Annotated in this window: 95 protein-coding genes and 6 tRNA genes; 64 read left to right on the plus strand and 37 right to left on the minus strand. The window is 59.4% G+C overall.

Translation table 11 applies throughout. The features are described from left to right. Window positions 1-741: 741 nt before the first annotated feature. The 11 genes from PMX60_RS01900 to PMX60_RS01950 all read right to left on the minus strand — a co-directional run bounded on the left by PMX60_RS01900 (window position 742) and on the right by PMX60_RS01950 (window position 10,632). Window positions 742-1,539: a TraX family protein gene (locus PMX60_RS01900; RefSeq protein WP_148331780.1), complete on the minus strand. Its 798-nt coding sequence runs from the start codon at window positions 1,537-1,539 to the stop codon at window positions 742-744. A gap of 144 nt (window positions 1,540-1,683) precedes the next feature. Continuing rightward, a tRNA-Lys gene (locus tag PMX60_RS01905) sits at window positions 1,684-1,759 on the minus strand. A gap of 28 nt (window positions 1,760-1,787) precedes the next feature. Beyond that, on the minus strand, window positions 1,788-3,068 hold the full coding sequence (locus PMX60_RS01910; protein WP_271746692.1) for an aminopeptidase: 1,281 nt from the start codon (window positions 3,066-3,068) through the stop codon (window positions 1,788-1,790). 89 nt (window positions 3,069-3,157) lie between these two features. Beyond that, window positions 3,158-3,733, minus strand: a complete 576-nt coding sequence (locus PMX60_RS01915; protein WP_022093792.1) for an ABC-2 transporter permease — start codon at window positions 3,731-3,733, stop codon at window positions 3,158-3,160. Then, window positions 3,734-4,612 carry a phosphoribosylaminoimidazolesuccinocarboxamide synthase gene (locus tag PMX60_RS01920; RefSeq protein WP_035136481.1) on the minus strand — a complete coding sequence of 293 codons (879 nt, stop codon included), beginning with the start codon at window positions 4,610-4,612 and terminating at the stop codon, window positions 3,734-3,736. Window positions 4,613-4,730: 118 nt separating this feature from the next. Further along, window positions 4,731-6,296, minus strand: a complete 1,566-nt coding sequence (locus PMX60_RS01925; RefSeq protein WP_271746693.1) for a sensor histidine kinase — start codon at window positions 6,294-6,296, stop codon at window positions 4,731-4,733. Window positions 6,297-6,307: 11 nt separating this feature from the next. Then, window positions 6,308-7,030, minus strand: coding sequence for a response regulator transcription factor (locus PMX60_RS01930; protein ID WP_006236208.1), 723 nt, complete (start codon window positions 7,028-7,030; stop codon window positions 6,308-6,310). Between the two features lie 153 nt (window positions 7,031-7,183). Beyond that, complete coding sequence (locus PMX60_RS01935) at window positions 7,184-8,395, minus strand: twin-arginine translocation signal domain-containing protein (protein ID WP_055310311.1); 1,212 nt, start codon at window positions 8,393-8,395, stop codon at window positions 7,184-7,186. Further along, complete coding sequence (locus PMX60_RS01940) at window positions 8,395-8,658, minus strand: TIGR03905 family TSCPD domain-containing protein (RefSeq protein WP_006236206.1); 264 nt, start codon at window positions 8,656-8,658, stop codon at window positions 8,395-8,397. Before PMX60_RS01940 ends, PMX60_RS01935 begins: the two co-directional genes overlap by 1 nt. Before the next feature lie 128 nt (window positions 8,659-8,786). Next, window positions 8,787-10,133, minus strand: a complete 1,347-nt coding sequence (purB, locus tag PMX60_RS01945; RefSeq protein WP_271746694.1) for an adenylosuccinate lyase — start codon at window positions 10,131-10,133, stop codon at window positions 8,787-8,789. 424 nt (window positions 10,134-10,557) lie between these two features. After that, window positions 10,558-10,632 (minus strand) — tRNA-Gly (locus PMX60_RS01950). Window positions 10,633-10,929: 297 nt separating this feature from the next. Here PMX60_RS01950 and PMX60_RS01955 point away from each other — a divergent pair. Further along, window positions 10,930-14,361, plus strand: a complete 3,432-nt coding sequence (locus tag PMX60_RS01955) for a SpaA isopeptide-forming pilin-related protein (protein ID WP_271746695.1) — start codon at window positions 10,930-10,932, stop codon at window positions 14,359-14,361. A gap of 66 nt (window positions 14,362-14,427) precedes the next feature. Here the strand turns inward: PMX60_RS01955 and PMX60_RS01960 are convergent, their stop codons facing one another. Both PMX60_RS01960 and PMX60_RS01965 read right to left on the minus strand, forming a co-directional pair. Next, window positions 14,428-14,646, minus strand: a complete 219-nt coding sequence (locus tag PMX60_RS01960) for a hypothetical protein (RefSeq protein WP_022094153.1) — start codon at window positions 14,644-14,646, stop codon at window positions 14,428-14,430. A gap of 21 nt (window positions 14,647-14,667) precedes the next feature. Then, window positions 14,668-17,814: a hypothetical protein gene (locus tag PMX60_RS01965; RefSeq protein WP_271746696.1), complete on the minus strand. Its 3,147-nt coding sequence runs from the start codon at window positions 17,812-17,814 to the stop codon at window positions 14,668-14,670. 198 nt (window positions 17,815-18,012) lie between these two features. On the opposite strand from PMX60_RS01965, the gene PMX60_RS01970 reads away from it, so the two are divergent. Both PMX60_RS01970 and PMX60_RS01975 read left to right on the plus strand, forming a co-directional pair. Then, window positions 18,013-19,035: a helix-turn-helix transcriptional regulator gene (locus PMX60_RS01970; RefSeq protein WP_271746697.1), complete on the plus strand. Its 1,023-nt coding sequence runs from the start codon at window positions 18,013-18,015 to the stop codon at window positions 19,033-19,035. Continuing rightward, entirely contained in the window at window positions 19,022-19,939 is a 918-nt protein-coding gene (locus PMX60_RS01975; protein ID WP_271746698.1) for a helix-turn-helix transcriptional regulator, read from the plus strand. The genes PMX60_RS01970 and PMX60_RS01975 overlap by 14 nt, the downstream gene beginning before the upstream one ends. On the opposite strand, the gene PMX60_RS01980 is transcribed toward PMX60_RS01975, so the two are convergent. Continuing rightward, window positions 19,936-22,830, minus strand: coding sequence for a helicase C-terminal domain-containing protein (locus PMX60_RS01980; protein WP_271746699.1), 2,895 nt, complete (start codon window positions 22,828-22,830; stop codon window positions 19,936-19,938). The genes PMX60_RS01975 and PMX60_RS01980 overlap by 4 nt on opposite strands. Next, complete coding sequence (locus PMX60_RS01985) at window positions 22,824-23,789, minus strand: D-alanine--D-alanine ligase family protein (protein ID WP_215673724.1); 966 nt, start codon at window positions 23,787-23,789, stop codon at window positions 22,824-22,826. Before PMX60_RS01985 ends, PMX60_RS01980 begins: the two co-directional genes overlap by 7 nt. 85 nt (window positions 23,790-23,874) lie before the next feature. Here PMX60_RS01985 and rlmN point away from each other — a divergent pair, with 85 nt between their 5' ends. Further along, a complete protein-coding gene (gene rlmN / locus PMX60_RS01990; protein WP_055287295.1) occupies window positions 23,875-24,927 on the plus strand; it encodes a dual-specificity RNA methyltransferase RlmN in 1,053 nt (350 codons plus the stop codon). Between the two features lie 199 nt (window positions 24,928-25,126). Here the strand turns inward: rlmN and PMX60_RS01995 are convergent, their stop codons facing one another. The 9 genes from PMX60_RS01995 to rpmH form a co-directional block, all read right to left on the minus strand. After that, the gene (locus PMX60_RS01995) at window positions 25,127-25,381 is read right to left on the minus strand and encodes a hypothetical protein (RefSeq protein WP_117564012.1); all 255 of its coding nucleotides are present in this window, start codon (window positions 25,379-25,381) and stop codon (window positions 25,127-25,129) included. After that, window positions 25,371-26,276 (minus strand): ParB/RepB/Spo0J family partition protein, encoded by a 906-nt coding sequence (locus PMX60_RS02000; RefSeq protein ID WP_271746702.1) that lies wholly within the window; start codon window positions 26,274-26,276, stop codon window positions 25,371-25,373. The genes PMX60_RS01995 and PMX60_RS02000 overlap by 11 nt, the downstream gene beginning before the upstream one ends. After that, window positions 26,269-27,069, minus strand: coding sequence for a ParA family protein (locus PMX60_RS02005; RefSeq protein ID WP_022093800.1), 801 nt, complete (start codon window positions 27,067-27,069; stop codon window positions 26,269-26,271). The genes PMX60_RS02000 and PMX60_RS02005 overlap by 8 nt, the downstream gene beginning before the upstream one ends. 134 nt (window positions 27,070-27,203) lie before the next feature. Continuing rightward, window positions 27,204-27,869, minus strand: coding sequence for a 16S rRNA (guanine(527)-N(7))-methyltransferase RsmG (gene rsmG / locus PMX60_RS02010; protein WP_271746703.1), 666 nt, complete (start codon window positions 27,867-27,869; stop codon window positions 27,204-27,206). Between the two features lie 168 nt (window positions 27,870-28,037). Continuing rightward, window positions 28,038-28,607 (minus strand): Jag family protein, encoded by a 570-nt coding sequence (locus tag PMX60_RS02015; protein WP_271746704.1) that lies wholly within the window; start codon window positions 28,605-28,607, stop codon window positions 28,038-28,040. 44 nt (window positions 28,608-28,651) lie between these two features. Beyond that, window positions 28,652-29,422 (minus strand): YidC/Oxa1 family membrane protein insertase, encoded by a 771-nt coding sequence (locus PMX60_RS02020; RefSeq protein WP_118373080.1) that lies wholly within the window; start codon window positions 29,420-29,422, stop codon window positions 28,652-28,654. Between the two features lie 29 nt (window positions 29,423-29,451). After that, complete coding sequence (gene yidD / locus PMX60_RS02025) at window positions 29,452-29,676, minus strand: membrane protein insertion efficiency factor YidD (protein WP_082222962.1); 225 nt, start codon at window positions 29,674-29,676, stop codon at window positions 29,452-29,454. After that, complete coding sequence (gene rnpA / locus PMX60_RS02030) at window positions 29,673-30,011, minus strand: ribonuclease P protein component (RefSeq protein ID WP_118373078.1); 339 nt, start codon at window positions 30,009-30,011, stop codon at window positions 29,673-29,675. Before rnpA ends, yidD begins: the two co-directional genes overlap by 4 nt. 20 nt (window positions 30,012-30,031) lie before the next feature. Continuing rightward, window positions 30,032-30,166, minus strand: coding sequence for a 50S ribosomal protein L34 (rpmH, locus tag PMX60_RS02035; RefSeq protein ID WP_019127408.1), 135 nt, complete (start codon window positions 30,164-30,166; stop codon window positions 30,032-30,034). 345 nt (window positions 30,167-30,511) lie between these two features. Between rpmH and PMX60_RS02040 the strand changes: the two genes are divergently transcribed. The 12 genes from PMX60_RS02040 to typA all read left to right on the plus strand — a co-directional run bounded on the left by PMX60_RS02040 (window position 30,512) and on the right by typA (window position 45,411). After that, complete coding sequence (locus tag PMX60_RS02040; protein ID WP_271746706.1) at window positions 30,512-31,864, plus strand: ATP-binding protein; 1,353 nt, start codon at window positions 30,512-30,514, stop codon at window positions 31,862-31,864. A gap of 15 nt (window positions 31,865-31,879) precedes the next feature. Next, entirely contained in the window at window positions 31,880-33,604 is a 1,725-nt protein-coding gene (locus PMX60_RS02045) for a DnaA ATPase domain-containing protein (RefSeq protein ID WP_334203714.1), read from the plus strand. Window positions 33,605-33,842: 238 nt separating this feature from the next. Beyond that, window positions 33,843-34,946 carry a DNA polymerase III subunit beta gene (gene dnaN, locus PMX60_RS02050; protein WP_271746707.1) on the plus strand — a complete coding sequence of 368 codons (1,104 nt, stop codon included), beginning with the start codon at window positions 33,843-33,845 and terminating at the stop codon, window positions 34,944-34,946. Between the two features lie 9 nt (window positions 34,947-34,955). Then, on the plus strand, window positions 34,956-36,062 hold the full coding sequence (recF, locus tag PMX60_RS02055) for a DNA replication/repair protein RecF (RefSeq protein ID WP_271746708.1): 1,107 nt from the start codon (window positions 34,956-34,958) through the stop codon (window positions 36,060-36,062). Beyond that, the gene (locus PMX60_RS02060) at window positions 36,049-36,612 is read left to right on the plus strand and encodes a DciA family protein (RefSeq protein ID WP_271746709.1); all 564 of its coding nucleotides are present in this window, start codon (window positions 36,049-36,051) and stop codon (window positions 36,610-36,612) included. The genes recF and PMX60_RS02060 overlap by 14 nt, the downstream gene beginning before the upstream one ends. Window positions 36,613-36,717: 105 nt before the next feature. Continuing rightward, window positions 36,718-38,748 carry a DNA topoisomerase (ATP-hydrolyzing) subunit B gene (gene gyrB / locus PMX60_RS02065; protein ID WP_040360015.1) on the plus strand — a complete coding sequence of 677 codons (2,031 nt, stop codon included), beginning with the start codon at window positions 36,718-36,720 and terminating at the stop codon, window positions 38,746-38,748. 186 nt (window positions 38,749-38,934) lie between these two features. Beyond that, complete coding sequence (gene gyrA / locus PMX60_RS02070) at window positions 38,935-41,646, plus strand: DNA gyrase subunit A (protein WP_271746841.1); 2,712 nt, start codon at window positions 38,935-38,937, stop codon at window positions 41,644-41,646. A gap of 176 nt (window positions 41,647-41,822) precedes the next feature. Next, a tRNA-Ile gene (locus PMX60_RS02075) sits at window positions 41,823-41,899 on the plus strand. Between the two features lie 185 nt (window positions 41,900-42,084). Continuing rightward, window positions 42,085-42,585, plus strand: coding sequence for a bifunctional nuclease family protein (locus PMX60_RS02080; RefSeq protein ID WP_055310297.1), 501 nt, complete (start codon window positions 42,085-42,087; stop codon window positions 42,583-42,585). Continuing rightward, complete coding sequence (locus tag PMX60_RS02085) at window positions 42,586-42,975, plus strand: hypothetical protein (RefSeq protein WP_055287540.1); 390 nt, start codon at window positions 42,586-42,588, stop codon at window positions 42,973-42,975. Between the two features lie 30 nt (window positions 42,976-43,005). After that, window positions 43,006-43,455 carry a hypothetical protein gene (locus PMX60_RS02090; protein ID WP_089572580.1) on the plus strand — a complete coding sequence of 150 codons (450 nt, stop codon included), beginning with the start codon at window positions 43,006-43,008 and terminating at the stop codon, window positions 43,453-43,455. A gap of 117 nt (window positions 43,456-43,572) precedes the next feature. Continuing rightward, complete coding sequence (typA, locus tag PMX60_RS02095; RefSeq protein WP_055287536.1) at window positions 43,573-45,411, plus strand: translational GTPase TypA; 1,839 nt, start codon at window positions 43,573-43,575, stop codon at window positions 45,409-45,411. 128 nt (window positions 45,412-45,539) lie between these two features. Here the strand turns inward: typA and PMX60_RS02100 are convergent, their stop codons facing one another. The 4 genes from PMX60_RS02100 to PMX60_RS02115 form a co-directional block, all read right to left on the minus strand. Next, window positions 45,540-46,685 (minus strand): bactofilin family protein, encoded by a 1,146-nt coding sequence (locus PMX60_RS02100; protein ID WP_138113613.1) that lies wholly within the window; start codon window positions 46,683-46,685, stop codon window positions 45,540-45,542. A 106-nt stretch (window positions 46,686-46,791) separates the two neighbouring features. After that, window positions 46,792-47,481: a trimeric intracellular cation channel family protein gene (locus PMX60_RS02105; RefSeq protein ID WP_229065363.1), complete on the minus strand. Its 690-nt coding sequence runs from the start codon at window positions 47,479-47,481 to the stop codon at window positions 46,792-46,794. A 368-nt stretch (window positions 47,482-47,849) separates the two neighbouring features. Further along, window positions 47,850-47,940 (minus strand) — tRNA-Ser (locus PMX60_RS02110). Between the two features lie 48 nt (window positions 47,941-47,988). Continuing rightward, a tRNA-Ser gene (locus tag PMX60_RS02115) sits at window positions 47,989-48,079 on the minus strand. A gap of 504 nt (window positions 48,080-48,583) precedes the next feature. Between PMX60_RS02115 and rpsF the strand changes: the two genes are divergently transcribed. The 15 genes from rpsF (at window position 48,584) to PMX60_RS02190 (ending at window position 65,693) form a co-directional block, all read left to right on the plus strand. Beyond that, the gene (rpsF, locus tag PMX60_RS02120; protein WP_006235831.1) at window positions 48,584-48,877 is read left to right on the plus strand and encodes a 30S ribosomal protein S6; all 294 of its coding nucleotides are present in this window, start codon (window positions 48,584-48,586) and stop codon (window positions 48,875-48,877) included. 48 nt (window positions 48,878-48,925) lie between these two features. Then, on the plus strand, window positions 48,926-49,378 hold the full coding sequence (locus PMX60_RS02125) for a single-stranded DNA-binding protein (RefSeq protein WP_006235830.1): 453 nt from the start codon (window positions 48,926-48,928) through the stop codon (window positions 49,376-49,378). A gap of 72 nt (window positions 49,379-49,450) precedes the next feature. Further along, the gene (gene rpsR, locus PMX60_RS02130) at window positions 49,451-49,717 is read left to right on the plus strand and encodes a 30S ribosomal protein S18 (RefSeq protein WP_006235829.1); all 267 of its coding nucleotides are present in this window, start codon (window positions 49,451-49,453) and stop codon (window positions 49,715-49,717) included. A 15-nt stretch (window positions 49,718-49,732) separates the two neighbouring features. Further along, entirely contained in the window at window positions 49,733-50,272 is a 540-nt protein-coding gene (gene rplI / locus PMX60_RS02135) for a 50S ribosomal protein L9 (RefSeq protein ID WP_022094073.1), read from the plus strand. 218 nt (window positions 50,273-50,490) lie between these two features. After that, window positions 50,491-51,888, plus strand: a complete 1,398-nt coding sequence (gene dnaB, locus PMX60_RS02140; protein ID WP_006235827.1) for a replicative DNA helicase — start codon at window positions 50,491-50,493, stop codon at window positions 51,886-51,888. Between the two features lie 93 nt (window positions 51,889-51,981). After that, window positions 51,982-53,268 carry an adenylosuccinate synthase gene (locus PMX60_RS02145; RefSeq protein WP_271746710.1) on the plus strand — a complete coding sequence of 429 codons (1,287 nt, stop codon included), beginning with the start codon at window positions 51,982-51,984 and terminating at the stop codon, window positions 53,266-53,268. 118 nt (window positions 53,269-53,386) lie between these two features. After that, the gene (purD, locus tag PMX60_RS02150) at window positions 53,387-54,691 is read left to right on the plus strand and encodes a phosphoribosylamine--glycine ligase (RefSeq protein ID WP_196026162.1); all 1,305 of its coding nucleotides are present in this window, start codon (window positions 53,387-53,389) and stop codon (window positions 54,689-54,691) included. 21 nt (window positions 54,692-54,712) lie between these two features. Next, on the plus strand, window positions 54,713-55,408 hold the full coding sequence (locus tag PMX60_RS02155) for an NUDIX domain-containing protein (protein WP_175406092.1): 696 nt from the start codon (window positions 54,713-54,715) through the stop codon (window positions 55,406-55,408). 184 nt (window positions 55,409-55,592) lie between these two features. After that, a complete protein-coding gene (locus tag PMX60_RS02160) occupies window positions 55,593-57,365 on the plus strand; it encodes an ABC transporter ATP-binding protein (RefSeq protein WP_195644887.1) in 1,773 nt (590 codons plus the stop codon). Window positions 57,366-57,384: 19 nt separating this feature from the next. Further along, window positions 57,385-58,350: a hypothetical protein gene (locus PMX60_RS02165; RefSeq protein ID WP_006235822.1), complete on the plus strand. Its 966-nt coding sequence runs from the start codon at window positions 57,385-57,387 to the stop codon at window positions 58,348-58,350. Between the two features lie 206 nt (window positions 58,351-58,556). After that, on the plus strand, window positions 58,557-59,996 hold the full coding sequence (gene carA / locus PMX60_RS02170; protein WP_271746711.1) for a glutamine-hydrolyzing carbamoyl-phosphate synthase small subunit: 1,440 nt from the start codon (window positions 58,557-58,559) through the stop codon (window positions 59,994-59,996). A 1-nt stretch (window position 59,997) separates the two neighbouring features. Further along, a complete protein-coding gene (gene carB / locus PMX60_RS02175; RefSeq protein ID WP_271746712.1) occupies window positions 59,998-63,312 on the plus strand; it encodes a carbamoyl-phosphate synthase large subunit in 3,315 nt (1,104 codons plus the stop codon). Between the two features lie 269 nt (window positions 63,313-63,581). Then, complete coding sequence (locus PMX60_RS02180; RefSeq protein ID WP_271746714.1) at window positions 63,582-64,058, plus strand: PTS sugar transporter subunit IIB; 477 nt, start codon at window positions 63,582-63,584, stop codon at window positions 64,056-64,058. A gap of 14 nt (window positions 64,059-64,072) precedes the next feature. Further along, window positions 64,073-64,849, plus strand: coding sequence for a PTS mannose/fructose/sorbose/N-acetylgalactosamine transporter subunit IIC (locus tag PMX60_RS02185; protein ID WP_006235817.1), 777 nt, complete (start codon window positions 64,073-64,075; stop codon window positions 64,847-64,849). Then, window positions 64,833-65,693 (plus strand): PTS system mannose/fructose/sorbose family transporter subunit IID, encoded by an 861-nt coding sequence (locus tag PMX60_RS02190; RefSeq protein ID WP_006235816.1) that lies wholly within the window; start codon window positions 64,833-64,835, stop codon window positions 65,691-65,693. The genes PMX60_RS02185 and PMX60_RS02190 overlap by 17 nt, the downstream gene beginning before the upstream one ends. Here the strand turns inward: PMX60_RS02190 and PMX60_RS02195 are convergent. Next, complete coding sequence (locus PMX60_RS02195; RefSeq protein ID WP_271746715.1) at window positions 65,690-66,445, minus strand: GntR family transcriptional regulator; 756 nt, start codon at window positions 66,443-66,445, stop codon at window positions 65,690-65,692. The genes PMX60_RS02190 and PMX60_RS02195 overlap by 4 nt on opposite strands. Before the next feature lie 124 nt (window positions 66,446-66,569). Between PMX60_RS02195 and PMX60_RS02200 the strand changes: the two genes are divergently transcribed. The 6 genes from PMX60_RS02200 to PMX60_RS02225 all read left to right on the plus strand — a co-directional run bounded on the left by PMX60_RS02200 (window position 66,570) and on the right by PMX60_RS02225 (window position 70,924). Continuing rightward, window positions 66,570-67,637, plus strand: coding sequence for an alpha/beta hydrolase (locus PMX60_RS02200; protein ID WP_271746716.1), 1,068 nt, complete (start codon window positions 66,570-66,572; stop codon window positions 67,635-67,637). A gap of 331 nt (window positions 67,638-67,968) precedes the next feature. Next, complete coding sequence (locus PMX60_RS02205) at window positions 67,969-68,289, plus strand: type II toxin-antitoxin system prevent-host-death family antitoxin (RefSeq protein WP_006235812.1); 321 nt, start codon at window positions 67,969-67,971, stop codon at window positions 68,287-68,289. Beyond that, window positions 68,286-68,636 carry a type II toxin-antitoxin system RelE family toxin gene (locus PMX60_RS02210; protein WP_006235811.1) on the plus strand — a complete coding sequence of 117 codons (351 nt, stop codon included), beginning with the start codon at window positions 68,286-68,288 and terminating at the stop codon, window positions 68,634-68,636. Before PMX60_RS02205 ends, PMX60_RS02210 begins: the two co-directional genes overlap by 4 nt. A 336-nt stretch (window positions 68,637-68,972) precedes the next feature. Beyond that, a complete protein-coding gene (purE, locus tag PMX60_RS02215; RefSeq protein WP_006235810.1) occupies window positions 68,973-69,437 on the plus strand; it encodes a 5-(carboxyamino)imidazole ribonucleotide mutase in 465 nt (154 codons plus the stop codon). A 35-nt stretch (window positions 69,438-69,472) separates the two neighbouring features. Continuing rightward, window positions 69,473-70,471 carry a class B sortase gene (locus PMX60_RS02220; RefSeq protein ID WP_271746717.1) on the plus strand — a complete coding sequence of 333 codons (999 nt, stop codon included), beginning with the start codon at window positions 69,473-69,475 and terminating at the stop codon, window positions 70,469-70,471. Window positions 70,472-70,474: 3 nt separating this feature from the next. After that, window positions 70,475-70,924 carry a molybdenum cofactor biosynthesis protein MoaE gene (locus PMX60_RS02225; protein ID WP_271746719.1) on the plus strand — a complete coding sequence of 150 codons (450 nt, stop codon included), beginning with the start codon at window positions 70,475-70,477 and terminating at the stop codon, window positions 70,922-70,924. Window positions 70,925-71,030: 106 nt separating this feature from the next. Here the strand turns inward: PMX60_RS02225 and PMX60_RS02230 are convergent, their stop codons facing one another. Further along, window positions 71,031-72,260: a putative ABC transporter permease gene (locus tag PMX60_RS02230; protein WP_271746721.1), complete on the minus strand. Its 1,230-nt coding sequence runs from the start codon at window positions 72,258-72,260 to the stop codon at window positions 71,031-71,033. A gap of 296 nt (window positions 72,261-72,556) precedes the next feature. Here PMX60_RS02230 and PMX60_RS02235 point away from each other — a divergent pair, with 296 nt between their 5' ends. From PMX60_RS02235 to PMX60_RS02285, 11 genes are all read left to right on the plus strand, one after another. Beyond that, window positions 72,557-74,227, plus strand: a complete 1,671-nt coding sequence (locus tag PMX60_RS02235; RefSeq protein ID WP_271746722.1) for an amidophosphoribosyltransferase — start codon at window positions 72,557-72,559, stop codon at window positions 74,225-74,227. Window positions 74,228-74,383: 156 nt separating this feature from the next. Further along, window positions 74,384-75,487: a phosphoribosylformylglycinamidine cyclo-ligase gene (gene purM, locus PMX60_RS02240; RefSeq protein WP_271746723.1), complete on the plus strand. Its 1,104-nt coding sequence runs from the start codon at window positions 74,384-74,386 to the stop codon at window positions 75,485-75,487. Continuing rightward, the gene (gene purN, locus PMX60_RS02245) at window positions 75,477-76,178 is read left to right on the plus strand and encodes a phosphoribosylglycinamide formyltransferase (RefSeq protein ID WP_271746724.1); all 702 of its coding nucleotides are present in this window, start codon (window positions 75,477-75,479) and stop codon (window positions 76,176-76,178) included. Before purM ends, purN begins: the two co-directional genes overlap by 11 nt. Window positions 76,179-76,330: 152 nt before the next feature. Continuing rightward, window positions 76,331-76,795, plus strand: coding sequence for a PTS sugar transporter subunit IIA (locus tag PMX60_RS02250; protein ID WP_271746725.1), 465 nt, complete (start codon window positions 76,331-76,333; stop codon window positions 76,793-76,795). 180 nt (window positions 76,796-76,975) lie between these two features. After that, window positions 76,976-78,199, plus strand: coding sequence for a peptidylprolyl isomerase (locus tag PMX60_RS02255; protein ID WP_271746726.1), 1,224 nt, complete (start codon window positions 76,976-76,978; stop codon window positions 78,197-78,199). A 54-nt stretch (window positions 78,200-78,253) separates the two neighbouring features. Next, a complete protein-coding gene (locus PMX60_RS02260) occupies window positions 78,254-78,697 on the plus strand; it encodes a GatB/YqeY domain-containing protein (protein ID WP_006235801.1) in 444 nt (147 codons plus the stop codon). A gap of 246 nt (window positions 78,698-78,943) precedes the next feature. Further along, a complete protein-coding gene (locus PMX60_RS02265) occupies window positions 78,944-79,675 on the plus strand; it encodes an amino acid ABC transporter ATP-binding protein (protein ID WP_022094215.1) in 732 nt (243 codons plus the stop codon). 8 nt (window positions 79,676-79,683) lie between these two features. Continuing rightward, on the plus strand, window positions 79,684-80,559 hold the full coding sequence (locus PMX60_RS02270) for a transporter substrate-binding domain-containing protein (protein WP_271746727.1): 876 nt from the start codon (window positions 79,684-79,686) through the stop codon (window positions 80,557-80,559). Between the two features lie 25 nt (window positions 80,560-80,584). Further along, on the plus strand, window positions 80,585-81,331 hold the full coding sequence (locus PMX60_RS02275; protein WP_035136546.1) for an amino acid ABC transporter permease: 747 nt from the start codon (window positions 80,585-80,587) through the stop codon (window positions 81,329-81,331). 3 nt (window positions 81,332-81,334) lie between these two features. Beyond that, complete coding sequence (locus PMX60_RS02280) at window positions 81,335-81,973, plus strand: amino acid ABC transporter permease (RefSeq protein WP_271746728.1); 639 nt, start codon at window positions 81,335-81,337, stop codon at window positions 81,971-81,973. A 48-nt stretch (window positions 81,974-82,021) separates the two neighbouring features. Then, the gene (locus tag PMX60_RS02285) at window positions 82,022-82,645 is read left to right on the plus strand and encodes a cytidylate kinase-like family protein (RefSeq protein ID WP_271746729.1); all 624 of its coding nucleotides are present in this window, start codon (window positions 82,022-82,024) and stop codon (window positions 82,643-82,645) included. A 127-nt stretch (window positions 82,646-82,772) separates the two neighbouring features. On the opposite strand, the gene gltA is transcribed toward PMX60_RS02285, so the two are convergent. The 5 genes from gltA to glmU all read right to left on the minus strand — a co-directional run bounded on the left by gltA (window position 82,773) and on the right by glmU (window position 88,849). Next, the gene (gene gltA, locus PMX60_RS02290) at window positions 82,773-84,182 is read right to left on the minus strand and encodes an NADPH-dependent glutamate synthase (RefSeq protein ID WP_006235794.1); all 1,410 of its coding nucleotides are present in this window, start codon (window positions 84,180-84,182) and stop codon (window positions 82,773-82,775) included. Next, window positions 84,173-85,012 (minus strand): sulfide/dihydroorotate dehydrogenase-like FAD/NAD-binding protein, encoded by an 840-nt coding sequence (locus PMX60_RS02295; protein WP_271746730.1) that lies wholly within the window; start codon window positions 85,010-85,012, stop codon window positions 84,173-84,175. Before PMX60_RS02295 ends, gltA begins: the two co-directional genes overlap by 10 nt. A 374-nt stretch (window positions 85,013-85,386) precedes the next feature. Continuing rightward, window positions 85,387-86,016 (minus strand): aminoacyl-tRNA hydrolase, encoded by a 630-nt coding sequence (pth, locus tag PMX60_RS02300; protein ID WP_271746732.1) that lies wholly within the window; start codon window positions 86,014-86,016, stop codon window positions 85,387-85,389. 242 nt (window positions 86,017-86,258) lie between these two features. After that, window positions 86,259-87,245 carry a ribose-phosphate diphosphokinase gene (locus PMX60_RS02305; RefSeq protein ID WP_195568406.1) on the minus strand — a complete coding sequence of 329 codons (987 nt, stop codon included), beginning with the start codon at window positions 87,243-87,245 and terminating at the stop codon, window positions 86,259-86,261. Between the two features lie 191 nt (window positions 87,246-87,436). Beyond that, on the minus strand, window positions 87,437-88,849 hold the full coding sequence (gene glmU / locus PMX60_RS02310; protein ID WP_271746733.1) for a bifunctional UDP-N-acetylglucosamine diphosphorylase/glucosamine-1-phosphate N-acetyltransferase GlmU: 1,413 nt from the start codon (window positions 88,847-88,849) through the stop codon (window positions 87,437-87,439). Window positions 88,850-89,045: 196 nt separating this feature from the next. Between glmU and PMX60_RS02315 the strand changes: the two genes are divergently transcribed. From PMX60_RS02315 to PMX60_RS02325, 3 genes are read left to right on the plus strand one after another with little or no spacing between them, the layout of a single operon-like run. Beyond that, the gene (locus PMX60_RS02315) at window positions 89,046-89,933 is read left to right on the plus strand and encodes an energy-coupling factor transporter transmembrane component T (protein ID WP_271746734.1); all 888 of its coding nucleotides are present in this window, start codon (window positions 89,046-89,048) and stop codon (window positions 89,931-89,933) included. Next, the gene (locus tag PMX60_RS02320) at window positions 89,933-91,576 is read left to right on the plus strand and encodes an ABC transporter ATP-binding protein (protein WP_271746735.1); all 1,644 of its coding nucleotides are present in this window, start codon (window positions 89,933-89,935) and stop codon (window positions 91,574-91,576) included. Before PMX60_RS02315 ends, PMX60_RS02320 begins: the two co-directional genes overlap by 1 nt. Window positions 91,577-91,580: 4 nt before the next feature. Continuing rightward, on the plus strand, window positions 91,581-92,294 hold the full coding sequence (locus tag PMX60_RS02325; RefSeq protein ID WP_215692916.1) for a DUF6580 family putative transport protein: 714 nt from the start codon (window positions 91,581-91,583) through the stop codon (window positions 92,292-92,294). Window positions 92,295-92,443: 149 nt separating this feature from the next. Here PMX60_RS02325 and PMX60_RS02330 read toward each other — a convergent pair whose 3' ends face one another. Continuing rightward, window positions 92,444-93,262 carry an exodeoxyribonuclease III gene (locus tag PMX60_RS02330; protein ID WP_215673691.1) on the minus strand — a complete coding sequence of 273 codons (819 nt, stop codon included), beginning with the start codon at window positions 93,260-93,262 and terminating at the stop codon, window positions 92,444-92,446. A 135-nt stretch (window positions 93,263-93,397) separates the two neighbouring features. On the opposite strand from PMX60_RS02330, the gene PMX60_RS02335 reads away from it, so the two are divergent. From PMX60_RS02335 to PMX60_RS02345, 3 genes are all read left to right on the plus strand, one after another. Next, window positions 93,398-94,150, plus strand: coding sequence for an NAD-dependent protein deacylase (locus PMX60_RS02335; protein WP_215673690.1), 753 nt, complete (start codon window positions 93,398-93,400; stop codon window positions 94,148-94,150). Between the two features lie 95 nt (window positions 94,151-94,245). Next, on the plus strand, window positions 94,246-95,994 hold the full coding sequence (gene folP, locus PMX60_RS02340) for a dihydropteroate synthase (protein ID WP_215673689.1): 1,749 nt from the start codon (window positions 94,246-94,248) through the stop codon (window positions 95,992-95,994). Then, a complete protein-coding gene (locus PMX60_RS02345; RefSeq protein ID WP_055310271.1) occupies window positions 95,995-96,696 on the plus strand; it encodes a hypothetical protein in 702 nt (233 codons plus the stop codon). A gap of 145 nt (window positions 96,697-96,841) precedes the next feature. Here the strand turns inward: PMX60_RS02345 and PMX60_RS02350 are convergent, their stop codons facing one another. Beyond that, the gene (locus PMX60_RS02350) at window positions 96,842-97,615 is read right to left on the minus strand and encodes a type III pantothenate kinase (protein ID WP_158554584.1); all 774 of its coding nucleotides are present in this window, start codon (window positions 97,613-97,615) and stop codon (window positions 96,842-96,844) included. Between the two features lie 196 nt (window positions 97,616-97,811). Here PMX60_RS02350 and PMX60_RS02355 point away from each other — a divergent pair. From PMX60_RS02355 to PMX60_RS02400, 10 genes are all read left to right on the plus strand, one after another. Further along, window positions 97,812-97,888, plus strand: a tRNA-Met gene (locus PMX60_RS02355). A 529-nt stretch (window positions 97,889-98,417) separates the two neighbouring features. Continuing rightward, on the plus strand, window positions 98,418-100,448 hold the full coding sequence (gene bilR, locus PMX60_RS02360; protein ID WP_271746736.1) for a bilirubin reductase, long form: 2,031 nt from the start codon (window positions 98,418-98,420) through the stop codon (window positions 100,446-100,448). Window positions 100,449-101,047: 599 nt separating this feature from the next. Then, window positions 101,048-101,293: a helix-turn-helix domain-containing protein gene (locus tag PMX60_RS02365; RefSeq protein ID WP_271746737.1), complete on the plus strand. Its 246-nt coding sequence runs from the start codon at window positions 101,048-101,050 to the stop codon at window positions 101,291-101,293. Window positions 101,294-101,577: 284 nt separating this feature from the next. Next, complete coding sequence (locus PMX60_RS02370; RefSeq protein ID WP_271746738.1) at window positions 101,578-104,460, plus strand: proton-conducting transporter transmembrane domain-containing protein; 2,883 nt, start codon at window positions 101,578-101,580, stop codon at window positions 104,458-104,460. 12 nt (window positions 104,461-104,472) lie between these two features. Next, window positions 104,473-105,060: an NADH-quinone oxidoreductase subunit B family protein gene (locus PMX60_RS02375; RefSeq protein WP_271746739.1), complete on the plus strand. Its 588-nt coding sequence runs from the start codon at window positions 104,473-104,475 to the stop codon at window positions 105,058-105,060. Next, window positions 105,060-105,779 carry an NADH-quinone oxidoreductase subunit C gene (locus PMX60_RS02380; RefSeq protein WP_271746740.1) on the plus strand — a complete coding sequence of 240 codons (720 nt, stop codon included), beginning with the start codon at window positions 105,060-105,062 and terminating at the stop codon, window positions 105,777-105,779. The genes PMX60_RS02375 and PMX60_RS02380 overlap by 1 nt, the downstream gene beginning before the upstream one ends. A gap of 5 nt (window positions 105,780-105,784) precedes the next feature. Continuing rightward, window positions 105,785-106,873, plus strand: a complete 1,089-nt coding sequence (locus PMX60_RS02385; protein ID WP_271746741.1) for a hydrogenase large subunit — start codon at window positions 105,785-105,787, stop codon at window positions 106,871-106,873. A 7-nt stretch (window positions 106,874-106,880) separates the two neighbouring features. Then, entirely contained in the window at window positions 106,881-107,222 is a 342-nt protein-coding gene (locus PMX60_RS02390; RefSeq protein WP_271746742.1) for a 4Fe-4S dicluster domain-containing protein, read from the plus strand. Between the two features lie 479 nt (window positions 107,223-107,701). Further along, complete coding sequence (locus PMX60_RS02395; protein WP_271746743.1) at window positions 107,702-107,869, plus strand: hypothetical protein; 168 nt, start codon at window positions 107,702-107,704, stop codon at window positions 107,867-107,869. Between the two features lie 177 nt (window positions 107,870-108,046). Beyond that, window positions 108,047-115,018 carry a Spy0128 family protein gene (locus PMX60_RS02400; RefSeq protein WP_271746843.1) on the plus strand — a complete coding sequence of 2,324 codons (6,972 nt, stop codon included), beginning with the start codon at window positions 108,047-108,049 and terminating at the stop codon, window positions 115,016-115,018. Window positions 115,019-115,343 lie beyond the last annotated feature (325 nt).

Raw genomic sequence — 115,343 nt, forward strand, 5'->3', positions numbered from 1 at the left:
AAATGGTTCGATGTCTGCCCGGATGCGACACATCTGGTGTGTCCATCCTCGCAGTATCCGGTTCTCAAGGTGCACGCTTTGCGGCTGATCCGGTTCCACCGGGCCGCGCGGCAAGGAGATATATTGCCAGACCGGAGGGGCCCCGGGGGCGGGAATCGCGCACTCCATAATTTGTTCACAAATGAATAGAACCCTCAGTTGCTTCGCTGAGGCCGTATTCGAAGCAGCAGCTTCTGATATTGGCGATGACCAGCTGTTTTATGAGTATTGAGACATCGGTCATCTCTGGAGCGCTACTTTACTCCAAAGGCATCAGCTATTTGTTTCCCATCGGTAAAAGGCGGGTTTTGTTCGCCAAGCGTTCTTATATATAGATAGATACGGGTTCGAACCCATGAAAGGGCGACAAAAAAAGACAGCCAACCGAAGTTGACCGCTTTCTATTCTATGCTGGAGCATCCAGAGGGTGCTTCCGAACTCGTTTTCTCGCTGCCATTCATGCTTTCGAAGCATCTTTCGACCTTCGCAGTCTCATGTTTTGAGGATCTGCCGTGTTTATCACTGTTATCAATGAGTGTGTGGAAGTGATCCTCATACAGATTCATGCGATCCGCCAGAGAACTGAGAAGCATCTTTCTGCAGCCCTCGTTGTCTATCCTCGCATCTCTCAGGTCTTCCGGAAATTCACAAGCAGTCTTAGGGTCAATTTGTTTCTGCTTTCAGAGACTTGTTTGAGAGTTTTTAAAGACAGTTCAAAACAATAAGCGAGACACCATAAAGCAGAGCAAGATGTGCCGGATAGAAAATGTAGAAGAAATATTTCAGCTTCAGCCCTCGCTTGCCATTATAAAGATTGATAAGCAACAACGAAATTATCGCGGCAGCAACATCAGGATTAAAAATATTAGCTGTAGTGAACTCAAATCCGCCGCCAATTATATGGCATGACGAAAGGAGCACTGCACATACTGCAGCAAAGAACATCTTAGCTTTGCTGTCGTGGAATAAATAGAATGCAGCCACAAGCAGAATGCCATACGCACCGCCATCCAGCTTAGTGTATTCAGCTGCCAGTGCTGTCAAAACAATCAGAGCAATTTCTGCAATGTGCCTCTTCCATTTTGAAAGACTTTGTATCTTTTCCAGAATAATCAAAAAGACCAAGGAAAGCAGGAGCTCATACATAACATTCTGTTGCCGAAGGTCAAATAGCTGCCCGGTTTGAACGAAATCGTATATGGGCTCCGCAATGATTGCGAAGACAAGCATATTTCGCAGGTACTTCTTTATGTCATGAGTATGCAAAAATCCCTCAACTATCAAAAAGCAAAATAAGGGAAATGCAATTCTGCCAAGAACATGAAGCACATCCGAAGCCTCGCTTAGAATCGCCCACTGCTCGTCTGATATCTGATTGTACGATGCGTGAGTCATGATTCCATTGGTCAGGACGATCCTGCTTACATGATCGAGAACCATCGAAATGGCCGCTATTATCTTTAATGTGCTGCCGCTAATTCCGTATCTATCTGTTTTCATTTTGTTTTCCTTTCGTTGGGTGGGCCGTCGGGGGTTCAGCCTGCTCCGCAGGCGGCCGCTGCGGCGCTCCGCGCCCCGACGGGTTCGAACCCGTGTCGCGGCAATAAAAAAGCGACCAACCGGAGTCGATCGCTTTCTTTTCTATGGTGGGCCGTCAGGGGTTCGAACCCTGGACCTTGGGATTAAAAGTCCCCTGCTCTGCCAGCTGAGCTAACGGCCCGCGGGTGGCATTGTACCACGGTCTGGGACTATTCCCAACTCCATTGGCCGTTCTGGAAAATCACAACTTCACGTCCATCAGGCGTAATGCCCGTAATATCGATGTCGTCCGTGCCGATCATAAAATCGACGTGCGTGCTCGAGACGTTAACACCATGCTCCAGGAGCTCCTCCTTGGACATGTCGTACCCACCCTCGATGCATTCGGGGAAACCGACACCTAGCGCGAGATGGCAGCTAGCGTTCTCGTCATAGAGCGTATCGTAGAACAGAACACCACTTTCGCGGATCGGCGTGTTCTTGGAAATGAGCGCGACCTCTCCCAGGTGAGCAGCGCCCTCGTCAGTATCGATGATACTTGCGAGCGTTGCCTTGCCCACGCGGGCGTCGTAGTCCACCACGCGGCCGCCCTCGAACTTAATCCAAAAATCGTCGACTTTATTGCCGTGGTGGATGAGCGGCATGGCCGAGTACACGATACCGTCGGCGCGCATGCGATCGGGCGAAGTGAAGACTTCCTCGGTGGGAATGTTGGGGAAGAAGGGGTGCCCATCGGGCGTCTTGCCCTTGCCGCCGGCCCACTCGTGACCCTTCGTCATGCCAATCGTCAGATCGGTTCCATTTGCCGCGGTGTAATGCAGGCGGTCGAAACGATTGTCGTTCAGGAAACGCAGGTTCTTTTCGAATGCGGCGTCATGGAGTTCCCAGTCGCTCTCTGGGTCCTGGCCATCGGCGCGAGCGGTGTGCAGAATCGCATTCCACAGCTTATAGATTGCAACCTCATCGGCGTCTCCCGGGAACACCTCGCGCGCCCAAGCCACGACCGGAGCGCCGGCGATGCACCACGGATTGATGTTGTAATCCAGTCCACGGCGGAAAACTTTGCACTGCGTGTTCTTTGCCTTAGAAGCTGCAGCGGGCTTAGCGGGATCGATGCCCTTAAGGGCGGCGGGGTCCGCACCCTCGATAAAGATAAAGCAGGCACCGTCCTGGGCCAGGGAATCCAGCTGCAGGCGCTTCCACTCGGGCGTCTGCTCAAAATAGCTTTTCTCGACATGCTCGTACGTGAGCCTCGTCACGGCATCATCGGCCCAGATGACCGTCACGTGGCCGGCGCCGGCAGCATAGGCCTCCGCGACCACCACGCGCGCAAACGGCGCGCACTCAACCGGAGACTGAACGACGACTTCCTGGCCGGGCTTAACGTTTACGCCCTTGCGGACAACCAGGCGCGCATAGTTTTTAATCTTGGGCTCCAGGGACTTCATACCCTCCAGGGCCTCTTCGACCGTCAGGGCAGCTCGAATCATGTGCCACTCCATCTATCTATAGAACAGTAAAAAGGCGCGCCGCAAAAACGACGCGCCTTATATCTTAGCGATAAGTATGTATGCAAACGCTACTTCTTCTTGGAGTCCTTCTTGTCCTCCTCGGCAGCTGCGCGCTCGATAAGAGCGTTGAGCTTGTTCTCGGACATGCCCTCGGCCTGCGCGCGGTACATGTTGCGCAAGGGACGAATACGAGCGAAGTCGTAGATAAAGTCACCCAGGATGATGACATAGGACAAAACGATGCCGACCATCTGGACAGGGCTGGACACCATGCCAGCGGGAGCGAAGTACAGCGAGGCCCAAATTGCCACGACGAGCACCATGCCAATGGCGAGCACAATCCACCAGATGCGACGGCGCTTGGTGTAGTCCTCGTCCTGCTTGAGGAGGATATTCGACACCGTATAGATGCGGTCCTCCTTGGCGCGCTGCTTAGCCTTGCGGGCGCGCTTCTCCTCTTTAGAGAGGCCCTCGAGGTTCTCGCCCTTCTCGAGCTCTTTGCGGCGTGCCTTAGACGAAGCCGGCACGACGCGAACGGAGCTCGCTGCTTGGCGGGCGGGCTTAGCAGATGCGGCAGACTTGCGCGCAACCCCGGTAACTTCGTGGGATTGCGTGCGCTTGTTCGTGGCGCTACGGGTACTCACTTATGCGTTCTCCTTCATGCTTGTGAACTGGGAGCCCGTGATGATCTGGAAGGCCTCGCGATAGCGCTCGGACGTGCCATCGATGACCTCGGCGGGCAGGTGCGGGGTCTCCCCCGTCATATCCCAGTTGGCCTTGAGCCAATTGCGGACGAATTGCTTGTCGTAGCTAGGCTGGATCTTGCCCTCCTCGTAGCTGGCAGCAGGCCAGAAACGGCTGGAGTCGGGCGTGAGGCACTCGTCGATCAGCGTGACCTTGCCATCGATGACACCAAACTCGAACTTGGTGTCGGCAATGATGATGCCACGGGTCGCGGCGTACTCGGCAGCGGCCTTGTAGATCTTGAGGGAAAGGTCACGAATCTGCGTGGCGATGTCCTCGCCCACGATCTCGCAGCAACGCTCGAACGAGATGTTCTCGTCGTGGTCACCGATCTCGGCCTTCGTGGACGGCGTGAACAACGGCTCGGGAAGCTTGGAAGCCTCGGTCAGGCCCTCAGGCAGCTGGATGCCGCAGACGGTGCCGTTCTCGTCGTAGGTCTTCTTGCCCGAACCGGTCAGATAGCCGCGGACGATGCACTCGATAGGAATCGTCTGGGCCTTCTTAACCAGCATGGCGCGGCCAGCGAGGTAGTCACGATACTCAGCAAACTCCTCGGGGAAATCCGCCGGGTCGATGGAAACGAGATGGTTGGGAACGATGTCGGCAAACTTATCGAACCAGAATGCCGAGATGCGATTGAGCACCTCTCCCTTAAACGGAATCTCGTCGGGAAGAATGAAGTCGAACGCAGAAATGCGGTCGGTGGCGACCATCAGCAGGTTTTCACCGGCATCGTAAATATCACGAACCTTGCCACGGGAATCCGGACGACGCTCCATCGTTGTCACGTGAGTCACTCCTTACCTAAATACGACAGAAATGCGGGTTCTTTCCCGCATGTTTTCGCAAACTCGGAGCGGCAGGGACGCGGCCCCTCCTTCACCGAATAGCGAAAAGCTAGTGCTCCATTGTAGTAGATGCCGCGTCCGCCGTGTGCTCGCGGGGCAGATGAATTGTAAAAGTCGTACCCTTTCCAAGCTCCGACTCCACGGATATGTAGCCATGGTGACGCTCGACGATCTGCTTGGTCACGGCGAGGCCGACGCCCAGGCCGCCAGCTTCGCGGGCGCGGCTGGCATCGGCGCGCCAAAACCGCCCGAAAATGCGCGACAGATCGTCCTTGGCAATACCGATGCCGGTATCAGAAACGGCAATGCTGACGTGCCTGCGGTCACTGAGCACCGACACCACGACCCAACCGCCCTCGGGGGTGTAGCGCATGGCGTTGCTCATGAGGTTGATAACACATTGCGTGATCATGTCGGGATCGGCCTCGACGACATCGTCGTGCCCTTGGGTTTCATCTGCAAAGCGAAGACGAAGGTCACGGTCGGCAAACAGACGCTCCTGGCCGTTCACAATCGATCGCACGAACGGAACCATGTCCACCGGTTCTAGATTGAGCGGAGCCGTGCTGTTTTCCATACGCGATAGGTCGAGCATCTGCTGCACCAGACGAGCCAGGCGACGCGTCTCGGAAGCAACGGTCTCCAAATGCTCATCGTCGGTGGGATACACGCCATCCTGCATGGCCTCGACCGTTGCGAGCATGGCCATAAGCGGCGTGCGAAGCTCGTGTGCAACGTCTGAGGTCAGGCGCTTCTCGTGTTTCATATCCTTCTCGAGCGAGGTGGCCATCTCATCGAAGGTCTCACCCAGCTGATCGATCTCGTCATCACCGCGCAGCCCCGTGCGAGCCAACAGGTCGCCGTCACGGATTTGCTTTGCGGTACTGGTGATGCGATGAATCGGTTTGGTGAGCATGCGCGACACGAGCGATCCGATAACGACCGAAATGCAGATTGCAACAACCGCGGCGAGGGCCATGGCGTTAAAGGTCTTCTCCCTAAACGCAGAGTCCGCCTTGGTGAGCAGAGCGTCGGAGCCGATGGCCCACAGCTTTACCTGTCCGACATGCTCGCCGGAAGACGTTACAATCTCGACGTTAGCAACGCTATCGGAGTCGGTTGGAGCAGACGAGACCGGGCTATGCGATGCCCTCTTGCCGCTCGTGTCGTCGGTCGTAGCCTGGTTTTCGCGTACATCGGCGGTGGCGCTTGCCGAGGGCCAGGAATCGTCATAAACGATCACACCCTTTTTATTGACGACCTGCATGCCCAGATCGTCGGAAACCAAACTCGACGTTGCGACCGTGCGCAGTTCTCCCGCGGTCCAAGAGCCGTTTTCCTCATATGAGGTCGCCAACTTCTCGGCAGCGGAATTTGCGATTTCGACGATATTGGAGCGTGTGTAATCCGAAAAGACCGTGCCCCACACAACAGAGACAACGCCCACCAGCACCAATACCGTCATGAGCGATGTCAGAGCAAAAGCAAGTGCCATGCGCGAGGGATAGCTCATCGTTGGCCGTGAATCGGAACGAGGCGTGTTCCAACTAGCCTTGGAACCCGCCTCGCTCTCCTGCTTGTGCTTTTGTCCGATTTCAAAGCGCGCAGGTGTCATATGTGATTTCCCTATTTCTCGTCCGACTTATCGGTCTTGGCCGGAGCCTCGAAGCGATAGCCGACACCATGGACGGTGTAGAGCCACTTGGGCTTCTTGGGATCATCGCCCAGCTTGGCGCGAAGATTCTTCACGTGGCTATCGATGGTGCGCTCATAGCCCTCAAAGTCATACCCGAGCACTTTCTCGACCAGCTCCATGCGGTTATACACACGGCCGGGATGGCGGGCAAGCGTGGTGAGCAGCTTGAACTCGGAAGCCGTCAGATCGACTTCCTTGCCCTCGACCAAGATCTTGTGGCCCGAGATATCGATGACCAGATCGCCGAAGTCGAGTACCTCGACGGCGGGCTCGTCGGCCTGATGGGCACGGCGGAACAGAGCGCGAACGCGGGCGACGAGCTCGCGCGGCGAGAACGGCTTAATCAGATAGTCGTCGGCGCCGAGCTCAAGACCGATAATACGGTCCTCGATCTCGCCCTTAGCCGTCAGCATGATGATGGGGACATCCGAGGTATCGCGAATGGTGCGGCAAACGCGCTCGCCGGGGATCTTGGGGAGCATAAGGTCGAGCACGACCAGGTCGAACTGATGCTTCTCGAACTCCTCGATCGCGGACTGGCCATCGCCGACGCCCACAACCCAGTAGCCTTCGCGCTCGAGATAGGCAGCGACGGCGTCACGGATTGCCTTCTCATCCTCGACCAGCAGAATCTTTTTTGCATCTGAAGCCATAACACGGCCCCCCTGTCTCAATTAGCTAAGAACAAGCCCATTTTAACGCACCTGAGCCCGCCAGATGCCGCTATGACGCGGCAGCTCGGCGGGCGGTACTCACAATTACAACGCGTTTATTCCCCTGTTGGCGCCTTTTTAACCCCTCTAAGCTTAAAGAGAGAATAGGCGTGCAGTGACCGTCTCTGGTATACCCTGGCTGTTGCGCACCGTGGCGTACGTAAGGAATGAGTCCGATTTTCCCGCCGTAGCTGGATAATCGCCATACTCCAAAGCGCGGTCGGGCGACAGCAGCGAGCCATAGGTCTTGGCAGAGGTGTCGATCAGGAAATGCGACGCCTGTACCTTAACAAGGTATTTATTCTTCTTGCCAGCCGCACATGCGAGCGGCTCGCGTGACAGGAAGAGGTACGGCCCTCCCTCATTACCGATATACGTGCCCATATTGCCCAGGCTGCCCACGCCACTATAGGCCGCCTCGATAGAAAACACGAAGGTATCGCCCATATATACGGCCTCGAAAGGCGAAACTGACGAAGGGAGGACCAACTGGGCACGCTTGGTGTTGTTGCCGTCGGTCAGATCGATTGCCGTTATGCCGTAGTAGACGCCCTCGTCGTTGCGGACACGCGGCGAGATGGTCAAAATGCCGTCGCTCGCGCGCGGGGCCGATGCAAAGCGGCCCGTCGATTTCCAAATTACCTCGGCCTTGGATTCATCAAGCGAGCGACGATAGCAAAACGAATCACTACTCGTTTTATTGCCGCCTGCCGAAGGCATTTTATACCAGATGACCGATGACCCGAACGCCGTAAACAGGGGCGGATCATAGTCCTTGCCACCTCGATCGAGCTCAACCACGTCGCCAGAGAGCGAAGCGCCCGACAGATTTTGAGCGTAGAGCTTCCACGATGAATTGGCAAAGTTCATCTCAACCCACGCGAATACGCCGTCGCCGGCACGGACATCGTAGAATGCATATCCCGTGCCCTCGATAGGATCCTCGATTAATGTGGTAAGCGAGCCATCACCCAGGTTGAGCACACCGAGTGTGTTGGCGTGCAGCGCCGATGCGGGCGCCATCATCGCCGCGGCGTAATCGCCGTCGCAGTAGTACAGCAGCGTACCCAGAGGCAGCGTCCACGACGCCGCCGGCTCAAGATCGATGTCGACTGCCTCGTACTCATCCGTAATCGAGATGATCTTGGAATCGTCCTTGATAACCTGCGGCTCGCCGGCGGCATCATCGCTGGTGCCCGTTTTTTTCGAGCATCCGGCAAGCACCGTGGCAGCGCCCGCGGCAGCCCCACCGAGTACAAAGCCGCGACGCGATATTCCGTTCTTGATGTGATCGGCGATACCCATTAGGCGATCTCGGTGCGAGCGGCCTCGATAGCGCGTGTAAGCTGGTCGGCGCAGGAGGTCTTTTTCATACCGCAGGTATTACCGGCGAGAACCTCGATTACGCGATCGGCAGGAGCGCCCTCGACCAGCTTGGAGATAGCCTTGAGATTGCCGTCGCAGCCGCCGGTAAACTCAACGCCCATCACCTTGTTGCCGTCATCGGAAAGATCAAGGTGAATATTGCGAGCACACACGCCCTGAGGCTTGTAATCAAACGAAATCATGCGATCCCCTCTCAGAATGTTATTCGAGACGACTATTATCCCCGTCTTTCCCTAAATGCAACGAGGCGCTTTGCCGGCAACACACATTACCAGCAAAGCGCCCTAAAAAGCTAACGTTATGCCCGAACCTACTCGAAGCTCAGCTGCTCCAGACGATCAAAGACCGTGTCGATACGGGTGAGGAAGTCCCACGGATCAAAGATCTCGTCGAGCTTCTCCTGACTGACGGTGCAGCGCGGGTCGGCCTCGAGACGCTCCTTAAAGGTGGGGCCGGAGACACAATCCTGTACCTCGTGCCAAGTTGCCATGGCGTTCTCCTGCACAATGGCGTACGCGTCCTCGCGGGTGATGCCCGTATCGACGAGGGCGAGCAGCACCTTGGAGGAGAAGATGAGGCCGCGGGTCTTATTGAGGTTGGCCATCATGCGGGCAGGGTACAGCTGCAGGCCGTCGATAACTCGGATGAGGCACTGGAACATGTGGTCGAGTGCGATGAAGCTATCGGCCTGGGCGACACGCTCGGCAGAGGAGTGCGAAATGTCACGCTCGTGCCACAGGGCGACGTTATCGAAGGCGACCTGGGCGTTGGACTTCACGACGCGCGACAGACCGCAGACCTTCTCCATGGTGATGGGATTGCGCTTGTGCGGCATGGCGGAGCTGCCCTTTTGGCCCTTACGGAACGGCTCCTCGACCTCGAGCGTATCAGTCTTCTGCAGATTGCGGACCTCGGTCGCGATGCGCTCGCAGGTGGCTGCGGTGGTGGCGAGAACGCCGGCGAGATAGGCGTGGTGGTCGCGGCTGATAACCTGCGTGGACAGCGGGTCGTGAACCAGGCCCAGGTGCTCGCAGACGTACTCCTCGACGAACGGCTCGATGGAGCTGTACGTGCCGACAGCGCCCGAGATAGCACCGAAGGCAACATTCTTGCGGGCGTCCTCAAGACGATCCAGATCGCGCTTGAGCTCCCAGGCCCAAGAGCCAAACTTCATGCCGAAGGTCATCGGCTCGGCGTGGATGCCATGAGTGCGGCCGGCACAGAGCGTATTGCGTTCCTCGAAAGCGCGACGCTTGCAAATCTCGCCGAGCTTCTTGACGTCCTCGATGATCAGGTCGCAGGCCTGGGTGAGCTGGTAGCACAGGGCCGTGTCGCCCAGATCGGAGCTGGTCATGCCATAGTGAACCCAGCGGCTGGGCTTGGGGTCGCCCTCGGGAACATCGGCATCGATGTACTCCTTCATGTTGGTCAGGAAGGCAATGACGTCGTGGCGCGTGACTTCCTCGATCTCATCGACCTTCGCCTTCTCAAAGTTGGCATGGTCGCGGATCCACTGGGCCTCGTCTTTGGAAATACCGATCTTGCCGAGCTCCGCCTGGGCCTCGCAGGCCAAGACCTCGATCTCCTGCCAAATGGCGTACTTGTTCTCGAGGGAGAAAATGTGTCCCATCTCCGGGCGGGTATAGCGATCGATCATAGCGGCTCCTTTTTGGTTATTGGCACGTTGGTCGTAACCCAACCATTGTACCGTGCGCAGGTGCAAGTATGGGCAGCAGGCATTAACCTAACATTTTGGAATTGGAGCGAGCAACGGGACGTCCGCGCATTTGCTTCGCAAATACGCACCGGCTGCGGTCGATCCCCTCGGATTCACGGTGACGATGGGGAAGACTTTGTTGAATTGGCCGTCCCGAGGTCTTCTGTGCTCCATGGAGCGGACAACGGGACGTCCGCGTATTTGCTTCGCAAATCCGCACCGGCTTCAGGCGCCTGTCGGCGCCTTCGCCTGCTCGCTATAAACGCTTCGCGTTTATTTAACGCTCGCACCCTGTCGGGTTCGAGTCCCGGCACTTTATTGAAAAAGGCACGGTAACGAAACGTTACCGTGCCTGAAATTCGAATGGAGCGGGCAACGGGACTCGAACCCGCGAGTGTCAGCTTGGGAAGCTGATGCCTTACCACTTGGCGATGCCCGCATATGTGGGGGATAGTATAACGCGGTTGTCTTGTTCGATACAAGGGTGTCGATGCTTGTTTTAGCTGTGGAGAATCATTTGAAAACCGCGCCAATTGTGGAGATGAGGACCTTTGTCTTTCTTTTCTTACCATCTTCTACCTGCACTTTTATCTGATTGTTGTATTTGAGCTCGATTTGTCAGAAATCGGGCAAGCTTTTGGTCAGGCTCCGGTACTTACCCGCATGAACCTCGGGGGTAGCCTCATCCTACGCGTCGCAGCCTCCCCGTGCGGCGCACGAGGGATAAGGAGCAGCCATGTCCAACGCACCCACGCACTCTGTCCACAGCGCAATCGCAACAGGTCCGCTGCTCCTGCTCCTCTTCCTGCTTTTCGGCTGCCTGGCACCGGGAGCCGCATTTGCCGTCGATGGCTACGACCAGCTCGGCTTCCGCACTATTAGCGATGATTGTGGACCCTTCTTCATCGGCAAGTATGAAGCTCAAGACACCTCGATTGCCTACTGCATGAACCAGGAGCGCCCCGGCCCCACCAAACCGGGCGGCCCATGGCTCAACTTTGATCAAGGCTGGGTGTGGCTCGACGACGAGTTCGCGGCAATCGTTTGTCACGGATATCCTACCGCCACGTCGTTTGGCGGTTACCATCTTTCACCCGATCGCGCCCGCGCCGCCACCCAGCTTGCCGTATGGATGCTCAACGGCACTACCCATGTCGACGGCACCTACTCCTACACGACCGCTCAGGGCAAAACCAAGAGCGGACACTTTACCGCCGACAATGAAGTCGTGGCGGCTGCGCGGTGGCTCCACGACAGCGCAAAATCAGGAAGCATCAAAGCCGCTCCGCACCGCGCGCGACGCTATCTAGGAGCCGTATCGGGCGGCAGCAAACGTCAAGACATGCTCTATGTACTGCCGGCGGTCTCTGTTTCCTTCCAAAAGCAGTCTGCTGACACCGTTATTACCAGCGGAAACAATACCTATCAGTTTACCGGGGCAACATTCGATATTTTTGAGAGCACCAGCGGCGCGCGTGTCGGCACCATCAAGATGGACAGCAACGGTCGAGCGCAAGCAACACTCCTACCCAACACGGCGTACTACCTGATTGAAACGAAGGCGCCGGCCGGCTATGTCCCCCGTCGTGATCGCATCGCCTTTACCACGGGGAATGACGGCGGGCGGGTCGCCATTGATGAACAGCCCGGCACCATCAACCTGCGTATCGTAAAACTCGATGCCGCGACGAATGCCGGCCCCCAGGTGGGATCTTCACTCGCAGGAGCAGAGTTCACGTGTGTGTCGCAATCAACCCCTGGATGGGCACAAATCCTCACGACCGACGAAAGCGGTCGGGCCGCCCTCGCCGATGTCCCCTTAGGAACCTTTACCATCTACGAATCAAAAGCCCCCGAGGGCTACCTGCCATCCAACGACAGCTGGACCTATACCGTTGGAGCCGACCAGCTCGGCGATTCAGGCGTGGTTGAGATCGAATCTCGCGTTTCCGATATCCCCATTGCGTTTAACCTTGAGATTTCCAAATTCAAGGATTACGGCAATAGCGACCAATCCGGCCTGGAGCAGCCGGCGGGTGGTGTTGTCTTTGAGGTTGTCAGCAACAGCTCTCAGCAGGTTGTTGGCACACTGACCACAAACATCTATGGCTTTGCCTCCACCAAAGACCAGCCCGAAGCATGGTTCGGCACAGGTAAGCGACCCGCCGGTGTCCACGGAGCCGTCCCATACGACCGTGCCGGCTACACGGTTCGCGAGGTTCCGGAAACCGTCCCCGAGGGTTTTAAACGTGCAGGGGAATGGACCGTCGGGGCCAATCAGATTTCCAACGGCGCCGAGCTTCAATATATCGTGGATAACCACGCTCTGTCGACGCATCTCCAGATTGTAAAACGCGACGCCCAAACAGGCGCTTCTGTTCCACTAGCCGGATTCACCTTCCAACTCCTCGACAGCAATCACGAACCTGTCTCACAAACTTGCTGGTATCCAGCACATAACGTAATGGACACCTTTACGACTGACGCGACCGGGACCGTCACACTGCCCGAATCGCTCGTGCCGGGCACGTATTATGTACGCGAAACCTCGGCCAAAGAGCCCTATCTTGTCGGCGAAGAGATCGAGGTAAACATACCCGCCGACATGAACCTAACGCCCGTTGCAATCGCCTCGTATTATGACCACGCCGCGACCGGAAACATCAGGATCGTTAAAACCGATGCCGTAGACGGCAGCAGGCTCGCGGGCGCCATCTTTGAGATCCGTGCCTCGGGTGATATCGTGCGCCCCGATGGTAGCATTGCCGCGATCGACGGTGAGACCGTCGCGACCGTCGCGACGGATGAAACTGGCGAAGCACGCGCAGACAACCTGCCGCTGGGATCTGGTACCGCGCGCTACGAGGTTGTCGAGACTCAAGCGCCGACCGGCTTCTTACTCGACCGGACGCCCCATATCGTAGACCTCGCTTATGCCGACCAGAAAACGCCCGTTGTAGAAGCACGGCTTAACGTATCCGACGATTACACCAAGGTTGATATCTCCAAGGTCGATGCAAGCGGTGAGCAGGAAGTGGAAGGCGCACAACTCACCTTATATGGTCCCGATAAAACCGAAATAGACTCCTGGACCTCATCCGACAAGCCGCACCGCGTCGAACATCTTGCACCCGGCACCTACTCGTTGCGCGAAATGATGTCTCCGCGGACCTATGACCTTGCCGAGGAGATAACGTTTGAAATAAAGGATACGAGAGAAGTCCAATCCGTCGCGATGAAGGATGCGCCCATCGAGATCAAAGGACAGGTCGACAAGCGTCAGGAGCTTGTCCAACCTATCGGAAAGGGTCTGCTGGCCAACGGAGATGGTAAAAATCGCGCCGCGACGCAAACCAATACGGATGGACTTTTCTCCTATACCATCGACGCTCGAAACGATTCAACTACCTGGGTTGATGAGTTCACAATTACCGATGATCTTGAGTGTGCCGAGGACGATACGGCGAGATTCGTCTCAATCGAAACCCCCGTCGCCATCGGCGACCTCAACGGTCTGTGCAACGTGTGGTATCGCACGACGCCGTTGGACTCGACAGACGTCGATGAACCGGCGAACGCGACACTTGACGATGGACACGAAAATCCTTGGCTTGAGTCCGACGAAGTAAAAGAGAGCCTTGGTGAGGACTGTCGCCTCGTCGATTACGACGGCTGGCGCCTCTGGAAGGCGGATGTCTCGACCACGGAATCCACCACACTCGAGGCGGAAGAGCTCGACCTTACACCCAATACCGTCGTAACGGGCATTCGAATTGAATACGGTGCGGTAGCCGCCGACTTTACGACTCGAAGCGATGCGGATTCTTGGACCCGCGATGATCTCAAAGATGAGCACGACGACCTTGACGATGCCAAAGCAATCCTTGGCACAGACGCTCGGGGCGCAATCGTGCACATGCAGGCGACGTCGGCTTATACGCCCCAAACCGCACTCACCAACAGCGCACGCGTCGATCTTTGCCGCAACGGCGGCGGCGATAAACTTGAGTCACATGACGAGGACCGTGTCATTCAACGCTGTACCCTACTGCAGGACCTACCGGCAACAGGATCAGTTCCCATCGCCGCTTGCATCACCGCGCTCCTGACCTCGGGTGCCGCAGCCCTATGGTTCGCTCGCCTTAGGTCGACCCCAAAGAAGCGCTAGCGCGATGAAAAAGCGGGCGAGCCAGTCCCCTGGCTCGCCCGCTTTCAATCATGTAAATCGCCGTATCTACTCTGCAGACGAAGATCCACCATCAACGATTGCCTGCTCGGACTCAGGAATCCCATCGGCACCCGTACTCTGTTCTTGCTCCACCTCTTCGCTGATTGCGGAGGCGGGGGTCGAGCCCTTTGCACCCACGATGTAGGCAGCCCCAAATCCTAACGCAATGGCAATCAAGGTCAAAATCACGTAGACAGGCCAATGGCGCTTAATATACGAAAACACGTTGACTCCTTAGAGCTCCGTCTACGAACGGCGGATAACCTCGGTCACGACCTCGGATACCGTGGCAATGTTCGTCGGGTTGACATTGTGGGGCAGGTCGTCCTCGGTACGAGCGCAAGCCAGACGCGTGCCGTCCACGCCGGCGATGGTGAGGGCTCGGCGGCTCGCCTCGAGCGCGGCATAGGCATCGGTCTTGGCATAGGGCATCTCGAGCGCGCCACAATCGACATGGAACGACTTGCACACCTTGCTGACCAGGTTCATGATGCGGCGATCGCCCTTGAGCAGCTGCTGTTCGCCCTCGACCGTCACCACCGAAAGCCTACCGGCGCCGACGGATTCAAGATTGATGAAGAATACGCCGCGGAGCTTATCGCGATGCGAAGCCAAGAAGGCCTTCATGCCGGCGCCATCACAATCCGAGGCGCCCGTTGCCACAAACCAGATATCGTGACCGAGCAGCTCATCATCGCCCATAGAGGCGACAGCCGAGAGCATATCTTCGGAAGAAGCGCCATCGGAAGACGTAGCGCCGCCCTTCCAGCCATCGTTATCGTCCTCGAAGTTATCCCACGAACCGATACCGCGACCGGACTTCTTGGCATCGTAATCGTCTTCGACGCCCAGCCAATCACTCATGCTGTCCTGCTCGTTTTTCCTTTTACGACCGAACAGGCCACCCAGGCCGCGTTTGCGAGACTTGGGTGCCGCCGGGGCGGGAGCCGAAATGGTCTCGATCGGCTGCGCGCCCGACGCAACGGGCATGGGAGGCACAACGGGTGCCGATGTGGGTTCGGGACCCTGGGCGGTAGCAAAGGGGTCGTTGACCTGCGCGGAGGGGTCGGGAAGGTCGAACAGCGACGTGCGAGACGCAACGTTTGCCTGCTTCATCGACGGTAGCGGCGGATCGGGAACCGAAGCCAGCGGAGACGAGGAAGGTGCGGGCGACGGAGCCGACGCCGGATCGGGAACATTCATCTGCGGACGCGGTGATGCCTGGGAGGAAATCTGGGCCATAAGGGAATCGACCGTTTCGTCCTGGGTGGGAGCAGTATCGGCAACCGTGGCACCGGAACCACTCGGGGTCGGCATGGTGAAAATCTGCGTGGAGTAAGGCCTCGACTCATCCGTCTCGGGAGTCTCGGAAACCGCAGACACTTCCTCCTGCTCGACCTCGGTCGAATCATCTTGCTCGGCTGCCGCGTACTGCTCTTCGTCAGAGTTGGCCTCGACGGGCTCGTCCTCAGCAGCATCCTGAATTTCGGCAGCATCAATGGGCTCGTCATCGTCTGCCACGTCGTCCTGCTCATCGGAAGCAGGAAGGGGCTCGGCAATCGCGGTGCCCTGCTTTTCAAACGTTATCGTGGAATCGAACTGCGCGGCATCAAACGACATGGTGCTATCGACGTGCTGCTGGGCCTCGAAAGACGTTGTAGCTTCGGCAGCATCGACGGGCACGGACTGCATAGCCTCGTTCTGCTCGAACTCTTGCGCCGCGAGCTCACGTGCCGCCTCGGCTGCCTGCTGCTGAGCGATAGCCTCCTGCTCGGCAGCCTCGCGTGCGGCAGCGCGCTTCTCCTCGAAATCGTCGACAAATTTCTTGCCCTTTGCAAGCGCGCCCTTAAAGAAGTTGGAAGCGCTGGCGCCAATCGAAGAGAACGCGGATGCAATATCGGCATGGGGCGTTGCCGCGGGAATCTCGGCCGAGAAATCAGTATCGCTCTCGTAAGACACGCGCCTCGGCTGTTCAACGTAATCGTCGTCAGACTCGTCCGCAACGTCTTGCGCCGGCGCGGCGGGAGCCAAAATGTCCAGTCCTGCCGCGGGATCGATCGCGGACACCGCCTCGGGCTCGGCAACGGCAGAGGTAACCGCGGCAGACTCATCATCCGCAGCGACAACGGGCGCAGGCGCAGCCACGACGGGGGCAGGCTCGGGCTCAAACGTCGGCTCCTCGCCCTCCTCGTAATCGAGCGTGCAGGACTCGGGAAGCATTCCGAGCGCACGGATGGCATCCGAACCAAAGCGGATGTTGCCGGCGGCATTGCGATAGAGCTTGGGCTCGGGCTCAGCCGCGGCAGGCTCCTCCGCCGGCTCGGCAGCGGGAACCTCGTCATTGAACTCTTCGGCCTGGACAGCCTGATTCTGATCCTCGGGCACGATGGCGCCAATCAGCGTCTCGTCAGCAGACGCACCCTCAAAGCCCTCGATCTGCTCGTCGAAAGCCTCACCCTGTTCGGGCTCGGTCTGAGCGTCGGGAGCAATCGGCTGACCGAACTCGTCCTCGACGTAGGTAGGCTCTTCGTACTCGATGGTGTTGCCGTAGTCGTTTTGCTGCTGGGCCGCGGCATACTCCGCCGCTGCGCGCGCCATTTCCTCGGCACGACGTTTCTGCTCCCCAAAATAGGTATCGAACGGAACATCGTCGGGAAACTCGTTTTCGCCCTGGAAGGGAGCAACGTTGTCCATAACGCCGAGCATAGCGGCGACAGAAGACTTGTTGCACACCGCGCCGGACGTATAGGGAAGAATATGGCGGTTAGAGATGATGTTTGCCGCGTTGGCAAGTGCAACGAGGGAAGCGAGGATCGCGACAATCCACAGCAGAACCTTGAGCGCGCCGGGGAGCGGCAGGATACGCAGGATGGCAACGGCAGCGGGGGCAACCGTGGCAACGGGCAACAGCTTGGCGATGAGCGCACGATACGAAGCATAGGGCTCGCGGGCGAGCAGCTCAGCACGGGGAGAGTCGTAGTGTGCGACAACGACCACCGGGCGGTTGCGCGGAGACGCGAGCGGGCCCGAGGCCTTGTGGTAGGCGATGACATTTTGGCTCACGCCCGTCTTGCCCAGGCGCGAAACCACGGGGTGGCCCGTGCGCTCGAGCACGTAAAGAACGGCGCCGACAATGGCCAGCAAGGTGCCGACCAAGCCGATACCGCCGCCGATGCCCATCAACAGGGCGCCGGCAAACGCAAGAATACCGGTAACGGCAAATGCCAACCTACTGGGCGCCGGGGCATTGAACTCCTGAACCTCGGGATCAAAGCCGTGGTTGCGGAAGATCTGAGCGATATCCTCGGCAGCCAAGCGCTCTTCTTCGCTACATGCCGGCGTAATGCCGGTGTTTTGCAGCAGGTGGTTAATATAGTTCTGGGTGTTCGCCATGTGCGCTCCACATCCATAATCCGACAAATAGGCCCAATGCATGCACATTAGAACCGTATATAGTCGAAAGTATACCCCGAGCGAGCGCAAACGACCGAATTCGGGCCATCTTAACGCCCCGAGCGGACAAGGATATAGCCTAATCTCCATATCGGACTAAAATCATGGCAGCAAACCACCTTCTTATGCGAGGACTCTATGACGGCAAGCGACGCGACCGCGACAATTAAAAAGGGAAGTTCGGAGCCCAGTTTCGATAAAACGGCTCAGCGCATCCTCAACCTTTTCTTTGTGCTCAACAGCTCCCCCGAACCGCTGACGACCGAGCAGATCGTCTTGGATTCTGACCTGGGATATGGCTCGGGCAACATCGACTCGGATAAGCGCAAGTTTCGGCGCGATCGTGACAAACTGCTCGAGCGTGGCATCTTAATCAAGGAGGTTCGCCCCGCCGGTGCGCAGGAGACCGAGGAAAGCTCGTGGACAATCGACCGCGAGCACACGTTTGCTGCAGGCGGCCTCATCACCGCAGACGACGCCGACATCCTACTCAACGCCATCGACCAGACGCTAGCGGCCGGCTCTTCCACCTTTGCCGCGCCGCTTGCCGATATTCGCTCCAAAATTGCCTACCTCACCGGCATGTCGGCGGTGGACGAAGTACCGATCCGCCGCTCTCCCACCGTCGATGCGGTATGGAGCGCCTTTGCCGAGCGATGCGCGCTGCGATTTTTATATCAGAACGGACGCGGCGAGCAGAAAGAACGTACCGTCTGTGTCTACGGCATGTTCGAACGCGAGGGCGTGGCGTACTTCTGCGGCCTCGACAATGTCACCGACGACATCAGGACATTCCGCTGCGACCGTATCGTTCGCGCTTGGCGTCCTTCGAAGGCCTACGCCATCCCTACGGACTTCAATCTCAACGACTATCTGTTCTTTGAATTCGATTTCGCCGACCGACCGCCCGTTGCAGCCACGTTCTCGTTCGCCCCTCAGACGCAGATCGATATGATCAACGGCCTCACGCGCGGGCGAGGTGAGCTCGCACACACCGATGCGGGATGGATCTGGACCGTTGACGTGCGCGACCTTGAAGCCGCCGCCTCATTTTGCATGGCCCACGCCATGGACGGCATGAGGCCCATGGCCCCCAAATCGCTCAAGCAGGCGTGGAACCACCTCATTGAAAGGACGGTGCACGAGCATGCCCGTGCGTAAACTCACCAGCGAGCAGAGACTCTCGCGCGCCATCGACATCATGGAGGCCCTCTACGCCGCCGGCGAGAGCGGCATGACACGAACCGAGATTTGCAGTCGCTTTGACATCACAGGGGTATCGCTCGACGAGATTCTCGAGATCGTCTCGACGCTCGCTGATCGAGAATCGGGCGCGCGCATCATCTGCGAATGCCGCGGCGAGCATGTGGTCCTCACCGGTGACGCCGGGCGTGTGCTACCGCTGCGCTTGAGTGCCGCCGAGGGCGCTGTGCTCAACCATGAACTTGAATCGTTGGGGATCGAGCCGCAGACGGCAGCTCGGATTCGACATGCCCTTCTACCCGAAGAGCTCGGCTATAACCAGCGCGTCCTTGACACCGTCAACCACGGGTCGCACTGGCAGCAGCTGAGCTGCGCCATTCAGGACGGCGTTCGCTGCCGCATCTCGTATCGCTCGATGAACGATGCACGGCCACGCGAGCGTCTGGTCGACCCCTTGCGCATTACGGCAAACGGCGACCAAACATACCTGATTGCCTGGGACATCACAGTCGATGAGCAGCGCACCTATCGCATGGATAAAATCGAGGGACTCGCCTTGACGGAAGACTCCGTCGTGCCTCACGCACCGGATGTCGCATCCCTCCACGATTCCCTTGCCCGGACGCAGCGTAGCGCAAAGCTCCTGATGCCATTCGATATGGCAGAGCATCTGGACTGGGCCGGCATCACCCTAATCGAGCGCAGCGGGGCAGACACGGCAACGGTAACCGTGCATTACGGCTCCGAGCGTTGGCTACTGAGCCAGATAATCGCAGCGGGCGGAGCCATCCGCATCTTGGATGACCCCGCCCTGTCAAAGCGTCTGTGCGATATGGCAAAAACCCTCGTCTGTCCGCTTTAGCGCCGCCGCTCGTGGCGTGCACGCCACAGTTGCAGATAGTGCCCGATCTGCGCCGATTCGATGCGCTGGTAGGAGCTCGTGGGCAGCGACGTTAAGAACTTCTTTCCGTAGCCCTTCGTCACCAGGCGCGGGTCGGCCAGAATCAGCACGCCGCAATCGGTCGACGAGCGGATAAGGCGGCCAGCCGCCTGCTTGACCTCGAGCACCGCCTCGGGCAGCGAATAGCGCGCCCAAGCGCGGTCTTCACGCAGGTTGCGCTCGCACGAGAGCGGGTCCGTAGGGCTCGAGAACGGCAGCTTGGGAATGATGACGCAGCGCAGCGTCTCGCCGCTGGCGTCGAATCCCTCCCAGAAGGCCTTAAGCGCAAAAAGCGATGAAGTCGGCTCGCTGATAAACCGGTCGCGCAGGCGACGAGGAGATGAGTTGCGCTGCTGGCAGTTGAGTTCCAGACCCGCACGGGCCATCTTGGGCTCAACGCGGGCGTACAGGTCTTCCATGTCGCGCCGATTGGTGAACAGTGTGAGCACCGATCCGCCCATGGCAAGATGGGCGTCGACCAGCACGCGCTCGAGCGCCGTAAGATAGCTCTCACGATCGCGCGGATCGGGGATATCACCCGCAACGACTACAGCCATGTTCGAATCGAAGTCGTAGCTCGAGTCCAAGTGCAACGATGAGGATGTTGAAGCACCGATGCGATCGAGGCCGACCGCGTGGTTAAAGTGTTCAAAGCTTTTGGACACCGTCATGGTCGCCGAGGCAAAGATAGCCGTGTGAACCTCGGGCAGCCACTCGGTTGCCAAGGCCTCGCCAATGTCGATGCGCTCTGCGGTCATTGACTCTCCGCCGGCACGCAACCTGCGATTGACCTGCAGCGAATACACGTAGTGTTCATCGGTGCCGTCAATGATGAGCTTGAGGTTCTCGGCCAGCTCGTGCAAGCGGCGCGAGATATCACCCAGGTCGACAACAACCTCGGGCTTGTCGGCGGCGACGGCTTGCACCAGCGCGTCGACGCTCTTGTCAGCCTGTTCCAACGCGTCGATGGCAACGTAGGCCGACTGTAAGAAATCATGCCAGTCGTCAGATTCGCGCAGTTCGGGGCCAATCCATAGATTGGCATTGTCATAACCCCCACGGGCACGGCGGCCGAGCTCGCGAACGCCATCGAACACGTCGGCGATTGCCATGCTCGCGCGCGCAACCGTCGACGTCGCCTTGGCAGTAAGGCCCAGATAGAGCGTAGAGCCCTCGGAGGTTGCCAAATCACGGGAAACCTGGCTTAGCGCGCCGGTGCTCGAGCCACCCAGACGCTCAAACAGAACGCGTGATTCGTCCGCCGATACCACGCGCGCCCACTGACGGCGTGCCTCGCGCTCGATGGAATGGGCCTCGTCGATTACCCAATGACGAATCGGAGGCAAAATCCTGCCCTCGGCCGCGACATTGCGGAACAGCAGGGAATGGTTGGTGACCACCACATCGGCATGCGCCGCACGACGACGAGCGCCGTGGACCAAACATTTATCAGGGAAAAACGGGCAGAGGCGACGAGCACACTCGCGCGAGGCCGTCGTAAAGTCGGGGCGGTTGACGCTGCGCCACCGAATGCCAAGCGAGTCGAGGTCGCCATCGGCTGATTGGCAGACGTACGCCATAATGACCGCGACCGCCGTGAGCGTGTCCGCCGGATCGCGCTTGGTGGTAATCTCGACCTGGCCGCGGCTCATGCGCTCAAGCTTGCGCAGGCACGGATAGTGGTCATACCCCTTGAGAGCGCAAAATGACAGACCACCGTCCAGTTGCTCGGCAAGTTTTGGCAGCTCATGGTACATGAGCTGGTCTGCAAGATTGTTCGATTTGGTCGCAATACCAACCGTGATGTTGTTACGGCGTGCCGCCTCGGCAAAAGGCACCAGATAGGCCATCGATTTGCCGACGCCTGTGCCCGCCTCAATTACACGATGAGTGCCCGTGACCAGCGCATCGCGGACCTCGAGCGCCATCGCGATCTGCTCATCACGCGGCTCGTAAGTGGGATACATGCGATTGACCAGGCCACCTGGCGCATAGTCTGCCTCAATCTCCTCACGACTCGGCATCTTGAGGACCGGCAGTTCGTCGGCGTCCACCCGATCGTCGGCGCGATCGGCCTTGAGAACGTCAGCACGAGCGGCGCTGAGAGAGAAGATAGAACCAGGGTTCTGCCCTGCCAAGAATGAGAAGATAGGACGATAGGACCAAGGCACATCCGGATGCATGTCGGCTAGGCGCGCCATGAGGCCCTGGGGCAAGTCGGTGAGCGCCACGAGCAACACGCGCCATACGCCACACAGGGCGTCGACGTCGGCATTGGCACGGTGTGATACCGAGTCACAGCCAAACAGATCGGCCATAAAAGACAGCTTGTGCGAGGCCAGGCGCGGAAGCGCGATTCGCGACAGCGCCAGCGAATCGATCCAAATATCGCTCACGTTGACGCCGCCTTTGACCGACTCGATAAACGAGCGGTCGAACGTGGCGTTATGTGCGATCACCGGGCAACCACCGACAAAATCGGCGAGAGCGGCGACGGCCTCAACGGCCGACGGGGCATCTGCCACATCGGCATTTGTAATGCTCGTGAGCTCGGTAATCTCGGCGGGAATCAGCTGCTTGGGATGCACGAAGGTATCGAAACGGTCGACGATCTCGCGGCCCGAAAGACGGGCCGCCGAGATCTCGATCAGTTCATTGTCCTGCACCGAAAGACCTGTGGTCTCGGTATCGAGGACAATCACATCTTCCTCGATAAGACCAAAGGACTGCGTTTTGGCGCGTTCGGCAAGCGTGGCATAGGAGTCGATGACAAACTGCGGCGTTCCTGACGAAACCGCGTCCTCGATTAGCATGCAATGCCCGCTCGACGAAGGCCCATACGGATCAGGCTGTCACAGACCTGCGGGAACGTCATGTCGTCGGTGTGGCGGATCTCGTCCGGATACAGCGACGTATCGGTCATGCCGGGAATGGTATTGGTCTCGAGGATAACGGGGCCGTCCTCACTCACGATAAAGTCGCTGCGCGAGATACCCAGGCAACCGAGGGCCTTGTGAGCAGCACAGGCAAGCTCCTGGGCACGAGCGTAATTCTCGGGTGAAATCTGCGCCGGAATGCGATGGATGTCCGTAGGGTCGACATACTTCACGTCCAGATCGTAGAACTCGCAGTCCTCGGGCTTACGAATCTCGACAATCGGCAGAGCGCGCACGTCATCTTCGCCGTATACGCCGACGGTGATCTCGGTACCCTCGATGCACTTCTCGACCAGTACTTTGTCGCCGTACTCAAACGCCTTGGCGATTGCCGCGGGCAGCTCGGAGGGCTCATGGACCAGGGAAATGCCATAGCTGGAACCGTTGACGGCCGGCTTCACAAAGCAGCGCTCGCCACAAACCTCGACGATACGATCGATATCGACTTCATCGCCCACCTCGAGCGCGAGGCCGGGGGCAATGGGGATGCCCGCCTTGGCGTACAAGAGCTTAGAGACCTCCTTGTCGGCACCGCAGGCGCTGGCAAGCACGCCCGAGGCCGTGTAGGGGATACCCAGGGTCTCCATGGCGCCCTGCATGGCGCCATCCTCGCCGCCGGCACCGTGCATGGCGATAAACGCCACGTCAAAGCCGCCGGTCGCCATGGTTACCATAAAATCATCGGCAGCCGTGTCGAGCAGCTCCACCGAAGTGTAGCCGGCCTCCTTCAAGGCAACCACGACGTTCTTTCCCGAATTGAGCGAGATCTCGCGCTCAGCGGAATGACCGCCCGCCAAGACCGCTACGTGCATGTTCTCTAGGCTTTTACCCGGCATGGGCAGACTCCTCCTCTATAATTTCTGCAGCTGATACCATATTGTAGCGATACCCTCTACGTTTCCCCAAAATCGAAAGGCTTCCATGAATCCCAGGACTAAATCTCAGGACATTCGCGACTTGAGCCAAAACGATATTCGCGAGCTCGTGGCCGAGCTTGGCCAGCCCGCCTTCCGCGCGAAGCAGCTCATCGAATGGGTCTTTGAGAAGAACGTTTGTTCGTTTGACGATATGACCAACCTTCCCAAGGCTTTCCGCGAGCAGCTTAAAGAGGCTTTTGCCTTTGACACGCCGACTGAACTCACCAAGCAGGTTTCCAAAGATGGCTCTCGCAAGTATCTGCTCGAGTACCACGACGGCGTTTCCGTCGAGACCGTCGGCATGCCCCGTCGCAACAAACTTTCCGTCTGCGTTTCCACCCAGGCAGGCTGTGGCATGGGCTGTGCCTTTTGCGCTACCGGTCTCAACGGCCTCAAGCGCTCTCTGACCGCTCAAGAGATCGTCGACCAGGTACTTCATGTATCCAACGACTTTGGCGAGCGCGCCACGAGCGTAGTCTTCATGGGCCAGGGCGAGCCGTTTGCCAACTACGACGAGGTTCTCAAGGCGCTGCGAATCCTCAACGACCCCGATGGCATCGGTATCGGCGCTCGTCACCTCACCGTCTCTACCAGCGGCGTTATTCCCGGTATTCGCAAATTTGCCGACATCCCCGAGCAGTTCACGCTTGCCGTTTCCCTGCATTCCGCCATCCAGTCGACGCGCAATAAGCTCATGCCCGGTGTTAAGAAGTACACGCTGCTTCGCCTTCACGAAGCGCTTCAGCTCTACACCGAGAAGACCGGCCGCCGCCCGACCTATGAGTATGCCATGATCGAAGGCGTCAACGATACGAATCCCGAGATGCAGGCGCTCTGCGACTTCTGCGAGGGAACGCTGTGCCACGTTAACCTCATTCAGCTTAACGACATCGAGGGTAGCCCGCTCAAGCCGTCGCCGATTCATAAGGTTGAGGATCTTCAGCGTCGTCTTGAGTCCCGTGGCATCGAGACCACGATTCGTAACTCCCGTGGTAACGATATTGACGCCGCTTGCGGACAGCTGAAGCAGCGCTTCAAAGTTCAGAAGAACGCATAGGGGAGTCGCATCCCAAAACGTTTCATGTGAAACATCGAACGACCCCGGTTACAGAATATGCAACCGGGGTCGTTTCAATTATTGACCTTAATTTTGAATCAGCTGCTACCTGTCCCATTTTTTACGGCCAAAATAAGGGGTCCTTGTCTCATGAATCAGACAAGGACCCCTCAAAATATGCTGAGTAATTGTTAGGTACCTAATAGCCTACATTTTCCCATTGGTTGCTGACCCAACCTTGATTAATCTTGGGATTCTTCGTTACCTGAGCAGTACGCATGGCAACATCTTCCGTCATAACATCCATTTTCTTTTTGGAAGTATCAACGATATCTTGCGCGCCACGAAGCAAACGACCTCGAAGTTCATCGTCTGTCGCGATCTTATAGCCAGCAAAGGCACCAGCCGCGACAGTCGTCACCAATGCAATCGCTGTTAAAATCTTATTCCTCATCTTGGCCTCCTTGATCAAACTGAATCATTTCGCCAAGAATACGAGAGAGCTCTTCCTCGTCTTTAAACTCAATCTCAATCTTATTCTTTCCACGCGAGCTCTTCACACGCACGTTGGTATTAAATACCTGACGAAGCACACGGGCAGCCTTTTTAAAGGACTGAGGCGTTGCAGGCCTTGGCGTCTTAGGTCTCTCTCCGGCAGAAAACAACGGAGCAAGATTTTCTGTCGCTCTTACGGAAAGGCCCTCTGTAACAACTTTCTCTGCAAGTCGAATACGCGCGTCCTCATAGGGAACTGCAAGAATCGCACGTGCATGACCAGCAGTAAGTTTGCCCTCAAAAATCATCTGCTGAACTACTTCGGGGAGATCGAGAAGACGCAGCGAGTTTGTAATTGCAGAGCGTGACTTGCTTACTGCCTTCGACAATGCCTCCTGGGTCATCCCGCTGGCATCAATGAGTTGGCGATAGCCCTTAGCCTCTTCGACGGGATTCAGATCAGAACGCTGAAGGTTTTCGATAAGAGCAAGAGCCAGCATCTCTTCATCATTTACCTCTTTAATGATAACTGGCAATTCTTCAAGGCCAGCAAGCTTTGAAGCTTGGTAACGTCGCTCACCAGCAATGATCTCATAGCCGTTTCCATGCTTGCGAACCAAAAGCGGCTGCAAAACGCCGTGCTCTTGGATTGACTCGCTTAACTCGCGAAGTTCAGTTTCGTTAAAATGAATTCGTGGCTGATTAGGGTTGGGAACGATATCCTCAATAGGTAGTTTTGTTTCAGATGCGGCATTTGAAGCCGATGCAGCCGAACCGCCGGTCTCATACTCGGCCTCTGAGACCAAAGCATTGAGTCCACGTCCCAATCCGCCACGTTTCTTTACACTAGGCACGCTTGATCACCTCTTTTGCAAGGTTCATATATGCTTTTGCACCCTTATTTTGAGGTGCATAGGTAATTACCGGTTCTCCAAAAGACGGAGCTTCGGAGATTTTAACCGTACGGGGGATTAGCGTCTTAAACGCCTTATCACCAAAGTACGATTGAACCTCCTCAACAACCTGATTCGATAGTGAAGTACGCGAGTCATACATCGTCATAAGCACACCATAGGTGTCTAAGCCCTTGTTAAGACGTGATTTAACCATCTTCATAGACTCAAGCAGCTTCGTAACGCCCTCGAGTGCGTAATACTCGCACTGGATCGGAATCAAAACGCTATCCGCTGCGGTCAAGGCGTTGATAGTAAGCAGGCCGAGCGAAGGAGGACAGTCAATGAAAATAAAATCGAACTCGTCCTGAATCGGCTCAAGCAAATCTTTGAGGCGGGTTTCACGTGCAATTGCGCTTACGAGCTCAATTTCGGCGCCTGCAAGCTGAATTGTAGCTGGAATTACGAATACCTTTTTGCAATTTGTATCAAGAACGAGTGATTCTGCTGGCACATCATTCAACAATGCATCATAGATGCAGTGATCAAGGTCTTCTTTTTCAATTCCGAATCCACTGGTGCTGTTTCCCTGCGGATCAAAATCGACAATCAGTGTCTTACGACCCTGCTCACCCAGTGCCGCTGCAAGGTTTACAGCCGTCGTTGACTTACCGACACCGCCTTTTTGATTGATGATTGCAATGATACGCGTGTCTTTTGCGCTCTTAGAACGCTTAACGTCGCGAAATCCCACGGTCCCTCCTGGTGTGTATTAAAGCTGTCAAACGGAGGATGTTTCACGTGAAACATTCCGAATCGATATCAACCGCCATGTTTCACGTGAAACACTGCAAGTTGTTAGTATCCATTATGTTTCACGTGAAACATCTAGGCAAGCGGATTCTTCTTTGCCACGCCATTTGCACGAGGCAATGAAACGGATGCTGGATGACTCTTCTTAAGAACAATGAACTCCCTGTGACCCAAGCCTTCAGGCAAATCATTTGCGTCATTCAGAAGCAAAGTGAAGCCGCAAATCTTAGCTGCTGACATGCCGGAAGCAAGCTCCTCATCCAAAGGATTGCCCTTGGTTATAACAAATAGCCCTCCATCCTTGAGGTACGGAGCCGCATACTCAACAAGAATCGGTAGAGGGGCCAGTGCGCGGGCGGTTACAACAGAGAACTGCTTCTTATGTCTTCGAGCATATTCTTCAAGACGATCATGAACCGCATGAGCATGTTTCAATCCAAGAGCATGGACAAAGGAATTAACCGCATCAACCTTCTTGCCAACTGAGTCAATATAAGTAGCTTTACGATGCGTGGTTATGGTTAATGGAATACCAGGGAAGCCCGCACCTGTTCCCATATCGAGCAAAGCTCCCTCAGGAGCCTTGTTGATATAGGGGAGCAAAACAAGTGAGTCGAGAATATGAAGTACTGCAGCATCTTCTACGTTAAGAATACGGGTGAGATTGGTTGTCTTATTTGTTTCTAGAACCAAATCCAAATGCTGAATACATTTCCTCAGCTCAACATCAGTTACGCTCAAGGAATACTCTTTGCAATAGGAAGTTAGACGACTCAACATCTCGTCAGCCTGCTGATCAGTAAGTACTAACAACGAAAGCTCCTTTCTGACAAAAATCAGTGTATCGAGAACTTTTGACAAAAAAAGGGGACGTGGAAACCACGTCCCCTTAGCATAAGCTCGAGAAGATTATCGAGCAACAATCACCACATGGCGATCAGGGTCAGAACCCTCAGAATGAGTATCGACGGCATCATTGCCACGAAGTGCAATGTGAACCAGTCGACGCTCGTAGGCATTCATGGGCGGAAGCGAAACACTCTTATGAGTGCGGATGGCACGCTCGGCAGCAGACTGAGCCATGGAAGCAACCTTGTCCTGACGGCGACTCTTGTATCCCTCTACGTCCACTACAACCGGATACCTAAAGCCAAGTTTGCGGCTCACCAGCAAAGAGAACATAACCTGAAAGGCATCAAGGGTGCGACCATGACGGCCAATGAGAACAGCAAGGTCGGGAGCCGTTACATCCAAAATCAGCTCACCCTCGTCGCCCTCATACTCATCGATAGGAGAGTTGGCGGCATCGAAGTGCGAAAGGATGGAACGCAGGATGGAAATCGCAACATCGGCAATGGTGTCGAGCTCCTCATCGGTCAGCTCTTCACCAGCCTTGTAGCGCTGTGCAATCTCGGGATAATCGCCCGCGACCTGCGGGGCAACCTCCTCAAGCATATCCTCGATGATCTCTTCAGACATAACGTACTCCAAAAGTTAGGTACCTAAATAAGATTGATATCCCGTTACTTCTTCTTGTGCGGGCGCGGCTTCTTCTCTCGACGAATGACCTCAACCTGCAGCGGAGCGTTCTTAAGACGCTCCTCCTCATCGGCCTTCGCCTTGTCGATGACCTTCTGCGTCACAAAAATCTGCTGGATAACCTGCCAAGCAGACGAGACGTCGTAGTACAGCAGAACACCAACGGGAAGGCTCCAGCCCATCCAAAGCATCATGACCGTCATGACAACGGCCATCATACGCATGCTCTGAGCCTGCTGGCCGGTCTGGTTGCGCGACATATAGAGCTGCGGAATCAGGGTCAGGACGGCGAACAGGATCAGGCAAACCAGCGCAGGCAGTGCAACCATAAAGCCATCGGCAAAGGAGGCGCTCGGCGTGGTGGTCAGGTCGGGCAGGATGTTGAAGAACGAGAACGTGCCGTCGTTAAAGTACTGCGGCAGGTTGCGCAGCAATGTAAACAGGGCGAACAGGATAGGCATCTGAATCAGCAGCGGCAGACAGCCAGCCATGGGGTTGAACTTGTTCTCGCTGTAGAACTTCTGCATCTCCTCGGCCTGACGCTGGGGATCGTCGGCATAGCGCTCCTGGATCTCGAGCATCTTGGGCTGCAGCACCTGCATGCGAGCCGTCGACTTGGTCGACTTGAGCATGAGCGGCGTCAGCAGCAGACGGATGATGACCACCAGGATGATGATGGACAGGCCCCAGTCGACCGCAAAGGTCTGGATGAGCTTGAGCAGCTCGAAAAGGATGTTAACGATCCAATCCCACATGTAAGTTTTCCTCCGATAGCGAGTGCCCGCTAGGGCACAGGGTCATAACCGCCGACGTGCAGGGGATTGCAGCGAGCGATGCGCCTCACGGCAAGCCAGCAGCCTCTCAAAACACCGTGCTTCTCAATCGCCTGGATGGCGTATTGCGAGCACGTTGGGTAATAAATGCAGGCGTCAGGCAATAAGGGCGAAATAACCTGTTGATATATGCGAATAGGAGCGATGGCAACACGTCGCAAAACGTGATTGCTCATCGCTCCTCCCCGGCAACGCCGGCGCGCTTCATAAGCGAACGCAACGCCTTGTCCATCTCCTGCGGCGAGGAAACCCTCGTCTTGGGAGTTGCAAACAAGATGATGTCATAACCCGTAACGGGAAATCCACAGCTGCGGGCGGCCTCGCGCATCACACGCTTAGAACGGTTGCGCACGACAGCACAACCGAGCCGTTTAGCACCAACGAAGGCGACCCTTCCGGAGTCGCCTTCGCCAACCGATTCACATATGGTCATTCGAATCAGAGGGTGATTGAAACGACGCCCCTGACTGAACACATGCTCGAAATCTTGCCGAGACTTAATAGTCTTCATGCGAGATGTGTGTATCGCTGCTAGACAGTGAGACGCTTGCGGCCCTTGGCGCGACGACGGGCGAGCACGGCACGACCACCCTTAGTGGCCATACGGGCACGGAAGCCATGGGTCTTGGCACGCTTACGCTTATTAGGCTGATACGTACGCTTCATCTTAAGTTCCTCCTGCTGCATTTCGAGTGTCCGCGGGGACGCGGACGCAGATATAGACACGTGAGCTTGAAGATTGTAGGGAAATCAATGTTCAAATGTCAAGAAATCAAAGGTAAAAGGTTGCGCAGTTCACACGGTTCCCCCATAAGCCAAGCTCGATTTAGCGGTGCATGGCAACCTTTCACGATATTTCATCGAGTTTTCAACAGGTCATGTTGGCAATGTTGAGAACTTTTCGCCCGTTTTCCAAAGTTTTCGACAAGTTTTGAAAAGTTGTCGAAAGATGAGAAACGTTGCACGGTGAGCTACTATTTGTTCGAAACCTTTTGAAAGATTGCGAGCGGCATGTCTGACGACTTTTACACCATGGTCGATTCCGGAGACCCGGCACCCGACAACGAGCACATCACCGGCGTGCGCGAAGAGCGTGCGGAAGGCGAGCAGACGACCACGCAGGCGCCAAAAGCCATGTACGCCGCGCGCATCGCCGTCTATGACGACATGCTGTCGACACCGCGGGTGATCGTCATTGATCCGCAAGATGTCCGCACGTATTTGGAAGAGACGACCAACACCGTCTACCAGTGCATGAAAGAACAAGGTGGCCACATCTCGCTCATGGTCATCCGCGAGATTGTCGAAAACTTTATCCACGCACACTTTGCCGAGCCCATCATCTCGATTCTGGACGGCGGAGACACCATCCGCTTTGCTGACCAAGGACCCGGCATCGACGACAAGGAACGTGCTTTCGACTTTGGCGTTACCAGCGCAAACAGCAAGATGAAGCGCTATATCCGTGGAACCGGAGCAGGGTTTCCCATGGTGCAGGAGTATTTGGAAAACGCCGGCGGTGCCGTATCCATCGAGGACAACATGGGCAACGGCACCGTGGTTACGGTAAGCCTGAACCCTAAACGCGTGCAGGAAATCGAGCGTGCCGGCGGACGCGGCGCTGCCGTGCGGCCCGAGACGGAGCAGCCCACATATCCCCTGCCGGGAGCTTTTGCGCAGCAGCCCGTGGCAACGCAGCAGATGCAGCCCCCCGTGGGACAGATGCAGCAGCCCGGAATGCTTCCCACACAAGAGCCCCAGGCGGCATCTATGTCGATGCCGCCAAACATGCCAGAGGCCATGCCGCTGGCTGATCAGGATGCAGCAGCAATGCAGCAGGCGACGGGGGCGCCGGGTGGCCAGCAAATGGGCTATCAGCCGTACCAACAGGGATATCCATATCAGCAGATGCCGCCACTGGGGTATGGCCAGCAGTTCCCGCAGCAGTACCAGCAGGGATATCAGCAGCCGTACCAGCAGATGCCGCAGCAGCAGTACAACCCCTGGGCCCAGCAGACGCCTCCGCAGCCTTACCAACAGTGGCCTCAAAGTTTTCAACAGCAAATGCCGTCGACGCAGAGTTCTCAACAACCAGCAGCTCAAATGATGTATCCTAATGCAGTAAATCAGTATGCACAGCCACAACCGGACGTGTTCGTAAGCGATCGCGGCAACGCCGCGCTGGGCTATCTGGCGCAAAATCAAGCGTGCGGCGCAACCGATCTTGCGAGGGCGTTTGGAAACTCGGCCCCCACTTGGTCACGCACGCTCAATGACTTGGCGCAGGCCGGCTTGGTCATCAAGCATGGCCAGAAATACCATCTGACCGAACTCGGCGCCGCTCGCGTGCGAGCTCAGAGCTAAAGAACGGGAGAGACAGTGGACGAGGAAGCAAGCATCATCCTGGGGGATGCCATCGCCTTTTGCCAGCGCGACGGCCAAGATGCACGCCTCATCAACATGCTGGGGCAATCGCGCGCCATAAGCCTGACCGAAGATACGCTCACGATCGAGGCCCCCTCGCGCTTTGCCATCGCGCAGCTCAAAAAGCATCAGCCGACTATTGAGGCCTATCTGGAAGAAATCGCCTTTGCACCGATTGCTCTCGACATCGTGGCACCGCAAGGCGCCGCGACGGAATCCGCTGCCGCCACGGCGCCCGCCACGGCTCCCGCTGCTTCCCCGGCGGTGCCGGCCTCCGCAGGCAACGTGCCGACAATCGAGCACCAGCACAGCGATGTTTCCCGTGAAACCATAGCACCGTTGCCGACCGCGGCGGCGACGTCAACGAACGTACCCGTCACGCACATGCCCATCGCTCACGACGCGGCGGCGGGCGCGGATTCGGGCATTGCAATCAAGAACACGCTCTCGGCCGATGACTTTCGTCGCATGATGAACCAGATGAAGGGCGGAGCGCCGACTAAATCCACGCAAGCTGCGACCCCCGCTTCACCCATACCGGCGCCGACCGTGCCGGCCGAGCAGAATACGGATGGAGCCCCGCTCGCCGCGAACTCAAAATTTACCTTTGAGAACTTTGTCTACGGCCCCGAGAACAGCCATGCCTATCGCTCGGCACTCAAGTTTGCCGCCCTCGCGGACGAGCGCGGCACGTGCACATCACTGTTCATCTACGGCAAATCGGGCCTGGGCAAGACGCACCTGCTGCTTGCCATCAAAAACGAGCTCGCCGAGAAGTCGCCCGAGATCAAGGTCAAGTATGCCAACTCCCAGGCATATCTGGACGACCTGATGACCGAGTTCGACCGCCAAAAGAAGAGCAACGCCCCCATCATGCAGGCGTACCACGGCGTGGACGTGCTCATCATCGATGACATCCAAAACATCATCGGCAAGCGCGCGAGCGTGGACTACTTTTTCCAGCTCATGGACGAGTTCATCCGCAACAACAAGAAGGTCGTCATCGCGGCAGACCGCGCCCCCAAGGACCTGAGCATGGACGAGCGTCTGACCAGCCGCTTCAACGCCGGCATGCTCTGCCTGGTCGCAGAGCCCAGCTACGAGATGAAATACAAGATCTTGCAGCGCTATTACGAGAACACCATCGTCGCCGCTCCCGAGGTAGGCGACGACTCGCTGCTGGCGGCCTATGGGGGCGACGGCGGACACCTGACCGACGAGCACTTTAAACACATGGCCGAGGTCTCGGGCACCAACATCCGCGAACTCGAGAGCTTTTGCGAGCGCTGCGCCGGCGAGGCGGGCGACCGCGAGCGCGAGGGCGGGGAGCTCACCTTTGACGATATCGACGCCATTGCCAGCCAGTACTTCGACACATCGGCCAAAAAGATCAACGTGCAAACGGTTCAGTCCGTCATTGAAGAGCAGTACGGCGTGACGCACGAGGAGCTCATCGGCCCGCGTCGCAACGCCAATATCGCCAAAGCACGCCATATCGCTATCTACCTGGCTATCGAGATGTGCGAGATGACGACCACGGCGGTGGGCGCCGAATTTGGCAACCGCAACCACTCGACCGTCAGCACGAGCTACAAAAAGGTCCAGAAGATGATCCAGGAAGACCGCGCCGTCACCGAAGACCTCAAGTCGCTGCGCGATAAAATTACACTGCGCTCGTAGGGAAATAGAGACACCTGTTGAAAACTTGTCGAAACCACGGACATAAGGTGTCTAAAACCCAAACCGCGGTGATGAAAAGTTTTGCGCAGGTTTTGAACGTGGAAAACCACCCCTGTTGCACACAGGTTGCTGTCGATTCTCTTTCTGGGTCTGACCTGCGTCTTTGGGAGTAATCAACAGTTTCGTCAGTGCTATTACTATTATTAAGATATTTATATCTATAGAAAGGTATTAAAAGATGAAGTTCACCGTCAGCCAGAGCTCGCTCACACAAGCCATCGGCGTCGTTATGAAGGGCGTCGCTTCGGCATCCACCCTTCCCATCCTGTCGGGCGTGCTCGTCAAGGCGCAAGACGGCATCTTGGAATTCCAGACCTCTAACTACACCATCTCGATCCGTCATCGCATCGCGGCGCATGTCGAAGAAGAGGGCGAGATGGTTATCCCCTGTAAGATGCTCTCAAATATCACCAAGACCCTCCCCGATGCCCCGGTCACCTTTGAGCTGTCCGAGCGCCAGGTGCTGATTGGTTGCGAGAAGAGCTCGTTCCGCCTGAACACGCTCGATGCCAATGACTTCCCCGAGTTTCCGGCCTATGCCATCGAGAGCGCCGTGGAGCTGCCGACCGATATCTTGTCCGAGATGGTCAGCCGCGTGTGGCGCGTCACCTCAACCGACAAGGCCCGCCCCATCCTGGGTGGCGTGCACATGAAGGTCGAGAACAACACCGTGCGCCTGGTGGCGACCGATTCCTTCCGCCTGGCCGTGTGCGATACGCAGGTCGAGACCTCGACCCTCGAGGGCTCCTTTGAACTCAACGTTCCGGCCGACGCCTTTAACGACGCGCTGAACATCATGGCCAGCCAGGCAACCATCATGATCGGGGCTACCGACACCCAGGTTGTCTTTGAGGCCGGCAACACCACCTACGTGTCGCGCCGCATCGAGGGCGTGTACCCCAACTACAAGCAGCTCATCCCCGATTCGTGCGTGACGAGCGTCAAGATCGACGTCGCCGCCTTTAACGCCGCCCTCAAACGCGTGGCCGTTATCGCGAGCGCCAACCCCGCCGTCAAGTTCGAGATCGATGTCGAGAACGGGCAGATGGGCCTGTCCTCCATTTCCAATGACCAGGACCTTGCGCAGGAGACGATCGATGTCGAGGCCGAGGGCGAGTCGGGTGCCATCGCCTTCAACTACCACTACATCTTCGGCTGCCTCAATGCCCTGTCCAAAGAGAAGGAGATCACGCTGGAGCTCAAGAGCTACTCGCAGGCGGGCATCTTCAAGTCCTACGACAAGATCAACTACCTGTACCTGGTCATGCCGGTCCGCATCTAGCGCTGCGCCATGACCATGTTCGCCCGCGATCTTTCCGTCGCGCACTACCGCAGCTTCGATAGCTATCGCCTTGCCCTGGACGAGGGCGTGACGATACTTGCGGGACCTAACGCGGCGGGAAAGACCAATCTCATAGAGGCGCTGCAGCTGCTGACGAGCGGCGCCTCGTTTAGGCATCCGACCGCCGCCGAGCTCGTCCATGATGGCGTGGGCTCGTGCAAGGTCGAGCTGAGGCTCGAGGGCGACGGCCGCGTGCTTGATATGGGATTGAGCGCGGAGGACGGTAAACGCTCGTTTAGCCGCAACGGCAAGAGATGCTCCGCCGCCGGTGTGCGCGGGGTCCTGCCGAGCGTGCTGTTTTGCCCCGACCATCTGGACATGGTTAAGCGAGGCGCCAGTGTGCGCCGCGCCGCCCTCGATGGCTTTGGCATGCAACTGAGCGCACGCTATGCCGATCTTGCGAGCGCTTATGGGCGCTGCGTGACCCAGCGTAACGCCTTGCTCAAGGAGACCTGGTGCTGCCGCGAGATGCTCGGCGCGTGGAACGATTCGATTGCCCGCGCGGGCTCGGCCCTGCTCGTGCACCGGTTGGCCCTGCTTGACCGGTTGGCGGGCCATGTGCACGCTGCCTACGGGCAAGTGGCGTCCGGCGAGGCTGCCAGCGTGACCTATACGTCCACGCTGGGGGATTTGCCCCAGGTCGAGGATCGCGAAGAGCTGAAGGGCTGGGCGTACGAGCGCATGCTGGCCGCCCTTGATGAGCGCGCCGACGAGGAAATTCGCCGCGGCGTGACGTTGGTGGGACCGCATCGCGACGAGATTGAATTTACCGTGGCGGGTCGCTCCGCCCGTTCATTTGCCAGCCAAGGTCAGCAGCGAACGTTGGTGCTGGCCTGGAAGGTGGCGGAGGTGGCCGTGGCTCGCGATGTTCTGGGCACCGCCCCACTGCTGCTTTTGGACGACGTGATGAGCGAGCTCGACGGCGAGCGCCGCGGTGCTTTCCTGCGGTTGATCGGCGATGATATCCAGACGGTCATAACCACGACCAACCTGGGGTACTTTACCGATGACCTGCTCGGTCGAGCCAAGGTGGTGAGCATGGGTGAGACGTGCTAATTACGAGCGCGAGAGCGAGACGGTCGCCTTCAGTGGATTTTTAAACGCAGAGCGCCAGCGCATCCTGGCGGCTGCAACACCTGAGCGCCATGCGCAGATGGAGGCTGCCGAGGAGTCGCGCGCGGTCTATCGCGCGTGGAACGCGGTGTGCTCGGGCACGCGCGAGGGGCGGCATGTGACGGGCCTGCGCTACCTGCCCGAGTCCAATGAGCTGCTGGTATATCTCGACTCGCCCTCGTGGACGCAGGAAATGACGCTGTTGCGCGAGATCATCCGCGCGCGCATGGAGCGCGCCGGTGCGCATGTGGATGGCCTGGTGTTCAAAACCACCGCGCCCGGTCACACGCCGCCCGCCGCCAAGCAGCGCCTGCGCCCGGCGACGACCGAGCGCCCGCCGGCCCCGCACGCCGACCTAAGTGAGGCCGAGCGCACCGAGATTGAGCGCCAAGTGGCGCCCATCAAAGACCGAAAACTGCGCGAGGCCCTCGAGAATGCCATGAGAGCCAGTGCCGAGTGGGCCAAGGGCGTGCAAAGCAAAAAAGAGCCTTAAATCGCATCTGGTGGCCTTGTAGAGCCAAATACCCTCGTTCCCGAGGGTATTTTTTTACGATAAACTAGTAAGGCTGTACACATTTTCTTGACTGAAGGAGGACGTGTGGCAAACGAAAACGATTACGATGGCGGCGAGATTAAGATTCTCGAAGGTCTCGAGGCCGTTCGTAAGCGCCCGGGCATGTATATCGGCTCGACGAGCGCCAGCGGTCTGCATCACCTGGTGTGGGAGATCGTTGACAACTCTGTCGACGAGGCCATGGCCGGTTTCTGCACCGAGATCCAGGTGACGGTCCACGCCGACAACTCCATCACGGTCGTCGACAACGGGCGCGGCATCCCCGTCGACGAGCACCCTGTTAAAAAGATCCCGACGCTCGAGGTTGTCATGACGATCTTGCACGCCGGCGGTAAGTTCGATAACTCGGCCTATAAGGTCTCGGGCGGCCTGCACGGCGTGGGCATCTCCGTCGTCAACGCACTGTCCAAGCGTGTGGTCGTTCAGGTTCGTCGCGATGGCAACACCTACGAGATGGAGTTCTCGCGCGGCAAGACCGTCAAGAAGATGGAGGTCGTGGGCACCTCGGATTCGACGGGCACCACCGTCACCTTCTGGCCCGACGACGAGATCTTCGAGACCTGCATCTACGATTTCGATACGCTGCATAACCGTCTGCAGGAGACGGCGTTCCTCAATAAGAACCTCAAAATCGTGCTGACCGACGAGCGCGAAGCGACTCCCCACGTGGAGGAGTTTTGCTACGAGGGCGGCATCATCGACTTCGTCAAGTTCCTCAACGAGGGCAAGGACGTCCCCGAGGCCTTTAAGGAGCCCATCTACATTGAGGGCAAATCGGACCCGGACGCGCCTGTGGCCAAGATGGGCGAGGTCGAGGTTTCCCTGCAGTGGAATAGCGGCTACGGCGAGAACGTCATGTCGTTTGCCAACGACATCTACACCCCCGAAGGCGGCATGCACCTTGAGGGCTTCCGTACCGCGCTCACCCGCGTGATCAACGATTACGCGCGCAAGCAGAACCTGCTCAAGGAAAAAGACGCCAACCTGACCGGCGACGATGTGCGCGAGGGCCTTTCGGCCGTTATCTCGGTCAAGCTGCCCGATCCGCAGTTTGAGGGCCAGACCAAGGCAAAGCTCGGCAGCTCCTATATGCGAGCGCTCACGCTCAAGATTGTGACCGACGGCCTTGTCGATTACCTCGAGGAGCATCCCAAGCCCGCTCGCGAGATCGTCAAGAAGGCGCAACAGGCCTGCAAGGCGCGCAATGCCGCCCGCAAGGCGCGCGAGGCGACCCGCCGCAAGAGCCTGCTCGAGACGGCGTCCCTGCCCGGTAAGCTCGCTGACTGCTCGGTGCGCGATGCCGAGCTGACCGAGCTCTTCATCGTAGAGGGCGACTCGGCAGGCGGTTCGGCCAAGGACGGCCGTCGCCGAGACATCCAGGCGATTCTGCCCCTGCGCGGCAAGATTTTGAACGTCGAACGCGTTGGTGACCATCGCGCGTTCTCGAGTGACACCATTCAGTCGCTGATTACCGCGATCGGCTGCGGCGTCACGACGAGTGCCGGCGACGGCGGCGACTTCGATATCACCAAGGCGCGCTACCACAAGATCATCATCATGACCGATGCAGACGTCGACGGTGCGCATATCCGCATCCTGCTGCTGACGTTCTTCTACAAGTACATGCGTCCGCTGATCGATGCCGGCTACGTCTATGTTGCCTGCCCGCCCATCTTTGGCATTAAGGTGCGCAACAAGATCCACTACGTGTATCCCAACGGCCGCCAGCCCGAAGACGAGATCCTGCGCGATACCATCCAGAGTCTGGGCCTGAACCCCGATGATAACGACGAGGACGGCAAGGCCAAGGACGGCAAGATCACCAAAAAGCGCAAGGGCTATACCGTCCAGCGCTACAAGGGCCTGGGCGAGATGGACCCCAAACAGCTTGCCTCGACGACGATGGACCCAAAGACCCGCATTCTGCAGCGTGTGTCGATCGAGGACGCCGTGGTGGCGGACCGCGCCGTGCGCGAGCTGATGGGTTCCGAGGTCGGCTATCGCCGCGAGTACATCGAGAAGCATGCACATGATGCACGATTCTTAGATGCCTAACCTGTTCGGCTTTCCCAGCCACCGCACCTTCGCCCTCAATCGTCGGTCGCGTACCCAAGTACGTTTCCCTCCTCTTTCGGGCGAATCTGCGGCACCTGGAAAAGCCGTCTCCGTGGTAGGGAACTAATTAGACCACGCAAACCATGAGGAGGTAACGTGGCAGACGATATCAACAATAACGAGGGTATGGACGAGGCCGGCGATGCCGGTATGCCCGATGATCTGAAGCGCCTGCTTGCCCGTGCTGAGCAGGGCGAGGACGGCGATCCGGACGCCTATAACCCCGATGCCGATGATGATGAGGAAGAGGACGACGACGGTGAGCTCGAGGAGAGCTTTGGCGAAGTCGATCGTGGCGCCTCGGCCGGCGAGGACATCAACGGCGGCCAGCTCCAGATTTCGGAGTTCGGTCGCGAGATGAAGCAGTCGTTCATCGAGTATTCGATGTCGGTTATCACAGCGCGTGCCCTGCCGGACGTGCGCGACGGCTTAAAGCCGGTACACCGCCGCATCCTGTACGCGATGAACGAGAGCGGCATCTACCCCAACCGCCCACACAAAAAGTCGGCCTGGACGGTCGGTGAAGTTATCGGTAAGTACCACCCGCACGGTGACTCTGCGGTCTACGAGGCCATGGTCCGCCTGGCGCAGTGGTTCTCCATGCGCACGCCGCTCATCGACGGTCACGGCAACTTCGGCAACATCGATGGCGACGGCGCGGCGGCCATGCGTTACACCGAGAGCCGCCTGGCCAAGCCCGCCATGGAACTGCTGCGTGACTTGCAGAAGGATACCGTCGACTGGCAGCCCAACTACGACGAATCGCTCGCCGAGCCCGTGGCACTGCCTGCGCGCTTCCCCAACCTGCTGGTCAACGGCAGCCAGGGCATCGCCGTCGGCATGGCCACCAACATCGCCCCGCATAACCTCACCGAGGCGATCGAGGCCACCTGCTACCTGATCGACAACCCCGACGCCACCGTCGACGAGCTCATGCAGATCATGCCCGGTCCGGACTTCCCCACCGGCGCCATCATCATGGGCAGCGCCGGCATTAAGCAGAGCTACGAGACCGGCCGCGGCTCCATTACCGTGCGTGCCAAGGCACATGTGGAGTCCACCAAGACCGGCCGCAGCCGCCTGGTCTTTACCGAGATTCCCTACATGGTCAACAAGGGCACCCTGCAGGAGAAGATCGCCCAACTCGTCAACGACAAGCGCATTGAGGGCATCTCGGATATGCGCGATGAGTCCAACCAGAAGGGCATCCGTCTGGTCATCGAGCTCAAGAAGGGCGTCATTCCGCAGGTCGTGCTCAACAACCTGTATAAGTACACCTCGCTGCAGACGACCTTTGGCGCCAACAACCTGGCACTCGTCAACGGCGTTCCCAAATGCCTGAGCCTGCGCGAGATGCTGCAGCACTACATCGACCACCAGGTCGACGTCGTCACCCGCCGCACCCGCTTCGACCTTAAGAAGGCCCAGGCCCGCGCGCATATCCTCGAGGGCTACCTGATGGCCCTTGACCATATCGACGAGGTCATCAGCATCATCCGCTCCTCGCAGACCGACTCCGAGGCCAGCAGCCGACTGATCGAACGCTTTGGCTTTACGCCCGAGCAGACCACGGCCATCCTCGAGATGAAGCTGCGCCGCCTGACCGGCCTGGAGCGCGACAAGATCCAAGAAGAGTTGGACGGCCTGCGCCGCGCCATCGCCTACTACGAGGACCTGCTGGCGCACGAGGAGAAGATTCTGGGCGTCATCAAGGAAGAGATGCGCGAGATCTCCAAGAAGTTTGGCGACAAGCGCCGTACCGAAATCAGCCAGGTTGAGAAGGACCTGGATGTCGAGGACCTCATCGCCGACGAGGATATGGTCGTGACCATCACCCACACCGGCTACGTTAAGCGTATCCCAGTGGCTGCCTACCGTGCCCAGAAGCGCGGTGGCAAGGGCGTGTCGGGCGTCAACCTCAAAGAGGACGACGTTATCGATGAGATGTTCATCGCGTCCACGCACGAGTACGTGCTGTTCTTCTCGAGCAAGGGCAAGGTCTATCGCCTGAAGGTGCACGAGCTGCCGGTGGGTACGCGCCAGGCGCGCGGTACCGCGATCGTCAACCTGTTGCCCTTCGAGGAGGGCGAGAAGATCGCGAGCGTCATCAGCTGCCGCGAGTTCCCGGCCGACGAGTACCTGATGTTTGCCACCAAGAGTGGCATGGTCAAGAAGACCGTGATGAGCGCTTACGATCGTAGCCGCCGTGATGGCCTGATCGCTATCAACCTGCGTGACGACGACGCGCTGCTGAACGTGCGCCGCGTGCGCGAGGGCGACAAGATTATCCTGGCCACCACCGCGGGCAAGGCGATCATGTTCTCCGAGGAGCAGGTGCGCGCCACCGGCCGCGATACCAGCGGCGTTCGCGGTATCGGTATGAAGGACGGCGTGAGCGTTCTGGGCATGGAAGTCACTAACGGCAACGGCGATCTGTTCGTCATCACCGAGCGCGGCTACGGCAAACGCACGCCGGTTGCGGACTACCCGGAGCAGAATCGCGGCGGCCAGGGTGTCTACACCATCCAAATGACCGAGCGTAAGGGTAACCTTGCGGCCATGAAGACGGTGGGTCCGCAGCACGAGCTGTTCATCGTGACGGAGGGCGCGACGGTCATTCGCGTTAAGACCGACGAGATCAGCCAGACTGGCCGCGCCACCCAGGGCGTCAAGATGATGACCGTCGACGACAACGACCGCATCTGCGCCGTAGCCCGCATGACGGCGGCCAAAGAGAAGCCCGAGGGCGAAGGTGCCGAGGCCGCAGCCGACGCCGAAGAGGCTCCAGTCGACCTAGGCGACGGCAACGACATGCCGGAGGATCTCCTCGACGAGTAAGAGACCCTAGCGGTAGAAAATATCAGACCCCATATATCGGCGGTCGGCGCACTGCGCGCCGACCGCTTTTTTGACAACCTTGGACCCCGTGCCCGCTCGGCGGGCACACTCCAAAGTTTTTCAAAAAAGTTGTTGACGCGCGCGTAACGACTCGTCTAATATATCCCTTGCGCGATGGACCTGTAGCTCAGTTGGTTAGAGCGTCCGGCTGATAACCGGGAGGTCACAAGTTCGAATCTTGTCAGGTCCACCATCAAAACTGTTAAAAGCCTCGGGGCAATTGCCTCGAGGCTTTTTTCTTAGCCACAGAAGGTAGTCAAAAAAGCTCTGTCCCAAATTAACTACTTTGATTTTGTGTGCTACGCGAAAGTTTGGGTAGTATAGCTATTCAACGCGGCGGGCCGCCGCGTGTTAACCGCTACGTACCGGAGGTGTTCCATGGTTCGTGTCGACATAGAGACCATCGTCATGGCCGCCGGTCCCGTGCCATCGCTTATCGTGCTTCGCGAACGCTGCAGCAAGTCGGATTCCCCCGCGCCGCTGCGCTCCCTCTCCATCCAGACTGGCTCGTTTGAGGCTGCGGCAATCAGCCGCGGCATCGACAGCGGACGCGCCGATCGCCCGATTACCCATGACCTGTTGCTCGATACTGTTGGCGCCCTGGGCGCCAAGCTCGAGCGCATCGAGATCGTTCGCGCCGAGCCGCCGGTGTTCTACGCGACGATTGTCGTACTGGCCGATGGTGACGAGCGCAAGATCGATGCCCGTCCCAGTGATGCCATTGCCCTTGCCGTGCGCAGCAATGCCCCCATGTTTGTGGAGGACGACATCATGAATCGCCTGGGCACTGTTTCTGCCCATACCGAGGAAGTTGACGACGAGCAGGAGTTCGAGAAGTTCGACGAGTTCGTCCATACGCTCTCGCCCGATGACTTCTAAATGCGGGGCGGCCAGGATGCGGAGCGTTCGCTGATGGCCGGCGGTATGTCGGCTGAGGCGGCTGCGATCGCCCGCGAGGCCCAGATGCGCTCGGAGGCTTCTGAGGCGGCTCGCATTGCCTATGTGACGCAGGCCCGCACGCTCCGCGAGCGCCGCGGCTCGTTTATCAAGATGGTTGTCGTCTCCGCCCTTGTCGCGGCAATCTGCTCACGCCTTCGTGGTACAGTTGGTGCGCTTGGGTTTTCGATCTCTACGGGCCTGGTGATTTGGGGCGTGGTCGATGCAGTCATGCTGACCAGTCAGATCAAGGTGCTCGACAAGCGCGCGGCGGACATGATGCGCACCCGCGACGCTGCCGCCAAGATCGCCGCCGAGGCACAAGAACTGTAACGACGTCAGACTCGATGGGAAGGTCTAAAGATGGCACAGGATATGCAGGATGCCGGTAACGTCTCCGCCGAGCTCGACGCCATGGTGTGCGATCTGATCGGCGCGTTCTTGGACGACCTTGCCGCCGGTGAAAACCCTGGCGTGGTCGTGGCAATTGAGGATGCTGCTTCCAACCGTTATCTGGCGGCGCTCGACGAGGACGGCGAAGAGGCGTGCCTGGAGGCGGCCACCAACTTTATCTCCGAGCACAAGATGGGTCTTAAGGACGAGGGCCTGGGCCGTATCGCTCGCTATGCCATCGGCTACACCGGCTGCGTCGAGATTGACGGCGGCTATCACGATGCTCTGCTCGTGAGCTTCTTCGAAACCACGCTCGAGAGCGGTTTTTCGGCATATGTGCTGTATGAGGGCATGGGCGCCGGCGATGGTTTTATGTGGAGCGACCCTGAACCTGCAGGTGAGGAAACCCCTCTCATCTAAAATCGCTAAAATAAACGAGTTTTCGGTAAAAGGCTCAATATTCCCGCCGAGCGTTGCATTGCTGGGTGGGTCGCATACGCGTGCCGGTTGTATATAGATAGAAGATAGGGGAACTACATGCGCGTAGACAATCTGAGGAACATCGCCATCATCGCTCACGTCGACCATGGCAAGACGACGATGGTCGACAAGCTCCTGCGTGCCACGGACGCCTTCCGTGCCAACCAGCAGGTCGAGGACCGCGTCCTGGATTCCAACGACCAGGAGCGCGAGCGCGGCATTACGATTCTCGCCAAGAACATCTCTATCGAGTACAAGGACGTCAAGATCAACGTCATCGACACCCCGGGCCACGCCGACTTTGGCGGCGAGGTCGAGCGCGTGCTGCGTATGGCCGACGGCGCCCTGCTGCTGGTCGACGCCTTTGAGGGCCCCATGCCCCAGACCCGCTTCGTGCTGCGTCACGCTATCGACACCGGCCTTAAGATCATGATCGTCATCAACAAGATCGACCGTCCGGGCGCCAACCCCGAGAAGGCCTACAACGACTGCCTGGACCTCATGGCCGACCTGGGCGCCACCGACGACCAGCTTGAGTTCGCCATGGAGCACGTGGTCTACGCCAGCGCCATGAATGGCTTTGCCCGCCTTGATCCCAACGACGGCAACATGGACATGTATCCGCTGCTCGATATGATCATCGACGACATGCCCGCGCCCGAGGTTGACGAGAACGCTCCGCTGGCCATGCAGTGCGTGACCATCGACCACTCCAACTTCGTTGGCCGTATCGGCATCGGTCGCGTGTATTCCGGCGCCATCCATCAGGGCGACCAGATTCTGGTTGTGAAGAACGACGGCTCCAGCGCCACCGCTACCGTCAAGCAGCTCTTTACCTTCGACTACCTGGGCCGCACCGAGTGCCAGGAAGTCGGCGCCGGCGACATCGCCGCCGTCGTGGGCATCGACCGCACCGATATCGGCGATGTCTACACCGATCCCGAGAACCCCGTCGAGCTCGAGCCCATCGAGATCGACCCGCCGACCCTGTCCATCGTCTTCGAGGCTTCGACCTCCCCGCTCGTCGGTCGCGACGGAGACATCGTGGGCGCCCGTCAGCTCAAGGAGCGCCTGTTCAACGAGGCCGAGAACAACGTGACCATGAAGATCGAGGAGCTCGAGGACAAGAGCGGCGTCGAGGTCTCGGGCCGCGGCATTCTGCACCTGTCCGTTCTGATGGAGTCCATGCGCCGCGAGGGCTTTGAGTTCCAGGTCGGCCGTCCCCGCGTTCTGTTTAAGAAGGACGAGAACGGCAACAAGATGGAGCCTGTCGAGCAGGCCGTCGTTGAGTGCCCGGACGAGTACTCGGGCAAGGTCGTTGAGGTCTTCGGTACCTCCGGTGGCATCATGACGAGCATGGATACCTCGGGTATCGTGACGCACCTCGAGTTTAAGATCCCGACCCGCGGCATCATGGGCCTTAAGAACCGCATCATGAACGTCACCCACGGCGAGGGCGTGTTCTACCACACCTTCCTGGAGTACGGTCCCTACGCCGGCGAGATCGGCAACCGTCAGAACGGCGCAATGATCTCCATGACCACCGAGAAGGCCGTTGCCTATGCTCTGGGTACGCTGCAGGAGCGCGGCCAGCTTTTTGTTGAGCCGGGCACCGAGTGCTACGAGGGCATGATCGTGGGCGAGCGCAGCAAGGCTGGCGACATGGTCGTCAACATCGCCCGTACCAAGAACCTGGGCAACCAGCGTTCCTCGACCTCCGATATCTCCGTTCAGCTGGTGCCGCCCCGCACCTTCTCGCTGGAGGAGGCGCTGGAGTACATCGCCGACGACGAGCTGGTTGAGATTACCCCCAAGAACATCCGCCTGCGCAAGCGCCTGCTCAACGCCACCGACCGCAAGAAGGCCGCCGTCCGCGCCGGCCAGGTCAACAAATAAGCGCTGGACTTTATAGCGTCTAACAAGAAAGGGCGTCGACCGTAATGGTCGGCGCCCTTTTTGTGCATAGGGACTGAGCTGGTCTGCACCACCACAAAGGTGCCTGGTCCCTTTGTGGTGGTTGGCGGCTAAGCGGTGGGGAGTCCTGGCGTGTTAGCCGGCTGCTGCGGCTTGACGCGGGCGTTGCGCCAGATGATTTGGATGATGTAACCGAGCATAAAGACAAAGGCCACGCCGCTGATGAAGTCACCTACGAGGGGAAGCCCCGTGAGGGCGCCTGCGATTACGCCGCCCACGGCTGCCATGGCGTAGCGGTTTTGGTTGTGTCCAACCATGCGGGCGATCGCGCACCCCGCAAAGGCACTCGACATCAACGCGATGCCGATAACGCCGCACAAGAGGGTTCCGGCAAGCGACAGACCAGCGATAGAGATAATCAGCAGTAGGACGGCGGGGACGATAGCAATCGTGCCCAGAAGACCGCTCACCCACAGGGGCATGGAGCGCTGGTGGAGCATGCCGGCGGCGCTGGCGGTCGCGCGCGGAAAGATGAGCTCGAGCAGCAGAGCGACAAAGCAGGTCGAGAGTGCCGCGGCGACGATACCGCCGATGACATCGTTAACGGTGGAAGTATCCTCGTTCTCGGTGCGGTCGATCTTGAGCGCACCGACCTCGGCTCCCGCGGCGCGCTCGGGGTCCTCGGAGACGTGCGCGTTCACGGTGCCGGTGATGTGGGCGTTCTTGCCCAGGATGAGCTTGTCGGCCCAAACCTCGACATCGCCCTTGACGGTGCCATCGATGGTCACCGTGTCGCCCGCAAGCGCTGCCGACTTGGTGGAGCCTCGCAGGGCAACCGTCTCGCCTATCGCGTAGAAACAGTTGGCGGTGCTGTCGGAATTGAGCACGACATGCTGGCCAGCGACGGTCACGCTGCCATCAACCGTGGTCTTGGCAATGTCGATGGTGCGTGCCGCCAGACGGACGGCGCCGCCCACTGTGCAGTCACGGATCGAGAGGGTATCGCCCGCGGCGATGATATCGCGGCCGATGGACACATCATCCAAGTTGAGGGCCTGACCTGCCCAGTACAGGTCACCTTCGACGCCGGACGGATTGGCGTCATTGTCGGTCGCAAGTACGTTTCCTGCGGTGTCCGTGCCGGCGAACGACGCCGTGGGAAGCACGGTGATCGCCAGCGCGATGAGCGCGAATAGGATGGTGATGCGGCCCCATGCTTTACGGCGCTGGGTCAACGGGAGTTGATTGCAGGGCATAGTGAATCCTTCGTTAGATACTCGGCATATACCTAACAGGGTACCCAACGCGTGGGCGCTCTAAAAGAACCTCTCGGTTGCATTTCGAAGGATGAGCCCGCGCTACCTACTTTTTGCGATGCAAAAAGCGTGCGATGTCATCCTCGGTGGGGCTTTTGATATCAAAGCGCAGCGACAGCCAGCGTAGTCCCATGGTCACCACGACGCAAACGACCAGTGCGACGACATTGCTGACCAAGCCGCTCATGACAAGGCAAACATAGCTTGCCGATCCGGCGATGGCCGCGATGGCATAGAAGTTGGTGCGCTGGAAGATACCCGGCACCACACCCATAAAACCATCTCGCAGCATGCCGCCGCCCACCGCGGTAAAAAAGCCCATCATGATGCACACCGCCGGCGCAAAGCCGTAGACCAGCGCCTTGTCTGCGCCGGTTGCCGCATAAATACCCACCGAGATGATATCGAGCAGGGGAATGAGCTTTTCGGGCTTGTCGACGATTGCCGGGAAGATGTAGATGATGGCCGCGGTGGCGATGGAGAGCGGGAGCGCCATCGGTTGGTTGAGGATGTAGACGTTGCCCACCTGCAGCGTCATATCGCGCAAAAGACCGCCGCCCAGTCCACAGACCACGGCGAGCGCGACGGCGCCCACCAGGTCGAGTTTGTGCTCGCGTGCGACCAACACGCCCGAGATCGATGCCGCGACGACGGCGAACATCTCGAGCCAAAACGGGATGGCAACCATGGCATCCGAGGCGTGTGCGGTAACGATCATAGCGGCGGCAACGGGCAAGATGGGGTCCTTTGAGTTACGGGTTTAGACAATGCCCGTACATAGTACATGTTCGGCGCCGATTGCGACCCTATTGCTCGGCAAACGGTCGGGACTGGGTACGGTCATAGGTTCCATGTTTGGGGATCCGGGTTGATGCTGAACGCGATGGGGGCGTGGTCGAATAGGAGGGATGTCCAAATTTTGAGCTTTGCTCAAAATTTATCCGGTCGGCTTACGCCGACCGCGCTGCGCTAAAAACGCGCCACTGGCGCGTTTTCTTTACGCTTTGCGCCCTGGCGGGTTCGAATCCCTCCTCCTCCGCCGTATTTGCTTGTAAGGGACTTAAAAGAAAAAAGCCCCCGATCTGGGAGCTTTCTCAACCAAAATGGCGGAGGAGGAGGGATTCGAACCCTCGTGACCTTATACAGGCCAAACGGTTTTCGAGACCGCCGCATTCAACCACTCTGCCACCCCTCCGCGTGGGGTAAAAACAAAGCAGGCTCGAAGGCCTGCTTTGGAATTAACTGGCGGAGAGTCAGGGATTTGAACCCTGGAGACGCTTTTGACGCCTACACGATTTCCAATCGTGCTCCTTCGGCCACTCGGACAACTCTCCGTTAAATGCGAAAGTCAGTATACACGAGGAATCGCAAAGTGCAAACAGAAAAGTTGGCATTTTTTAAAACGCTTGGCCGCGTTTGGCGTTGCAGCGGGGTTTGAGATGCCAAAAAACGGCTTCCGACCAGCGTAGTTGATCAACTCAATTGTTCAAAAGGGGTATTTATAAGCGATTTGGCAATGAATTTAAAAATCTTTGGGTGGTGCTGTGGGCCACTGGTATGCATTTTGCGACCACAACCATGCGCCCGTTGACCTGCGACTTGGCTCAGCTTGTCCTCACGGCACCGTATCTTGTCCACAGATCCGTCAAGCTTTTGGTCAGCATTTGGTTGGAATGCGCATGAAACGTCGTGCGAGTATGGGCATATGTGGAGGTCATGAGGTTGTAGCTGCATATTCTTGCAGCCTAGGAGGTTGAAAGATATTATTACCAAGTCTTTTCCTGCTTCAGGCGCACCTTCACGACCTGAAGCCACATTTGCCCAGAGGAGGTGACAATATGAAGGCTTATGAACTGCTGTTCTTTGTTGACCCGTCGCTCGACCCCGAGACTCGTCTCGCTGTTATGAAGCGTATCGATACCACGATCGCTGAGGGCGCTGGCAAGGTCGACTCCGTTGACGAGTGGGGCAAGCGCAAGCTCGCCTACGAGATCAACGACCTCACCGATGGTGACTACACCCTCATCAACTTCCACGCAGATCCTACCCAGATCGCCGAGCTTGATCGCGTCCTGCGCATCACCGACGCTGTGGTCCGCCACATGATCGTCCGTCGCGACGACCAGGAGTAAGACTGTCGTTTTGGACTGGGCTTGTGCCCCAAGAGGAAGTAGTGAGTTATGAGCATCAATCGAGTGAACATCACCGGTAACCTCACCCGCGATCCCGAGCTGCGCGCCACCGCCGGCGGAACCCAGGTTCTGTCCTTTGGCGTTGCCGTGAACGATCGTCGCCGCAACGCGCAGACTGGCGAGTGGGAGGACTATCCCAACTTTGTCGACTGCACCATGTTCGGCACCCGTGCCGAGGCCGTGAGCCGTTTCCTGGCAAAGGGAAACAAGGTCGCGATCGAGGGCAAGCTGCGCTACAGCTCTTGGGAGCGCGACGGTCAGCGCAGGAGCAAGCTTGAGGTCATCGTCGATGAGATCGAGTTTATGAGCTCCCGTGGTGGCCAGGGTGGCTACGATCAGGGCGGTTACGCCCCCGCGGCTCCCGCGCCCGCAGCACGTCCTGCCGCACCGGTGGCTACGCCGCCCGCGGTCGACGTCTACGATGAGGACATCCCGTTCTAGGGGTTGTTCACCTATTTTTGAGTGAGAGGCGGCTTCGGTTCGCCGAAGTTGCCAAATGAAAGGTATTTTGACATGGCTAATGATTTTTCTGCACGTCAGCCGCGTCGTAAGTACTGCCAGTTCTGCAAGGAGAACACTGAGTTCATTGACTATAAGGACACTCAGCTTCTCCGTAAGTACATGACCGACCGTGGCAAGATCAAGCCCCGTCGCGTCACTGGCGCTTGCACGCAGCATCAGCATGACATCGCCAACGCCATCAAGCGCGCCCGCGAGATGGCTCTCCTGCCGTACACCGTCCCCGTGGTTTCCTCTCGTGGCAACCGCGACCGCGGCTAAGAAGGGAGACGCATCATGAAGGTTATTCTTCTCGATGAGATCAAGGGCAAGGGCGGCGAGGGTGACGTCGTAGAGGTCGCTCAGGGTTACGCTGAGAACTTCCTGTTCCCCAAGAAGCTCGCTGTTGCCGCCACCAAGGGCAACCTCAAGCAGCTTGACGAGCGTCGCAACAACATCGCCAAGCGCGAGGCCGTCCGTCTGGCTACCGCCAACGAGACCAAGGCTGCCTTCGAGGGCAAGACGGTCACCGTTGACGTCAAGGTCGGCGACGAGGGCATCCTCTTTGGCTCCGTTACCGCCGCTATGATCGCTGATGCCATCAAGGCTCAGCTCGGTATGGACATCGACCGCAAGCGCGTCGAGCTCGGTAAGCCCATCAAGGTTGCCGGTGCCCACACCGTTGCCATCTCGCTGTACCGCGAGATCAAGGCCGAGGTTGTCGTTCTCGTCGGCGTTACCGCCGAGGAGCTCGCTGCCGAGGCTGAGGTCGAGGAGGCCGCTGAGGTCGCCGAGGCCGAGACCGCCGAGGTCGAGACTGAGGCTGCTGCCGAGTAGCATTTGCTGCAACGCAACAATCTTGTTCTAAGAAGGGCGCTCTGGGAGACCAGGGCGCCCTTTTGTTTTTTGCGCTGAGTGAGTGTCATGGTGAACGTTGCGTCGAAGTCCTATATACAGGACCGTTTATCCGTTTGGTTCGGTGATGATTGGCGGCGCGCGGCGCGTTTTGGGATCGTGGCTGATACTATGGATGCTCGCAAGCGATATGAATGAGGATGCTCATGGCATATGACGATAGGGAGACCGGGCTGACGGTCGAGGACCGCGGCTCAAAGTTGGGTCTTCCCCAAAACCAAGATGCAGAGGCCAATGTACTGGCCGCTATGCTGCTATCGCCCGAGGTGGTCGAAGAGGCCCAGGTCGAGCTGCAGCCCGATGACTTCTACCGGCCCATTCATAAGACCATCTATACTGCGATGGTCGATATGTACAACAGCCGCATTCCCATCGACTCCATCTCGCTGATCGATTACCTGCGAAGCATCAACAAGCTCGATGCCGTGGGCGGCGAGGCGTACATTTTGGAGTTGATGGGTCAGACCCTGTCGCTCGTCAACTGGCAGCACCATGCCGCCATCGTTCGCCGCGACTCGATGCTGCGCGAGCTGATCGGCGCCACCAACGAGATCAACGCGCTGGCATATAACGCCCCCACCGACACCAAAGAGGTTGTCGAGCTGGCCGAGAGCAAGCTGCTCAAGGTTACGGCGCGCGAGGTCAAGTCGAGCTACAAGACGTTGACCGAGTTTATGGTCGAGGCCTATAACGAGGCCGAGGAAGTGTGCCAGGCCGGTGGCCAGGCTGCGGGCGTGCCCACGGGCTTTCCGTCACTCGACCGCATGCTCATGGGTTTTCGCGAGGGCCAGCTCATCATCATCGGCGCCCGTCCTGCTGTAGGTAAGACGTCGTTCGCTCTGAACCTGGCGCTCAACGCTGCCGCTGCTGGTTATACCGTCGGCTTCTTCTCGCTGGAGATGTCGGGTAAGGAAATTGCCCAGCGTCTGATTTGCGCCTATGCCATGATCTCGATCAGTGACTTCCGCATGGGTCGCATTAGCCCCGAGCAGTGGGCCAATATCAACGAGGCCACGCAGACCTTGTCCAAGCTCGATATTCTGATTGACGATACGCCCGGCACCACAGTGACCGAGATTCGCGCCAAGAGCCGCCGCATGCTCCATAACAAGGAGAAGGCAATCATCATCCTGGACTACCTGCAGCTGGTGAGTCCTCCGCCGGGACGCCGCTCCGAGAGCCGTACCGTCGAGGTTTCGGAGATGTCGCGTGGTCTGAAGATCATGGCCAAGGAGCTCAAGATTCCGCTCATCGCGCTGTCGCAGCTCTCGCGTCAGGTCGAATCCCGTACCGGCAAGCGTCCGCAGCTTTCCGACCTTCGTGAATCGGGCTCTATCGAGCAGGACGCCGATATCGTCATGTTCTTGGACCGCTCCGCCGACGAGGCCGAAGCCTCGCGCGACGATCGACCCGACGAGGGCGTTACGCGTATCGTCGTGGCCAAGAACCGTTCGGGCCCGATCGGCGACGTCGACCTGATGTTCCTGCCGGCATCCACCAAGTTCTATGAGCTTGATGGGGCACATGCCGAGGAGTAGGACAGGCGCCCGTTGCACGGGTATACTGGGAATGTTTTGTGCTTCTGCGTGCCGGCGTGGTGCGTAGACAGTCCATGAATGTAAGGAGTAAACATGCCGTCAACCGTTTTGGTCGGTGCCCAGTGGGGCGATGAGGGCAAGGGTAAGATTTGCGACCTGGTCGCCGGCGACTTCGATGCCGTCGTGCGCTACTCGGGCGGCAACAACGCCGGTCACACCATCGTCGTCAACGGCAAGAAGTACGGCCTGCACCAGGTGCCCTCCGGCATCATGTATTCTGACCACGTGTCGGTGATCGGTAACGGCTGCGTCGTCAACCCCAAGGTTGTCCTTGAGGAGATCGATATGTTCGAGGCCGGCGGCATCACCACCAAGAACCTCAAGATTAGCGGCAACGCGCATGTCATCATGCCGTACCACATCGATCTGGATGGCGCCTTTGAGCAGAAGCTCGGCAAGAAGAACATCGGTACCACCAAGCGCGGCATCGGTCCGTGCTATCAGGACAAGATGACCCGCATCGGCCTGCGCATGCAGGACATGCTGGACGAGGCACTGTTCCGCGACAAGCTGGAGACCGCTCTCGCCCGCGTGAACCCCGAGCTCGAGCTCATCTACAACCTGCCCACCTACACCGTGGACCAGATTTGCGACGAGTACCTGCCGATGGCCGAGCGCCTGCGTCCCTACATCACCGAGACGAGCCTGCTGCTCAACAACATGATCGATGAGGGCAAGGACCTGCTGTTTGAGGGCGCCCAGGCGACGCTACTCGACATCGACCACGGCACCTATCCGTACGTGACGTCTTCCAACTGCACCGCCGGCGGCGCCATCACCGGCTCCGGCGTCGGTATGAAGAACGTCAACCGCGTGCTGGGCGTCATGAAGGCCTATATCACCCGCGTCGGTTCGGGCCCCATGCCCACCGAGCTTTCCTATGAGTCCGAGGCTGGCCACACGCTGACCGAGGAGGGCTATGAGTACGGCGTGACCACTGGTCGCCGTCGTCGTTGCGGCTGGTTTGACGGCCCTATCGCCAACTATGCCTCGCGCGTCAACGGCCTCACCGACATCGCCATGACCAAGCTCGACGTGCTTTCGGCCTTCGACACCATTAAGGTGTGCGTTGCCTATGACGTCGATGGCGAGCGTTACACGAGCGTGCCCGAGCACCAGGTGCGCTTTGAGCATGCCAAGCCCATCTACGAGGAGCTTCCTGGCTGGAAGTGCGATATCACCGGCTGCCGCAGCTTTGAGGAGCTGCCGCAGGAGGCTCAGGACTACGTGGCGTTTATCGAGGATCTGGCACACACCCGCGTGACGTTCATTGGCGTTGGCGCTGGTCGCGAGCAGATTATCAACCGATTCTGGAAGTAATCGGGACTATTTGGTTATTGCGATATACCCCTTTGCAGCCCGGACGGGCGGCCGAGGGGTATATTTGCTTACAAAGGGCTCGCGCGGAGCGGGCCGTTCATCCATAGAGGAGGCACCCTTGAAGGCGGACACTCAAACCATCGACATCCTGTTGTTGGGCAGCGGCGGCCGTGAGCATGCTTTGGCAGCTAAGCTCGCGGCATCACCGCGCGCCGGCAAGCTCTACATCGCGCCGGGTAACGGCGGCACCGCGAGCTGCGGCGAGAACGTTGTTCTCGACGACTGCGATCCTGCGGCCGTGGCGGCGTTTGCGCAGAGCCACGGATGCGGACTCGTGGTAATTGGCCCCGAGGCTCCGCTCGTGGCGGGCGTGGCCGACGCCGTGCGCGCGGCGGGTATTCCCTGCTTTGGCCCGGGTGCCGAGGGCGCCCAGATGGAGGGCTCCAAGCTGTTCTCCAAGCAGCTCATGGAGCGCGCCGGTATCCCTACGGCGGCCTACGGCTCGTTTACCGACGAGGCTTCGGCTCTTGCCTACGTGCGCGAGCAGGGCGCCCCGCTGGTCGTCAAGGCCGACGGCCTTGCCGCGGGCAAGGGCGTTATCGTGGCAACCGAGCTTGCGCAGGCCGAGGAGGCCGTGCGCGAGTGTTTTGGCGGCACCTTTGGCGATGCCGGCAACACCGTGGTTATCGAGGAGATGCTCGTTGGCCCCGAGTGCTCGCTGCTGGCCTTTACCGACGGCAAGACCGTTCGCCCCATGGCCACCTCGCAGGACCACAAGCGCGCGCTCGAGGGCGACAAGGGCCCCAACACCGGTGGCATGGGCGTCTACAGCCCGGTGCCCATCGTGACTGACGAGGAGCACGCCACGATGGTGAAGGTCATGGAGCAGACCGTGGCCGAGCTCGCTGTCGAGGGTATCGACTACCGCGGCTGCCTGTACGGCGGCTTTATGCTCACGCCTGCCGGCCCCAAGGTGCTGGAGTTCAATGCCCGCTTTGGCGACCCCGAGACGCAGGTCGTGCTGCCGCGCCTTAAGAACGACCTGGTCGAGGTCATGCTGGCTTGTGCCAACTGCGAGCTCGATCAGATTGAGCTCGACTGGCGTGACGAGTGGGCCGTGGCCGTTGTCCTGACGAGCGCGGGCTATCCCGGCAGCTACGAGAAGGGCAAGGTCATCACCGGTATCGCCGATGCCGAGGCCATGGAGAACGTGACCGTGTACCACGCGGGCACCGCCGTGGTGGACGGCCAGCTCGTGACCAATGGTGGCCGCGTGCTTGCCGTGACCGCTCTGGGCGACACGTTCGAGAACGCTCGCAACCTTGCCTACGAGGCCTGCGAGAAGATTGATTTTGAGGGCAAGACCCTGCGTCACGACATCGGCCTGCGCGCGCTGCGCGGCCGCGACGCCTGGGATGCCTAAAATCCGAGAGGAATGAGACGGATGGACGAGAAGAACGAAGAGCTCGTGGACGCGCAGATCGTCGAAGAGGACAGCCGCATGTATGGGCACGCCGAGGGCGAGCCTGGTGGCGAGGTCGCTGACGAGCCGGCACTGGTGCTGGGCGACGACGACCCGCACGATGCCGAGCTGCACGAGAAGATTCTTTCGGAGGAGTGCGCCTGGAAGGGCAAGATTCTCGACGTCCACCGTCTTGAGGTTGAGCTGCCCAACGGTCACCGCAGCGCCCGCGATATCGTTCGCCATCCGGGTGCGGCGGCCGTTGTGGCACTGACCGAGAGCGGCAAGATCGTACTGGTGCGTCAGTACCGCACCGCCATCGACCGCGTGACGGTCGAGATTCCTGCCGGCAAGCTCGACCCGGGCGAGGACCCACTCGATTGCGCCAAGCGCGAACTGCATGAGGAGACGGGCTTTAAGGCTGGTCGTATTCGCTTTTTGACGTCGATTGTCACGTCCTGCGGTTTTTGCGATGAGATCATCCACATCTACTTGGCTACCAAGCTCGAGTTTGATGCGCCCAACCCCGATGATGACGAGTTTGTCAACGTGGACCTGGTGCCGCTGCACGAGCTGATCGACGCCGTGCTCGACGGCAAGATCGAAGACGCCAAGACCGTCGTAGGCGCGCTTGCCTGCGACAGCATCGCGCACCGACTAGGCGGGGCCGAGCTTTAACGAGCGGGGATGATCCCGCAGGTTTGTGTAAGTCAGCGAAAGTGCTCCATTTGAGACAAGGTGGCCTAAAAGAGGAGGGAAGCGTATGGATATACGCGACCGACGATTGAAGGCCAGATTGTCCAAATGGAGCACTTGCAGCGTCGAGACGAAACGCGGTTTGGTAAAACCGCGTAAGGTGATTATGCTGAAGAGGTTTTTGTCTTATTACAAGCCCCAGATGGGGCTTTTTGTTGCTGATACTGTTTGTGCTCTGGTGCTTGCCGCCATTGACCTGGCGTTCCCCATTATTCTGCGCAATTTGACCGGTGGGCTATTTACTCAGGGTCAGGCTGCCATTATGCAGGCGCTCGGCATGATCGCGGTGGGCTTGGTGCTGATGTATGCCGTCCGCTGCGCCTGCCGCTATTTTGTGAGCTATTGGGGTCACGTGATGGGCGCGCGTATGGAGTCCAAAATGCGCGAGGACCTGTTCGACCAGTATGAGCGCTTTAGCTTTGCATACTTCGACCGCAACAGCTCGGGCGACATGATGAGCCGCGTGGTCAACGACCTGTTCGATATCTGCGAGGCGGCGCACCACGTGCCCGAGTGGATCATCATCTGCGGCATCGAGATCATCGGCTCATTTGTGATCCTCTTTACCATTGCCCCGGTGCTGGCGCTCGCCATGGCCGTGGTGACGGCGGCGTTTGCGGTCATCATGTTTTGGCAGAACATGCGCATGCGCGAGGTCTTTAGCGACAACCGCAAAAAAATCAGCGGCATCAATGCGCAGCTGCAGGATTCGCTGGCGGGCATGCGTGTGGTCAAGAGCTTTGCCAATGAGGAGACCGAACGCTTCAAGTTCCGCGCCTCAAACAATCGCTATCTTTCGTCCAAGGAGAACATGTATCACGCCATGGGCGTCTATACCGCGACGTATGGCCTGCTCTCGGGTGTGCTCTATGTGATCGTGGTGCTGCTGGGCGGCTGGCTGGTCGCCCAGGGACAGCTGCAGGCGGTCGATATGGCGACCTTTGCACTCTATATTTCGCTGTTCTGCACGCCGCTCGAGACGCTCGTCAATTCGGCCGAAACGTATCAGAAGGCTATCGCCGGCTTTAAACGTATGGACGAGGTGCTCTCGACCGCGCCGGATATCCAGGACAAGCCGGGCGCTACGGATCTGCAGGTGACTGCCGGCGCCGTGGAGTATCACGACGTGTGCTTTAACTACGAGGATGTCGAGCTGGGCGAGGGCTATGCCGACGAGCGTCCCGTTATCGACCATATGAATCTGTCCATCAAGCCCGGGCAGACCATCGCGCTGGTTGGCCCTTCGGGCGGTGGCAAGTCCACGACCTGTTCGCTGCTGCCGCGCTTTTATGACGTGGCTGCCGGATCCATTAGCATCGACGGCCAGGACGTGCGCGATGTGACGCAGCAGAGCCTGCGCCGCGCCATCGGCCTGGTGCAGCAGGATGTCTATCTATTTGACGGTACGATTGGCGAGAACATCGCCTACGGCAAGCCGGGCGCTACGGCAGAAGAGATCGCCGAGGCCGCCCGTCGCGCCAACATCGATGCCTTTATCGAGTCGCTTCCGCAGGGCTACGACACCGTGGTGGGCGAGCGCGGCAGCCGTCTTTCGGGCGGACAGAAGCAGCGCGTTGCCATCGCGCGCGTGTTTCTCAAGAACCCCAAGATCCTGATTTTGGACGAGGCGACGAGTGCTTTGGATAACGAGAGCGAGGAGGCGGTGCAGGAGTCACTCGAAGAGCTGGCACGCGGCCGCACCACGATTATTATCGCCCACCGTCTTTCGACCATTAAGCATGCCGATGAGATTGCGACCGTTGAGCATGGTCGCGTTGTGGAGCGTGGCACGCACGAGGAGCTTCTCGCCCGTGGCGGCACCTATGCCCGTTACTATCGAATGCAGTTCGAAGGTGCGCGTGCGCACGAGCTCGACTGATTGATATGACAGGAAGTTTATGGCTGACAAGAACCCTTTGACTCCGGAAGAAGTGACGGAGTTATTCTCCGAAATCGATGCATCCGGCGTCTTGGATCCCACGCTCGCCAAAAAGCGTACCGAGCGCATGCGTGAGAAGGAGGCTGCGGCCAAGCGCGGTGACAAAGCGGCGCTAGCGCAGCTGCGCAGCGAGGACCGCGCGAGCCAGGCAAAACATATCGACCCGCTGTCCGAGGACGATCCTTCGGGCTCGCAGGTGAGCCATACCATTACGAAGACCGCGATGGCCGTGGTCATTGGTATTTTGGTGCTGATCGTGGGCATGCAGATTGGCTACGGCGTGATGCGTCGTCTGAACACCGCCAACCTGTCCGAGAGCGTTTCGGTCGATACCGTTTCGACCGCGCTCAAGGGTGGACTTGAATGGGGCAACGGCTTTACGCAGTTCCCGCTCGACTTCACCGTCGATGAAGCCGATGAACGCACGGGCACGGTCGAGGTGACGGTGTTGGACACATCGTCTGCCAACGAGCTCGAGCTGCTGTCCAACGGGCAGATTCAGGCCGCGGCGCTTGCGACCAACGCGTTGCTCAACGATAAGATCGACCGCGTGGTGTATAACGTTCACGCCTATATCGACGAGGATAGCAACATTCAGCACGATTCCTTCTTTGGCATGTTCCCCGCGCGCGGCCACCAGAGCGCCATTTTGACGTTCGTGTGGACCAAGAGCTCATCCAACGCCACGAGTATCGACTGGAAGATGCGCATCGTGAGTATGGATGACACCATCGCCGAGCGCATTCAGAAGCAGGTGAACTCGGTGTCGTCGTTGATTGAGGACCCGGTGGTGAGCCAGACCAAGATTGACGAGGAAAAAGCCGAGCGCGATCTGGAGCATCGTCTGCATGGCCGCGAGATTTTCCGTGGCGGCAAGCCCGATCGCACACCGTCCGAACTGCTGGAGCAGGACAAGAAAAAATAAGACGCCATCATCCCGCGTGAGCCACAAGCCCCGCGGGATGATTTTTCTGGGACGGGGATTAAAAAACATTATGCATAGAAAGTCATAATTATCATTTCGTAAACATTTCGATGAAATTAACGCCATGAGGCATGCTTGCGGTTACAATACCGCGAGGCCTAACTACACACCTTTAAGCCGGTCCTGTGAGACCGGGAAGGAGAATTATGGCGAACAACCATACCGCGGGCGCTGCCGCCCGCACCTTCGCGCCCAGCGAGCTTTGCCAGCGTATGCTGGCCAAAACCAGCAAGGGCACCTGCGGTCCCTGCATCCTGTATCTTGAGGATGGGACCATTTTTTATGGACGTGCATGCGGCGCCGAGGGCACCGCGACCGGCGAAGTTTGCTTCAACACCTCGCTCGAGGGCTACTTTGAGGTCATGACCGACCCGAGTTATGCCGGCCAAATCGTAACCATGACCTATCCGCAGATCGGCAACTACGGTATCGACGAGACCGACGTCCAGTCGGCCTTCCCCGGCGACGCCGTGCGCCCTGCGAGCGCTCCGGCCATGCGCGGCATGATCGTTCGCGACATGTGCGCCACGCCTTCTAACTGGCGCTCGGCCGTCAGCGTGCCGGAGTACCTGCGCGCTCACGGCATCGTCGCTATCGAGGGTGTCGACACTCGCGCCCTGGTGCGCCACCTGCGCGACAATGGTTCCAAGATGGGCATTATTTCGACCGAGATCTTCGACGTCGACGAGCTTGCCGAGCGTCTGGCCGCTGCGCCCACGCTGGTAGGCGAGAACCTGGTCAAGACCGTAAGTTGCCCCGTACCTCACGAGTTTGTGGCCGCCGACCTGCCTGCCACGCATGACTTTGCGCTTACGGCTGCCGCTCCTGCCCGTCACAAAGTGGTCGCCTACGACTGCGGTGTGAAGCGCGGCATTCTGGAGGGTCTGGTCCGCGCCGGCTGCGACCTTACCGTCGTGCCGTGGGATACGCCCGCGAGTGAGGTGCTCGACATGAATCCCGATGGCGTCTTTTTGTCCAATGGTCCCGGCGACCCCGACGCCGTGGTGGAGACCTACGAGCAGGTGCAGCAGCTGATCGGCAAGGTGCCGGTCTTTGGTATTTGTCTTGGTCACCAGATGATCAGCCTGGCCTGCGGCGCTCAGATGGAAAAGCTTAAGTTCGGTCACCGCGGTGGCAACCAGCCGGTCATGAACCTGGTAAGCCGTCGCGTGGAGATTACCGCGCAAAACCATGGCTTTGGTCTGCTGTTCCCCAGCTTGGGCAAGCTTGTCCCCGAGCTTTCCGGCGGCGAGACCGAGCATGCGGCCGATGGAGATCTGCGCGTCTGGGTGCGCCGCGGCATCGCGCCAGTCGTGATGAACGAGCGCTTCGGCCGCATTCGCCTGACGCATGTGAACCTCAACGACGGCACCGCCGAGGGCATCCAGCTACTCGACGCACCGTGCTTCTCGGTCCAGTACCACCCCGAGGCCTCGCCTGGCCCCACCGATGCCCACTATCTCTTTACCGCCTTTACGCGACTCATGGACGGCGAGGAGAACTACCTGGACATCGACACCGCGAAGGACCGCCTTGCCGGCTGGAACTTTGCTGAGCCCGAGACCGCTGAGACCGAGGAGAACTAATATGCCTAAACGTACTGACATCAAGCGCATCCTCGTCATTGGCTCGGGCCCCATTGTCATTGGCCAGGCCTGTGAGTTCGACTACTCCGGTGCCCAGGCCTGCAAGGTGCTCAAGGAGGATGGCTTTGAGGTCATCCTGGTCAACTCCAACCCGGCGACCATCATGACCGACCCGGGCTTGGCCGACCGCACCTATGTCGAGCCCATCACTGCCGAGTTTATCGAGCGCGTAATCAAGAAAGAGCGCCCGGACGCGCTGCTGCCCACGCTGGGCGGCCAGACCGGTCTGAACGCCGCCGTCGAACTGGCAAAGGACGGCACGCTCGACAAGTACGGCGTCGAGATGATCGGCTGCGACCTTGCCGCCATCGAGCGCGGCGAGGACCGCAAGCTCTTTAACGAGGCCATGGCCGAGATCGGCCTGGAGGTCGCGCGCTCGGGCTATGCCTACAGCGTGGCAGACGCCGAGGCCATCGCCGAGCGCGTGGGATATCCCTGCGTGCTGCGTCCGAGCTTTACCCTCGGCGGCGCCGGTGGTGGCATCGCGCATACTCACGAGGAGCTCGTCTCCATCGTGAGCCAGGGCCTGGAGCTCTCACCTGCCCACGAGGTGCTGGTTGAGGAGTCCATCGAGGGCTGGAAAGAGTATGAGATGGAGGTCATGCGTGACCACGCCGGCAACGGCATCATCGTGTGCTCCATCGAGAACCTCGACCCCATGGGTGTGCATACCGGCGACTCCATCACCGTGGCGCCGGCGCAAACCCTCTCCGACCTGGAGTATCAGCGCATGCGCGTGGCCTCGCTCGCCATTCTGGAGAAGATCGGCGTCGAGACCGGTGGCTCCAACGTGCAGTTTGCCGTGAACCCCAGCACCGGTCGCTTGATCGTCATCGAGATGAACCCGCGCGTGAGCCGTTCGTCCGCGCTGGCCTCCAAGGCCACGGGTTTCCCCATCGCTAAGGCCGCCGCGCGCCTGGCTGTGGGCTACACGCTCGACGAGATCGTCAACGACATTACCAAGGCAACGCCTGCCTGCTTTGAGCCCACGATTGACTACTGCGTTGTCAAGGTGCCGCGCTTTGCCTTCGAGAAGTTCAAGGGTACCGACCCCACGCTCACCACGCGCATGAAGGCCGTGGGCGAGATCATGGCGATCGGCCGCACCTTTGAGGAGGCCTTTGGCAAGGCCATGCGCTCGCTGGAGGACGGCCACCAGGGTATCTGCGCCGGTGGCAAGGAGGGTGCCGATAAGCTGAGCGACGACGAGCTCGCTCAAGCCGTGGCAACCCCGACCGAGCACCGCATCTTCTTTGTGGTCGAGGCCCTGCGTCGCGGCTGGGACATCGCCCGCATCCATGCCATCTGCGGTATCGATCCGTGGTACCTCAACCGTATCAACGACATGGTGCAGGTCCAGGAGAGCATCCGCGGCCTGCGTGTGGAGGATATCGACGCCGACGCGATGCGCCTGCTCAAGCAGTACGGCACGAGCGATGCCGAGATCGCCGCGCTGACCGGCTCGGACGAGCGCTTTGTGCGCGCCTACCGCAAGGGCCTGGGCGTGGTTCCCAGCATGAAGACGGTCGATACCTGCGCTGCGGAGTTCTCGAGCGCCACGGAGTACCACTACAAGACGTACGAGAACATCTACCGCACGAGCCCGGATGCCAAGAAGCGCGTGGCTCCCGACGAGACCACGCCGGCGGACAAGCCCAAGGCGATGATCCTGGGCGCCGGCCCCAACCGCATTGGACAGGGTATCGAGTTCGATTACTGCTGCGTGCACGCGAGCTACGCGCTGGCGGCCCGCGGCTTTGAGACCATCATGGTCAACTGCAACCCCGAGACCGTCTCGACCGACTACGACACGTCCGACCGCCTTTACTTTGAGCCGCTCACCTACGAGGACGTCATGGACGTTATCGATGTTGAGCGCCCCGACGGCGTCGTGGTGACGCTCGGCGGCCAGACCCCGCTTAAGCTGGCGCGCATGCTCGAGGAGAGCGGCGTGAACATCATGGGTACCAAGCCCGATGCCATCGACTTTGCCGAGGACCGCGAGCGCTTCGCCGCTCTGCTCGACAAACTGGGCATCATGTACCCGCCGGCGGGTCAGGCCACCTCGTTTGAGGAGGCCGAGGCCGTTGCCGCACACATTGGCTACCCGCTGCTGGTGCGTCCGAGCTACGTGCTGGGCGGCCGCGGCATGATGATCGCCTACGATGCCGAGCATCTGCGCGATTACATGGCCGAGGCTGCGCGCATTAGCCCCGACTACCCGGTGTATCTGGATCGCTTCTTGGAGGGTGCGATCGAGTCCGATGTCGACGCCCTGTGCGATGGCGAAGAGGTCTACATCGGCGGCATTCTGGAGCATATCGAGGAGGCCGGTATTCACTCCGGCGACTCTGCGACCTGCATTCCGCCGTTCAGCTTTAGCGAGAGCCTGCAGGCAAAGCTCCGCGAGACCACGCGCCGCATCGCGATGGCGCTGGGCGTACGCGGCCTGGTCAACGTGCAGTACGCCATCAAGGGCGAGACCGTCTACGTGATCGAGGCCAACCCGCGTGCCAGCCGCACCGTGCCGTTTATCTCCAAGGCCACCGGCGTGCCGCTGGCCAAGTGCGCGGCGCGTATCATGGCGGGCGATTCCATCGCCAGCCTGGGCCTGCCGAGCGACGAGCGTCAGCTGGACTGGTTCTGCATGAAGGAAGCCGTTATGCCCTGGGGTCGTTTCCCGGGCGCCGACGTTATCCTGGGTCCCGAGATGAAGTCGACGGGCGAGGTTATGGGTATCGCCAAGAGCTATCCCGAGGCATACGCCAAGACGCAGCTGGCGATTGACTACAAGCTGCCCGACCCGAGCGCCGGCAAGGTGTTCATCAGCGTGTGCGACCGCGACAAGCGTCATATCCTTTCGGTCGCTCGCATCCTGCGCTACCTGGGCTTTGATATCTGCTCCACCGAGGGTACGGCGCGCGTTCTGCGTGGAGGCAACGTGACGTGCGAGGTCGTGGAGAAGATCAGCGGCCCGCACGACGGCGAGCGTCCCAATATCGGCGACCTGATCGCCGATGGCAAGATTGCGGTAATCATCAACACACCGTACGGCCCGGGTTCGCGTGGCGACGGCTATCTGTTGCGTACCGAGGCGGTGCGCCGCGGCGTGACCTGCGTGACCGCGATGTCTGCCGCCAACACGTACGTGAGTGCTATCGAGGCCGTGCGCGAGGACCAGCAGGGCCACGGCAGTGCCAACGACATGGGCATGGACGTCATCGCCCTGCAGGACCTGCCGCAGCACACGGTTTAGGTCGAGCTGCCCGGCCGGGGCGGGAGGGGCCGAGATTTCCCCCTTTCGCTCCGGCTGCAAGCAGAGTCGCTCAGGAGGAAACTCGGCCCCTCTCGCCCCGACGCACTGTGTCTAGACGGACTGCACCTCCTGTTTTTAGAGATAAATACCATTTAGCGGTGATATTCAACCGTTCAAGATATTATGTAATGGCATATTACGTCATATGACGTAATATGCCATTAGCAGTCAAGGATGATTGTCTGTGTTCAAGTCGAGAAAGGGGCAAAATGATTAAACTGTGTCGCGTCGATAGCCGGTTAGTGCATGGGCAGACCGTGTTCTCTTGGTATCCAACGCTTGAAGCAAACGCTATTCTTGTGGTTTCAGATGAGTGCGCCGCAAGCAAAGAGCGAATTCAAGCGCTGCGAATTGCAAAACCCGCTGATGCCAAATTGGTTGTCAAAAGTGTAGAAGATTCCATCGTGGCCCTTAACGGAAGCGCGGTGGATAAATACGAGCTAATTGTTGTTGCGGGAAATGTACATGACGCCTGTGAAGTTGCGCGTGCGTGTCCAAAAATAACGTCTGTGAATTTAGGCGGCGCTCGACCGTTGGGGGATAGCGTAAAGGAGCTTGGCCCTGCTGTGCGCCTTTCCCAATCCGATATTAATGAAATTAAGAAAGCCATGGCTGATGGAATCGAGTTCGAGGTAAGGCAGGTTGCTAGCGAGAAAAAACGCATCGTAACAAGTTTTGATTTGTAGGAAGAGGGAGAAATATGCTGCTTCAGGCTTTTCTGGTTGGTCTTGCCGCTGCGATAGGTCAATCGGATTATTTACTCGGTACTGCGATGGTCGAGCGGCCGATTGTCCTCGGAGCGATCGTCGGTATTTTTTTGGGTGATATTCCGACTGGCGTTATTGTTGGTTTCCAGCTCGAACTCGCGTTCATGGGGGTCTGGCAGGTTGGTGCTGCCGTGCCGCCCAACGTAATTGTTGGTTCAGTTTTGGGAACAGCCTTTGCGATTACTATGGGTGCGGGTCCCGAGACCGCTCTGACTATTGCTATGCCCACTGCGGTGCTTGCCGGCATGTTTGACAGCCTTATGTATAGCGTTGTTACGCCTCCTATGGCTGTCTGGGCTGATCGTGGTGCCGAAAAAGACGACCCCAAAACGATTGCAGCCGCTATGTGGACCAATGGAATTCTCTACATCATTGCGCTTGGCTTGATTTGCGGCGTGGCTTTTTACGTTGGAAATGATGCTGTTCAGGCACTGATTGACGCCATTCCTGATTGGCTTACGAATGGGCTTACGATCGCAACGGGTATTCTGCCCGCGCTTGGATTTGCGCAGCTTATGTCAATCCTGTCCACCAAGGAGCTGAGCTTCCTATTCTTTGGAGGCTTCTTGCTGAGTGCCTATCTAAACATTCCGACGATCGGTATCGTGGCGTTTTCGCTGATCCTGATTGGGATTCTCAATATGGCTCACATTTTTATGCCTGCCAGTGCGGCGGTCGCTAAGGAGGTTGACGATGACAACGAATTCTAATGATGTTCTTGAGCTCTCGCCGGAGTCAAATAAATCGACCGATAAGAGAATAACCAAGAAAGACTTAAAGGCGTTATTTTGGCGCAGCTTTCCACTCAACATCATGTGGAGCTTTGACCGACAAATGAACGTTGGTTTCTGCTACGACATGATTCCGGTAATCAAGCGGTTATACGATAAGCCTGAAGACCGGATCGAGGCATATAAGCGTCATCTTGAGTTCTACAATATTCAAGTTACGTTTAATCCTCTGGTCGCCGGCATTGTGGCCTCCATGGAGGAGGAAAACGCCAACAATCAGGACTTTGACACCGCCTCAATTAACGCCATGAAAGCATCGCTTATGGCTCCGCTTTCCGGTATTGGAGATTCACTGATTGCCAGTACGCTTCGCATGATTGCGACGGGCGTTGTGACAGGACTTTGCCTTTCGGGCAGTCTGCTCGGCCCAATCCTGTTCCTGCTTCTTTATAATGTCCCAACGATCCTGATCCGCTGGTTTGGGCTTCAGTATGGTTATTCGCTTGGCAGTGGCATGATTTCGAAGCTGAACGATTCTGATGTAATGCACAAAGTTACGTCCGGCCTGGCGATTGTGGGACTAATGGTAGTTGGTGGAATGGTGGCGACCACCGTTGCAGTTACCACTCCGCTCGCTCTTAACTTCGGCGACACCGCGTTTAAGTTGCAGGAAACGCTCGATGGGATATTCCCGGCTCTTTTGCCGCTCTGCGCGTTCGGGATCATGTGTCTTTGCAATAAGAAACAGGTCAAAATTATTTGGCAGATTGTGGGCATTCTCGCTGCGGGTATTGTGCTCGGCGTCCTGGGGATTTTGGGCTAGAGAAGGCGTCCATCTTTTGAGATGCTGAACTCGAAGGACGATGCGTCTGCTCGCCAAACGGTTTTCGAATAGTGGAGCGGCATTTCATTGCAGGCATATGTGACGTGCTCGACAACGCTCACGGGGGCTCCAACGATATAACCGAGAAGGTTTGCTTCTTGGAGCCCCGCTATTCCTGCGGTGATTTTGAGTTTCTCAATACCGGTTGCGATGCTGTAATGGTTGGCGATCAGGTCGAAAAGACGGGCATTGTCTGTGAGAAGCTCCAGTAGTCCGGGTAGAGTGCCCTGCGTTGCATAAATGGTGTCGATGGCGCAGGGGGCATTTTCGATATAAACCAAGCGCGCAACTCGTTGCACTACGGTTCCGTTGTCAATTTTGAGCTCCCGTGCAATGTGGGCATCAGCCTTGATCAAGCCTGTTTCCAAGATGGACTTGGTTGTTTTATCGCCGTATTGGGGGTCGGAGCTCAAATTGAAAATGGTGCTTGTTCCTCGTTTCAGGGTGAGCTTCGATGGGTTTACGAATGTCCCCTTGCCTCGCAGGCGGTAGAGCAAGTTTTGGTCAATGAGATTCTGTACGGCGCGTCTTACGGTGATCCTGCTTACTTTGTATTGCTTGCAAAGCTCGGTTTCGGTGGGAATCTGACTGCCGCCGGGGAGTTCGCCAGAAACTATTTTCTTGAGGATATCGTTTTCAACGGTCTGATAGAGAAGCTCTGGCTGAGTGAGCTCGTCTTTTGCTGCAGGCATGGTGGACCCCTTGGTCTTCAGTTTCTTTAGTACATAGATATACGACAACTGAGGACATCATAAGCCGTTATCTCAAAAGTTATGGAAATATCGATTTGGCGTTATCGCCGAGAGGGGATTTAAGATGGGCAGACAATACGACGAGGCGTTGATTGGCGCCATCTCCGGTCGCTCGTTTATAACCGAGAAGAGGGGACTCGAGGTTCAAATTCGTCCGGTTCCTGATGATGAAAGAGAGCATGTGCTTGACCCGCGAATTCTCGAGGTATCCCGCAAGAAGATGCGGAATGTTAGCATGTCTCCGAGCTGGACGAGCCTTATTGGAATGCGTCATCGCCCGGATAAGCCGACATACCGCCTACTCGATGGTGAGGTTCAGCGCGATGAGGTCCTCATGGAGGCAGCCGATCGCTATATAGATTTATTCGTCTGGACGCCACCAAATCATAAGGAGGCAAGTCCAGCGCTAGTTTACCTGCATGGCGGCGCGTTTATGGCGGGGAATGTTCTGCAATTTGAACATCAGCTCGAGTTCATCGCCGAAAAGTCTGGTGCAGTGGTGGTTTATCCGGAATACCGCTTGGCGCCGGAGACGGCATTTCCCGGGCAGATCGAGGATTGCGTTCTTGCTCTTGATTATGTGCGCGAGCATGCCGGGGATCTCGGAATCGATCCTCATAAAATAATGGTCGCCGGCGACTCTGCGGGAGGAAGCCTTACTAATGCGTGTGTTCAGCTCAGGGGTGCTGGAGCTGTAGCCCATGCCTTCGAAATCTATCCTGAAGTCGACCTTGCGGGCGAACAGGGCGAGGGATATGAGGATTTTCCTGCGATAGCCGATCAAGAGGACGTTGCGCGTTTTCGCATCGACCATCTTCGCGATTCGGACGGCCCGATGGTCGAACTTTGTGCACACGGAAAAATGTCTCCTCATGACCCGTTGATTTCTGCGCTAATGCTTGAGGACTGCACTGATTTCCCCCCGGTGACTATCGTGACATCCGAATACGATCCGCTTCGTATCCCCGATGAAAAATGGGCTACAAAATTACGGTCTTCAGGAATCGATGTCGAGGTCATCGAATATGCCGGATGTGACCATGGTTTCTTCGATCTTTTTGGCGTGTACCCGCAATCGGAAGACGTGTGTTTGTTGATGGCTGAGAAGCTTAAAGAAATGGCTGTACAATAACGTCTCTCGGCGATAAGGGACTGAAGTCGCCTGTGTTTCTGCATTCGTGGTTCTCAGTCTGATTAAAAATGAGGCTTGCTCCTTGCCCGAGTGGGTGGGGAGCAGTTTGTTTTTTGTAGCGATACGAGGTGAGTGCCGCGCACTTTAGATCGCCATTTTGCTTCGCTGTATACCACTTGACGTAATAAAAGAGGCAAGGGCGGTGCGAGGGCCAACAGTCATTCTAAGCTCGGATTCGTATCCTAAAAGGTTGTTTCGGTTGCGTGGTACAATATAGCAAAAAAGAATGATAAAATGAATTCGAAAAAGAATTCATTTTTAGGAGGTATGTATGCCTGCTTTGCAGATGCTCGACAACCTTGTTCCAATTAGCGATTTCAGCCACGGTAAGGGCTCGGCTGCATTTTCGAAGGTTGGGGACGACAATCCAGTTGTGGTTCTCAAACACAACAAGCCAGCGTTTGTGATTGTGACACCCGATGAATATAGGGAAGCGAAGCAAGCGGAGGAGGACCTCGCCTTGTTAACGTTGGCACTTAAGAGAGTGGCTGTGGCACGTGACGATGCGCTTGTTTCCCTGTCTGATGTTATGGAAGAGCTGGGTGTGAGCCAGGACGAACTCGATCAGATGGATGAGGTCGAGTTTGAATGAGTGGGTACGAAGTCGCTTTCTACCCGGATGCTCTCAAGGATATTAAGCGTCTGGACGGCTCCCAACGAAAGATCGTCCTTAAGGCTATAGAAAAAATCAGAACGAACCCATTGCCGCAGAACGAAGGTGGATTCGGCAAGCCTCTTGGAAACAAGGCAGGTACGGATTTGACTGGCTTTATGAAAATCAAGCTCAGGGGAAGTGGCATTCGAATCGTGTACCGCCTCATCAGAATTAAAGAAAAGATGGCCATCGTAGTGGTAGGCGCTCGCGAAGACATGGAAGTCTACCGAACTGCTCAGAGACGAGAACTCGATTTCGAGAAATGGGCGGAAGAGAATATCTAGCTTTAACGATGAACGACGAGTGAGCGTTGGTGGGGCCCTGACGAATTAGATTCGTCAGGGTTTTTCGCTGAACCAATTGCCTTCAGTCTCCGTTGACCTTTCCTTCCAATTCATCAGCCAACGTACGTCATGGCAATTCCCGGTAGGTCGCAGGGCGCTTCGCGGGCGGGCCAGGCTTTATCTGAACGACTTTGCGAAGCAACCGGAGTGAAGATAAAGCCTGGCCCGCCCGCGAAGCGCCACAAAGACCGCAGGGACGGGAGCAGCTATACTACTCTCAGTAGTTAAGGGTCGCGGATCCGCCGCGTCGCCGTTCTCAACAGGAGGTCTTTGTTTATGGCAGATCAAAAGCCGGTTGTCGGGATCATCATGGGTTCCAAGTCCGACCTGGGCGTTATGGAAGGTTGCACCGCCGAGCTCGAGGCGCTGGGCGTGCCCTATGAGCTTGTCATTGCGAGCGCACACCGCACACCGGCGAAGGTCCACGAGTGGGCTTCGACTGCCGCCGATCGCGGTATCAAAGTGATTATCGCCGCCGCCGGCAAGGCCGCTCACCTGGGTGGTGTCGTGGCTGCCTTTACGCCGCTGCCGGTCATCGGCGTGCCTATGAAGACGAGTGACCTGGGCGGCATGGATTCGCTGCTGTCGATGGTGCAGATGCCTTCGGGCGTGCCCGTGGCCTGCGTTGCCATCAACGGCGCCAAGAACGCCGCCATCTACGCCACGCAGATTCTGGGCGCTTGCGACCCCGAGTACCGCAAGGTTATCGAGAAGATGAAGCAGGAGATGGCCGACGCCTAGGCGTTCCGCCGTTTCACCGCAGTATAAGGAGAGCCATGTCCGACTATCAGGGAAAACGATTCAAGGCTTCTCAGATTCCCGATCCGTCGAAGCCGGGTGCTGCCCATGCGGCACAGCAGGGTCGGACATCCTCTCCTCAGCAGCCGCGCGCGCCGCGTTCCGTAACGCCGGCGACGCATCGTCGACAGGACGCGCCGGCCGCATATCGACCTTCATCTTATAGCAACGCTAAGAAGCCGCCCCGGTCTTCATCGCATGCCGCGCCGTCGGATTACACCGAGCCGCCGCGCAAAAAGCGCCGCTCCATTATTCCCATTCTGCTCATCATCGTGGGCATCGGTCTGATTGTCGCCGCTGCCGCTATCTTTATTAATGCTCAGATTGGCTATAAGCAGGCGAGCGATTCGTATCAGAAAATCGAGAAGCAATATATAAGCGATAAGGACGCCAGCGGCGTGCCGATTATCGACTTTGATGCACTTGCCCAGACGAATCCCGAGGTTGTGGGTTGGATTTACGCGCCCGGCACCAACATCAACTATCCCGTCGTGCAGACCAACAACAACTCCAAATACCTCAACACGCTGTTTGACGGTACGTCCAATGCATCGGGTGCGATCTTCTTGGACAGCGACGATACCGCGCCGGGCATGGTGGATCAGCAGACCACGATCTACGGCCACCATATGAACGATGGGTCGATGTTCAACGTGATTTCGGACACCACCGACCAAGCGACGTTCGATAGCATCGAGTACGTGTATTACATCACGCGCGATGCAACGTATAAGCTGCGTCCGCTGGCGACCAAGGTCGTTGAGGATACGTACTCCAAGGCGCGCGCGACCAACTTTGAGGGCGACGACGGGCTCAAGAACTATCTGTCCGAGATGCTCGACGGTGCCTCTGCCGTGGCGAGCGATGCGGGCGATCGCGCCGCCTCGGCAACCAAGGTCGTAACGCTTGTGACCTGTCGTTCGTTATCGCTGAGCAACACACGTGCCGTCATGGTGCTCACGCCGGTCGAGGAATAGATAATGGGCTACTCAATGACGGTGAAAGGGGAAATGATGCTCGAGAATGGCAAAACGATGCCTTCGGTTGATGCTTGGCTGCGCGAGGCCAAGGCCGATTCGTCGGCACCTGCGTGCGGTATGTATCTGACACATAACGGTGTGGTGCGCGCGACGCCCAAGGCCGAGGCGCGCGGTGTCGAGACCGATGGCGTGGCGCCGGGCCACAAGGTGGGCGGCATGGTGTTCGGCTTCGATGCTCAGAAAGTGCAGGCTGCTATCGAGGCCACGCGCGCGATGCCGGGTATCGGCTATGTGCGCGTGTGGCTGGCAAGCGGCGAGCTCGCCGTGGGCGACGACATCATGCTCGTGCTCATTGGCGGAGACATTCGCCCGCATGTGGTCGATGCGCTGCAGTCGCTCGTCGGCACCATCAAGAACGAGTGCGTGAGCGAGGTCGAGCGCGAGGCGTAAGGCCTCGTCGGCAATCCGAGTCTGTCTATAGCGAAAGCCCGCCGGCAGTTCATGTTGAACTGCCAGCGGGCTTTGATGTGTTGGAGCTATTTTGCTCTGGCGTTTGCTACACGCGTGTGGCGTCCTTGGGGCTCATGGTCATACTCTGAAAACGGTTCTCCATATATTCGTTATCGAAATGCTTGTCATAGAACTGTGCGACGGGAATATTTCGAACGGTTCCGTTGACGCGCTGATACCAATAGTCGAGCGATTGCAACGTCATGACGCCGTCGATCAACATGACGGCGGTCAGGATGACGGTAGCAGAGTAGCGGCGTTTCCATGGAATCATATTGATGAGCTTAAGCAGGCGCGGCAGCAAGACCTTGATCCAGATGAGGCCACCCAGGCCCCACATGCAGGCAAACGGCGTGCATGTGCGTCCCCCGGTCAATACCGCGATGGGATCGGGCATGCCGAATAGCCTAATGTGTGAATAGCTCCACGACACCACGCCAAATGAGGTCTGCATAAACCAGCCTACAAACACCTCGAAAGCGCCGCCGATCAGGGCACTTACCAGGAAAATGATCAGAGGATTCTTTTTATAGAAGCGGTTGAGCGCCATGGTCATGAGCACCGCGCCAAATCCGTAGATGGGGCTAAAGGGGCCAAATAGCATACCGGCACGGTCCTGATAGACGCCGGGATCGACGACGACCATATGCCAGACTTCCTCGAGAATGAGACCTAACACGCTGCAGACGAAGAATACCCAGAACAGGTTGAAGTAGTTGAGCTTGATGTAGCCCTCGCCGGTTTCGTCGCGGCCGAGCATCCCCTCGGCGGCGGCATCGCGGTCGAGCATCTCTTGCAGACGGCGCTGCAGTTCGCGCTCCTGGCGTAGCGTGGGGTCGACGGTGGCCGACAGCGCAATGAGGATGACAAGCTGGACGGCGGGGCGCAGCAGGAAGGGTCCGATGCCCTGGAGCATCACGTCAACTAAAAGCTCCACGACGGTAAATGCGATGAGGACGTAAGACAGGCGGGCGGCATTGCGCCGCTGGTCCTTGATGAGGTCCAGGCCAAAGACGATCAAGATGATCGCGCTTGCCGCCGAGAGCATAATGCCGGCGACGATAAGGCCAACCGCGACCAGGGTGTTATCACCGAGCTTAGCGGCGACGTTGCCGTTAATGAGTGCGGTGATGACCTGCCACATAAAGACGGCGACTGACGGGAGCGTGCCCACGCCAGATAGGGTGCACAGGACTGCGTAGACCTTGATGATAAGGGGGACCTTCTTGGCCTCCGTGGTGCTGGGGACACTGGGGTCGAGTTGATTTCGATCCATACGCTACCTTTCTCGTCTTGTAGTAGCCTACAAGGATACGCCGACGACCAGCTAAAAGACAGGACGAACGTCCCAATTGCAACAATGTAGCCCCTAGCGCGGGCGAGACACGGCGCACGGGAAGTCTTCGAGGCCGTTGCCCCTGAGAGTGGACTATCCAATAAAATGTTTGGTCGCAAAACGGATAATAAGCTCGGTGGGCTTTTAAAAAGCGCTGCTCATGCGCTGGGGAGCGCGTCGCGCCGTGCGTATAATAAGGCGGGTAACGCCAAAATACGAGGCTCTGAGGGGATGCCATGTCTCAAGAAACCATCCGCGCGGCCGAGCGCGCCGCGGGACAGGTGAACGCCATGTCGACGTATGATCCGGACTCCGACCAGCTGCATGAGGAATGCGGCGTTTTTGGTGTCTGGGCGCCCGATCGCGACGTGGCTCGACTGACGTACTTTGGCCTGCGTGCACTGCAGCACCGTGGCCAAGAATCGGCGGGAATCGCCGTTGGTGACGGCGGTACGGTTATGGTCCGCAAGGATCTGGGCCTGCTCGACCGCGTGTTCTCCAATGCCGACTTGTCGACGCTCTCCGGTCAGCTGGCCGTGGGTCATGTGCGCTACGGCACCGCCGGCGCCAAGAGCTGGGAAGCCTCTCAGCCGCACCTCTCTACCATCAATAGCGTCATTATCGCGCTCGCGCACAACGGCACCCTCGTCAACACCGACGAGCTGCGTCGCCAGCTGATCGAGCTGGGCGTACCGTTCCTCTCCAACTCGGATTCCGAGGTCGCGACCAAACTCATCGGCTACTTTACTCAGCGTACAGGCCATCTGCGCGAGGGCATTCGCAAGACCATGGAGCTCGTGCGCGGCGGCTACGCCATGACGCTCATCAACGAGCAGGCGCTCTACGCATTCCGCGATCCGCATGGCATTCGCCCGCTGGTGCTGGGCAAGCTCGTGGACGAGGGCCTGGACCAGGCCGATGCCGCTTCCGTTTCGCAACTGCCGTCGCAAGACGACGCCGCGACGGTCGACGCTGCCACCCATGTCACGCGTGCCGGCGGCTGGGTCGTTGCCTCCGAGACTTGTGCGCTCGACATTGTGGGCGCCGAGTACGTCCGCGACGTCCGTCCCGGTGAGATTTTGCGCATCAGCGCCGAGGGCCTTGTGTCCGAGCAGGGCGTGCCTGCCGCCGAAGAGCCTGCTAACTGCATCTTTGAGCAGGTCTACTTCGCTCGCCCCGACTCCATCATGAACGGCAAGAGCGTCTACGCCTGCCGTTATGACATGGGTCGTCAGCTGGCACATGAGGAGCCCGTCGAGGCCGACCTGGTCATCGGCGTGCCCGACTCCGGCCTGCCGCCCGCGGAGGGGTATTCGCACGAGAGCGGTATTCCCTTTGGCGAGGGCCTCATCAAGAATCGCTATGTGGGCCGTACGTTTATCGAGCCTACGCAGGAGCTGCGTGCCATGGGTGTGCGTATGAAGCTCAACCCACTGCGCGACAACATCGAGGGCAAGCGCCTGGTCGTCATTGACGACTCCATTGTCCGCGGCACCACCATGGTGCAGCTCGTCAAGATGCTGCGCAACGCCGGCGCCAAGGAGATTCACATCCGCATCAACTCGCCCGAGGTCATCTGGCCGTGCTTCTACGGCATTGATACCGACGTGCAGTCGCAGCTTATCAGCGCCAACAAGACGGTCGACGAGATTTGCGAGTATATCGGCGCCGATTCGCTGGCCTTCCTTTCGGTCGAGGGCCTGCTGAAGGTCATGCCCAAGGGCGGTTACTGCGATGCGTGCTTTACCGGACGCTACCCCGTGGCGATTCCCGAGAGCTTTGGCCGCGACAAGTTCATGGAGGGCTTTAAGCCCCGCAACCTGGACAAGCCGCTGCACGTTGACGACGACGCCGTGGTCGAGAAATACGACGACCGCAGCTGGGAAGAGGAGCACGGCGAGGCCTAAAGCCTGCCATGTAGGGACAGGTTTATTTTGGTAGGTTTTACCTGCTGTTTTGTTGATATGACGGCGCGTGCCGTTATGGCGTGCGCCGAAATGAACGCAACTATGAGCACCGTTTGGTGCCTGTGCGGCAAACGGTAGTGGGAGAGGAAGGCTCAGATGAGCGACAGCAAGCATGTGACGTACGAGGACGCCGGCGTCGATACCGCCGAGGGCGGCCGCGCCGTCGACGCTATTAAGCAGATGGTCAAGGACACCAACCGCCCCGAGGTTATCGGCGGCATCGGCGGCTTTGGTGGCCTGTTCTCGGCCGCCGCGCTTAAGGATATGGAAGACCCGATCCTGATCAGCGGCACCGACGGCGTGGGCACCAAACTCGTGCTCGCCCAGATCATGGACCGTCACGAGACGGTGGGCCAGGACCTGGTCGCCATGTGCGTCAATGACATTTTGGCTTCGGGCGCCGAGCCGCTGTTCTTCCTGGATTACGTTGCCATCGGTCACATTGAGGCCGAGCACATGGCAAAGATCATCAAGGGCGTGGCCGACGGCTGCAAGCTCGCGGGTTGCGCGCTCGTGGGCGGCGAGATGGCCGAGCACCCGGGTGTCATGGCCCCCGCCGATTACGACCTCGCCGGCTTTACCGTGGGTGTTGTCGATCGTCCCAAGATGCTCGACCCCGCGAACGTTCGCCCCGGCGATGTGATCCTGGGCCTGCCTTCCACCGGCGTGCATTCCAACGGTTACTCGCTCGTGCGCAAGGTTATCGGTGTCGACGGCATCAAGCCGGGCACGCCCGACGCTGCCGCTAAGGCCGAGGAGCTGAGCCGTCCGCTCGAGGAGCTCGGCGGTGCTTCGCTGGCCGACGCTCTGCTGGCCCCCACGCGCATCTACGTCAAGCCGATTCTTGAGCTGCTGCGCGGTGGCGCCAACGTTCATGCCATCGCCCACATCACCGGCGGCGGTATTACCGAGAACCTCAACCGCGCGCTCGCCGACGACGTCGATGCCGTGGTCACCCGCAACGGCGCCGAGATGGGCTGGGATGTTCCGCCCGTCATCACCTACGTGTCGCGTCAGGCCGAGCTCGCGCCCAACGAGGCATGCAAGACCTTCAACATGGGTGTCGGCCTGTGCCTGATCGTCGCCCCCGAGGACGAGGCTGCCGTGACCGAGGCTCTGGTCGCGCTAGGCGAGAAGCCGTTCCGCGTGGGTGAGTGCGTCGAGGGCTCCGGTAAGGTCGTGTACTCCGATGAGCGCTAACGAGCAGATGACTGCTGCCGAGGGCCTGGGCTTTGTACCCTACACCCGTCCGACCGGCACCGATACGGCCGAGCCGCTTAAGATTGGCGTGCTTATCAGCGGTTCGGGTACCAACCTGCAGGCGCTGATCGACCTGATCGCCGCCGGCAAGCTCAACGCCTCGATTGAACTTGTGGTGTCGAGCCGTCCTTCGGCCAAGGGCCTGCAGCGTGCCGAGCGTGCGAGCATCCAGACACTCACGCTGTCCAAGGATGTCTATGCCGATCCCATCGCGGCTGACGAGATCATTGCGCATGAGCTGCTCGAGCGCGGCTGCGAATATGTGGTCATGGCCGGCTACATGCGCATGGTGCACACGCCGCTGCTGGCGGCGTTCCCCAATCGCGTGGTCAACCTGCATCCGGCGCTGCTGCCGAGCTTTACCGGCGCCCATGCGATTGACGATGCGTTTGCTCGCGGCGTCAAGGTGACCGGCGTGACCGTGCACTTTGCCAACGAGATCTACGACAACGGCCCCATCATCGCCCAGCGCGCGCTGGCTGTCGAGGAGGGCTGGGACGTCGACACACTCGAGGAGCACATCCACGCGATCGAGCATGTGCTGTATCCCGAGGTCGTGCAAATGCTCGCCGACGGTCGCGTTCACGTGCTGGAGAGCGGCAAGGTCGCAATTGATGCGCCTCGCGGCTAGTGGCGCACAGTACAATTTAGCCGAGTAGTCAGGGTGGTCATTGGCGCCAAGGCGCAAGTGGCCATCCTTTGTTTTAGGTAGTCATTGGGGACGTTCTTAAACGACTAGTCGTTTAAGAACGTCCCAGGTGACTAGGTGAGAGAGGTGAGCGTATGGCGAATAACGAAGCGCTGTTTACGCCCGAGCTGGTGTTTTTTGATTGGGAGTGCGCGACGCCGGGCGAGGTGTTTGCGCGGCTCGAGGGCGAGCTTGCCCCGCGCGGCTACATTGCCGAGGGTTGGCTCAACGCCGTCCGCACGCGCGAGGACGCCTATCCCACGGGTCTCGCCATGCCGGCGGCAAACATCGCCATTCCGCATACCGATCCGGGATTTGTGGCCAAGCCCTATATTGCGGTGGTAAAGCCCGCCGCACCTGTGACGTTCAACGCGATGGCGGGCATGGGTGCCCCGGTGCCGGCGCAGATCGTCATCAACCTGGGCATTGCCGAGCCGGGCGGCCAGGTCGAGGCACTTCAGGCGCTCATGAATAACTTTATGGACACCGACGCTGCAGCCGATGTACTTGGCCAGACCACGCCGCAGGGCATGGTCGACGCCATCCGTCGCCACTTTTAAGGTCGGCACTGGGGGACCGTCCCTAACTGCCGGCCTAAAAGGAACGTCCCTGACTGCCGGGTCTGTCCCCTTTGCACCAAAATGGTGCAGATTAACCTGTCCCCCATGCACCAGGTGTGTCGCGGGGGCTGCGTTGTGACACAATGGCGTTTGTTCGATTCGTAATGCGAAAGGCCAAACATGGCAAATAAGAAAAAGAACCCCGAGGTCGCGCCGACGTCCGAGCAACGGTCCCGCGCCGCCTCCAGCTCTCGCAAGAAGCAGCGCAAGACCTATGTGTCCAAGACCGTCAAGATTGTCCTGGTGGTCATCGGCGTGCTGGCGATGCTGCTCTCCGTCTCGGCCATGGCGTGCTCCGGCCTGATGTCGCAGACCGAAAGCGCCAGCTCAGGCTATAAGCTCACTGGTGGCGTGGCTGCCACTATCAACGGCACCAACCTCACCGAGGACACCGTGACCAAGCAGATTATGAGCATGCGCACGTCCTACGGCTACACCAAGGACAAGGACTGGGCACAGTACCTGGTTGACAATGACCTCACGCCCAAGAAGTACCGCAAGCAGCTCATTGACTCCTACGCGCAGCAGATTCTGCTTCAGCAGGCGCAGAAGGAAAACGGCGTGACGGTGTCGGACAAGGAGGTCGAGAAGGCTTGGAAGGACGCGTGCAAGAGCGCGGGCGGCGCCAAGACCTTTAAGAAGACGCTTAAGACCTACGGCTACACCGAGGACACCTACAAGGATTCGCTCAAGGAGAGCCTGGCGCAGCAGAAGCTCAAGGATGCCGTGGCACCCACCAGCAAGCCCAAGGACAGCGAGATTGTCGATTACATCAATGAGAACCTGTCCAACTACAACGATGCCCGTCGTTCGTCGAATATCCTGATCAAGGTCGATTCTGACGCTTCCGACGAGGACAAAGCTGCCGCCAAGGCCAAGGCGCAGGAGTGCCTGGACAAGATCAACTCCGGCGAGCTGAGCTTTGAGGACGCCGTGGAGCAGTACTCCGACGATACCGGCTCCAAGGACAAGAAGGGCGATGTGGGCTGGGACAAGCTCACCACCTTCGTCGACAGCTACCAGGCGGCGCTCGAGGGGCTCAACAAGGGCGATGTGAGCGACGTCGTCGAGTCGACCTATGGTTATCACATCATCAAGTGCACCGACTACTTCCATGTCGATAATCAGGTCGATGACATTAAGCAGGTGCCCAAGGACATCAAGAAGTACGTCTCCAACGTGGTGAAGACGCAGGCGGCAAGCACCGCGTACAGCGAGTGGCTGGAGCAGTACAAGAAGGACGCCGACATCACCGTTAACCCCATGCCCAAGGACGTGCCGTACAACGTCAGCCTGAAGGGCGTCACCAAGAGTTCGACCGACAATTCGTCGACGACTGAGTAATCATGGGGCGGCGCTCGTGTGAGTGCCGCCCGCACTATTGAGGAGGATTTGCAGATGACCAACGAAGAGCTGCAGAAGGAAATGATCGCGGCCATGAAGGCCAAGGACAAGGTTCGCCTGTCTATCATTCGCCAGGTTAAGGCCGAGGTGAAGAACATCGAGGTCAACGAGCGTCGCGATGTGACCGAGGAAGACGTCAACAGCATGATCAAGCGTCTGATTAAGCAGACGAGCGAGACGCTGGAGATGTCCATCAAGGCCGGCACCGACCAGGAGCGTACCGACAACCTGACCGAGCAGGTCAAGATTCTGGAGAGCCTGCTGCCCGCGCAGGTTTCGGGTGAGGAGCTCGAGGCCCTGATCGAGCAGGTTATCGCCGAGCTGGGTGCCACGTCCAAGAAGCAGATGGGCCAGGTTATGGGTGCCCTGGGCAAGGCCACCGGCGGCAACTTCGATAAGCCGGCCGCAGCAAAGATCGTCGGAGCAAAGCTTGCGTAAGGGCCGAGCGGTACACAGTTGAGGCTGAGGGGGCGTGACCATTGCGGTCGCGCCCCTTTTTTGCTGGGCGGTGCTCATTGGGGACGGACTTAAATGAGTGCCCAATGAGTAGGCACTCATTTAAGTCGGTCCCCAATGAGTGAGTGGAAGGTTGCGGGTTCTTTACGGGAATGTAGTGTGGGCTGCGAAAACGTGGTTCTTTCCGTACAATAGTTCAACTCGTGTAAACGCAGGGAAGGGACATTCATGGCAGACATGATCGAGATCAAGCATCTCAACAAGTACTTTGGCGACCTGCATGTGCTCAAAGATATCAACCTCACCGTCAAGCGCGGCGAGAAGCTCGTAATGATCGGGCCTTCCGGTTCGGGTAAGTCGACGCTCATCCGTTGCGTCGATTATCTGGAGGAGCCCACGTCGGGCGAGGTCGTCATCGACGGTACGCCGCTCACCAAAAAGAACCACCTGGAGATGGCTCGCAAGTATAGCTCCATGGTGTTTCAGCAGTTCAACCTGTATCCCAACATGACGGTGCTGGGCAACCTGACGCTCGCGCCCATCAAGCTACAAAAGAAGAGCAAGGAGGAGGCGACCGAGATCGCTATCGCCGCGCTCAAGCGTGTCGGCATGGCGCATAAGGCCGGCGAGTATCCGCAGAATCTCTCGGGCGGTCAGCAGCAGCGCATCGCCATCGCCCGTGCCCTGTGCACCAAGCAGCCCATCATCCTGTTTGACGAGCCGACCTCGGCACTCGACCCCGAGATGGTCCAGGAAGTTCTGGACGTCATGATCGAGCTCGCGCAGGAGGACATCACCATGATCTGCGTGACGCATGAGATGGGCTTTGCGCGCCAGGTGGCCGACCGCGTCATCTTTATGGAGGACGGCCGCATTCTGGAGGAGGGCACGCCCGAGCACTTCTTCGATAACCCCGAGAACCCGCGCTGTCGCGAGTTCCTGTCCAAGATTCTGCACTAGGCGCGGTGATGGACATGACGGATATGACGAGGGAGGCCGTGTCGCGCCGTCACTTTTTGCAGCTGGCTGGCGCCAGCATGCTTGCGCTGACGGCGACCGCGCTTACCGGTTGCGGCAACTCCACCAGCGGCGAGGGCTCCGACAAGGGGTCCAAGCTTGCGGCCATCAAATCGCGTGGCCATCTGAATGCCGGCGTTAAGAAGGACGTTCCCGGCTACGGCTATTACGACACCGCCAAGGGCCGCTTTGAGGGCATGGAAGTCGATTTGTGCTACCAGATCGCTGCTGCCGTCTTTGGCGTGAGCTACAAGGAGGCCCGCGCCCAGGAGCTTGTCGAGTTTACTGACGTAACGCCCAAGACGCGCGGCCCGCTGATCGATAACGGCCAACTTGACGTGGTCGCGGCGACCTACACCATCACCGACGAGCGCAAGAAGAGCTGGGATTTCTCGACGCCGTACCGCACCGACTACGTGGGACTCATGGTCAAGAAACGTTCGGGCTTTACCTCGATTGAGGACCTGGACGGCAAGGTCATTGGCGTAAGCCAGGGTGCCACCACGCAGGGCCTGATCGAGCAGATGATCAAGGACAACGGCTTTAGCTGCAAGCCCGAGTTTAGGGCCTTTAGCGGCTACCCCATCATCAAGAGTTCGCTCGACGCCGGCAATATCGACGTCTTTGCCATGGACCGCTCCACGCTGGCCGGCTATATGAACGAGACCGTTGAGCTGCTGCAGCCCGAGGTCAAGTTTGGCGAGCAGGGCTACGGCGTGGCGACCAAGAAGGGCTGCGACCTTTCGGCCGTGGTCGATCGGGTGATTTGCAACCGCCTAGCCGACGGCTGGCTCGACCAAGAGGTCAAGACCTGGGGTCTTGTATAGGCGCATCGTCCAAGGAAGGAATCAAATGCTCGAAGGATTATTTGACGCCGACCGTTGGTCGACGACATTTCAAAACATGGGGCCCTTCTGGGAGGGCTTTGGCGTGACACTGCAGGTGGTCGTTGCCGGCCTGCTGTTGTCGCTGGTGCTGGGCACGCTGCTGGGCGTGTTCTCTACCACTCGCTCGCGCGTGCTGCGCGCCATAAGCCGCGTGTACGTGGAGTTTTACCAGAACACCCCGTTGCCCGTGCAGGTGCTCTTTATGTACATGGCCGGTCCGCAGTTTTTGCAGGCCATAACCGGTGCCGACCAGCCGGTGCGCATCGCGCCGTTCGTGCTGGGCTTCTTGGGTGTGGGTCTGTATCACGCGGCCTACATCTCGGAGGTCATCCGCACTGGTATCGAGGCGGTTCCGCGCGGTCAGATGGAGGCGGCCCAGAGCCAGGGCTTCACCCGTGCGCAGGCATACTGGTACATCGTGCTGCCCCAGACGTTCAAGATCATTCTGCCGCCGCTGTGTAACCAGGCGCTCAACCTGGTCAAGAACACGTCGGTGCTGGCACTTGTGGCCGGCGGCGACCTTATGTACCGTTCCGACAACTTTGTGAGTCTGTACGGTTACCTGCAGGGATACATCGTCTGCTGCCTTATGTACTTCATCATCTGCTTTCCGCTCGCCATGCTGGTGCAGTGGCTCGAGCGCCGCTCCAAGGAGCGTCCGCGCGGCGTGAGTCTGGCCGAGCTGGGGCTCGACAACGTAGAGGAGGCCTAGCGCATGGAAATCTTCAACGCGACCAACCTGCTCTACATTTGGGGCGGCTTTGTTAAGACGATCGAGATCTCGGCGCTGTCGATCTTTTTCTCGCTGATCTTTGGCACGGTACTGGCGCTCGTTAAGAGCTATGCGCCCCGCCCGTTCCGTATTTTGGTAAGCGCCTATATCGAGCTGTTCCGTTGCACGCCAAACCTGCTGTGGATCCTGTTTATCTACTTTACGGTGCAGGGTTTGGACATTGTGATTTCGACCATCGCCTTTACGATGTTTACCAGCGCCGTTATGGCCGAGATTGTGCGCGGCGGCCTCAACTCGATTCCGCGCGGCCAGTTTGAGGCGGCGCAGAGCCAGGGTTTTGGCTTCTTTGCCACCATGCGCTACATCATTCTGCCGCAGACATTTAAGACGATCATTCCGGCGCTGTTTAGCCAGTGCACGACCGTCATTAAGGACAGCTCGTATCTTTCGGGCATTAACGTGGCCGAGCTCATGTACACGGCAAACGTCGTGATGGCCCACGCGATCGACCTGTCGCAGGTGCTTATGCTCTACGGCCTGGTGTTTGCGATGTACTTTGTGCTCAACTTTGGTATCTCGCTGCTGGTCCGAGCGTATCAGAGGCGAATGGTGGCAGCGTAGAATGTGGCAAAGGGACAGCCCCTTTGTCACATAGAGAAAGGAATCGCGATGAGCGATCTGGTGAATAAGAAGAGTCCTGTGGTCATTACCATCGCGCGCGACTTTGGCGCCGAGGGCCACGAGATTGGTCGCATGCTTGCCGACGAGTTGGGGATTCCGCTGTACGATAACGAGCTGCTGGTACGTGCTTCGCTGCGCGCGGGCGAGTCGCTCGACAAGATGGCTGCCTACGACGAGCGCCTGGCCGTGGAGAACATGGCGTTTCTGCCCGACCGCTACGATGCGCGTTCGTACTCGGATAAGTTGTTCCAAAAGATGAGCCAGGTGATTTTGGATCTGGGCGAGACCGAGAGCTGCATTATCGAAGGCCGTCTGTCCGATTACCTGCTGCGCAACAACCCCAACCACATTGCCGTGTTGGTGACAGCCCCCTTTGAGGACCGCGTCGAGATCGTGCGCAAAAAGCGTGGCCTTAACAAAAAGAAGGGTGCCAAGCTGGTCAAGCAACAGCAGAAGGCGCGCGAGGCGTTCTATAAGCGCTACAGTGCCGGAAAGTGGAAGATGACGAGCGGTAAAGACATCGTCGTCAACCGCGCCAAGCTGGGCCGCGAGGGTTGCAAAGACGTTATTGCCGCAGCCTACCGCTACAAGGTGGCGCAGCTCGAAGACTAACCGACCAAAACCATCACAAAGGTGCCTGTCCCCATCGTGGTGGTTTGGGCGGCCGGCATAGAAAAAGTCCCCGCCGGGCGTGTGCTCGACGGGGACTTTGCCGTTTGGTGGCTAGCTCTGTAGGTGATTACTCGCCCAGCAGGCTCTTGGTGATCGAAGCGGCGGCCTTCTTGCCGGCGCCCATCGCCAGAATGACCGTAGCGGCACCGGTGACGATGTCGCCGCCGGCCCAGATGCGGGGATCGGTGGTCTGGCCGGTCTCCTCGTCGGCGACGATGTAGCCCCACTTGTTGAGCTCCATCTTGCCACCGATCTTCTTTGCGAAGGGGTTGGCGTTGGTGCCGATAGCCGAGATCGCGACATCGCAGGGAATCTCCTCGATGGCGCCCTCGATGGGCACCGGGCGACGACGGCCGGACTCGTCGGGCTCGCCGAGCTCCATCTTCTGGACCTTGACGGCGCATACGGAGCCGTCCTCGCCAGCGACAAACTCGAGCGGGGAGACGAGCGGCAGAACCTCGACGCCCTCGGCCTTAGCATGGTGCAGCTCGGCGCGACGGCAGGGCATCTCGTCCTCGGTACGACGGTAGGCGATGATGGCGTGCTCGGCGCCCAGACGCTTGGCGGTACGGACGGCGTCCATAGCCACGTTGCCGCCACCAAAGACGACGACGTTCTTGCCGTGCTTGGTGGGGGTGTCGTACTCGGGGAACTTGTTGGCCTTCATCAGGTTCACGCGGGTGAGGTACTCGTTGGCGAAGAAGACGTTGGGCAGGTTCTCGCCGGGGACGTTGAGGAACTTGGGCAGGCCAGCGCCGGTCGCCACGTAGATGGCGTCGAAGCCCTGCTCGAACAGCTCCTCGGCCGTGGCCATGTTGCCCACGACGGAGTTGTACTCAAACTTGACGCCCATGTCCTCCAGGCCGTCGATCTCGCGCTTGACGACCGCCTTGGGCAGACGGAACTCGGGGATGCCGTAGACCAGCACGCCGCCGCCGGTAAAGAAGGCCTCGAAGACGGTGACGTCAAAGCCGTTGCGGGCGAGCTCGCCGGCGCAGGTGATGCCGGACGGGCCGGAACCGACGACGGCGACCTTCTTGCCGTTCTTGGGGGCCATCTTGGGCGTGGAGGCGAGCTCGGGGCGGTCACCCAGGAAGCGCTCGAGCTGGCCGATGGCCACGGGCTCGGACTTCTTACCACGGATGCACTTACCCTCGCACTGGTTCTCCTGCGGGCAGACGCGGCCGCAGATGGCGGGAAGCATGGAGTCCTCGCGGATGGTATCGAGAGCGCCGCCGAAGTCCTTCTCGCGGATCTGCTCGATAAAGCGGGGGATGTTGATGTTGACGGGGCAGCCCTCAACACAGAACGGCTTCTTGCAGTTGAGGCAGCGCTCGGCCTCGGCCAGCGCCATCTCCTCGGTGAAGCCCTTGTCGACGGGGCGGAAGTCGCAGGCGCGCTCGGCAGCCGGCTCCTCGTTATCGGGGGTGCGGGGCGACTTCATATCGGCAACGAAACGACCGTTAACTAGTGGCATGCGCAGCTCTTTTCCTCATAGGCCTTGAGGGACTCGCCCTCTTCGGAACGGTAAGCGGCCTGGCGGGCACGAAGGTCATCCCAGTCGACCAGGGTGGCATCGAAGTCGGGGCCGTCGACGCAAGCGAACTTGGTCACGCCGCCCACCTCGACGCGGCAGCAGCCGCACATGCCGGTGCCGTCAACCATGATGGGGTTGAGGGACGCGGTGATGGGGGTGTCGTACTTCTGGGCGGTGAGGGTCGAGAACTTCATCATCGGAACGGGGCCGACGCAGAAGACCTGGCTCACGGCCTTGTCCTGCAGCAGGCGCTCCAGCGGAGCGGTAACAACGCCCTGCTCGCCGTAGGAGCCGTCGTCGGTGGTGATGTGGATGTGGTCCTCGTCGAGGAGCTCGCGGAACTGGTCCTCCATGAGCAGGAGGTCCTTGGTGCGGGCGCCCATGATGGCGTGAACTTCGTGACCGGTCTCGACCAGGTGCTTGGCGACCGGGAAGGCAATTGCCAGGCCGACGCCGCCGCCAATGACGGCGCAGGGGCCCTCGGCCATCTCGGTGGGAACGCCCAGCGGGCCCACGACGTCGTGCAGCGACTCGCCGGCCTCGTAGGTGGACAGCATCTCGGTGGTCTTGCCGATCACCATGAAGATGAACTCGACCCAGCCCTCGTCACCGTTCCAGCCAGCCAGGGTAAACGGGACGCGCTCGCCCGTCTCGTTGGCGCGAACCATGAGGAACTGTCCAGCGTGCGCATGCTTGGCGATTGCAGGCGCCTCGATGCGGAACTTGAACACCTTCTCCGAGAACTGCGTCTTCTCCAGGATCTTATACATAGAACCCCTCTCTTGTTAGGGCCGCCGAACCGTGCCTCCACGGAAATGGACGGTAGCCCGAATAAAACCGTACGCGCACAGGCGTTGTGCAGACATACGGTGCAAATTATACCCTCATGGACATGTCGCTTACGTGTATCTTCGGCGGTTGGGAGCAGGGTTTATCCACTTTGGCCTACCAAAGGGGGAGAGGTTTATTTTGGTCGGTTTTATCAGGTAAAACGGCAAAGGGGGCCGGCCTCGGGTTGTGATGAGGCCGGCCCCCTTTGGAGCGTTATGCATGTATGTCGGCGCGCGGTTGATTGCGATGCCGCAACTGGGGAGTTTCCGCAGGTAAAACCTGCCAAAATAAACCTGTCCCTAAATAGTAGGTTCTAGTGCTTGCCGTTGGCGGAAGCGGCGCCGTTTACGTGATCGCGGGCGTAGATTACGCCGTGGACGATGGCCAGACCGGCGGCATCTGCGGCGCGGGCGCAGGTGTCCTGGAAATCCTCGGCCTCGCGGGCGCGCAGCTGCTTAAGCACGTAGTCGGCGACGGCCATCTTACCGGGAGGGTTGCCGATGCCGGTGCGGATGCGGCTGAAGTCGCGGCTGCCCATCTTGTCGATGATGGAGCGCAGGCCGTTGTGACCGGCATGGCCTCCGCCCACCTTGACGCGCACGTCACCGGCGGGAATGTCGAGCTCGTCGTGGATCACGAGCAGCTCCTCGGCCTTGATTTTGTACTCGCGGCAGAGCTTGGAGATGGGACCGCCCGAGGTATTCATGTATGACTGCGGCTTGACCAGTACAATCTGGCGCTTGCCTCCCTCTTCCTCGGGATCGTTGATGTTGATGAGCGCGATCTCGGCGCCTGCCTGGTTTTTCCAGTACGTGACACCGGCCTGACGGGCCAACTCGTCGATTGCTTTGAAGCCAGCGTTGTGGCGGGTCTCGGCATACTCATCGCCAGGGTTGCCAAGCCCGGCAACCATGCGAATCTTAAGCGGCTGTGCAGCTGCCATGTTCATCCTTTCGTTACACAAAAGTTCAATCAACGACAAAGGCTACCACGCCCGCCGAAGGCGAGGAAAGGTTGCAGCAAAGTCATTTCAGAAAACAGCTGCCCCGAGACAGCAGGAAGCCCCGGACACGCCGGGAGGGGTTATCAAAGCGAACATCCCGCAGCCGCAAAGCGGCGAGGACGTTCGCGTGATAACCCCGCAGGCGTGTCCGGGGCTTCCGGAGGGATGCGAGGGTCGAGCGACTACAGCGCGAAGTCGCCGCCGACGAGCGTGGAGACGGGCTCCTCGTGGTAAACGGCGGAGATGGCCTGAGCGAACTCCTCGGCGACCGAGATGGTCTTGATCTTGCCACCGACCTCGACGGGAATGGCGTCGGTGACGAGGCACTCGACGATGGGGGCGTCGTTCAGACGCTCGATGGCCGGACCGGAGAAGATGCCGTGGGTGGCGCAGACGTAGATATCGCCAGCGCCCATAGCCTTGAGCTCCTTGACGTTGGCGCACAGGGTGCCAGCGGTGTCGATCATGTCGTCGTTGATGATGCAGGTCTTGCCCTTGATGTCACCGATGATGCCCATGACCTCGGCGGCGTTGTGGCGCGGACGGCCCTTGTGGGCGATGGCCAGGTCGCAGCCGAGCATGTCGGACAGCTTCTTGGCGGCCTTGGCGCGGCCCACATCGGGGGAGACGACAACCAGGTTGTCGGTGTCGAAGTGCATGTCGTTGTAGTACTGGCCAAACAGCGGCAGCGCGGACAGGTGGTTAACCGGGATATCGAAGAAGCCCTGAATCTGGCCCTGGTGCAGGTCGAGGGTGATGATGCGGTTGACGCCGGCGCGCTCGAGCAGGTTGGCGACGAGGCGGGCGGTGATGGGCTCGCGCGGGCCGGCCTTGCGGTCCTGGCGGGCATAGCCGTAGTGGGTGATAACGGCGGTGATGGAGCGGGCGGATGCGCGCTTGGCAGCGTCGGTGGCGATGAGCAGCTCCATGAGCATGTCGTTGACGTTGCCGCCGGCCACGGACTGAATCAGGAAGACGTCGGCGCCGCGGACGGTCTCGTCGTAGCGGGCGTAAATCTCACCGTTGGCGAACTGCTTTAGCGTAAGGCCCGAAAGCTCGACCCCAAGGAACTCAGCGATCTTCTGAGCGAGGGGACGGTTGGAGGAACCGGAATACACGCGGATGGACTTGCGCATATTCTCCGACTTCTCGGGATCATTAATCGGCATTACCCTTCTCCTTTATATCGAATGCCATATAGATGCCTTGTTGCATTGTAACCGCGCGGCGGGGTTTATCGAGTCTTGATAACGTCTTTACCGTCAACGGACACGAACCGACCACTCATCCGGCCGCGCAGGTCAGCATAGAAAAAGGAGCCGTCCCCACGGAAGCGGCTCCTTAGATGCTTGGTAAAACGTTATACCTCGTCGTCCTCGTGCAGGCGGCGGCGATAATCGGCGGCCCAGCCCTCAATATTTACCTGACGGGCGCGGCCCAGACCGAGTGCGTCTGCCGGGACCGGCTCAGTGATGACGGAGCCGGCGGCCACGAGCGCGCCGTCGCCAATCTGGGCGGGCGCGACCATCATGGTATCGGAACCGATGAAGGCATCCTTGCCGATGACGGTTTTGTGCTTGTGTACGCCGTCGTAGTTGCAGGTGATGGAGCCGGCGCCCACGTTGACGCCGGAGCCCATGGTCGTGTCGCCGATGTAGGACAGGTGCGGCACCTTGGAGCCCTCGCCGATCGTGGACTTCTTGATCTCCACGTGCGTGCCGGCCTTGGAGCCGTCGAGCATGTGGGTACCCGGGCGCAGGTAGGCGCGCGGGCCGCAGTCGACGCCGTTCTCGATGACGGCCTCGACGGCGATGGTTTCATCGATGGTGCAGCCGCTGCCGACGGTGGTGTCGGTGAGGCGGCTGTTGGGGCCGAGCTGGCACTCCTCGCCCACGGTGACGTGGCCGATCAGGTGCGTCTGCGGCCACACGACGGTGTCGCGGCCGATGACGGCATCGGGACCGATCCAGGCCTGCGTGGGATCGATGAACGTGACGCCCTCGGCCATCCAGTGCTCGTTGATGCGGTCGCGCGCGATGGCGGTGAGCTGCGCGAGCTGAATGCGGCTGTTGACGCCCAGGCCGTCGCGGTAGTCGTCGCAGTGGAAGATGGAGACCACCTGGCCGTGACCCTTGAGGATTTCGAGCATGTCGGGCAGGTAGTACTCGGACTGCGCGTTGTCGTTGCCGATCTCGTTAATGTGGGCGGCGAGCTGCGCGCCGTCAAAGGCGTAGCAGCCGGCGTTGCACTCCAGCAGCGTGGCGGCCTGCTCGGGCGTGCAGTCCTTCTGCTCGATGATGCGCTCGATCTGGCCGTCGGCGCCCAGCTTGATGCGGCCGTAGCCAAAGGGGTCGGGCGGGGTCATGGTCATGACGGTGCAGGCGAGCTCGCCGGTGGCGACGGTCTGCGCGAACTTGGCGACGGTGTCGGCGGTGATGAGCGGCAAGTCGCCGTTGAGCACGACGACGGGGCCTTGCGTGATGCCGCAGGCCTCGAGCGCGACCTTCACGGCGTGGCCGGTGCCCAGGCGCTCGGTCTGCTCGACGCACTCGACCTTGGTGGCGCTGTTGGCGTAGGCGCCGTCGATGAGGGCGCGCATCTCGTCGGCGTGGCTGCCGATGACGACCACGACGCGGCTGCAGCCGGCCTTGATGGTGGCGTCGACGATCCACTGAACCATGGGCTTGCCCAGGATCTTGTGCGAAACCTTGCAGTGGTTCGACTTCATGCGGGTGCCCTCGCCGGCGGCGAGGATAATTGCGGTTGCGTCCATGTGATCTCCTGTTACGTTATAGAGACGTGTGCTTGGAAACGATACACGGCGCAATATGATACCGCAGGCATATGTTGAGCGCGTAACGATTGGATTGCGGCGGTTGAGGCTTGCGCCGCCGGCGTGGCGTTTGCGCTGGCCGTGCATGGCGGCGGTGCTGCGGAGCTGTCGTTTGAGCGAGGGGACGGGGGTGCCCGTGGACAACATACGAGAGGAGTTTGGCGGCGAGCCCGTCGCGGCATTCTCGATGTCGCATCCAGCTGTGCCGGCGCTCTATATAGTGCTGACGCTGGGGCTCACCATGTTCTCGATGCAGCCGGTGCTGATTGCGCTGTCACTTGCGGGCGGGTTGGCGTATGGATTTGCGACGCGTGGGGCTGCCCGCACGCTGGGCGCACTTCGCTGGCAGCTGCCGGTGATTTTGATTATCGCGCTGGTCAATCCACTGTTTAGTGCCTCGGGCTCGACGGAGCTGTTCCGTATTGGCATGCGCGCGGTGTATCTGGAGAGCATGGTATATGGCCTGTGCATGGGTGGGCTGTTTGTGGCGAGCGTGCTGTGGTTTGAGGCCGCGGCGTCGATGCTCGAATACGACAAGGTGCTCGCGCTGCTGGGTAATGCCGCACCGGTGATCGCGCTCATGATCTCGATGTGCATGAGGCTTATCCCGCAGTTTTTGCGCCGCGGTCGTACGGTGCTGGCGGTGCAGGATGCGATTGACGTGCCGGGGCGCGCGCCGGCCGATCCCGTGCGCTCGCGTCTGCGGGCGTCAAGCGTGTTGATGGGCTGGGGCATGGAAGATTCGCTGGATCGCGCGGACGCGATGCGCTCACGCGGGTGGGGTGCCGCGACGCGTCGTACGACGTATGCGCGGTATCGACTGGGACTCAGCGACGTTGCCGCGCTGGTTGGGCTTGCGCTGTTTGGTGCTGCCGCGGTGGCGGTGGCGTGGACCGCGACGACGCAGTATTCGTTTTATCCGCAGCTCTCGGTGCCGGCGCCGTGGCCGGGCTATGTCGTGTACGCTGCCTGGATGGTGCTGCCTTGCGCGTTGCACGCGATTGATGAGAAGAGGTTTGGCTGATGGCTCGGTTGGATAGCTGCTCGGTAACGGGCGGGGCGTGCGGCTCCGATGTGCCTGCGATTGAGGTGCGGGGCCTTAGTTTTGCCTATCCCGGGGCCGAGGCACCGGTGCTCGAGGGGCTTGATTGGCGTGTTTCCCAAGGTGCGTTTGCGCTGCTTGTTGGCGGTACCGGTTCGGGCAAGTCGACGCTACTCTCGCTGCTCAAACCCGAGATCGCGCCGACGGGCGAGCGCGCTGGCGAACTGCGCGTGCTGGGCGAGAGCGTTGCCGACATGGATGTTCGGACGTCCGCGGAGCGCGTGGGCTATGTGTTTCAGGATCCCGAGAACCAGATTGTGTGCGAGACCGTGTGGCACGAGATGGCGTTTGGCCTGGAAAACTTAGGCATGTCGCGCGACGAGATGCGCCGCCGTGTTGCCGAGACCAGCTATTTCCTTGGTCTGGAGGACTGGCTTCATCGCGATACCGATACGCTTTCGGGTGGCCGCAAGCAGCTGCTGTCGCTTGCCGCCGTCTTGGCGCTGCGTCCGCGTGTGCTGCTACTCGACGAGCCCACGTCTCAGCTCGATCCCGTTGCCGAGAAGAATTTTCTGCACGCGCTGTTTCGCGTGAACCGTGAGCTGGGCTGCACGGTTGTTGTGGCTACGCATCAACCGCGGCCGATGCTCGAGTATGCGACGTGTGCGTACCGGATTGAGGACGGTCGCGTGCGCGACGTGGCGGATATGGCTTCTTTGGGACGCCGAGAATCGCTGTTTTCCGATGACATGTTGGGGTGGGGTGCCATCCGATGTGCAAAAAACGGAGTATTCAGCAGGCGTGAGGACAATTTGGGCTTTCTGGAGCCGCCCCGGGATGTATCGAGCGCGAAAAAAAGTTCGAAATTGGACAAATCGTCCGAATTTGTGGCGCAAACGTCGCTCGAGAACGGCTCGGAAGCCTTCCCGCGCACGGATGGAAGCAGAATACTCCAAAAAATGCACGCTGGGTCGGCTACCACCCTGGCAGGGAGCTGGTTTCGCTACGATCGCGCGGGCGGTTGGGTGCTGCGCGGGCTCGATGCGTCGTTTTCGGCTGGCGCGGTGCATGCGGTTGCGGGCGGTAACGGCTGCGGCAAGTCGACAATGCTTTCGGTGCTGGCGAAGACCGCCAAGCTGCAGCGCGGCCGCATGGTGCGCGGGGCGGCCTCGGCGGCGCTGCTGCCTCAGAATCCCAAAGCATTGCTGGTTGCCGAGACGGTTCGCGATGAGCTGATGGAATGGTCCTCGACCTGCGGATATGACGAGAACTTGGCGCGGGAGCGTGCGGTGCAACTTGGACTGGACGGCCTGGAGACGCGCCACCCCTACGACCTCTCGGGCGGACAGCGCCAGCTGCTCGCACTGGCAAAGCTGCTGCTGATCGGCCCCGAGCTGCTGCTGCTTGACGAGCCCACGAAGGGCTTGGACCTGGAGAGCCGCCGCATCATCGCCCGCGCCCTGCGTGACCATGCGAAGGCTGGCGGCACCGTCATCATGGCTACGCACGATTTGGACTTTGCCGAGCAGGTAGCCGACGACGTCGCCATGATGTTTGACGGCGAGATTGCCTGCATGGAGCCCCCGGCCGACTTCTTTGCCGACAACGTGTTCTATAGGGCGTGATGGGATGACGGATTATCGCGTTTCGCGCCTACTTGCAAAACTGGAGATCCCGCTGTTGTTGGCGGTGCCGGCGGTGATGGCTGCCGCGTTGCTGGCGGGTGTTGAGCAGGCAGCGTTGGCCATGCTGGTTGTGGTGGCGTTGGTACTTGCGCTGTTCTTTGCGGGTTACGAGGCATCTCGTCCGGGTTTGCGCCAGATTATGCCCACGCTGGTGCTGGCGGCGCTGGCGGCGGCGGGGCGCATCCTGTTTGGGCCCATTCCCGACTTTAAACCGGTGAGCGCCATCGCCATTATCGCGGGGGCGACGCTTGGTCGCCGCAATGGTTTTATGGTTGGCGCGCTGGCAGCGCTGACCAGCAATTTCTTTTTTGGGCAGGGCATGTGGACGCCGTGGCAGATGTATGCCTGGGGGCTCGTGGGATACGTTGGCGGTGTGCTGGCGTATGCGGGTGCGTTCGACCGCGCCGACGGCACCGTGCGCATGCCAGCGCTGCTGGCGTACGGCTTTGCGTCGGGCCTGCTCTATGGCGTCGTGATCAACGCGTATGACATCATTGGTTTTGTACAGCCGCTCACGTGGGCGGGTGCCGCGGCGCGTCTTGCCACGGCAGTGCCGTTCGATATTACGCACGGCCTTGCGACCTGCGTGTTTTTGGCCGCCTTGTACAAGCCTTGGTGTCGCCGCATTAACCGTGTCGTCGTGAAATACGGGCTGTAAGGCATTTCGCATTCCCTCACGAACTTGCGGTGGAATAGTTCTCGTTTTTGGCTATTTGCTGCCCAAACAGGAACTATTCCACCGCAACTTATAGGGGGAGAGGGGCCACACAATCTGTTTTCCTCTGTCCCCCCAGGAATTACTTGGGGCTAGAGTTCTAGCGTGAGGGTGACGGGGCAGTGGTCGCTGCCGAAGATGTCGCCGCGGATGCCGGTGTCGCGTACGTTGTCGGCGATTGCGTCGCTTACCAGGAAGTAATCGATGCGCCAGCCGGCGTTGTTCTTGCGGGCATTAAAGCGATAGCTCCACCAGCTGTAGACGCCCTCGACGTCGGGGTTTGCCGCGCGCCAGGTATCGGTAAAGCCGGCGTTGAGCAGCTCGGTAAACTTGCCGCGTTCCTCGTCCGAAAAGCCTGCGTTGCCGCGGTTGGACTTGGGGTTCTTAAGGTCGATCTCCTCATGCGCCACGTTAAAGTCGCCGCAGGTTACGACGGGTTTGCCGGTCTCGCGCTCGAGCGCGTTCAAAAAGCCGCGGTAGGCATCGTCCCAGGCCATACGCACGTCGATGCGCGCGAGCTCATTTTGTGCGTTGGGCGTGTAGACATCCACAAACCAGAATTTGTCGAACTCGAGCGCGCAGACGCGGCCCTCGGTTGCGGCTTGGGCGACGAGCACGGCCGCCTCGCCTTCGCCGGCGTAGGGCAGCAGCGCATCGGCGCACAGTACGCGCAGCGGCTCCTGGCGGCTAAAGACCGCGGTGCCCGAATAGCCTTTACGCTCGGCGTAGCTCCAGGTTTGGTGATAGCCGGGCAGGTCAATATCGACCTGGCCTTCTTGCAACTTGGTCTCTTGCAGCGCCAGGATATCGACGTCGAGTTCTTGCGCGATCTGGATAAAGCTCGGGTCCTTTTTGAGCACGGCGCGCAGGCCGTTGACGTTCCACGAGGCGAAAGTGTAAGTCTGAGGCATGGTGTCCTTTCGACGGGGTTGGCAGGCTTAAGATTAGCGCAACAGGGGCGGGGTGGGATCCGCGCATGCTGACTTAAAGGCCGCATGCTGGGACGTCGCTCAACGCTGCCCGACTAACAAGGACGGAGGACTCATATGACGCAGGCAATATCGGACCCCAGACAGGCCTCCGCCGCGCTGGCGGATCTGTTTGACACCCACAAGCGCGTGGTCTTCTTTGGCGGCGCTGGCGTTTCTACGGCAAGTGGCATTCCCGATTTCCGCAGCGTGGACGGCCTGTATCACCAGCAGTTTGCCTATCCGCCCGAGACCATGCTGTCGCATAGCTTTTACGAGGCGCATCCGGCGGAGTTCTTCGACTTTTACCGCACCAAGATGATCGCGCTTAACGCTAAACCCAACCGCTGCCACACCAAGCTGGCCGAGCTGGAGCGCGCCGGTAAGCTTGATGCCGTGGTGACGCAAAATATCGACGGCCTGCATCAGATGGCCGAATCACAGCGCGTGTTCGAGCTGCACGGATCGGTCCATCGCAACATTTGCCAGTCGTGCGGCACGGTCTATAGCGCCGAGTGGATTTGCTCGCGCGAGCACGAGGATGCCGCGGGCGTGCCTGCGTGCCCCGCGTGCGGCGGCCGCATCAAGCCCGATGTGGTGCTCTACGAAGAGCCGCTCGATGAACATGTGCTGACCGGTGCCGTTGCCGCCATCGCCGCGGCCGATGCCCTCATTGTGGGCGGGACCTCGCTCGTGGTGTATCCGGCGGCAGGCCTTACGCGATACTTTACCGGCGATACGCTGGCCATATGCAACCTTGCTCCCACCGATCAGGATGCAAATGCCGACCTGCTGATTTCTTGCGACATCGCGGCCGCGTTTGCGTTCTAGCCCGCGCGCGCGGATACAATAGAAAGACTGAGTGCAAAGCGACCCCGCCGCCAGCTCCCCAAGCTCGGCGGCGTGGGCATTTTAGGAGGATGTTCATGGCGAACGACAGCAAGACATGGCGGTGCGGAAAGTATGAGCTCAGCTTTGACCGTCCGCGCATCATGGGCGTCCTCAACGTGACGCCCGATTCGTTTAGCGATGGCGGGGAGCACTTCGACCCGGATGCCGCCATCGAGTACGGCCTGGCGATGCTCGACGCCGGCGCCGACATCATCGACGTGGGCGGCGAGTCCACGCGCCCCGGCTTTACCCCGGTCAACCCAGACGAGGAGGCTCGCCGCGTGCTGCCCGTGGTGCGCGCGCTGGCCAAGGAGGGCGCCATCGTCTCGATCGACACGCGTCATGTGGCGGTTGCCAAGGCGGCCGTGCGCTGCGGCGCCTCGATCGTCAATGACGTGACCGGCTTCACCGATCCCAAGATGGTCGAGTTTGTTAAGACGAGCACCTGCGGCGTCATCGTGATGCATGCCGGCGAGGTCGCCGCGCCCGCCCGCACGCACGCAACGGTGCAGCTCGATACCTCGGCTGCGGCGTTTGTTGCCGAGAAGGCACGCGAAGCGGCTGCCGAGGCCGCGCGCGAGGCCGAGAAGCCGGCCCGTCGCCGTCGCGGCAAGTTGCTGGGCGAGCCCAAGGTTGAGGCCAAGCTTCCGGGCGGTGTGGTACAGCCCTCACTGCCGTTTGGCGAGCCGGAGCCCACGTCCGAGCCTGCAACCGAGCTGGGGCAGGAGACGCCGGCCGCCGAGCAGGCTGCTGCCGCCGAGACCGTCGCGCCCGCGCCCGAGGCCGCGCCCGAGGCCACCGAGGCCGCATCGGAGTCCAATGACCGCCTGGCCGCCATGATGCGCCGCAGCGCCCGCCGCGAGGAGGCCTACGTGCCCACCTCTCAGCTCCGCCGCTTTACCCTGCCCGATTCGGCGCCCATCATGCGCCGCGTCATGGGCTTTCTGTCCGACCAGGCCCGCACACTCATCCATGCCGGCGTGTCGCGCGACCGCATCTGCATCGATCCTGGCCCGGGCTTTGGTAAGTCGGCTAACGAGGACATCGTCATCCAGCGTGAGACTGCCAAGATGGCGTCACTGGGCTATCCGCTCATGTGCGCCGTGTCGCGCAAGCGTTTTGTGGGCGCTGTCTCGGGCGTGACCGAGGCCGCCGCGCGCGATGCCGCCACGTTTGGCGTGTGCCTGGGCGCCATCCAGGCCGGTGCCAACATCGTGCGCGTGCACGACGCCGCGGGTTTTGCGCAGTTCCTGAACGGTTACTGGGCCGTCGCCAAGCCGCAGCCGCGCCGTGCGTTTGTGGCCGTGGGCTCCAACTTGGGGCATCGTTGCGACAACATCCGCGCCGCGCGCGACATGATCGCCGAGATTCCGCTCACCTGCGTGTCCAACTCCTCCAAGATCTACGAGAGCGAGCCGGCCTACGAGACGCGCCAGGACGCGTTTGCCAACGCCGTCATCGAGATCAAGACCGAGCTGGCGCCGCTGGTGCTGCTCGACGAGCTCATGAAGATCGAGGCCGAGCTTGGGCGCGACCGCTCCAAAAAGGCCAAGGCCAACGGTCCGCGCACCATCGACCTGGACCTGCTGTGGATGGACGGCGAGACTCACGGCGGCAAAAAGCTGCGCCTGCCGCATCCTCTCATTGGCGAGCGCGACTTTGTGCTGGTGCCGCTCGAGGACCTGATGCACGACCCGGCGCGGTTCTTCCGCTACAACGGTGTCGAGGTCAAGGAGCCCGAGGACCGCGTGGGCCATATCGTGGGCGAATTGGGGCGTATGTAGATGATCGAGATGAATGCTGTTGTCGCCGGTACCGAGCTTGACGCCGCGCGCGACGCGGGCCGCGAGGGTGCGTCCGCGGGCTGGTGCGCTTGGAGCGCGGGCGATGCTTCGCTGACGTTTTCGCTGATCGTGCGCCCGGACGTGAACATGCATGCCTTCCACGGCCTGCCGTTTGTGGCTGCGATGGGCATGATGGACGCGCTCGTGGGCACGGCTTCGACGCCGGGGTTGGGCCTTGCCGGTAAGGTGGGTATCCAGTGGCCGAGCGATATCGTGTGCGGTGCGCCTGCGTTTGAGACGTCGCTCGCGCGTGTTGCCGTGAACGGCGGTGCCGCTGCTGCGGGCATGTTCGGTGCCGTGACGGTGGATATTGAGCGTTCGGCGCTGGGCGAGCTTGGTGTGGACGTGGCTGACGAAGCGCTGGTCGAGACGCTGGCCGCCGCCGTGCTGGCCCGCGTGGACGCTTGGGCGGTTGTTGCCAACACGCCGCAAGGCGCCGCAGGGCCGCTGGCTCCCGTGCTGGGCGAGTACTTCGACATGGTGCCGCTGCTGGGCCGCCAAGTTGCGGCGGTGTCGCCCAACGGCCTGCCGCTTGCGGTCGGTGTGTTTGCAGGCCTGGACATCTGGGGCCGCGCGACCATCAAGACCGATGCCGGCGAGCAGGAGTTTCCGCCCGAGGCCGTACGGATTCGCGGGCTGTAGCGCGAGGCGCCAGCGCGCAAAGGCAACGATGACAACAAGACCCTCCTCGGCCTGTGCCGGGGAGGGTTTCGCCTGTCTGAGGAATAGGTTTGGCGAGCCTTTGCGGGGACTGTGGCATCGGGCGTGTTCGACTTAAGCCCCTGCTCTATCCCAGCTCCTGCATGCGGCGGTAGATTTCGCAGATACCCTTGATGGTGAGCTGTCCGTCGACCACGTCGAAGGCATCGGTCGAATCGGCGACGATGCTGGCGAGACCGCCCGTGGCGATAACGGTGGCATCCTCGCGGCCCAGCTCGCGCTTCATGCGCGCGACCAGGCCCTCGGCCATGGCAGCGGCGCCCGTTACGGCGCCGACCTTGATGCACTCCTCGGTATCGCGGCCGATGGCGTGCTCGGGCGCCTCGAGCGGCACGCTGGCGAGCTTGGCGGCACGGGCGGCAAGCGCGTCCATGGAGATGCGAATGCCCGGCGCGATCGCTCCGCCAATGTAATAACCGTCCTCATCGATGACGTCGATATTGGTCGCGGTGCCAAAGTCCACCACGATTGCCGGCGCGCCGTAGAAAGTTTCGGCCGCAACGGCGTTAGCGACGCGATCGGCGCCTACGGCTTGGGGACGCGCCGCGCGCAGCTTGGTCACCGCGGCCGTCTGCGGCCCGATGACGATGGCGTCCGCGGCAATGCGGTCGGCCACGGCGTGCCATTCGCGCGAGAGCTGCGGCACCACGCCGGCAAAGGCGATCGCGTCGACCGCGTCGAGCGAAAGGCCGTACATCTTAAAGAAACCCATCAGGCGCACATGGATCTCGTCGGCGGTATAGGAGCGGTCGGTGGGCATGCGCCACGACTGCACCAGCTCGTCTCCGTCAAACAGGCCCATGGCCGTCTGCGTGTTTCCCATATCGATAGCGAGCAGCATGTCTACTCCCAGTGTTGGCATAAAAGGACGCGCACCATTGTATACGCGCCGCCGACGGCACTCGGCTGCGATTCGTTTACGGTGATAGGGGCTGAGGGGTTTAAATATGAAGGAATTATGCTCCACGAGTTTTTCCTTGCCGTTTACCGAACTCCCGCGTAATATTCTTTCTTGCGCACATGAGGCGCCCAGACATTGCGGGGTGGAGCAGTCTGGTAGCTCGCCGGGCTCATAACCCGGAGGTCGTAGGTTCAAATCCTGCCCCCGCGACCAAGAACTTGCAGCTCGTCGGCCTAGCCGGCGAGCTTTTTTGTTATCACGGGACTGTTTTCTCAGCCCAATTCCCAACCTCTCAATCAAAGATCTCAATCTGTAACATCTAGACCCGATTTGGGCGGCTAGGTGTTACAGGTCGAGATATACCGGTGGGTTGGGTCCCGTTTGTCTAAATCTGTAACATCTGGGGCTCATTTTGCCGAGTTGTTGTTATAGATTGAGATTTTCTGGCAGGCGGGTTTGGTTTGTCTCGATCTGTAACAGGTAGGGGTCAAAAGTGGGTCTTACTGTTACAGATTGAGATTGTTGAGGTTGGGTCGAGGGGAATATCTCGATCTGTAACAGTAAGACCCAGTTTTGCCGCGTAACTGTTACAGATTGAGACAAACCGACGGGCCGTCCCGTCCCATCCACCTGCTGCCACCTGATATTCGCCGATTTCCGTTGTGCCGCTGTACCCCTATGCCATATCCTCTAGACAACTACGCGGCATCATCGCCGCCGCGCCTACAAGAGAGGAATGTCCATGACCGCACCTGCATCCAAGCTGCTCCAGCCCATTACGGTTGGCCCCCTTGAGCTCAAAAACCGTATTATGTTTCCGCCGCTGACCACCGGCTACGAGGAGCGCGACGGCTCCATTGGCGAGCGCAGCCTGGCTTTTTACGAGCGCCTGGCCCGTGGCGGCGTGAGCTACATCGTCATCGGCGACGTTGCTCCCGTCATGACCGCAAGCCCCACGCCCAAGCTGGCAACCGACGCCCAGATCCCCACGTTTAAGGCGCTGGCCGACGCCGTCCACAAGCACGGCGCCAAGGTCGCGCTGCAGCTGTTCCACCCCGAGTACGACGTGCCCGGTGTCGGCCGCATGGTCATGGGCTCCATGGCCGCTGCCAAGGCCGCGCAGGAGGCCAAGGCCGCCGGCGACGAGGAGACCTTTGCCGCCAAGATGGCCGAGTCCAACGAGATCCGCAACCAGGCCTACGCCAAGCTGCATCACGACATGCAGCACTTTGTGAACGAGGCGAGCGTAGAGCAGCTCACCCAGATTAAGGAGGCCATCGCCGCCTCGGCCGCCCGCGCGCAGCAGGCCGGAATCGATGCCATCGAGGTCCACGGCGACCGCCTGGTGGGTTCGCTGTGCTCGGCCATCCTCAACCAGCGCACCGACGAGTATGGTGGCTCGTTCGAGAACCGCGTCCGTTATGCGCTGGAGGTCGTCGCCGCCATTAAGGAGGCTGCGCCGCAGCTGATGGTGGAGTACAAGCTCCCCGTGATCATGGAGAACCCCGACGGCACGCCGCGCGGCAAGGGCGGCCTGCGGCCCGACGAGGCCTGCGAGTTCGCCAAGCTGCTCGAGGGCGCGGGCATCGATATGATCCAGGTCGCACAGGCCAACCACACCGGCAACATGGGCGACACCATTCCGCCCATGGGCGCCATGCCCTACAACTGGACGCTGCCCGTGGCCGAGCGCGTCAAGGCCCTGGTCTCCGTGCCGGTGGCAACCGTCGGCCGTGTTGTCTCGGTCGAGGCCGGCGAGAAGATTCTGGAAGACGGCGCCGCCGACATCATCGCCTATGGCCGCTCGCTCATGTGCGACCCCGACATTGCGCTGAAGGCCGCCACGGGCGAACCCATCCGCGAGTGCCTCAACTGCAACAAAGGTTGCGTCGACGCGATTCAAAACCGCAAGTACATCTCGTGCGTGCTTAATGCCGAGAACGGTGACGAGGCGACCATCGCCATCAAGCCGGGCGAGGGCGACAAGAAGATCGCCGTGGTGGGCGGTGGCATCGCCGGCCTAGAGGCCGCACGCGTGGCGGCCAAGCGCGGCTACGACGTGACCATCTACGAGGCGAGCGATCACTTGGGCGGCCAGATTGTGCTGGCGGCTGCGCCTCCGCGCAAGGACGAGATCATGCGCTCGGTCGAGTACTACGAGAAGATTCTGCCTGGCCTGGGCGTGAAGGTTGAGCTCAGCCATGCCGCTACCGCTGAGGACCTCAACGCCGCCGACGCTGCGATTGTGGCCGTGGGCGCACACGACGTGGTCATCCCCGTTCCGGGTGCCGACTCGGACAAGGTCGTCTCGAGCTGGGACGTGCTGGCCGGCAAGGTGGAGCTCAGCGGCCGCGTCGCCGTCATTGGCGGTGGCCTGGTGGGCACCGAGACTGCCGAGTATCTGCTGCAGCACGGCTGCGAGGTGGCGATCGTGGAGATGCTCGACAAGATTGCCGCGGGCGAGTCTGAGACCATTCTGCCGCTGATTATGAGCGACTTTGCCGAGCACAACGTGGAGCAGCACGTGAAGACCCGCCTGACCGCCATTACTGACGAGGGCGTGGAGGCCGTTCGCACCGCCGAGGACGGCGCCGAGGAGCCGGTGAAGATCGCCTGCGATTACGTGGTGATGGCCGTGGGCTCCAAGGCCAACGCGTTTGACCTGGATGGCGTGACGGTGCCCGTGACCTGCGTGGGCGACTGCTCGGGCGAGCGCACCGCCGACATTGCGAGCGCCATTCGCACGGCGTATCACGCGGCCAACGAGCTGTAGTTGGACATCGCGGCCAGGCGGGGCGGTAGCACGGATCCGTCTCGCCCGGCTGTGTCCCGTCGGGTGTCAACCGGTGCGGGGCCTGCAAGCGCAGCAGGTCCCGCCCTTTTTGTTTTGCTCCAGTGGATGGCAATGCGCGGTAATCATGAGGAGTGAGGACGTCTACTGCATTGCAGATCACTCAAAATTATTGTGGGAGGGGTTAATAACTATATCCTCTATACCAAAGGACATAAAGAGATGTCAATTTTGTTGACAAGCGAATGACGATTAGCTGCGAGTCAGCTACCAGCGTAAATAATCGATAAAGAAATGTCGTAATTTGGTGCCAAATGCCCAGATAACGCCGCGTCTATTTTAATTAACTGCTTTGAGCAAACAGTAAAATGCTACTATCTAACTTGCACGTAAGAAAGCAGATTAACGGTTAAGGCTAAGAAGTGGCAGGTATGTCGGAAGCAACTAGGACTCGCACGCATGTGCCCGAGGTTAGGCAGCGCGCCGTCGAGATCCTCCAAGAGGGGGTCGGCCATCGCGCCCTCGCCGCGGAGCTTGGCATTCCCTAGGCCACAGCTCGTCAGTGGGCCCGCGCGTATGCTGTGGGCGGTGCCGACGCCGTTCTCAACGCCGGTTCGCATCATCACACCTATTCGTACGAAGTTAAGCTCGCCGTGGTCAAGGACCGCTTGGAAAACGGCTTAACGGTTCGCGAGGCCATGATCAAGCACAAGATTCCCAGCGAGTCTTCGGTCAAGGCTTGGTGCCGTCAGTACCGCGAGAGCGGTGAGTCCGCACTGGTCGATAAGCCGCGCGGTCGCAAGCCGCGCGTTAAAAAGGCGAAATAGCAAACGGGATGGTGCGCCCACAGGGGCGCATTTTTCTTGCCGCGCCAACTTTTTGGACCGGTGCGAGCCTATCGGGACATTCTCCAACGTGGCCAATAAACCGCGCAGCGGCCCGCGCGCCTGTCGCCGCGGTAAGGAAACGTTGCCCCTCTACTCCAATGAGGACAGACTCCTTACCCCGTACGCCTAAAACTCCCCAATTGACCGAAAACCTGCCGCCGCTACTCCTCAATTGAGCTATAACGTTAAACAATTGCAGCGTTTTTGCATGGGGGAGTGATGGTATGACGCTACTGTATTTCCTTACCCTGTTTCCGCTGGTACCGGCGCTGGGCATGCTGCTCGTGCGCGGTGACCGCGCCCGCGATGCGGTGGGGCTCATAGGTTCCGGCATTATTATGGCGGTGACAGTTGTAGTCGCCGTCATGTTTTTTGGCACGGGTCCGCAGAGCTTTGAGGTCGCCCCCGGCACCTCGCACGTGCTCTCGATCATCAGCTCCGTCATCGATGTCATCCTGTGCGCCGTCATCCTGTACAACGCGTACAAATATAGGAACGCGCTCACCACGGTGCTCGGCATCGTCCAGCTGGTGGGCTCGCTCGCCTTTGCAGCCATGACGCTGCCCGCGGCCGAAGCCGTCATCGCAACGCCGCTCTACCTGGACTACATGAGCGTGATCATGGTCCTCGCCGTCGGCATCGTCGGCAGCCTAATCTGCGTGTATGCCCTGGGCTACATGAAGGACTTCCAGGCCCACGACGAGCACGAGGCCGCGCTGCGCGGGCAGACCGCGCCCGACCGTCGCCCGCAGTTCCTGGCGCTTATGTTCCTGTTCCTCTCGGCCATGTTCGTCATCGTGACGAGCGACAACCTTGAGTGGCTGTTCTGCGGCTGGGAAATCACCACCGTGTGCTCGTTCCTTATGATTGGCTACACGCGCACGCCCGAGGCCATCAAAAACGCCTTCACCCAGATCATTCTCAACATGCTGGGCGGTATCGCGTTTTTGATCGGACTCATGTATCTGCACGTTAACGGCATGCCGCTGACCATCTCGGGCATGATCGAGCTTTCCGGCGCCGGAACCGCGCAATCCGCGCTGCTGGTGATGCCGGTCATCCTGCTGTCGCTCGCCGCACTCACCAAGGCCGCACAGATGCCGTTCCACACTTGGCTGTTGGGTGCCATGGTTGCCCCCACGCCCACGAGCGCCCTGCTGCACTCGTCCACCATGGTCAAGGCCGGCGTGTTCCTGATGGTCAAGCTCAGCCCGCTCTATGCCATCTATCCCGTGACTGGCTTTATGGTCACGAGTGTGGGTGCCATCACGTTTTTGCTCGCTGCCCTCATGGCCATCTCGCAGAGCAACGCCAAACGCGTGCTCGCGTACTCCACCATTTCCAACCTGGGCCTCATCAGTGCCTGCTTGGGTGTCGGCGCGCCCGAGGCCGTGTGGGCGGCCATCTTCCTGATCCTGTTCCACACGGTGGCCAAGTCGCTGCTGTTCCTGTGCGTGGGCACGGCCGAGCATCATATCGGCAGCCGCAATATCGAGGACATGGACGGTATGTTCAGCCGCATGCCGCACCTGACGCGGCTGATGATGCTGGGCATCATGGGCATGTTTGTGGCGCCGTTTGGCATGCTCGTGTCCAAGTGGGGCGCCCTGGTGGCGTTTGCGCAGACCGGCAACGTGCTCATGATCATGGTGCTTGCCTTTGGCTCGGCCGCGACGTTTTACTTCTGGGGCAAGTGGCTTGCCAAGCTTTCGGGCGTCGACCCCACGGCTCAAAACGTTGAGGTCAATGTCCACAAGACCGAATGGATGGCCCTCAACACCATCGCCGCGCTCCTGATTCTGTGCTGCGTGGCCTTCCCGGTTATCTCGAGCGGCCTGGTGTCGCCTTACTTGGCCATGGTGTTTGGCCGCGTGCCGTACGTTATTGGCAAGGACGCCATGTATCTGATGGTGGTTATCGTGGCGTTTATCGCCGTGGTGCTGCTGACTTCATTCCGCGTGAGCAACAAACCGCACGTAAACGTATATCTTTCGGGTGTGGGAACCGACAATTACCGCCATTTCCGCGGCTCGATGGGACACGAGGTGAAGGCCGAAAAGCGAAATTGGTACTCGGAGGACGCCCTTGGCGAGAAGCGTATTGGCCCCGCGGGTAGCGTGGTGTGCTGCAGCATTATCTTGTTTGCGCTGCTGTGCTGCGCGTGGATTGGGCCCGAGCGGCTTGCCATGAGCGCGCCCTCGGTGCTGCGCGGCAAGTATTTTGAAGGTTCGGGCGTCGTGGGCATCTTTATTGGTACCGTGGCGTTTGCCTTGCTGGCGCCGCTTGTGGGCGGCCTGATCGACGGCGTTGACCGCAAGCTGTCCGCCCGCATGCAGGGCCGCGTGGGCCCGCGCCTGCTGCAGCCCTTCTACGACGTTGCCAAGCTGCTGCGCAAGGCCCCTGCCAGCGTAAACACCATGGACGATACCTACATGGCGTGCGCGCTCATCTTCACCGTCGTGGGCGGCGGCATCTTTGTGTCGGGCTCCAACACGCTGCTGTGCGCTTTTATGGTTACCCTCGCTGCAATCTTTGTGGTGCTGGCGTCCGCCTCGACGCAAAGCCCGTTTGCCCAGGTCGGCGCCGACCGCGAGCTGCTACAGGTCATGAGTTACGAGCCCGCCGTTTTGCTGATGAGCGTGGGCCTGTACCTTGCTACCGATAGCTTCGACTCCATCGCCGTAACCGGGCAGTCGGCGCCCATCATCGCGTACAGTGCGCCCATTTTCTTGGCGCTGCTTGCGGTACTCACCATCAAGCTACGCAAGTCGCCGTTCGACCTTTCGTACTCGCATCACGCGCATCAGGAGATTGTCCAGGGCGTCGCCACCGAGATGAGCGGCGGCACGCTGGCCAAGATGACCCTTATGCACTGGTGCGAGACCGTGCTGTTTTTGATGTGGGTGGGCATGTTCTTTGTTTGGGACAACCCGGTGAGCTGGCTGGTCGCCCTGGTCGTGATGGCTGCGACGTATTTTGTCGAGGTGCTGATCGACAACACCTTCGCACGCAGCACCTGGCGCAGCTGCTTTAAGCTCGGCTGGGGCGTGGCGCTGGTGTTTGGCCTGCTCAACCTTATGCCCATCCTCGTCGACGTGTTTATTTAGGAGGCGGCATCCATGGATCATAAAATGTCGCGCTCGCCGTGGGTTATTCATTACGACGGTTCGAGCTGCAACGGATGCGATATCGAGGTGCTGGCCTCGCTCACGCCGCTGTTCGATGCGGAGCGCTTTGGCGTGGTCAACACCGGCAACCCCAAGCATGCGGATATCTTTTTGGTGACGGGGTCGGTCAATGCCCAGAACCTGCCTGTCGTGCGCCAGATCTACAACCAGATGCTCGAGCTCAAGTGTGTGGTGGCATGCGGTATCTGCGCGTGCTCGGGCGGCGTGTTTCGCGATGCCTATAACGTGATCGGCGGCGTGGACCGCGCGATTCCCGTGGATGTGTACGCGCCCGGGTGCGCCGTTCGCCCCGAGACGGTGATCGATGCCATCGTGGAGGCGTGCGGCATCCTGGATCAGAAGGAGGCCGTGATGCGTGCTGGCGGCGATCCGCTTACCGTGGGCGGCGCCGCTACCTGGGATGGTGGCGTTGAGCTGGGCGAGGGCGGGTTTGTGGCTGCGGGGGCCGGGGCTGACGATGCGCCTGCTGGGACGTCCGCGGCCGGCGACGCGCCCGCCGCTGCAAAGGAGGGCGAGTAATGCAAAAGGCTATCTATACTACCGTCGGGATCGATGAGCTCCTGTCACATGTCCAGGCGCTCAAGGGCGTCGGCGCGCGCTTTGTGCAGATGCATGCCGAGCGCTGTGTGGACGACGGATCGTATCGCTTGGTCTATACGTTTATCGACGTTCGTGCTGCTCAGGAGCATATTGCGCAGGACGGCAGCTATGCGATCGAGAACCTGGTGGTTGAGGGCATCGACCAGTACCAGGAGATTCCGTCCATCAGCTCGTACTATCCGGCGGTATTCCCGTTTGAAAACGAAACGCACGACCTGTTTGGTCTTGCCATCACCGATATGCAGATTGACTTTAAGGGCTTTTTCTACCAGGTCTCGACTGCCGAACCCATGAGCGTTATCACGCCCGAGGTGAAGGCCGCGCGCGAGAAGGCCATGAAGGTCCGTGCTGCCGCCGAGGCCAAGGCGCGCAAGGCCGCGGCCGAGAAGGCCGTCGCTGCCGCGGCCGCTGCGGGGGAGGGCGCCGCGGGTGCCGGCGATGCTGCGAGCGCTGCTGCCGCCCAGCCCGCTGCGGCTGCCGGCTCCGATGCTCAGCACGATGAGGCTGCTGCGAAGGCCGCGCTCAAGGCCGCCGAGATGGAGGCAAAGCTCGCCGCCATGGATCCCGAGAAGGCGGCCAAGGTCCGCGCGGCGCTTGCCGCAAAGGCCGCCCGCGACAAGCAGAAAAAGGAGGCGTAAGGTCCATGGCATATCGCTCCGTTATTCCGTTTGGCCCGCAGCACCCGGTGCTGCCCGAGCCGCTTCATCTGGACCTGGTGATCGAGGACGACCGCGTTCTCGAGGCAATTCCGCAGATCGGCTTTGTGCACCGCGGACTCGAGAAGCTCACCGAAAAGCGCGACATGCATCAGTTTGGCTACATCGCCGAGCGCATCTGCGGCATTTGCGCCGTGGGCCACAGCTGCGGCTATGCCAGCGCCTGCGAGCGCATGCTCGACATCGAGGTGCCCGGCCGTGTGCAGTATATCCGCACCATTTTGCACGAGCTTTCGCGCATCCACTCGCATCTGCTGTGGCTGGGCCTGCTCGCCGACGCCTTTGGCTTCGAGGCGCTGTTCTATCGGTCATGGACCCTGCGCGAGCAGATACTCAAGATTTTTGAGAGCACTTGCGGCGGGCGCGTGATTCTGTCGATTAACGAGATCGGCGGCCTTAAGCACGATATCGAGGACTCCGAGCTGGCGGGCATTGTCCAGACGCTCGATGCCATGCGTCCTGACTACGAGGCCCTGGTGCATACGTTTTTGGACGACAACAGCTGCGGCGAGCGCCTGCATGGCGTGGGCGTGATTAGCAAGAAAGACGCGCTGGAGCTTTCGATGGTCGGCCCGTTCGGTCGCGCCTCGGGCGTGGACTACGACGTGCGCATGTTTGGCGACGGTGCCTATGCGGACCTGGCTGCGTTTGAGCCCATCGTTGCCACCGATGGAGACTGCTATGCTCGCTGCCAGGTGCGTTGTGCCGAGGTCACGCAGGCCATGGACATCATTAAGGAGCTTGTGGACAAGATCCCACACGACGGTATCGGCGGGCGCACCAAGCTTACGCCGGCCGACGGCGCGCGCGGCGAGGTTGTGATTGAGCAGCCGCGCGGCGAGGCGTATTACTATGTGCGCGGCAACGGCACCAAGAATCTGGACCGTTTTCGCGTGCGCACGCCGACGTCGCAAAACCTGGCAGGTCTGACGCATGCGCTGCAGGGCGTGCTCATTGCCAACGTGCCCATGATTATCCTGACCATTGATCCCTGCATTAGCTGCACGGAAAGGTAGGCGCGGCATGAGTTTGCTGACATTTGCCAAGACGGCCTTGGGCTCTGTGGTCAAGCAGCCGGTCACGGTGTGCTATCCGCAGGAGAAGCTCGCGGCGCCCAAGCGCCTGCGCGGGCACATCGTCAACGACATGGACGTGTGCATCTGCTGCGGCATGTGCGCGCGCCGTTGCCCGGCGGGCGCGCTTGCGGTCGATCGCAAGGGTGGTACCTGGTCGATCGACCCGTATGCCTGCGTGGTGTGCGGTGAGTGCATCGAGAGCTGCCCCAAGCACTGCCTGACTATGGACACCGCTCGTACTCCAGTTGCGGCGGACAAGACCCCCACGGTAGAAACCAAGCCGGAGTAGCGCCGGAATAGAGCTGGGATAGGGGCCGGTGGGGCAAAAATGCCCCACCGGCCCCGCGCTTAAACGCGCGGTTGTGCCGTCGCGAACAAAACTATGTCGGTTTACGGGGCTGGATAGCGAACCTCCGACCATACCGAAAATCGCAAAAACAAAACCGCAGGTAGATTGCTTGCTGTTTTTCAAAAATAGGGGGTATGGATGAGGACTCCGACTTTAGCCCCGTAATCCGGCATAGTTTTGAAATAGCACCATATCGGTGACAGCCCTTGAGCCCCCGGGGACGGAGGAAAACGGATCATTTTGGCCCGATGGCTCTGAGTCGCACCTATTTTCCTGCGAAAACGCCGTGTCTCAACTTTGGTGAGACATTTGTCTCACGTTCAAAATCGAATCTGGAGCATGTGTCACCTGCTCAAATTGTGTCTCATTCCGTAACTTTAGGCTGATGCAAGGTCTGAGACCGCGAGAAGGGAGACGCGATGGGTAAGTACACGAGGGGTCTCTTGGCGGTGATACTGGCCGTAGTGCTGGTGTTGCCGGCTGCAGCATTTGCCATGCTGCCCGAGGCCAACGCCAGGTCCAGCACCGGAATGGACGGACCGGAAGCGACAAAGGTAGTCGACCACGACACCAGTAACCATTGGTAGTTCTGGGCGGGCGACTATGACGGCAGTAAGGTCACGACGCAAAACGTCGGCCGAATTTGGACGGATAAGACGGTCCAAGCAATCGATGACGGGAAATCGGACTTTTTGACCACGCTTTCGGCGATGTCTTCGACATCCGATACAACGTCGCTGGTTTCCAAGCCGCTCGACATCGTAATGGTGCTCGATGCCTCTGGCTCAATGGATGATTCTATGGGTGGTGGAGATTCTACCAAGCGTATCGTTGCGCTCAAGAATGCTGCCAACCACTTTATCGACACCATTGCCGAGCAAAACAAGGGCATTGAGGACGCGGAAAAACAGCACAAGGTCGCCATTGTTAAGTTCGCAGGCAAGAAGAAGGATGAAATCGGCAACGATACGTATCGCGATAATAATGGAAACAAGTGCAACCACTCGCAGACCATGAAGCCCCTGACGCCGTGTGTCGGTGATGACGCAACGAGCCTTAAGGAAACGGTCAACTCCATCAAGCCTAACGGCGCCACGCAGGCTGATTTCGGTATGCAGCTGGCCCAGGGAATCACCTCTGAGCGCGAGGGCGCCCAGAAGATCGTCGTGTTCTTCACCGATGGCTCTCCTACGAGTTCTAATGGTTTTGAGGCCGAGGTTGCTAAGGACGCCATCAATACCGCCAAGACCATAAAGAGCGGCGGGGCGACCATTTATACCATCGGTATCTTCAACGGTGCGAAGCCGGACGACGATCCAACAAGCAACGACACGAGCAATAAGAACAAGTTCATGCATGCCGTGTCGAGTAACTATCCGGATGCCACATCGTCCATAAGCTATGGCTTTCTTGGAACTAAGAAGTGGAATGTCAATTTTGGCAACCCCGTTGCCGGTGCCAGCTACTACAAGTCGGCGACCAACGCCGCCGAGCTTGATCAGGTCTTTAAGGACATCTCGAGTGCCATTACGTCGGGCAAGGGTTTCCCGACCAAGGTCGAGGGCAACAATCCCAACGGTTCCGGTTACATCACATTCGAGGACGAGCTGGGCGCCTTCATGCAGGTCGACGGGTTTACCGGTGCCGAGTACAACGGCAGGACCTATGGCGCCGCCACCAAGTCGACCGATGGCAATATCGATACCTATACGTTTGATGGCGAGCTCGCTCACCTGGTGATCACGGTCGACCGTGCGGACGAGAAAAAACCCCAGCGCGGTGACATCGTGACAGTCAAGGTCCCTGCATCGCTCATTCCGTTGCGCCGTTTTATCGTTGACGAGTCAGCGGGCACGTTCGTGGTTGACTCCACGGATGCCATCTCGCCTATCCGCGTTGCATATGCATCGAGTGTAAAGGCTGTTGCACGCAAAAACCTGTTTACTCCCAATGACGTACCGGGACTGCGGGATTACATCAATGAGCACAAGGACGCTGATTCCAATACCGTTAGCTTCTACGCCAACAAGTGGACCGGCGACGATGCGGGCGATACGGTCGCGAGCTTTGAGCCTGCTGCTACGAACAGCTACTACTACTTCCAAAAGCTAACGCCCGTCTATACGGACGCAGCTTGCACCAAGCTTGCAACGGAAAAGCCTTCGGGCTCTAAGACCTATTGGTACAAAGATGAGTTTATGGCGCAGAACTCGTCGGGCGCGCCGTACGATGATTCCGTTTCGATCCCGGTTAAGGGAAGCGAGCTCGAAAGCTTTGAAGGCGCTTTGGTAAAGGACGTCGATCACTGGTCGATTAAGGCTGGTACCGCGCGCCTCGCCTTTATCAATCAGCTCCACACCACCAAGGAACGTGTTGGCGGAAACCCGACTGACACCGCACGCGACGTAATCAATCCCCAGTGGAACAACACGAAGGTTGTTTCCGGCGCGACGAAGGTCAATGTCTATCTGGGCAATAACGGCAAGATTAACTTTACGCTCAATACCAAGCCGACAACGTTGACAACTGCCGACTTTGGCCTGGTCAAGGTGCTCGAGGGACGCGACTGGACGAATGAGGACAAGTTTGAGTTTGGCCTGACGTCCGAGGGCAACGCCCCGATGCCTGAGTCCAAGATTGCGGTTGCAACAAAGGGCCATGCGGGCATTAGCTTCGGCGAGATTGCCTATGACAAGCCGGGCACGTATGTCTACAAGGTTAGCGAGAAGCATGCCGGGACCACGGTCGACGGCATCGCCTACAGCGACAACGTTGCAGAGTTTACCGTGACAGTGAAGCCCAATGAGAAGGGCAAGCTTGAGGCTTCTGCGACGAAGACCTCGGGCGAGACTGAGTTCAAGAACACCTATGCTGCGGATCATGTTGAGTCCAGTGTTACCGACCAGATCAAGGCGACCAAGTCCCTGACCGGCCGCGACCTCGAGGCAGACGAGTTCAGCTTTGAGCTGCACGAGGTTAAGGGCGAGGGCTCGGAGCTTATCGAGACTGTAAAGAATGACGCTAACGGCAATGTTGCGTTCAGCCCCATCGAGTACACCGAGATCGGTCAGCACACCTACACGTTGCGCGAGGTCAAGGGCAACGCTGGTGGCATCACCTACGACGAAAACGTCTACACCATCGTGACGATCATCAGCGATAACGGTAAGGGCCAGCTGGTGGCTACGCATAAGCTGAAGGGTGCCGAGGACGTTAAGAGCATCGAGTTCAAGAACGCTTACAATCTGACCCCCAAGAGCTTCAGCGTCACCGATAAGATCGCCGCGACCAAGTCCCTGACTGGGCGCGACGTCAAGGCCGGCGAGTTCTCCTTTGAGCTCGTCGAGGGCGACAAGGTCGTCGCCACCGGCACTAACGCCGCCGACGGCAAGATCGCGATGACTGCCATCGAGTACACCGAGGCCGGCGAGCACACCTACACGTTGCGCGAGGTCAACGGCGGAACCGCCAGCAACGGTATATCTTACGACGGCAAGACCTATACCATCGTGACCACCATCACCGATAACGGCGACGGCACCCTCAAGGCCGAGCATGTCCTGAAGGACGCCAAGGTTGCCGAGTTCAAGAATGCCTACAACCTGACGCCTACGGACTCCAGCGTCACCGACCGGATCAAGGCGACCAAGTTCCTGACCGGGCGCGACCTCAAGGAAGGCGAGTTCTCCTTCGAGCTCGTCGAGGGCGACAAGGTCGTCGCCACCGGCAAGAACGCCGCTGACGGCACGGTTGTCATGGACAAAATCACTTACGACAAGCCCGGCAAGCACACCTACACGCTGCGCGAGGTCAGGGGCAACGTCGGTGGTATCACCTACGATGCCGCGACCTACACCATCGAGACTGTCGTCAAGGACAACGGCGACGGCACGCTCGGCGTAGAGCATAAGCTGAAGGGCGCCGACGAGGCGAAGTTTACCAACTCCTACGAGCCTGGCTCCAAGAGCTCCAGCGTCACCGACCAGATTACCGCGATCAAGTCCTTGGACGGCCGTGACCTCAAGACCGGCGAGTTCCGTTTTGAGCTCGTCGAGGGCAATAACGTAGTCGCCACCGGCACCAACAATGCCGACGGCAAGATCGTGATGGATTCCGTCACCTACACCGCGGCTGGCGAGCACACCTACATGCTGCGCGAGACCAAGGCCGGCGCCACCGAAAACGGCATTACCTACAGCACCTCTGAGTACACTATCGTGACCATCGTCAAGGACAACGGCGACGGCGCCCTTAGCGTGGAGCACAAGCTGCAGAACGCCGACGAGGCGATCTTCGAGAATACCTACACGGTGGCCCCCAAGAGCTCCAGTGTCACCGACCAGATCACCGCGACCAAGTTCCTGACCGGGCGCGACCTCAAGGAAGGCGAGTTCTCCTTCGAGCTCGTCGAGGGTAACGATGTCGTCGCCACCGGCAAGAACGACGCCCGCGGCAAGATCACGATGAGCCCCATCGAGTACACCGCTGCCGGCAAGCACACCTACACGCTGCGCGAGGTCCCGGGCGACGCCGGCAACGGCATCACCTACGACGGCAAGACCTACACCATCGAGACGACCGTCACCGACAACGGCAAGGGTGAGCTCGTGGTAAAGCATGAGCTGAATGGAGCCGACGAGGCGAAGTTCAACAACAGCTACAAGCCGAATCCTGGCGAGTTCAGTGTCACCGACCAGGTCACCGCGACCAAGTTCCTGACCGGGCGCGACCTCAAGGACGGCGAGTTCTCCTTCGAGCTCGTCGAGGGCGAGGGCGAGGACGCCAAGGTCGTCGCCACCGGCACCAACAATGCCGAAGGCAACATCACGATGAACGCCGTGAAGTACACCGAGGCCGGCAAGCATACCTACACGCTGCGCGAGGTCAACGGCGGAACCACCAGCAAGGGCATCACGTACGGCGACGCCAAGTACACCATCGAGACCACCATTACCGACAAGGGCGATGGCACGCTCAAGGCTGAGCATGTCCTGAAGGACGCCACGGCTGCGACCTTCAAGAACACCTACAGCGTGACCCCGCTCGACGCAGAGCTCGACTTTGATCTGAGTAAGGCTATCGACGGTCGCGACTGGACGGACTCCGACGAGTTCAGCTTTACCATCACCGCCGCCGAGGGCACCCCGCTGCCCGATCCTGCAACCGTGACCGTGAACAAGCACGATGCGAAGGATGGCATCGCTGCCGTCAAGTTCGGCAAGATCCGCTACACGGCTGCCGGAACCTACACGTACGAGATCCGCGAGAACGCGGGTAACGCGGCCGGCATGGCGTATGACGGGCATGTCGCGACCGCCGAAGTGACCGTGACTGAGGACGGCGAGGGCAAGCTGACCGCCAATGTCACCAAGAAGGAAAACGGACGCTTCACCAACACGTACCGCACTGAGCTTAACTACACCGCGGCCGGCGGCCTCAAGCTCAGCAAGAGCCTCTCCGGACGTCCTATGACCGAGGGTCAGTTCACGTTTACCGTGACGCCTGCCGACGAGGCCTCGGCCAACGCGCTTGGCCTGCTGCCCGGAGCCAACAACTTCAAGTCCCCTGCGACGGCAGAGGCAACGGTCGGCCTGATCGACATCCTGGCTGGCCATGAGGTCAAGTTTACGCAGGCTGACGCCGGCAAGACCTTCACGTACACCGTAGCCGAGAAGAATGACGGCAAGCCCGGTTACACCTACGACGACGCCGTGCGTACCGTGACGATCGCCGTCGCCGATGACGGTGCCGGTACGCTTACCGCCACGACGACCGTCTCCGGCGGTCCCGAGGGTACGCATACGACGGTCCACAAGAGCGGTGAGAACAAGGTCGAGAGTGCCCTGGTTCCGTTCCACAACAGCTACAGCGCTACGACCAATACGCCTGGTGGTACCGCTGCTCAGGTTGTCGCCACCAAGACCCTGACCGGTCGTCCGATGGCCGACGGCGAGTTCTGGTTCGGCATTGCCTATCAGGGCGAGCTTGTGGGCTACGAAAACCTCAAGCCTAATATCGGCGGGCATGTGAGCTTTGATGCGCTGCACTACGACACCGAGATGCTTGCCAATCTTGAGGCGGCTGGGCTTGCCCATCGTACCGACAAGGACGGTAAGCTCGCTTGGACCATTAACTACACGGCCTACGAAGATTTATTCGGGCTGCCGAATGGCGTTTCCGCTACAACGTGGAGCTTTGGCTTTAAGGTTATCGTTGTCGACAACGGTGACGGTACCCTGACGGCAACGGTCGACTACGGTGGCGTCGAGCCCTTGTTCGAAAACGTCTACGGCGCCGAGGCCGTGGATGCCGCACTCATCGGCACCAAGAAGCTCCAGGCAGCCGAGGGCCTGGCCCCGGCCGACATCGCGGGTAAGTTTACCTTTACCGTGACCGCTGACGAGGCGGGTGCCCCGATGCCCGAGCGCACGACCGCAACCAACGACGCGGCCGGCAACGTGGACTTTGGCAAGATCCACTTTACGCTCGAGGACCTCAACCGCGCCCTGGGCGTGACGGACGATGCGACCGATAAGGCCGAGGCAGACGAAGCTGACGAGGCTGAGGCCGACGAGGCAGAGGCTGAAGAGGCCGACGCCGACGCTGATGCCAACGCCGACGAGCCCAGCGACGAGTCCGAGCCCGCAGATCCCGCTGCCCCGCGCTCGCACACCTTTACCTACACGGTGGCCGAGTCCGGTAGCGCCCCTGGCGTGACCAACGACACCAACGCCACGCGCAAGGTTTCCTACACCGTGACCGATGACGGTGCCGGACATCTGATCGTCAAGCGCGACGGCGGCGACGGTGCGGCCTTTACGTTCACCAACACGTACGGCGTGGCACCTACCGATTCTTCCGTGACCGATCAGGTCAAGACGGTTAAGCGTCTGACCGGCCGCGACCTTGCAGCTGGCGAGTTCACGTTTGAGCTGCTCGAGGACGGCGTGACTGTCGCTAGTGGCACCAACGACGCCAACGGTAACGTTACGCTGAGCCCGATCCGCTACGAGGCGCCCGGTACGCACACGTACACGCTGCGCGAGGCTTGCCCCAACGCGCTCGGCCTGTACAAGGGCGTCACCTATGACGGCACGACCTACACCGTCGTGACCACCGTCTCCGACAACGGCGACGGCACGCTGACCGCGACGCACAAGCTCGAGGGAACCACCGAGTCGGCTGGCTTTACCAACAAGTATCACGCCATGCCCACGCAGGTTTCCATCGGCGCCATCAAGGTGCTCGAGGGACGCGAGCTCAAGAAGGACGAGTTTAGCTTTAAGCTCGTTGGCGAGGACATCGAGTCTACGGTTACCAACGATGCCGACGGCAAGATCAACTTCGACAAGTTCGAGTACGACGAGCCCGGTACGTACGTCTACACCATCAGCGAGGTCAAGGGCGACGAGGCCGGTATGACCTACGACAAGTCCGTCTTTACCGCGACCGTCAACGTGGTCGACGACGGCGAGGGCAACCTCAAGGCGAACGTTGCCTTTACCAAGGGCGACAAGAGCGTCGAGGGTATCGTGTTCAACAACACGTACAAGAAGCCCGAGACGCCCGTGCCGACGCCCGATCCCGGCACGCCCAAGACCGTGACGAACATCGTTAAGACGGTTAAGGGTTTCCTGCCCACCACGGGTGACCAGCAGGCCGCCGCACTGCTCATGGCATTTGTTATCGCCATGGCCGGCGTCGGAGCCCTGGTCTGGGGTATCCGTAAGCGCTAGGCACGCTGGCAGCGCCCGGGGCCAAAAGGCCCCGGGCGGCCGGCGGGGAGCCAGAACATAGCCCCCACCCCCACCCCCCCAGCCGCCACGGAGGCATCTCCCTCCTCCGTGGCGGTGCTTTTGTGCGTTGGGGAGGAGGGCGCGCCACGAAAACAGCCCATCTACTACGTTTAATCCCTTACCCCCAACCATGCCGAAAAGCGCGAAAACAAAACCGCAGGTAGAACGCCTGCGGTTTTTCATGAAAAGCGGGTATGGTCGGGGGTATCGGGTCAAACGTAGTAGATGGGCCGATTTCGTGGCGAGCGGTTCCGGCTGATCCCTT

Origin of the sequence: Collinsella aerofaciens, assembly GCF_028206995.1 — a bacterium.
In the GTDB taxonomy this organism is placed as follows: Bacteria; Actinomycetota; Coriobacteriia; order Coriobacteriales; family Coriobacteriaceae; genus Collinsella; species Collinsella aerofaciens_AQ.

Bases quoted from the DNA above. Each gene is read 5' to 3' on its own strand.
- PMX60_RS01900 (WP_148331780.1), bottom strand. From the start codon at position 1,539: ATGAAAACAGATAGATACGGAATTAGCGGCAGCACATTAAAGATAATA.
- PMX60_RS01910 (WP_271746692.1), bottom strand. From the start codon at position 3,068: ATGATTCGAGCTGCCCTGACGGTCGAAGAGGCCCTGGAGGGTATGAAG.
- PMX60_RS01920 (WP_035136481.1), bottom strand. From the start codon at position 4,612: ATGGAGCGTCGTCCGGATTCCCGTGGCAAGGTTCGTGATATTTACGAT.
- PMX60_RS01925 (WP_271746693.1), bottom strand. From the start codon at position 6,296: ATGACACCTGCGCGCTTTGAAATCGGACAAAAGCACAAGCAGGAGAGC.
- PMX60_RS01930 (WP_006236208.1), bottom strand. From the start codon at position 7,030: ATGGCTTCAGATGCAAAAAAGATTCTGCTGGTCGAGGATGAGAAGGCA.
- PMX60_RS01935 (WP_055310311.1), bottom strand. From the start codon at position 8,395: ATGGGTATCGCCGATCACATCAAGAACGGAATATCGCGTCGCGGCTTT.
- PMX60_RS01940 (WP_006236206.1), bottom strand. From the start codon at position 8,658: ATGATTTCGTTTGATTACAAGCCTCAGGGCGTGTGTGCTCGCAATATT.
- purB (WP_271746694.1), bottom strand. From the start codon at position 10,133: ATGATCGATCGCTATACCCGCCCGGAGATGGGACACATTTTCTCCCTC.
- PMX60_RS01955 (WP_271746695.1), top strand. From the start codon at position 10,930: ATGTCCAACGCACCCACGCACTCTGTCCACAGCGCAATCGCAACAGGT.
- PMX60_RS01965 (WP_271746696.1), bottom strand. From the start codon at position 17,814: ATGGCGAACACCCAGAACTATATTAACCACCTGCTGCAAAACACCGGC.
- PMX60_RS01970 (WP_271746697.1), top strand. From the start codon at position 18,013: ATGACGGCAAGCGACGCGACCGCGACAATTAAAAAGGGAAGTTCGGAG.
- PMX60_RS01975 (WP_271746698.1), top strand. From the start codon at position 19,022: ATGCCCGTGCGTAAACTCACCAGCGAGCAGAGACTCTCGCGCGCCATC.
- PMX60_RS01980 (WP_271746699.1), bottom strand. From the start codon at position 22,830: ATGCTAATCGAGGACGCGGTTTCGTCAGGAACGCCGCAGTTTGTCATC.
- PMX60_RS01985 (WP_215673724.1), bottom strand. From the start codon at position 23,789: ATGCCGGGTAAAAGCCTAGAGAACATGCACGTAGCGGTCTTGGCGGGC.
- rlmN (WP_055287295.1), top strand. From the start codon at position 23,875: ATGAATCCCAGGACTAAATCTCAGGACATTCGCGACTTGAGCCAAAAC.
- PMX60_RS01995 (WP_117564012.1), bottom strand. From the start codon at position 25,381: ATGAGGAATAAGATTTTAACAGCGATTGCATTGGTGACGACTGTCGCG.
- PMX60_RS02015 (WP_271746704.1), bottom strand. From the start codon at position 28,607: ATGTCTGAAGAGATCATCGAGGATATGCTTGAGGAGGTTGCCCCGCAG.
- PMX60_RS02020 (WP_118373080.1), bottom strand. From the start codon at position 29,422: ATGTGGGATTGGATCGTTAACATCCTTTTCGAGCTGCTCAAGCTCATC.
- yidD (WP_082222962.1), bottom strand. From the start codon at position 29,676: ATGAGCAATCACGTTTTGCGACGTGTTGCCATCGCTCCTATTCGCATA.
- rnpA (WP_118373078.1), bottom strand. From the start codon at position 30,011: ATGAAGACTATTAAGTCTCGGCAAGATTTCGAGCATGTGTTCAGTCAG.
- rpmH (WP_019127408.1), bottom strand. From the start codon at position 30,166: ATGAAGCGTACGTATCAGCCTAATAAGCGTAAGCGTGCCAAGACCCAT.
- PMX60_RS02040 (WP_271746706.1), top strand. From the start codon at position 30,512: ATGTCTGACGACTTTTACACCATGGTCGATTCCGGAGACCCGGCACCC.
- dnaN (WP_271746707.1), top strand. From the start codon at position 33,843: ATGAAGTTCACCGTCAGCCAGAGCTCGCTCACACAAGCCATCGGCGTC.
- recF (WP_271746708.1), top strand. From the start codon at position 34,956: ATGACCATGTTCGCCCGCGATCTTTCCGTCGCGCACTACCGCAGCTTC.
- gyrA (WP_271746841.1), top strand. From the start codon at position 38,935: ATGGACGAGGCCGGCGATGCCGGTATGCCCGATGATCTGAAGCGCCTG.
- PMX60_RS02080 (WP_055310297.1), top strand. From the start codon at position 42,085: ATGGTTCGTGTCGACATAGAGACCATCGTCATGGCCGCCGGTCCCGTG.
- PMX60_RS02085 (WP_055287540.1), top strand. From the start codon at position 42,586: ATGCGGGGCGGCCAGGATGCGGAGCGTTCGCTGATGGCCGGCGGTATG.
- PMX60_RS02090 (WP_089572580.1), top strand. From the start codon at position 43,006: ATGGCACAGGATATGCAGGATGCCGGTAACGTCTCCGCCGAGCTCGAC.
- typA (WP_055287536.1), top strand. From the start codon at position 43,573: ATGCGCGTAGACAATCTGAGGAACATCGCCATCATCGCTCACGTCGAC.
- PMX60_RS02100 (WP_138113613.1), bottom strand. From the start codon at position 46,685: ATGCCCTGCAATCAACTCCCGTTGACCCAGCGCCGTAAAGCATGGGGC.
- rpsF (WP_006235831.1), top strand. From the start codon at position 48,584: ATGAAGGCTTATGAACTGCTGTTCTTTGTTGACCCGTCGCTCGACCCC.
- PMX60_RS02125 (WP_006235830.1), top strand. From the start codon at position 48,926: ATGAGCATCAATCGAGTGAACATCACCGGTAACCTCACCCGCGATCCC.
- rpsR (WP_006235829.1), top strand. From the start codon at position 49,451: ATGGCTAATGATTTTTCTGCACGTCAGCCGCGTCGTAAGTACTGCCAG.
- rplI (WP_022094073.1), top strand. From the start codon at position 49,733: ATGAAGGTTATTCTTCTCGATGAGATCAAGGGCAAGGGCGGCGAGGGT.
- dnaB (WP_006235827.1), top strand. From the start codon at position 50,491: ATGCTCATGGCATATGACGATAGGGAGACCGGGCTGACGGTCGAGGAC.
- PMX60_RS02145 (WP_271746710.1), top strand. From the start codon at position 51,982: ATGCCGTCAACCGTTTTGGTCGGTGCCCAGTGGGGCGATGAGGGCAAG.
- PMX60_RS02155 (WP_175406092.1), top strand. From the start codon at position 54,713: ATGGACGAGAAGAACGAAGAGCTCGTGGACGCGCAGATCGTCGAAGAG.
- PMX60_RS02160 (WP_195644887.1), top strand. From the start codon at position 55,593: ATGCTGAAGAGGTTTTTGTCTTATTACAAGCCCCAGATGGGGCTTTTT.
- PMX60_RS02165 (WP_006235822.1), top strand. From the start codon at position 57,385: ATGGCTGACAAGAACCCTTTGACTCCGGAAGAAGTGACGGAGTTATTC.
- carA (WP_271746711.1), top strand. From the start codon at position 58,557: ATGGCGAACAACCATACCGCGGGCGCTGCCGCCCGCACCTTCGCGCCC.
- carB (WP_271746712.1), top strand. From the start codon at position 59,998: ATGCCTAAACGTACTGACATCAAGCGCATCCTCGTCATTGGCTCGGGC.
- PMX60_RS02180 (WP_271746714.1), top strand. From the start codon at position 63,582: ATGATTAAACTGTGTCGCGTCGATAGCCGGTTAGTGCATGGGCAGACC.
- PMX60_RS02185 (WP_006235817.1), top strand. From the start codon at position 64,073: ATGCTGCTTCAGGCTTTTCTGGTTGGTCTTGCCGCTGCGATAGGTCAA.
- PMX60_RS02190 (WP_006235816.1), top strand. From the start codon at position 64,833: ATGACAACGAATTCTAATGATGTTCTTGAGCTCTCGCCGGAGTCAAAT.
- PMX60_RS02195 (WP_271746715.1), bottom strand. From the start codon at position 66,445: ATGCCTGCAGCAAAAGACGAGCTCACTCAGCCAGAGCTTCTCTATCAG.
- PMX60_RS02200 (WP_271746716.1), top strand. From the start codon at position 66,570: ATGGGCAGACAATACGACGAGGCGTTGATTGGCGCCATCTCCGGTCGC.
- PMX60_RS02205 (WP_006235812.1), top strand. From the start codon at position 67,969: ATGCCTGCTTTGCAGATGCTCGACAACCTTGTTCCAATTAGCGATTTC.
- PMX60_RS02210 (WP_006235811.1), top strand. From the start codon at position 68,286: ATGAGTGGGTACGAAGTCGCTTTCTACCCGGATGCTCTCAAGGATATT.
- purE (WP_006235810.1), top strand. From the start codon at position 68,973: ATGGCAGATCAAAAGCCGGTTGTCGGGATCATCATGGGTTCCAAGTCC.
- PMX60_RS02220 (WP_271746717.1), top strand. From the start codon at position 69,473: ATGTCCGACTATCAGGGAAAACGATTCAAGGCTTCTCAGATTCCCGAT.
- PMX60_RS02225 (WP_271746719.1), top strand. From the start codon at position 70,475: ATGGGCTACTCAATGACGGTGAAAGGGGAAATGATGCTCGAGAATGGC.
- PMX60_RS02230 (WP_271746721.1), bottom strand. From the start codon at position 72,260: ATGGATCGAAATCAACTCGACCCCAGTGTCCCCAGCACCACGGAGGCC.
- PMX60_RS02235 (WP_271746722.1), top strand. From the start codon at position 72,557: ATGTCTCAAGAAACCATCCGCGCGGCCGAGCGCGCCGCGGGACAGGTG.
- purM (WP_271746723.1), top strand. From the start codon at position 74,384: ATGAGCGACAGCAAGCATGTGACGTACGAGGACGCCGGCGTCGATACC.
- purN (WP_271746724.1), top strand. From the start codon at position 75,477: ATGAGCGCTAACGAGCAGATGACTGCTGCCGAGGGCCTGGGCTTTGTA.
- PMX60_RS02250 (WP_271746725.1), top strand. From the start codon at position 76,331: ATGGCGAATAACGAAGCGCTGTTTACGCCCGAGCTGGTGTTTTTTGAT.
- PMX60_RS02255 (WP_271746726.1), top strand. From the start codon at position 76,976: ATGGCAAATAAGAAAAAGAACCCCGAGGTCGCGCCGACGTCCGAGCAA.
- PMX60_RS02260 (WP_006235801.1), top strand. From the start codon at position 78,254: ATGACCAACGAAGAGCTGCAGAAGGAAATGATCGCGGCCATGAAGGCC.
- PMX60_RS02265 (WP_022094215.1), top strand. From the start codon at position 78,944: ATGGCAGACATGATCGAGATCAAGCATCTCAACAAGTACTTTGGCGAC.
- PMX60_RS02270 (WP_271746727.1), top strand. From the start codon at position 79,684: ATGGACATGACGGATATGACGAGGGAGGCCGTGTCGCGCCGTCACTTT.
- PMX60_RS02275 (WP_035136546.1), top strand. From the start codon at position 80,585: ATGCTCGAAGGATTATTTGACGCCGACCGTTGGTCGACGACATTTCAA.
- PMX60_RS02280 (WP_271746728.1), top strand. From the start codon at position 81,335: ATGGAAATCTTCAACGCGACCAACCTGCTCTACATTTGGGGCGGCTTT.
- PMX60_RS02285 (WP_271746729.1), top strand. From the start codon at position 82,022: ATGAGCGATCTGGTGAATAAGAAGAGTCCTGTGGTCATTACCATCGCG.
- gltA (WP_006235794.1), bottom strand. From the start codon at position 84,182: ATGCCACTAGTTAACGGTCGTTTCGTTGCCGATATGAAGTCGCCCCGC.
- PMX60_RS02295 (WP_271746730.1), bottom strand. From the start codon at position 85,012: ATGTATAAGATCCTGGAGAAGACGCAGTTCTCGGAGAAGGTGTTCAAG.
- pth (WP_271746732.1), bottom strand. From the start codon at position 86,016: ATGGCAGCTGCACAGCCGCTTAAGATTCGCATGGTTGCCGGGCTTGGC.
- PMX60_RS02305 (WP_195568406.1), bottom strand. From the start codon at position 87,245: ATGCCGATTAATGATCCCGAGAAGTCGGAGAATATGCGCAAGTCCATC.
- glmU (WP_271746733.1), bottom strand. From the start codon at position 88,849: ATGGACGCAACCGCAATTATCCTCGCCGCCGGCGAGGGCACCCGCATG.
- PMX60_RS02320 (WP_271746735.1), top strand. From the start codon at position 89,933: ATGGCTCGGTTGGATAGCTGCTCGGTAACGGGCGGGGCGTGCGGCTCC.
- PMX60_RS02325 (WP_215692916.1), top strand. From the start codon at position 91,581: ATGACGGATTATCGCGTTTCGCGCCTACTTGCAAAACTGGAGATCCCG.
- PMX60_RS02330 (WP_215673691.1), bottom strand. From the start codon at position 93,262: ATGCCTCAGACTTACACTTTCGCCTCGTGGAACGTCAACGGCCTGCGC.
- PMX60_RS02335 (WP_215673690.1), top strand. From the start codon at position 93,398: ATGACGCAGGCAATATCGGACCCCAGACAGGCCTCCGCCGCGCTGGCG.
- folP (WP_215673689.1), top strand. From the start codon at position 94,246: ATGGCGAACGACAGCAAGACATGGCGGTGCGGAAAGTATGAGCTCAGC.
- PMX60_RS02345 (WP_055310271.1), top strand. From the start codon at position 95,995: ATGATCGAGATGAATGCTGTTGTCGCCGGTACCGAGCTTGACGCCGCG.
- PMX60_RS02350 (WP_158554584.1), bottom strand. From the start codon at position 97,615: ATGCTGCTCGCTATCGATATGGGAAACACGCAGACGGCCATGGGCCTG.
- bilR (WP_271746736.1), top strand. From the start codon at position 98,418: ATGACCGCACCTGCATCCAAGCTGCTCCAGCCCATTACGGTTGGCCCC.
- PMX60_RS02370 (WP_271746738.1), top strand. From the start codon at position 101,578: ATGACGCTACTGTATTTCCTTACCCTGTTTCCGCTGGTACCGGCGCTG.
- PMX60_RS02375 (WP_271746739.1), top strand. From the start codon at position 104,473: ATGGATCATAAAATGTCGCGCTCGCCGTGGGTTATTCATTACGACGGT.
- PMX60_RS02380 (WP_271746740.1), top strand. From the start codon at position 105,060: ATGCAAAAGGCTATCTATACTACCGTCGGGATCGATGAGCTCCTGTCA.
- PMX60_RS02385 (WP_271746741.1), top strand. From the start codon at position 105,785: ATGGCATATCGCTCCGTTATTCCGTTTGGCCCGCAGCACCCGGTGCTG.
- PMX60_RS02390 (WP_271746742.1), top strand. From the start codon at position 106,881: ATGAGTTTGCTGACATTTGCCAAGACGGCCTTGGGCTCTGTGGTCAAG.
- PMX60_RS02395 (WP_271746743.1), top strand. From the start codon at position 107,702: ATGGGTAAGTACACGAGGGGTCTCTTGGCGGTGATACTGGCCGTAGTG.
- PMX60_RS02400 (WP_271746843.1), top strand. From the start codon at position 108,047: ATGGTGCTCGATGCCTCTGGCTCAATGGATGATTCTATGGGTGGTGGA.